Annotated in this window: 113 protein-coding genes and 3 pseudogenes (1 of these 116 running past the window's edge); 55 read left to right on the top strand and 61 right to left on the bottom strand. The window is 41.3% G+C overall.

Annotation, left to right across the window (positions count from 1 at the left end; translation table 11 throughout):
• A protein-coding gene (devC, locus tag AC1F2U_RS20260; protein WP_480262711.1) for an ABC transporter permease DevC crosses the window boundary here: on the bottom strand, positions 1 to 10 show its 5' end (the start). 1,169 nt of this gene lie to the left of the window's left edge; the window shows 10 of its 1,179 coding nt (coding positions 1-10); the start codon lies at positions 8 to 10; the stop codon falls past the left edge of the window.
• Positions 11 to 84: 74 nt separating this feature from the next.
• Entirely contained in the window at positions 85 to 1,293 is a 1,209-nt protein-coding gene (locus tag AC1F2U_RS20255) for an ABC exporter membrane fusion protein (RefSeq protein ID WP_480262710.1), read from the bottom strand.
• Positions 1,294 to 2,623: 1,330 nt separating this feature from the next.
• Here AC1F2U_RS20255 and AC1F2U_RS20250 point away from each other — a divergent pair.
• The 7 genes and pseudogenes from AC1F2U_RS20250 to AC1F2U_RS20220 all read left to right on the top strand — a co-directional run bounded on the left by AC1F2U_RS20250 (position 2,624) and on the right by AC1F2U_RS20220 (position 20,327).
• Positions 2,624 to 2,902, top strand: a pseudogene (locus AC1F2U_RS20250) (hypothetical protein).
• 223 nt (positions 2,903 to 3,125) lie between these two features.
• Positions 3,126 to 8,573: a beta-ketoacyl synthase N-terminal-like domain-containing protein gene (locus AC1F2U_RS20245; protein WP_480262709.1), complete on the top strand. Its 5,448-nt coding sequence runs from the start codon at positions 3,126 to 3,128 to the stop codon at positions 8,571 to 8,573.
• A 214-nt stretch (positions 8,574 to 8,787) separates the two neighbouring features.
• Complete coding sequence (locus AC1F2U_RS20240; protein WP_480262708.1) at positions 8,788 to 10,515, top strand: SDR family NAD(P)-dependent oxidoreductase; 1,728 nt, start codon at positions 8,788 to 8,790, stop codon at positions 10,513 to 10,515.
• 243 nt (positions 10,516 to 10,758) lie between these two features.
• The gene (locus AC1F2U_RS20235; protein WP_480262707.1) at positions 10,759 to 15,507 is read left to right on the top strand and encodes a PfaB family protein; all 4,749 of its coding nucleotides are present in this window, start codon (positions 10,759 to 10,761) and stop codon (positions 15,505 to 15,507) included.
• 300 nt (positions 15,508 to 15,807) lie between these two features.
• A complete protein-coding gene (locus AC1F2U_RS20230) occupies positions 15,808 to 17,484 on the top strand; it encodes a PfaD family polyunsaturated fatty acid/polyketide biosynthesis protein (RefSeq protein WP_480262706.1) in 1,677 nt (558 codons plus the stop codon).
• A 2-nt stretch (positions 17,485 to 17,486) separates the two neighbouring features.
• Positions 17,487 to 19,001 carry an SDR family oxidoreductase gene (locus AC1F2U_RS20225; protein WP_480262705.1) on the top strand — a complete coding sequence of 505 codons (1,515 nt, stop codon included), beginning with the start codon at positions 17,487 to 17,489 and terminating at the stop codon, positions 18,999 to 19,001.
• A gap of 522 nt (positions 19,002 to 19,523) precedes the next feature.
• Positions 19,524 to 20,327, top strand: coding sequence for an SDR family NAD(P)-dependent oxidoreductase (locus tag AC1F2U_RS20220; RefSeq protein ID WP_480262704.1), 804 nt, complete (start codon positions 19,524 to 19,526; stop codon positions 20,325 to 20,327).
• Between the two features lie 102 nt (positions 20,328 to 20,429).
• Here the strand turns inward: AC1F2U_RS20220 and hetI are convergent, their stop codons facing one another.
• Entirely contained in the window at positions 20,430 to 21,149 is a 720-nt protein-coding gene (hetI, locus tag AC1F2U_RS20215) for a 4'-phosphopantetheinyl transferase HetI (RefSeq protein ID WP_480262703.1), read from the bottom strand.
• Between the two features lie 659 nt (positions 21,150 to 21,808).
• Between hetI and AC1F2U_RS20210 the strand changes: the two genes are divergently transcribed.
• A complete protein-coding gene (locus AC1F2U_RS20210) occupies positions 21,809 to 21,976 on the top strand; it encodes a hypothetical protein (RefSeq protein ID WP_334936722.1) in 168 nt (55 codons plus the stop codon).
• 94 nt (positions 21,977 to 22,070) lie between these two features.
• Here AC1F2U_RS20210 and AC1F2U_RS20205 read toward each other — a convergent pair whose 3' ends face one another.
• On the bottom strand, positions 22,071 to 23,135 hold the full coding sequence (locus AC1F2U_RS20205) for a YheT family hydrolase (protein WP_480262702.1): 1,065 nt from the start codon (positions 23,133 to 23,135) through the stop codon (positions 22,071 to 22,073).
• A gap of 157 nt (positions 23,136 to 23,292) precedes the next feature.
• On the opposite strand from AC1F2U_RS20205, the gene AC1F2U_RS20200 reads away from it, so the two are divergent.
• Both AC1F2U_RS20200 and AC1F2U_RS20195 read left to right on the top strand, forming a co-directional pair.
• Positions 23,293 to 24,036: a response regulator transcription factor gene (locus AC1F2U_RS20200; protein ID WP_335005140.1), complete on the top strand. Its 744-nt coding sequence runs from the start codon at positions 23,293 to 23,295 to the stop codon at positions 24,034 to 24,036.
• A gap of 428 nt (positions 24,037 to 24,464) precedes the next feature.
• Positions 24,465 to 24,926: a hypothetical protein gene (locus tag AC1F2U_RS20195; RefSeq protein WP_480262701.1), complete on the top strand. Its 462-nt coding sequence runs from the start codon at positions 24,465 to 24,467 to the stop codon at positions 24,924 to 24,926.
• Positions 24,927 to 25,023: 97 nt separating this feature from the next.
• Here the strand turns inward: AC1F2U_RS20195 and AC1F2U_RS20190 are convergent, their stop codons facing one another.
• Positions 25,024 to 25,866: a methyltransferase domain-containing protein gene (locus AC1F2U_RS20190; RefSeq protein ID WP_480262700.1), complete on the bottom strand. Its 843-nt coding sequence runs from the start codon at positions 25,864 to 25,866 to the stop codon at positions 25,024 to 25,026.
• Between the two features lie 262 nt (positions 25,867 to 26,128).
• On the opposite strand from AC1F2U_RS20190, the gene AC1F2U_RS20185 reads away from it, so the two are divergent.
• Positions 26,129 to 27,463, top strand: coding sequence for a TrkH family potassium uptake protein (locus AC1F2U_RS20185; protein ID WP_480262699.1), 1,335 nt, complete (start codon positions 26,129 to 26,131; stop codon positions 27,461 to 27,463).
• Between the two features lie 152 nt (positions 27,464 to 27,615).
• On the top strand, positions 27,616 to 28,311 hold the full coding sequence (locus tag AC1F2U_RS20180; protein ID WP_322693870.1) for a potassium channel family protein: 696 nt from the start codon (positions 27,616 to 27,618) through the stop codon (positions 28,309 to 28,311).
• Between the two features lie 163 nt (positions 28,312 to 28,474).
• On the opposite strand, the gene AC1F2U_RS20175 is transcribed toward AC1F2U_RS20180, so the two are convergent.
• The gene (locus tag AC1F2U_RS20175) at positions 28,475 to 29,563 is read right to left on the bottom strand and encodes a tetratricopeptide repeat protein (protein WP_480262698.1); all 1,089 of its coding nucleotides are present in this window, start codon (positions 29,561 to 29,563) and stop codon (positions 28,475 to 28,477) included.
• Positions 29,564 to 29,713: 150 nt separating this feature from the next.
• Entirely contained in the window at positions 29,714 to 30,958 is a 1,245-nt protein-coding gene (gene queA / locus AC1F2U_RS20170; RefSeq protein ID WP_480262729.1) for a tRNA preQ1(34) S-adenosylmethionine ribosyltransferase-isomerase QueA, read from the bottom strand.
• 244 nt (positions 30,959 to 31,202) lie between these two features.
• Here queA and AC1F2U_RS20165 point away from each other — a divergent pair, with 244 nt between their 5' ends.
• On the top strand, positions 31,203 to 31,592 hold the full coding sequence (locus tag AC1F2U_RS20165) for a hypothetical protein (protein WP_012412259.1): 390 nt from the start codon (positions 31,203 to 31,205) through the stop codon (positions 31,590 to 31,592).
• A 70-nt stretch (positions 31,593 to 31,662) separates the two neighbouring features.
• Here the strand turns inward: AC1F2U_RS20165 and AC1F2U_RS20160 are convergent, their stop codons facing one another.
• Positions 31,663 to 32,226 carry a YraN family protein gene (locus tag AC1F2U_RS20160; RefSeq protein ID WP_480262697.1) on the bottom strand — a complete coding sequence of 188 codons (564 nt, stop codon included), beginning with the start codon at positions 32,224 to 32,226 and terminating at the stop codon, positions 31,663 to 31,665.
• Positions 32,227 to 32,241: 15 nt separating this feature from the next.
• Between AC1F2U_RS20160 and AC1F2U_RS20155 the strand changes: the two genes are divergently transcribed.
• Entirely contained in the window at positions 32,242 to 32,847 is a 606-nt protein-coding gene (locus AC1F2U_RS20155) for a pentapeptide repeat-containing protein (protein ID WP_480262696.1), read from the top strand.
• Between the two features lie 92 nt (positions 32,848 to 32,939).
• Here the strand turns inward: AC1F2U_RS20155 and AC1F2U_RS20150 are convergent, their stop codons facing one another.
• Positions 32,940 to 33,341 carry a hypothetical protein gene (locus tag AC1F2U_RS20150; protein WP_480262695.1) on the bottom strand — a complete coding sequence of 134 codons (402 nt, stop codon included), beginning with the start codon at positions 33,339 to 33,341 and terminating at the stop codon, positions 32,940 to 32,942.
• 639 nt (positions 33,342 to 33,980) lie between these two features.
• Between AC1F2U_RS20150 and AC1F2U_RS20145 the strand changes: the two genes are divergently transcribed.
• Together AC1F2U_RS20145 and AC1F2U_RS20140 are read left to right on the top strand one after the other, a co-directional pair.
• Entirely contained in the window at positions 33,981 to 34,796 is an 816-nt protein-coding gene (locus tag AC1F2U_RS20145; protein ID WP_480262694.1) for an SMEK domain-containing protein, read from the top strand.
• Positions 34,780 to 38,253: an NACHT domain-containing protein gene (locus tag AC1F2U_RS20140; RefSeq protein ID WP_480262693.1), complete on the top strand. Its 3,474-nt coding sequence runs from the start codon at positions 34,780 to 34,782 to the stop codon at positions 38,251 to 38,253. The genes AC1F2U_RS20145 and AC1F2U_RS20140 overlap by 17 nt, the downstream gene beginning before the upstream one ends.
• A gap of 85 nt (positions 38,254 to 38,338) precedes the next feature.
• Here AC1F2U_RS20140 and AC1F2U_RS20135 read toward each other — a convergent pair whose 3' ends face one another.
• Genes AC1F2U_RS20135 through AC1F2U_RS20125 form a run of 3 tightly spaced genes read right to left on the bottom strand, consistent with a single transcriptional unit; the run spans position 38,339 to position 40,606 of the window.
• Complete coding sequence (locus tag AC1F2U_RS20135) at positions 38,339 to 38,656, bottom strand: helix-turn-helix domain-containing protein (RefSeq protein ID WP_480262692.1); 318 nt, start codon at positions 38,654 to 38,656, stop codon at positions 38,339 to 38,341.
• Entirely contained in the window at positions 38,628 to 38,849 is a 222-nt protein-coding gene (locus AC1F2U_RS20130; protein ID WP_480262691.1) for a type II toxin-antitoxin system RelE/ParE family toxin, read from the bottom strand. Before AC1F2U_RS20130 ends, AC1F2U_RS20135 begins: the two co-directional genes overlap by 29 nt.
• Before the next feature lie 2 nt (positions 38,850 to 38,851).
• Positions 38,852 to 40,606, bottom strand: a complete 1,755-nt coding sequence (locus AC1F2U_RS20125; RefSeq protein ID WP_480262690.1) for an N-acetylmuramoyl-L-alanine amidase family protein — start codon at positions 40,604 to 40,606, stop codon at positions 38,852 to 38,854.
• Positions 40,607 to 40,690: 84 nt separating this feature from the next.
• On the opposite strand from AC1F2U_RS20125, the gene AC1F2U_RS20120 reads away from it, so the two are divergent.
• Both AC1F2U_RS20120 and AC1F2U_RS20115 read left to right on the top strand, forming a co-directional pair.
• Positions 40,691 to 42,328: a CTP synthase gene (locus AC1F2U_RS20120; protein ID WP_480262689.1), complete on the top strand. Its 1,638-nt coding sequence runs from the start codon at positions 40,691 to 40,693 to the stop codon at positions 42,326 to 42,328.
• Positions 42,329 to 42,494: 166 nt separating this feature from the next.
• The gene (locus AC1F2U_RS20115) at positions 42,495 to 42,917 is read left to right on the top strand and encodes a hypothetical protein (protein ID WP_322670423.1); all 423 of its coding nucleotides are present in this window, start codon (positions 42,495 to 42,497) and stop codon (positions 42,915 to 42,917) included.
• Between the two features lie 190 nt (positions 42,918 to 43,107).
• Here the strand turns inward: AC1F2U_RS20115 and AC1F2U_RS20110 are convergent, their stop codons facing one another.
• From AC1F2U_RS20110 to AC1F2U_RS20095, 4 genes are all read right to left on the bottom strand, one after another.
• Complete coding sequence (locus tag AC1F2U_RS20110; RefSeq protein WP_480262688.1) at positions 43,108 to 44,583, bottom strand: sugar ABC transporter substrate-binding protein; 1,476 nt, start codon at positions 44,581 to 44,583, stop codon at positions 43,108 to 43,110.
• 412 nt (positions 44,584 to 44,995) lie between these two features.
• A complete protein-coding gene (locus tag AC1F2U_RS20105; RefSeq protein ID WP_480262687.1) occupies positions 44,996 to 45,898 on the bottom strand; it encodes an ROK family protein in 903 nt (300 codons plus the stop codon).
• Positions 45,899 to 46,015: 117 nt separating this feature from the next.
• Positions 46,016 to 46,210 carry a hypothetical protein gene (locus tag AC1F2U_RS20100; protein WP_194043825.1) on the bottom strand — a complete coding sequence of 65 codons (195 nt, stop codon included), beginning with the start codon at positions 46,208 to 46,210 and terminating at the stop codon, positions 46,016 to 46,018.
• Between the two features lie 80 nt (positions 46,211 to 46,290).
• Positions 46,291 to 47,187, bottom strand: a complete 897-nt coding sequence (locus tag AC1F2U_RS20095; RefSeq protein ID WP_292726601.1) for an ABC transporter permease — start codon at positions 47,185 to 47,187, stop codon at positions 46,291 to 46,293.
• Positions 47,188 to 47,512: 325 nt separating this feature from the next.
• On the opposite strand from AC1F2U_RS20095, the gene AC1F2U_RS20090 reads away from it, so the two are divergent.
• Positions 47,513 to 47,806, top strand: coding sequence for a hypothetical protein (locus AC1F2U_RS20090; RefSeq protein WP_480262686.1), 294 nt, complete (start codon positions 47,513 to 47,515; stop codon positions 47,804 to 47,806).
• A 329-nt stretch (positions 47,807 to 48,135) separates the two neighbouring features.
• Here AC1F2U_RS20090 and trxB read toward each other — a convergent pair whose 3' ends face one another.
• Entirely contained in the window at positions 48,136 to 49,506 is a 1,371-nt protein-coding gene (gene trxB / locus AC1F2U_RS20085; RefSeq protein WP_480262685.1) for a thioredoxin-disulfide reductase, read from the bottom strand.
• A gap of 180 nt (positions 49,507 to 49,686) precedes the next feature.
• Here trxB and AC1F2U_RS20080 point away from each other — a divergent pair, with 180 nt between their 5' ends.
• Positions 49,687 to 50,253 carry a Uma2 family endonuclease gene (locus tag AC1F2U_RS20080; protein WP_480262684.1) on the top strand — a complete coding sequence of 189 codons (567 nt, stop codon included), beginning with the start codon at positions 49,687 to 49,689 and terminating at the stop codon, positions 50,251 to 50,253.
• 52 nt (positions 50,254 to 50,305) lie between these two features.
• On the opposite strand, the gene AC1F2U_RS20075 is transcribed toward AC1F2U_RS20080, so the two are convergent.
• Positions 50,306 to 50,431 carry a hypothetical protein gene (locus AC1F2U_RS20075; protein WP_480262683.1) on the bottom strand — a complete coding sequence of 42 codons (126 nt, stop codon included), beginning with the start codon at positions 50,429 to 50,431 and terminating at the stop codon, positions 50,306 to 50,308.
• 26 nt (positions 50,432 to 50,457) lie between these two features.
• On the opposite strand from AC1F2U_RS20075, the gene AC1F2U_RS20070 reads away from it, so the two are divergent.
• Both AC1F2U_RS20070 and AC1F2U_RS20065 read left to right on the top strand, forming a co-directional pair.
• Positions 50,458 to 51,024, top strand: coding sequence for a type IV pilin-like G/H family protein (locus AC1F2U_RS20070; RefSeq protein WP_480262682.1), 567 nt, complete (start codon positions 50,458 to 50,460; stop codon positions 51,022 to 51,024).
• 138 nt (positions 51,025 to 51,162) lie between these two features.
• Positions 51,163 to 53,382, top strand: a complete 2,220-nt coding sequence (locus AC1F2U_RS20065) for an O-linked N-acetylglucosamine transferase, SPINDLY family protein (protein ID WP_480262681.1) — start codon at positions 51,163 to 51,165, stop codon at positions 53,380 to 53,382.
• Positions 53,383 to 53,515: 133 nt separating this feature from the next.
• On the opposite strand, the gene AC1F2U_RS20060 is transcribed toward AC1F2U_RS20065, so the two are convergent.
• From AC1F2U_RS20060 to AC1F2U_RS20050, 3 genes are all read right to left on the bottom strand, one after another.
• Positions 53,516 to 54,148 (bottom strand): transposase, encoded by a 633-nt coding sequence (locus tag AC1F2U_RS20060; protein WP_480262680.1) that lies wholly within the window; start codon positions 54,146 to 54,148, stop codon positions 53,516 to 53,518.
• Positions 54,149 to 54,279: 131 nt separating this feature from the next.
• Positions 54,280 to 59,976, bottom strand: a complete 5,697-nt coding sequence (locus AC1F2U_RS20055) for an FkbM family methyltransferase (protein WP_480262679.1) — start codon at positions 59,974 to 59,976, stop codon at positions 54,280 to 54,282.
• Positions 59,977 to 60,098: 122 nt separating this feature from the next.
• Positions 60,099 to 60,494, bottom strand: a complete 396-nt coding sequence (locus AC1F2U_RS20050; protein ID WP_480262678.1) for a tetratricopeptide repeat protein — start codon at positions 60,492 to 60,494, stop codon at positions 60,099 to 60,101.
• Positions 60,495 to 61,403: 909 nt separating this feature from the next.
• Here AC1F2U_RS20050 and AC1F2U_RS20045 point away from each other — a divergent pair.
• A complete protein-coding gene (locus tag AC1F2U_RS20045; RefSeq protein ID WP_012407469.1) occupies positions 61,404 to 61,622 on the top strand; it encodes a DUF4327 family protein in 219 nt (72 codons plus the stop codon).
• Positions 61,623 to 61,705: 83 nt separating this feature from the next.
• On the opposite strand, the gene AC1F2U_RS20040 is transcribed toward AC1F2U_RS20045, so the two are convergent.
• Positions 61,706 to 62,992, bottom strand: coding sequence for a protein kinase domain-containing protein (locus tag AC1F2U_RS20040; protein ID WP_480262677.1), 1,287 nt, complete (start codon positions 62,990 to 62,992; stop codon positions 61,706 to 61,708).
• A gap of 186 nt (positions 62,993 to 63,178) precedes the next feature.
• On the bottom strand, positions 63,179 to 65,167 hold the full coding sequence (locus AC1F2U_RS20035; protein ID WP_480262728.1) for a serine/threonine phosphatase: 1,989 nt from the start codon (positions 65,165 to 65,167) through the stop codon (positions 63,179 to 63,181).
• On the opposite strand from AC1F2U_RS20035, the gene AC1F2U_RS20030 reads away from it, so the two are divergent.
• Positions 65,093 to 65,254, top strand: a complete 162-nt coding sequence (locus AC1F2U_RS20030; RefSeq protein WP_480262732.1) for a hypothetical protein — start codon at positions 65,093 to 65,095, stop codon at positions 65,252 to 65,254. The two genes, AC1F2U_RS20035 and AC1F2U_RS20030, sit on opposite strands and share 75 nt — an antisense overlap.
• A 233-nt stretch (positions 65,255 to 65,487) precedes the next feature.
• Here the strand turns inward: AC1F2U_RS20030 and AC1F2U_RS20025 are convergent, their stop codons facing one another.
• On the bottom strand, positions 65,488 to 66,303 hold the full coding sequence (locus tag AC1F2U_RS20025) for a basic amino acid ABC transporter substrate-binding protein (protein WP_480262676.1): 816 nt from the start codon (positions 66,301 to 66,303) through the stop codon (positions 65,488 to 65,490).
• A gap of 131 nt (positions 66,304 to 66,434) precedes the next feature.
• Between AC1F2U_RS20025 and AC1F2U_RS20020 the strand changes: the two genes are divergently transcribed.
• On the top strand, positions 66,435 to 67,637 hold the full coding sequence (locus tag AC1F2U_RS20020) for an aminotransferase-like domain-containing protein (protein ID WP_480262675.1): 1,203 nt from the start codon (positions 66,435 to 66,437) through the stop codon (positions 67,635 to 67,637).
• 125 nt (positions 67,638 to 67,762) lie between these two features.
• Here AC1F2U_RS20020 and AC1F2U_RS20015 read toward each other — a convergent pair whose 3' ends face one another.
• From AC1F2U_RS20015 to AC1F2U_RS20000, 4 genes are all read right to left on the bottom strand, one after another.
• Positions 67,763 to 68,218: a hypothetical protein gene (locus AC1F2U_RS20015; protein ID WP_480262674.1), complete on the bottom strand. Its 456-nt coding sequence runs from the start codon at positions 68,216 to 68,218 to the stop codon at positions 67,763 to 67,765.
• A gap of 365 nt (positions 68,219 to 68,583) precedes the next feature.
• The gene (locus AC1F2U_RS20010; RefSeq protein WP_480262673.1) at positions 68,584 to 69,207 is read right to left on the bottom strand and encodes a J domain-containing protein; all 624 of its coding nucleotides are present in this window, start codon (positions 69,205 to 69,207) and stop codon (positions 68,584 to 68,586) included.
• A 317-nt stretch (positions 69,208 to 69,524) separates the two neighbouring features.
• Positions 69,525 to 70,136 (bottom strand): ATP-dependent Clp protease proteolytic subunit, encoded by a 612-nt coding sequence (locus AC1F2U_RS20005; RefSeq protein ID WP_480262672.1) that lies wholly within the window; start codon positions 70,134 to 70,136, stop codon positions 69,525 to 69,527.
• A 144-nt stretch (positions 70,137 to 70,280) separates the two neighbouring features.
• The gene (locus AC1F2U_RS20000; protein WP_194043910.1) at positions 70,281 to 70,943 is read right to left on the bottom strand and encodes an ATP-dependent Clp protease proteolytic subunit; all 663 of its coding nucleotides are present in this window, start codon (positions 70,941 to 70,943) and stop codon (positions 70,281 to 70,283) included.
• 238 nt (positions 70,944 to 71,181) lie between these two features.
• On the opposite strand from AC1F2U_RS20000, the gene AC1F2U_RS19995 reads away from it, so the two are divergent.
• The 4 genes from AC1F2U_RS19995 to AC1F2U_RS19980 all read left to right on the top strand — a co-directional run bounded on the left by AC1F2U_RS19995 (position 71,182) and on the right by AC1F2U_RS19980 (position 75,683).
• Positions 71,182 to 72,438, top strand: coding sequence for a vWA domain-containing protein (locus AC1F2U_RS19995; RefSeq protein ID WP_480262671.1), 1,257 nt, complete (start codon positions 71,182 to 71,184; stop codon positions 72,436 to 72,438).
• A complete protein-coding gene (locus tag AC1F2U_RS19990; protein ID WP_480262670.1) occupies positions 72,435 to 73,715 on the top strand; it encodes a vWA domain-containing protein in 1,281 nt (426 codons plus the stop codon). Before AC1F2U_RS19995 ends, AC1F2U_RS19990 begins: the two co-directional genes overlap by 4 nt.
• 224 nt (positions 73,716 to 73,939) lie before the next feature.
• A complete protein-coding gene (locus tag AC1F2U_RS19985) occupies positions 73,940 to 74,077 on the top strand; it encodes a hypothetical protein (RefSeq protein ID WP_480262669.1) in 138 nt (45 codons plus the stop codon).
• A gap of 670 nt (positions 74,078 to 74,747) precedes the next feature.
• The gene (locus AC1F2U_RS19980) at positions 74,748 to 75,683 is read left to right on the top strand and encodes a DUF4238 domain-containing protein (protein WP_323204502.1); all 936 of its coding nucleotides are present in this window, start codon (positions 74,748 to 74,750) and stop codon (positions 75,681 to 75,683) included.
• A gap of 69 nt (positions 75,684 to 75,752) precedes the next feature.
• On the opposite strand, the gene AC1F2U_RS19975 is transcribed toward AC1F2U_RS19980, so the two are convergent.
• Positions 75,753 to 76,394, bottom strand: coding sequence for a type I restriction endonuclease subunit R (locus AC1F2U_RS19975; protein ID WP_480262668.1), 642 nt, complete (start codon positions 76,392 to 76,394; stop codon positions 75,753 to 75,755).
• Between the two features lie 276 nt (positions 76,395 to 76,670).
• Positions 76,671 to 76,892 (bottom strand): DUF433 domain-containing protein, encoded by a 222-nt coding sequence (locus tag AC1F2U_RS19970; RefSeq protein WP_334880257.1) that lies wholly within the window; start codon positions 76,890 to 76,892, stop codon positions 76,671 to 76,673.
• 129 nt (positions 76,893 to 77,021) lie between these two features.
• Between AC1F2U_RS19970 and AC1F2U_RS19965 the strand changes: the two genes are divergently transcribed.
• From AC1F2U_RS19965 to gloA2, 4 genes are all read left to right on the top strand, one after another.
• Positions 77,022 to 77,420 (top strand): hypothetical protein, encoded by a 399-nt coding sequence (locus tag AC1F2U_RS19965; protein ID WP_480262667.1) that lies wholly within the window; start codon positions 77,022 to 77,024, stop codon positions 77,418 to 77,420.
• 48 nt (positions 77,421 to 77,468) lie between these two features.
• Positions 77,469 to 77,714 carry a type II toxin-antitoxin system RelN family antitoxin gene (locus AC1F2U_RS19960; RefSeq protein ID WP_099101546.1) on the top strand — a complete coding sequence of 82 codons (246 nt, stop codon included), beginning with the start codon at positions 77,469 to 77,471 and terminating at the stop codon, positions 77,712 to 77,714.
• Complete coding sequence (locus AC1F2U_RS19955) at positions 77,707 to 78,072, top strand: type II toxin-antitoxin system RelE/ParE family toxin (protein WP_335178608.1); 366 nt, start codon at positions 77,707 to 77,709, stop codon at positions 78,070 to 78,072. The genes AC1F2U_RS19960 and AC1F2U_RS19955 overlap by 8 nt, the downstream gene beginning before the upstream one ends.
• A gap of 236 nt (positions 78,073 to 78,308) precedes the next feature.
• On the top strand, positions 78,309 to 78,695 hold the full coding sequence (gloA2, locus tag AC1F2U_RS19950) for an SMU1112c/YaeR family gloxylase I-like metalloprotein (RefSeq protein WP_335178606.1): 387 nt from the start codon (positions 78,309 to 78,311) through the stop codon (positions 78,693 to 78,695).
• A gap of 109 nt (positions 78,696 to 78,804) precedes the next feature.
• Here the strand turns inward: gloA2 and AC1F2U_RS19945 are convergent, their stop codons facing one another.
• The 3 genes and pseudogenes from AC1F2U_RS19945 to AC1F2U_RS19935 form a co-directional block, all read right to left on the bottom strand.
• Positions 78,805 to 78,972 carry a hypothetical protein gene (locus AC1F2U_RS19945; RefSeq protein ID WP_480262666.1) on the bottom strand — a complete coding sequence of 56 codons (168 nt, stop codon included), beginning with the start codon at positions 78,970 to 78,972 and terminating at the stop codon, positions 78,805 to 78,807.
• Positions 78,973 to 79,083: 111 nt separating this feature from the next.
• Entirely contained in the window at positions 79,084 to 79,299 is a 216-nt protein-coding gene (locus AC1F2U_RS19940) for a hypothetical protein (protein WP_480262665.1), read from the bottom strand.
• A gap of 78 nt (positions 79,300 to 79,377) precedes the next feature.
• Positions 79,378 to 79,467: pseudogene (locus AC1F2U_RS19935) on the bottom strand (toxin-antitoxin system HicB family antitoxin); the annotation flags it as partial.
• Positions 79,468 to 79,653: 186 nt separating this feature from the next.
• Between AC1F2U_RS19935 and bioU the strand changes: the two are divergent.
• Positions 79,654 to 80,673 carry a (S)-8-amino-7-oxononanoate synthase BioU gene (bioU, locus tag AC1F2U_RS19930; RefSeq protein ID WP_480262664.1) on the top strand — a complete coding sequence of 340 codons (1,020 nt, stop codon included), beginning with the start codon at positions 79,654 to 79,656 and terminating at the stop codon, positions 80,671 to 80,673.
• Between the two features lie 178 nt (positions 80,674 to 80,851).
• Positions 80,852 to 81,805: an alpha/beta fold hydrolase gene (locus AC1F2U_RS19925; RefSeq protein WP_480262663.1), complete on the top strand. Its 954-nt coding sequence runs from the start codon at positions 80,852 to 80,854 to the stop codon at positions 81,803 to 81,805.
• 35 nt (positions 81,806 to 81,840) lie between these two features.
• Here the strand turns inward: AC1F2U_RS19925 and AC1F2U_RS19920 are convergent, their stop codons facing one another.
• On the bottom strand, positions 81,841 to 82,206 hold the full coding sequence (locus AC1F2U_RS19920) for a BON domain-containing protein (protein ID WP_480262662.1): 366 nt from the start codon (positions 82,204 to 82,206) through the stop codon (positions 81,841 to 81,843).
• Positions 82,207 to 82,476: 270 nt separating this feature from the next.
• On the opposite strand from AC1F2U_RS19920, the gene ilvN reads away from it, so the two are divergent.
• Positions 82,477 to 82,995, top strand: a complete 519-nt coding sequence (ilvN, locus tag AC1F2U_RS19915; protein ID WP_322663226.1) for an acetolactate synthase small subunit — start codon at positions 82,477 to 82,479, stop codon at positions 82,993 to 82,995.
• Positions 82,996 to 83,372: 377 nt separating this feature from the next.
• Here the strand turns inward: ilvN and AC1F2U_RS19910 are convergent, their stop codons facing one another.
• On the bottom strand, positions 83,373 to 83,657 hold the full coding sequence (locus tag AC1F2U_RS19910) for a YbjN domain-containing protein (protein WP_480262727.1): 285 nt from the start codon (positions 83,655 to 83,657) through the stop codon (positions 83,373 to 83,375).
• 21 nt (positions 83,658 to 83,678) lie between these two features.
• Positions 83,679 to 84,500 carry a YbjN domain-containing protein gene (locus tag AC1F2U_RS19905; protein ID WP_480262661.1) on the bottom strand — a complete coding sequence of 274 codons (822 nt, stop codon included), beginning with the start codon at positions 84,498 to 84,500 and terminating at the stop codon, positions 83,679 to 83,681.
• A 116-nt stretch (positions 84,501 to 84,616) separates the two neighbouring features.
• Between AC1F2U_RS19905 and AC1F2U_RS19900 the strand changes: the two genes are divergently transcribed.
• A complete protein-coding gene (locus AC1F2U_RS19900; protein WP_480262660.1) occupies positions 84,617 to 84,865 on the top strand; it encodes a hypothetical protein in 249 nt (82 codons plus the stop codon).
• A gap of 78 nt (positions 84,866 to 84,943) precedes the next feature.
• Here AC1F2U_RS19900 and AC1F2U_RS19895 read toward each other — a convergent pair whose 3' ends face one another.
• From AC1F2U_RS19895 to AC1F2U_RS19885, 3 genes are all read right to left on the bottom strand, one after another.
• Positions 84,944 to 85,783 (bottom strand): AAR2 splicing factor family protein, encoded by an 840-nt coding sequence (locus tag AC1F2U_RS19895; protein ID WP_480262659.1) that lies wholly within the window; start codon positions 85,781 to 85,783, stop codon positions 84,944 to 84,946.
• 85 nt (positions 85,784 to 85,868) lie between these two features.
• Positions 85,869 to 91,847: an eCIS core domain-containing protein gene (locus tag AC1F2U_RS19890; protein ID WP_480262658.1), complete on the bottom strand. Its 5,979-nt coding sequence runs from the start codon at positions 91,845 to 91,847 to the stop codon at positions 85,869 to 85,871.
• Positions 91,848 to 92,389: 542 nt separating this feature from the next.
• The gene (locus AC1F2U_RS19885) at positions 92,390 to 94,207 is read right to left on the bottom strand and encodes a hypothetical protein (protein ID WP_480262657.1); all 1,818 of its coding nucleotides are present in this window, start codon (positions 94,205 to 94,207) and stop codon (positions 92,390 to 92,392) included.
• Positions 94,208 to 95,044: 837 nt separating this feature from the next.
• On the opposite strand from AC1F2U_RS19885, the gene AC1F2U_RS19880 reads away from it, so the two are divergent.
• Both AC1F2U_RS19880 and AC1F2U_RS19875 read left to right on the top strand, forming a co-directional pair.
• A complete protein-coding gene (locus AC1F2U_RS19880; RefSeq protein ID WP_480262656.1) occupies positions 95,045 to 95,461 on the top strand; it encodes a ribosomal maturation YjgA family protein in 417 nt (138 codons plus the stop codon).
• The gene (locus AC1F2U_RS19875) at positions 95,439 to 95,666 is read left to right on the top strand and encodes a DUF167 domain-containing protein (RefSeq protein ID WP_322670473.1); all 228 of its coding nucleotides are present in this window, start codon (positions 95,439 to 95,441) and stop codon (positions 95,664 to 95,666) included. Before AC1F2U_RS19880 ends, AC1F2U_RS19875 begins: the two co-directional genes overlap by 23 nt.
• Positions 95,667 to 95,788: 122 nt before the next feature.
• On the opposite strand, the gene AC1F2U_RS19870 is transcribed toward AC1F2U_RS19875, so the two are convergent.
• A complete protein-coding gene (locus AC1F2U_RS19870; protein WP_480262655.1) occupies positions 95,789 to 96,400 on the bottom strand; it encodes a glutathione S-transferase family protein in 612 nt (203 codons plus the stop codon).
• A 194-nt stretch (positions 96,401 to 96,594) separates the two neighbouring features.
• Here AC1F2U_RS19870 and AC1F2U_RS19865 point away from each other — a divergent pair, with 194 nt between their 5' ends.
• The 4 genes from AC1F2U_RS19865 to AC1F2U_RS19850 all read left to right on the top strand — a co-directional run bounded on the left by AC1F2U_RS19865 (position 96,595) and on the right by AC1F2U_RS19850 (position 98,987).
• The gene (locus AC1F2U_RS19865) at positions 96,595 to 97,320 is read left to right on the top strand and encodes an SOS response-associated peptidase (RefSeq protein ID WP_480262726.1); all 726 of its coding nucleotides are present in this window, start codon (positions 96,595 to 96,597) and stop codon (positions 97,318 to 97,320) included.
• Between the two features lie 114 nt (positions 97,321 to 97,434).
• Positions 97,435 to 97,956 (top strand): photosystem I assembly protein Ycf3, encoded by a 522-nt coding sequence (locus tag AC1F2U_RS19860; protein WP_480262654.1) that lies wholly within the window; start codon positions 97,435 to 97,437, stop codon positions 97,954 to 97,956.
• A 122-nt stretch (positions 97,957 to 98,078) separates the two neighbouring features.
• Positions 98,079 to 98,369 (top strand): Asp-tRNA(Asn)/Glu-tRNA(Gln) amidotransferase subunit GatC, encoded by a 291-nt coding sequence (gatC, locus tag AC1F2U_RS19855; protein ID WP_292856937.1) that lies wholly within the window; start codon positions 98,079 to 98,081, stop codon positions 98,367 to 98,369.
• A 357-nt stretch (positions 98,370 to 98,726) separates the two neighbouring features.
• Positions 98,727 to 98,987, top strand: a complete 261-nt coding sequence (locus AC1F2U_RS19850) for a MoaD/ThiS family protein (protein ID WP_480262653.1) — start codon at positions 98,727 to 98,729, stop codon at positions 98,985 to 98,987.
• Between the two features lie 61 nt (positions 98,988 to 99,048).
• Here the strand turns inward: AC1F2U_RS19850 and AC1F2U_RS19845 are convergent, their stop codons facing one another.
• From AC1F2U_RS19845 to AC1F2U_RS19835, 3 genes and pseudogenes are all read right to left on the bottom strand, one after another.
• Positions 99,049 to 99,906 (bottom strand): lysophospholipid acyltransferase family protein, encoded by an 858-nt coding sequence (locus AC1F2U_RS19845; protein WP_480262652.1) that lies wholly within the window; start codon positions 99,904 to 99,906, stop codon positions 99,049 to 99,051.
• 273 nt (positions 99,907 to 100,179) lie between these two features.
• Positions 100,180 to 100,491 (bottom strand): annotated as a pseudogene (locus AC1F2U_RS19840) (hypothetical protein); the annotation flags it as partial.
• Positions 100,487 to 100,798, bottom strand: coding sequence for a hypothetical protein (locus AC1F2U_RS19835; protein ID WP_480262651.1), 312 nt, complete (start codon positions 100,796 to 100,798; stop codon positions 100,487 to 100,489). The pseudogene AC1F2U_RS19840 and the gene AC1F2U_RS19835, both read right to left, overlap by 5 nt.
• A 166-nt stretch (positions 100,799 to 100,964) precedes the next feature.
• On the opposite strand from AC1F2U_RS19835, the gene AC1F2U_RS19830 reads away from it, so the two are divergent.
• Positions 100,965 to 101,180, top strand: coding sequence for a hypothetical protein (locus tag AC1F2U_RS19830; RefSeq protein ID WP_480262650.1), 216 nt, complete (start codon positions 100,965 to 100,967; stop codon positions 101,178 to 101,180).
• A 74-nt stretch (positions 101,181 to 101,254) separates the two neighbouring features.
• On the opposite strand, the gene AC1F2U_RS19825 is transcribed toward AC1F2U_RS19830, so the two are convergent.
• From AC1F2U_RS19825 to AC1F2U_RS19755, 15 genes are all read right to left on the bottom strand, one after another.
• The gene (locus AC1F2U_RS19825) at positions 101,255 to 102,637 is read right to left on the bottom strand and encodes an IS110 family transposase (RefSeq protein ID WP_480262649.1); all 1,383 of its coding nucleotides are present in this window, start codon (positions 102,635 to 102,637) and stop codon (positions 101,255 to 101,257) included.
• Positions 102,638 to 102,719: 82 nt separating this feature from the next.
• Complete coding sequence (locus AC1F2U_RS19820) at positions 102,720 to 102,998, bottom strand: hypothetical protein (protein ID WP_480262648.1); 279 nt, start codon at positions 102,996 to 102,998, stop codon at positions 102,720 to 102,722.
• Positions 102,967 to 103,212 (bottom strand): hypothetical protein, encoded by a 246-nt coding sequence (locus AC1F2U_RS19815; protein WP_480262647.1) that lies wholly within the window; start codon positions 103,210 to 103,212, stop codon positions 102,967 to 102,969. Before AC1F2U_RS19815 ends, AC1F2U_RS19820 begins: the two co-directional genes overlap by 32 nt.
• On the bottom strand, positions 103,205 to 103,885 hold the full coding sequence (locus AC1F2U_RS19810) for a hypothetical protein (protein ID WP_480262646.1): 681 nt from the start codon (positions 103,883 to 103,885) through the stop codon (positions 103,205 to 103,207). The genes AC1F2U_RS19815 and AC1F2U_RS19810 overlap by 8 nt, the downstream gene beginning before the upstream one ends.
• 2 nt (positions 103,886 to 103,887) lie before the next feature.
• Complete coding sequence (locus AC1F2U_RS19805) at positions 103,888 to 104,247, bottom strand: hypothetical protein (RefSeq protein ID WP_480262645.1); 360 nt, start codon at positions 104,245 to 104,247, stop codon at positions 103,888 to 103,890.
• Positions 104,248 to 104,305: 58 nt separating this feature from the next.
• The gene (locus tag AC1F2U_RS19800; protein ID WP_480262644.1) at positions 104,306 to 104,650 is read right to left on the bottom strand and encodes a hypothetical protein; all 345 of its coding nucleotides are present in this window, start codon (positions 104,648 to 104,650) and stop codon (positions 104,306 to 104,308) included.
• Positions 104,651 to 104,727: 77 nt separating this feature from the next.
• A complete protein-coding gene (locus AC1F2U_RS19795; RefSeq protein ID WP_480262643.1) occupies positions 104,728 to 104,859 on the bottom strand; it encodes a hypothetical protein in 132 nt (43 codons plus the stop codon).
• 37 nt (positions 104,860 to 104,896) lie between these two features.
• Entirely contained in the window at positions 104,897 to 105,232 is a 336-nt protein-coding gene (locus tag AC1F2U_RS19790) for a hypothetical protein (RefSeq protein ID WP_480262642.1), read from the bottom strand.
• Positions 105,222 to 105,761 carry a hypothetical protein gene (locus AC1F2U_RS19785; protein WP_480262641.1) on the bottom strand — a complete coding sequence of 180 codons (540 nt, stop codon included), beginning with the start codon at positions 105,759 to 105,761 and terminating at the stop codon, positions 105,222 to 105,224. Before AC1F2U_RS19785 ends, AC1F2U_RS19790 begins: the two co-directional genes overlap by 11 nt.
• Entirely contained in the window at positions 105,743 to 106,015 is a 273-nt protein-coding gene (locus AC1F2U_RS19780) for a hypothetical protein (RefSeq protein ID WP_480262640.1), read from the bottom strand. The genes AC1F2U_RS19785 and AC1F2U_RS19780 overlap by 19 nt, the downstream gene beginning before the upstream one ends.
• Complete coding sequence (locus AC1F2U_RS19775; protein WP_480262639.1) at positions 106,015 to 106,527, bottom strand: hypothetical protein; 513 nt, start codon at positions 106,525 to 106,527, stop codon at positions 106,015 to 106,017. The genes AC1F2U_RS19780 and AC1F2U_RS19775 overlap by 1 nt, the downstream gene beginning before the upstream one ends.
• A 9-nt stretch (positions 106,528 to 106,536) precedes the next feature.
• A complete protein-coding gene (locus tag AC1F2U_RS19770; protein WP_480262638.1) occupies positions 106,537 to 106,791 on the bottom strand; it encodes a hypothetical protein in 255 nt (84 codons plus the stop codon).
• On the bottom strand, positions 106,778 to 107,248 hold the full coding sequence (locus tag AC1F2U_RS19765) for a hypothetical protein (RefSeq protein ID WP_480262637.1): 471 nt from the start codon (positions 107,246 to 107,248) through the stop codon (positions 106,778 to 106,780). The genes AC1F2U_RS19770 and AC1F2U_RS19765 overlap by 14 nt, the downstream gene beginning before the upstream one ends.
• Complete coding sequence (locus tag AC1F2U_RS19760; RefSeq protein ID WP_480262636.1) at positions 107,223 to 107,525, bottom strand: hypothetical protein; 303 nt, start codon at positions 107,523 to 107,525, stop codon at positions 107,223 to 107,225. Before AC1F2U_RS19760 ends, AC1F2U_RS19765 begins: the two co-directional genes overlap by 26 nt.
• Before the next feature lie 86 nt (positions 107,526 to 107,611).
• Positions 107,612 to 107,839: a hypothetical protein gene (locus AC1F2U_RS19755; protein WP_480262635.1), complete on the bottom strand. Its 228-nt coding sequence runs from the start codon at positions 107,837 to 107,839 to the stop codon at positions 107,612 to 107,614.
• 221 nt (positions 107,840 to 108,060) lie between these two features.
• On the opposite strand from AC1F2U_RS19755, the gene AC1F2U_RS19750 reads away from it, so the two are divergent.
• From AC1F2U_RS19750 to AC1F2U_RS19720, 7 genes are all read left to right on the top strand, one after another.
• Positions 108,061 to 108,414, top strand: a complete 354-nt coding sequence (locus AC1F2U_RS19750; RefSeq protein WP_480262634.1) for a hypothetical protein — start codon at positions 108,061 to 108,063, stop codon at positions 108,412 to 108,414.
• Positions 108,415 to 108,515: 101 nt separating this feature from the next.
• Complete coding sequence (locus AC1F2U_RS19745; protein WP_480262633.1) at positions 108,516 to 108,740, top strand: hypothetical protein; 225 nt, start codon at positions 108,516 to 108,518, stop codon at positions 108,738 to 108,740.
• Between the two features lie 181 nt (positions 108,741 to 108,921).
• Positions 108,922 to 109,080, top strand: a complete 159-nt coding sequence (locus AC1F2U_RS19740) for a hypothetical protein (RefSeq protein ID WP_480262632.1) — start codon at positions 108,922 to 108,924, stop codon at positions 109,078 to 109,080.
• On the top strand, positions 109,077 to 109,274 hold the full coding sequence (locus AC1F2U_RS19735) for a hypothetical protein (protein WP_480262631.1): 198 nt from the start codon (positions 109,077 to 109,079) through the stop codon (positions 109,272 to 109,274). Before AC1F2U_RS19740 ends, AC1F2U_RS19735 begins: the two co-directional genes overlap by 4 nt.
• 63 nt (positions 109,275 to 109,337) lie before the next feature.
• Complete coding sequence (locus tag AC1F2U_RS19730; protein ID WP_480262630.1) at positions 109,338 to 109,583, top strand: hypothetical protein; 246 nt, start codon at positions 109,338 to 109,340, stop codon at positions 109,581 to 109,583.
• A 92-nt stretch (positions 109,584 to 109,675) separates the two neighbouring features.
• Positions 109,676 to 110,650 (top strand): hypothetical protein, encoded by a 975-nt coding sequence (locus tag AC1F2U_RS19725; RefSeq protein WP_480262629.1) that lies wholly within the window; start codon positions 109,676 to 109,678, stop codon positions 110,648 to 110,650.
• A 49-nt stretch (positions 110,651 to 110,699) separates the two neighbouring features.
• Entirely contained in the window at positions 110,700 to 111,413 is a 714-nt protein-coding gene (locus tag AC1F2U_RS19720; RefSeq protein WP_480262628.1) for a hypothetical protein, read from the top strand.
• A gap of 71 nt (positions 111,414 to 111,484) precedes the next feature.
• Here AC1F2U_RS19720 and AC1F2U_RS19715 read toward each other — a convergent pair whose 3' ends face one another.
• Positions 111,485 to 111,811, bottom strand: a complete 327-nt coding sequence (locus AC1F2U_RS19715; protein ID WP_480262627.1) for a hypothetical protein — start codon at positions 111,809 to 111,811, stop codon at positions 111,485 to 111,487.
• A gap of 57 nt (positions 111,812 to 111,868) precedes the next feature.
• Here AC1F2U_RS19715 and AC1F2U_RS19710 point away from each other — a divergent pair, with 57 nt between their 5' ends.
• The gene (locus AC1F2U_RS19710; RefSeq protein ID WP_480262626.1) at positions 111,869 to 112,066 is read left to right on the top strand and encodes a hypothetical protein; all 198 of its coding nucleotides are present in this window, start codon (positions 111,869 to 111,871) and stop codon (positions 112,064 to 112,066) included.
• Positions 112,067 to 112,305: 239 nt separating this feature from the next.
• On the opposite strand, the gene AC1F2U_RS19705 is transcribed toward AC1F2U_RS19710, so the two are convergent.
• Both AC1F2U_RS19705 and AC1F2U_RS19700 read right to left on the bottom strand, forming a co-directional pair.
• Positions 112,306 to 112,458 (bottom strand): hypothetical protein, encoded by a 153-nt coding sequence (locus tag AC1F2U_RS19705; RefSeq protein WP_480262625.1) that lies wholly within the window; start codon positions 112,456 to 112,458, stop codon positions 112,306 to 112,308.
• Entirely contained in the window at positions 112,455 to 113,039 is a 585-nt protein-coding gene (locus AC1F2U_RS19700) for a tyrosine-type recombinase/integrase (protein WP_480262624.1), read from the bottom strand. The genes AC1F2U_RS19705 and AC1F2U_RS19700 overlap by 4 nt, the downstream gene beginning before the upstream one ends.
• A 217-nt stretch (positions 113,040 to 113,256) precedes the next feature.
• Between AC1F2U_RS19700 and AC1F2U_RS19695 the strand changes: the two genes are divergently transcribed.
• The 3 genes from AC1F2U_RS19695 to AC1F2U_RS19685 all read left to right on the top strand — a co-directional run.
• On the top strand, positions 113,257 to 113,604 hold the full coding sequence (locus tag AC1F2U_RS19695; protein ID WP_480262623.1) for a hypothetical protein: 348 nt from the start codon (positions 113,257 to 113,259) through the stop codon (positions 113,602 to 113,604).
• Between the two features lie 5 nt (positions 113,605 to 113,609).
• Complete coding sequence (locus AC1F2U_RS19690; RefSeq protein WP_480262622.1) at positions 113,610 to 114,014, top strand: hypothetical protein; 405 nt, start codon at positions 113,610 to 113,612, stop codon at positions 114,012 to 114,014.
• Positions 114,015 to 114,016: 2 nt separating this feature from the next.
• On the top strand, positions 114,017 to 114,500 hold a 484-nt coding region (locus AC1F2U_RS19685; RefSeq protein ID WP_480262621.1), incomplete at its 3' end, for a hypothetical protein.

Genomic DNA, 114,500 nt, shown 5'->3' with positions numbered 1-114,500 from the left:
TGAAAATCATGGATTTATTTATTATTTGTCATTTGTCATTTGTCATTTGTCATTTGTCATTTGTTAATGACCAATGCCCTATGACTAAATATGAATGGCGACATCGACTTGTAAGTTAGTTAAACGAGCGACCTTTTCACTATCTGCGGGATTATCGATGGAGATTTTCACTTCAACTATTCTGCGGTCTGTATCTGAACCAGGGTTGAGGCTAAAGATGCTTTGTTTGTCAACTTGCCAACCAATCTCTTTTACAGTTCCTTTTATTGTTCCAGTAAATGCAGTGCTGGTAATTGTGGCTTTTTGTCCTACACGCACTTTTTGAACATCGGTTTGATACACCTCTGCAATCACATACATTTGAGATGTCTTACCTATTTCAGCAAATCCTCTGGTAGTGCTAATTACTTCTCCAGTTTTGGCGTGAATTTTCAAAATTTTGCCATTTATGGGAGATTTGATGTAACTTAAATCCAAGTCGGCTTTTGCTTGTTGAACAGAAGTTGTGGCACTATTGACTTCGGTTTGTGCAACTTGAACATCTACGCTACGCACTTCGCTAATACTGGTGAGTTGCGCTTGTGCTTGCTTACGTTGTTCTTGGAATGTGTCTTGAGTTCGCTTGAGGGTGGCTTGAGCTTCTGTTAGTTGTTGTTGTGTAGTCTTTAGTTGCAAAGCTTTGGTATCTGCTACAGAAGCCGCGATCGCACCTTGTTTATATAATTGCTGATAGCGATTATTCTCGGCTTGAGCGTTGTCTACTTCTGCCTGGATGCGGTCGATTGTCGCCTGTTGTGTGGCAACGTCTCCTTTATATTGTGGCTCTAACCGGGCAATCGCAGCCTTTTGAGCATCGATATCTCCGGTTTTACCTCCAGATTTAACTTGCGCCAATTTAGCTTTGGCAACTTGTAGCTGGTCTAAAGCCTGTTGCAATGCGGTTTTAGAACGACCATAATTTTCGAGATAGGCCAATAATTGCCCTGCTTTAACCGCATCTCCTTCTTTCACTAACAGTCTGTCTACTCGCACCCCATTATTAGAAGTGGGAGCAGTCAAAGTAGTAATTTCGCCTTCTGGCTCTAAACGTCCCAAGGCAGTCACAGCAACTTTCGCAGGCGTGGCAGCTTTGGGAGGATTAGCTGGCGCTGTCACAACTTTCGGTTTAGACCAATAGGGTGTCAAACTATAGAAAGCGATTAATCCAGCCGCTAAAGTGAGAGAAGCTGCTAAAATTACTTGCGATCGGCCTACGGGTTTTCTGAATAATCGACTTTCTTTATTTACTGCCATATTTTCATTCCAATTCTGCTTTTTTAGAGAATATCTTGGTTATATTTAGTCGATTACAATGGACTCATCCGCAAATTACCAAGAGGGCTTTTCCTCTAGGGTTTCTACCTTAATCAAGTGGATGGGTCTAAATTTGTTTTATATGAATTGTTGTACGCTTTTACCGCCCAAACTTACTATTGTGGCGTGAAAATTAATGGCGTGTTACTTCAAAGCTTCCTAAGTTATATCCTATTTTGTCATCTAATCCCGTAGCGTAAAATACAATAGCGCTAGCCAGAAAACTTAACTTTCAAGAACAACTAAGCGCTAATAAAAATGAAATCAAAACCTGGATAAACTTGTTATTAAGTATGGACTGGAAGTTTATTTTTGTCAACTATTTTAATTTGCATAAATCCTGATTCTCTCACTACAATATTTCACCACAGCCAGATGAGGTGCTGAAAAAATATACCAATCGCTAATCTATTGTCTAGCAAGTGAATACCTACAAATAGTTCGTTATTAAGCAGATTTGATATTACTAACAGATTATTATTATCGAGGTTGTGTAATATAAGACATTCTTCTAGCAATTTCTAATAGGGGTCATTGATGAATTGCCCTTACTTAAGCTATTACCCCTGTAATTGATTGCAGAGCAGGTCAGTGGTAAATGAGATACAAAACCTGAGCTTTGCTTAAGTTTACTGTTTACTGAAAATTCATTTAACTCATATTATGTTTACCAAGCAACATATTTAAAATTAATATTTGCTTTATAAATAACAACTTTGCTTTTTTACTTGACTTATATTAAAAAATAACCAAAAATTTTGACTCAATTATGATGCTTCTCTGAGAAATAATACTTATAGTTATTCTATTTATCTATGTATTCATTGAATTGTAACTTACTAGACAACAGATTTGTAGTGTTAACTTAAGCAAGAGAATATTGATGTTTAACCCGTATATATCAAAAACGCCACATATTTATGCAGTCATTAATTATACTTTTATGCAAAATTTTATTCAAAATTTATATCAGTAATAGCATAAGGGTATTTATAAAATAAGTTTAAAGGAATGATTTAGTTTCTGTAAAGTATGCTAGTGTTTTTATTAATTCAATGCTTTAAAGTAGTTATACAAACTAGTTATTTAATTAAAATTTTGAAATTAAAAATAACTAAAGATAACTGCTTTGTCATTACATCGCGGTCGTTTAATTAATTTTTGAAGCTACATAAACTCGGATTAAAGTGGTGTCTTTTCTGTAACGAACTTGTCAACTTCACTGGATCAAATCCCATAAAATATATTATCCTGGATGCTGAAACTGGCTATGACATTGATTGAGATACAGAACGTTTTTATTAACACCAGCTATGTTGCTGTATTTAGGCTAGATAATCAAACGGTTTCGAGTGAAAAAAACGTTTCTGTTTCCTTAGCTACTCTTCAGTTTTCCTCGCTCCAGTAGGATACCATTGCTCAAAATCTCTACTATTACAAATGGATTGAATTCACTGGTCAAGCAGCTATTACACTCCAAAACTATTTTACCAGTTTTAACAACGTCATCGACCTATTGCCACAATATCAAGAGTCTAGCGTTGGATAACATTTTTTCGCGATGTCTACGACGGGCTACGCCTACGCAATATGCCAAAGTCGCCTATAAATCTAAGGCTTTATGAGGGCAGTATGTATCGTGTGGTGTCGATTTGGAGAAAAGCATTTAGCACAGATAGGATGGCTAGCTGCTTAGAAGACGAGAGATTTTCATTATTTAGTAGGCAACAGAATTACTGTAGCTACACAATCCACAGTACTAACTATGCCCTATGTCTGCTTATTCAATTAATACTGCCTTAGCGGAGTTAGAAAGCCTTATCAATAATTGTGAGAAGGCTGTGATGAGGTCTATAGAGGAAAAAAACATGAAATCAGACAAATCAGATAAATCAGTGTCAATTAACAGAATTAACAGACAATTACAACACAATCCTATAGCCATTGTTGGAATGGCTTCTCTATTACCTCAAGCCAGAAATTTGCGGGAATACTGGCAAAATATAGTAAACAAAATTGACTGTATTACTGATGTTCCTCCCACTCACTGGAGTGTTGAAGATTATTACGATCCGAATCCTAGAACTACTGAAGATAAAACCTACTGTAAAAGAGGTGGGTTTCTTCCAGAGGTTGATTTTAACCCGATGGAATTCGGCATACCTCCCAGCATTTTAGAAGTCACAGATGTATCGCAACTATTAAGTTTAGTAGTTGCGAAAGAGGCGATGGAAGATGCAGGTTATGGCGAAAAACGTGATTTTAACCGCGAAATGGTTGGGGTAATCTTAGGCGTGGCTATGGCCAAGCAATTAGGAATGCCACTTTCTGCGAGATTGGAATATCCGATTTGGGAAAAAGCGCTCAAAAGCAGTGGTTTATCTGATGAAGATACCCAAAAAATCGTTGATAAAATCAAAAGCGCTTATGTGAAGTGGGATGAGAACGCTTTCCCCGGAATGTTAGCGAATGTAGTCGCGGGTAGAATTGCCAATCGCCTAAATTTTGGCGGAATGAATTGTGTAGTTGATGCTGCTTGCGCTAGTTCATTTGGTGCTTTGAAAATGGCAATTAGCGAACTAGTTGAGCATCGTTCAGACATGATGCTAACTGGTGGTGTTGATACCGATAACACCATCATGGCTTACATCTCCTTTAGCAAAACACCGGCGGTTTCTCCTAGTGAAAATGTCAAACCTTTCGATGCTAAATCTGATGGGATGATGCTAGGTGAAGGTATCGGGATGATTGTCCTCAAACGGTTAGAAGATGCTGAACGGGACAACGATAAAATATATGCCGTAATTAAAGGTATTGGTACTTCCAGCGATGGGCGTTATAAGAGCATTTATGCTCCGCGCAAAGAAGGTCAAGTTAAAGCCTTAGAACGTGCTTATGAAGATGCCGGCTTCTCCCCCGCTACCGTTGGTTTGATGGAAGCACATGGTACAGGTACAATGGCTGGAGATCCGACAGAATTCGGTTCTTTAAAAGACTTCTTTGATGTACATGATGACAAAAAGCAGCATATCGCTTTGGGTAGTGTGAAATCACAAATCGGACACACAAAAGCGGCTGCGGGTGCGGCGAGTTTGATTAAAACTGCTTTGGCTTTACATCACAAAGTATTACCGCCCACAATTAACATCACCGAGCCGAACCCCAAACTCAACATTAAAAATTCATCCTTTTATTTGAATACCGAAACCAGACCTTGGATTCGTCCAGAAGGGGAAGCACCAAGACGCGCAGGTGTAAGTTCCTTTGGATTTGGCGGAACTAACTATCACGTTGTTTTGGAAGAATATGAAGCTGACCAAAACGCCGCTTACCGCTTACACAGTGATGCTAGTGAAGTGCTGTTGTTTGCTCCTACAGTAGACCAATTGTTGAGCAAATCTGAAGACATTTTAGGTAAGTTGCGATCGCCAGATGCACCTACACATTACGCGCAATTAGTCAATGAGTGCAAATCACAACAAATTCCTCTCTCTGCTGCCAGATTTGGGTTTGTAGCTGAGAATCTCGAAGAAGCTTGCAAGTTATTGCAAACTAGCATTGAGTGGCTGAAACACAAAGGAACAGCAGCATCTTGGGAGCATCCCCAAGGGATTTATTACCGTTCCTCTGGTATGGAGTTGGGCGGAAAAGTTGTCTCCCTATTTTCTGGGCAAGGTTCGCAATACTTGGAGATGGGACGCGAACTGGTGATGAATTTTCCTTTGATGCGCCGTCTTCATGGTTATATGGATAGCCTATTGCTCAAAGATAATTTGCAGCCGTTGTCAGAAATCGTTTTTCCTCATCCTGTGTTTGGAGAGGCAGAAAAAAATGTCCAAATTGCTGCCTTGCAACGCACAGAATATGCTCAACCAGCCATCGGGGTGTTGAGTGCAGGGATGTACAGCATTCTGCAACAAGCTGGGTTCAAGTCAGATTTTGTGGCGGGACATAGCTTTGGTGAACTAACAGCGCTATGGGCTGCGGGGGTTTTGAGTACAGAAGATTACTTGTTCTTAGTGAAAGCTAGGGGTCAAGCAATGGCTGCACCTGAAGACCCGGATCATGATGCGGGAAGTATGCTGGCTGTTAAAGAAGATATCAGCAAAGTCGAAGCAGTGCTGAGACATTTTCCGCAAGTTGCGATCGCTAATCAAAATTCTCCGACTCAATTTGTCTTAGCTGGGCCTACCGCAGAAATAGCGAGAATCAAAGAGGCTTTACACGAGAAAGGATATACAGCTGTATTGTTACCTGTATCAGCAGCGTTCCATACACCGCTAATCGCCTTTGCTCAGAAATCCTTTGCGATCGCTACCAAGTCTGTCAAATTCCAAAGTCCCAAAATCCCTGTTTACAGCAACGTTACCAGTAAGCAGTATCCCAAGGAACCCCAAGGTATTCAAAAGATTCTGGAAACGCACCTTTCCAACTCGGTGCTGTTTAAGCAGGAAATTGAAAATATCTATGCGGCGGGTGGTACTTGCTTTGTGGAATTTGGGCCGAGAAGAATTTTGACCAACTTAGTCAAAGATATCCTTGGCGATCGCCCTCATATCACCGTATCTTTGAACCCTAGCGTTCAAAAGAATAGCGATCGCTCTTTGCGAGAAGCAGTTGTGCAGTTGCGGGTAATTGGTATGGCTTTGAATAACCTCGATCCTTACCAACTTCCCCAAACTATCCCCCCAATTGAGACGAAGAAGACATTAAATGTCCGTTTAAACGGCATAAACTACAGATCCGAAAAAACGAAAAATGCCTTCGCTCTAGCTTTACAAGATGGGCATAAAGTCACATTACCCACTCCCGAATATTCTGAAGCGGCTCCTTTATTTAGCAGTCCAGGTGTAACTCCACCTCTCGCAGCGATCGAGAGTAACGGACATAAAAAATCCACCCCAGCAATAAACGGTGTCATCACCCAAACAGAGCAACAAATGAATCCTGTGACCCTTTCACAACCAGCCCAGGAATCTAAGATGCAACCAACGCCAGAAAAACTTACAAATTACGAACAACTTTTAGCAAGTTTAGAATATCTCCTGACACAGTTTCAGGAAAATCAAGCCGAGAATTTACAAGTTCACGCTACTTATCTCAACCATCAAATGGAATACGCCAAAGCGTTTTTCCAACTGATGCAGCAGCAGAATTCTTTGTTGAGTGAAAGTAAATCAACAGCCGAAACTGCCAAAATGAAGCTAGTTGTCATGGAGAGCTTAGAGCGTAGCATGATGCAGTTTCACTCCCAACAAGGTGAAACCCTACGCATCCATGAGCAATATCTTCAAGAGCAGCTGGAATATACTAAGAGCTTTTTCCAACTCATACAGCAAGAGTATTCTCAAATCATCTCTGGTGAGGGAGCAACCCAACTAACAGCGAAACTAAGCAATTTCACTCCGTTCACAACAGAAACAACTGTTACTGATGCGCCAGTACCCGCTACTACCAAGATAGTAGAAAGCCAGCCTTTGCCTCTAACTGAGCCTGTAGCGAAAAATGGCTCAACTGTTACCCAAGAACCTCTCCCGTCTGCTGTAGAGCCTGTAGTTGCAACTTCTGTATCCGCTACTTCTAAGAAGGATGAAAATTCCTCTTCTTTGCTCCCTAATCTCTTCTCTCCACTCCCTACTTTTGAGACAGTAGAGCCTGTAGCGGCATCACCTGTTCCTCCAGTAGTAGAACCCCAAGCCGAGGTTGTAGTCAAAATTAGCTCACCCCCAGTCAGCGAAGTTGTTGCATTCATCCCAGAACCAGCACCTACAACTGCTGCACCTGTATCTGGCGCAACCATCGATATTGTTGACTTGGATAAAAACCTGTTAGCCATCACCAGCGATAAGACCGGCTACCCAGTCGAGATGCTGGAAATGGACATGGACATGGAGGCTGATTTAGGAATTGATTCCATCAAACGGGTGGAAATCTTAGGGGCGCTACAAGAAATGTACCCCAACCTACCCAAGCCCAACTTAGAAGAACTGTCAGAAAAACGCACCATTGGTCAAGTTGTAGAGTATCTGCAATCTCACGCTTCCAAAAGTGTTTCTGTAGAAATTGCAGTCCACGAAATACAACCAGCAACCGAGATTGCAGTAGAGACTGCACCAGTAGTTGAGGTAGTCATTGCACCGGAACCAAGCATAGTTGTCGCATTCACCCCAGAACCAGAAGTTGCTCTCTCTACAAGTGATGAATTTGCAAACTTAGGTGAAACCCTGTTAGCTATCACCAGCGATAAAACCGGTTATCCAGTAGAGATGCTGGAACTGGAAATGGACATGGAAGCTGATTTAGGGATTGACTCGATTAAACGGGTAGAAATTTTAGGGGCGATGCAAGAAATGTACCCCAACTTACCCAAACCGAATATCGAAGAACTCGGCGATCTCCGCACCATCGGTCAAATAGTTGATTACCTACAGCAGTTGGCTGGAGGTGAAAAAAAAAAGTCTGAACCTGAGTTTGTCCAACAGCAGCCACCGGAATTAGAGCATAATATCCAGCGCCATCTCGTCAAACTCAGAAGTCTACCACAGCCCGATTATTTGGATTTTACGTTACCAGAGGGACACATCGGTTTAATCACCGATGATGGTTCCCTCACCACCTATAAATTAACTGAATCCCTAATCGAGAAAGGCTGGAAGGTAGTAGTTATCAGCTTTCCCCAATCGCTGATCGCCCAACAAGCGCCTTTACCTACAGGAGTAACCCGCGTCACCTTAGCAAACTTGAGTGAAGAACATCTTCAACAACAATTGCAAGCGATCGCATCTCACTGCGGAACGATTGGGGCCTTCATCCACTTACATCCAATGTTTGTAGGAAATCATACCGGAAGTATTTCTTATAACGAATCGGAAAAGGCGATCGTCAAGCACGTATTTTTGATGGCGAAACACCTCAAACCTTCTCTAAACGAAGCTGCAAAACATGGACGTAGTTGTTTCTGCACAGTAGCTCACCTTGATGGAGCCTTCGGTTTAGAGTACAAAGTCAACTTCGGTGCGATCGGCGCTGGTTTATTTGGATTAACCAAAACTCTGAGATGGGAATGGCCAAAGGTATTTACTCGTGCGATCGACCTAAGCCCCAGACTTGACGCTAAACAATCAGTACAAAACATCATCGCCGAACTTCACGACCCCAACCTTTATATAAGTGAAGTTGGCTACGGTTCACAAGGACGAGTCACCATTATCGCCGATTAAACCCGTTCCGGCTAAAAAACTCGTTTCTTAACGAACCGCCAAGGCGCAGAGGACGCAGAGGGAACAAAGAAATACTTAACCGAGCAGTATTGCAAAACTACCTCTTCCTCCTCCTTGGCGTTCTTGGCGTCTTGGCGGTTCGTAAAAAGAATTAAATCTTCTCCCATCGAGAAATAACAAAAAACCCAATTTATGCAGGTATTCACGAGGATTTATGACACAAACAGCCCAGCTTAGTCCATCATCTGTCTTTGTCGTGAGCGGCGGTGCAAAAGGGATTACGGCTGAGTGTACTATCAGATTAGCCCAACAGCAACCCTGCAAATTCATCCTCCTCGGTCGCTCCGAACTATTAGAAACCGAGCCAGATTTTGCTCAAAATTCTGATGAATCCGCATTGAAAAAATGCATCATGGAAAACCTTCTTTCTCAAGGAGAGAAGCCTACACCCATGAATGTGCAAAGAATATATAACAAAATTACCTCCAGCCGCGAAATTAAAAAGACTCTAGCAGCAATTGAAAAAACTGGAGCTAAAGCAGAATATATCAGCGTCGATGTTACGGATACGCCAGCTTTACAAGAAAAACTTGCCACTGCTGTACAACATCTCGGCCCAATTACCGGAATCATCCACGGCGCTGGGAACTTAGCTGATAAGTTAATAGAAAAGAAAACAGAAGAGGATTTTGAAAAAGTTTACACCGCCAAAGTTCAAGGTTTAGAAAACTTACTAACTTGCGTCAACCCTAATCAACTTCAGCATTTAGTTTTGTTCTCTTCAGTAACAGGATTTTACGGAAATCCTGGACAATCTGATTATGCGATCGCAAATGAAATTCTGAACAAATCAGCCCATATATTTAAGCAAAGCTATCCTTCATGTCACGTAGTCGCTATCAACTGGGGCGCTTGGGATAGTGGGATGGTGACAGCAGAATTAAAGAAGATTTTTCAAGAGCGAAAAATTGAAATAATTCCGATTGCAGTTGGGGCACAGATGCTCGTGAAAGAAATGGATAATACCAACCATGCAACCTCACAAGTTGTTATTGGTAGTCCACTAGTTCCAATGGCTACAGAACTAGATTCAGAACTACGAACTTATCGTATTCGTCGCCAAATGACATTAGAGGCTAATCCATTTTTACACGATCATACGATTGCTGGTTCTCCAGTTTTACCTGCAACTTGTGCAATGACTTGGATTATTAATGCTTGTGAACAATTATATCCCGGTTATCGGTTGTTTAATTATCAAGATTTCAAAGTTTTAAAGGGGATTACTTTCAATGAGACATTAGCGGAGGAACATATTTTAGAAATAGAAGAAATTTCTAAAGTTAATCTTGAAAGAATCGAACTTAAAGCCAAAATTTCGAGTAAAAACCCACAAGGCAGAATCCATTTTCATTTTAGCGCTCAACTCAATCTCCAGCGAGAAATCCCAGATGTCCCCATTTATGAATCTCTCAATCTCGAAGAAGATAATATCATCACCGCTACAGGAAAAGATTTTTACCAAAATGGTGGGGCTACATTATTTCATGGCCCTGCTTTTCAAGAAATCAAAAGAGTTTTAAACATCAGCTCTAAAAAAATCACTACAGAATGTTTGTGGCCAGAACTCACCCCACAGCAACAAGGACAATTCCCTGTGCAATGGGTAAATCCCTACACAACTGACTTGAGTATGCACGCCTTATGGGTTTGGACACAACACTTTCATGAAGAAGGTTGTTTACCTGGAAAAGTAGAAAAGTTTGAACAATTTGCGATGATACCACATAACGAAACATTTTACGTTTCTTGTGAAGTACTAGCTAAGACACCAAGTAGTGCGATCGCAAACTTTATCATACACGACCGCCAAGGTAAAATATACTCACGAATGCTCGGCGCTCATGCCATTATTTGGTCAATGAAAATGCTCAGAAGCTAATAATCTTCCTTTACCACTCAACACCTATAGCATTCCTAAAATCCCTGTGAAATTCTTTCTCTTCTTCGCGCCCTTTGCGTCCTTCTCTAACGAGACGCTGCGCGAACGCGGTTCGTTAAAAAGAGTATTTATCACAACTCAAATAGGATTGCTATAACTTGCCACTTCAAAGTTTGGGGAACAGCGTAAATCCTGCCTTTTAATTATCTCTTGCTAAATACCCAAACTCGGAGCATATAAATCGTGGAAAAAATAGCCATCATCGCATTATCATGCCTATTCCCCGATGCAAAGAATCCTGAAGAATACTGGCAAAACATCGTTAATCAAAAAGATTCGACATCCTCTGCAACCGTCGAAGAAATCGGAGTAGATCCGACAATATTTCACAATCCAGTCAAAGGTACACCAGACAAAACCTATTCCCTTAAAGGCGGATACATCCGCAATTTCCAGTTTAATCCATCTGAATACAATCTACCATCAGAATTTGTTGCTGGTTTAGATAACACCTTCAAATGGTCATTGTATGCCGCTAAACAAGCAATTGTACAGAGTGGTTATTGGGGTAATCAAAATGTTCTTGCAAAATGCGGCGTAATTTTAGGTAATTTGTCATTCCCAACAAAATTATCTAATCAGTTATTCTCTCCAATTTACAAGCAAGCTATTAATCCTGCTGTCAGAGAACTTTTGCAGTATGAAGATTTTGATTTAGCTGTCCCAAGTGCAACTAAAGCATCTTTATACAATGCGATGATATCTGGCTTACCAGCATCTATCGTTGCTCAAGCTTTATCTCTATCCCAGATTAATTTATGTCTGGATGCTGCTTGTTCATCATCATTTTATGCGATTAAACTAGCATCTCATTACTTATGGTCACACAAAGCTGATGTCATGTTAGCTGGAGCCATAAGTTGTGCAGATTCCCTATTCGTGCGGATGTTGTTTTCCGGTGTTCAAGGATATGCAGAAAACGGCATCAGTCGCCCCTTAGATAAATCCTCTAGAGGGCTAATTCCCGCCGATGGTGTTGGGATGGTGATGCTGAAAAGATATTCTGATGCCGTTAGAGATGGTGATAATATTCTCGCCACTATCTGCGGTAATGGACTCTCCAATGATGGCAAAGGTAAGCACTTACTGAGTCCAAACCCTAAAGGACAAGTTTTGGCTTTTGAACGAGCATACAATGAGGCGGAATTTAGTCCAAAAAGCATCGATTATCTAGAGTGTCACGCCACTGGCACATTACTAGGAGATACAACCGAATTCAATTCCATCGAAACATTCTTTGGTCAAAATCAAGCTGCGCCTCTGGTGGGTTCTGCTAAGGCAAATACTGGTCACTTGTTAACTGCTGCCGGCATGGTTGGCTTGACTAAAGTGATTTTGAGTATGTCTCATGGTGTAATTCCAGCAACCATGAATGTTTCAGAACCTTTAACATCAGAAAAAGGTACAATTTCCGCCGATAAAATTGTTAGAACGGCTACAGCATGGCCTAATAATAATACCCCAATAAAACGGGCAGCTATTAGCGCTTTTGGTTTTGGCGGTACTAATTCTCATCTGATTTTAGAACAAGGAAATACAACACAATCAGTTGAATCAACTCCACCTGTTCCACCTACCAAAGTTGCCATTGTCGGCATGGATGCCTTTTTTGGTAACTGCAATGGTTTAGATGCTTTTGAAGGCAGTATTTATGATGGAACACAGCATTTTACTTCTCTACCGCCTCAAAGATGGCATGGTATAGAAAATCAAGAAAGTGTCCTGAAAGAGTACGGTTTAGCAGACGGGAAAGCACCAGTAGGGGCATATATCAAGGATTTTGAAATCGATACTTTATCGTGCAAAATCCCACCAAATGAAATCGAGAAGTTAAACCCACAACAATTGTTGCTCTTGAAAGTTAGCGATCGCGCCGTCAAAGATGCGAAACTTCAGGAGGGTGGCAATGTGGCTGTGATTGTTGCCGCCGAGACAGAATTCTCTGTGCATCAGCTACAGCAAAGATGGAATTTATCTTGGCAAGTTAAGGATGGCTTACTCAACCAAGGAATTTCTCTACCTGCTGAACAGCTTTCCCAGCTAGAAACCATTGTCAAAGATAGTATTCACCAATCAGTAGAAATCGGCGAATATGTAAGTCACATCGCCAACATTATGGCAAGTCGGATTTCGGCTTTGTGGAATTTCACTGGCCCTGCATTCACTGTCAGCGCTGGCGAAAATTCTGCCCTCAAAGCGTTGGAAATTGGACAAATGCTACTTGCTACGGGAGAAGTAGACGCGGTGGTTGTTGGTGCGGTAGATTTAGCCGGTGGTGTGGAAAATGTCTTGTTCCGCAGCCAATTTGCGCCAATTAATACGGGTGTCAACACGTTGGGTTATGATCAACAAGCTAATGGCTGGACGGTTGGCGAAGGTGCAGGTGCTGTCGTCCTCAAGCGCTACGAAGCTGCGAAGGAAAACAACGAACGCATCTATGCAGTAATTGATGCCATGAGTTTTGCACAAGGTAATTCTACTTTGAGTGACGCTTTGGTAAAACCTGATGCTTCAGCTATCAGCAATGTCTGCAAACAAGCTTTCGAGATGGCGGAGATTCAACCCACAGAAGTTAACTATGTAGAAGTCTTCGGTAGTGGCGTTCCCCAGGAGGATGAAGCCGAAATCGCAGGTTTACTCCAAGCTTATCCGAAAGTGGGCAATGGTTTGCACTGTGCATTAGGTAGCGTCAAAGCCAATATCGGTCACACCTATACAGCATCGGGAATTGCTAGCTTAATCAAAACCGCTCTCTGTCTTTATTACAGGTATATTCCCGCTACTCCCAAATGGTCTGGTGTCAAAACACCGCAAGTATGGGAAGGTAGTCCTTTCTATGTGGCGATGGAATCAAGACCTTGGTTTGTCGATAAAGGCGGCACACGCAGAATAGCAGCGATTAATAGTATGGGTATAGATGGCAGTTACGCGCATTTAATCTTATCGGAGGAACCTAGCCAAGAGGAGCGCGACAACAGATATTTGCAGCAAATGCCTTTTCATCTGTTTCCCATCGCAGTTAGCGATCGCTCCACTATACCCGATATCCTAAACCATCTTCAAAAATGCATTGAAGCTAGTTCCTCTTTATCAGCTACCGCCAGCCAAACATTTGCTACCTTTGAGCAGCAATCTGATGCAAAATATGTCTTATCAATCGCAGGACGTAACACAAAAGAACTACTCAAAGAAATTGAATCTGCTCGTAAAGGTGTAAATAATGCCTTTGAGAAAGGGACAGATTGGCAAACACCTTTAGGAAGTTATTTCACAGCAAAACCATTGGGTAAAACTGGAGCGGTTGCTTATGTTTACCCCGCAGCAGTCAATTCTTATATTGGCATTGGTCGGACTGTTTTTCGCTTATTTCCGAAAGTCTTCGAGGACTTAAAAAGTAACAATCTCTACAACCGGGCAGCCGATGTTGAAAAGCTAGTTTATCCCAGAAGCTTACCTAAATTGACAACCAGGCAATTAGAAACTCTCGAAAAGCAATTGTTAGATGATTCACTGGCAATGTTTGAAAGCGAAATCGCCTTTGCTAGATACATGACAGCAATTTTTCGAGACGATTTTAAAGTCAAGCCGCAATCTGTATTTGGGTATAGTTTGGGTGAAACTAGTATGATGGTTGCCCAAGGAGTTTGGAGTGATTTTGAGGGTGGAAGTAATACCTTAAACTCATCACCTCTATTTGGCGATAAGTTATCTGGGCCAAAAAATGCTGTGCGTGAATATTGGGGATTAACCGATTCACCAAACAGCAATCTTTGGAATACCTATGTTCTCATGGCTACTCCATCGCAAGTGAAAGAATGCCTGAAACATGAGAATCACGTCTACTTAACTCAAATCAACACACCAGAAGAAGTATTAATTGCTGGTGACGATGCAGCTTGTAAGCGAGTGATAGTAACTTTAGGTTGCAATTCTTTCCCTGCTCTCTTTGACCATGTGATACATTGCGAGGCGATGCGATCGCAGTTCGAGGAAATCAAGAAGGTAAACAGCTTACCATCACAAAATCTTCCTGGGATTGTGTTTTATTCTGCCGCCGATTATCAACCGATCGTACTTGAAAGTGATGCGATCGCGCACAACATCGCCAAAGGATTGTGCCAAGAACTTGATTTTCCCCAATTAGTTAATCGTGTCTACGGCGATGGAGTCAAAATATTTTTAGAAGCAGGCGCTGGTAGTGTTTGTTCACGATGGATTGATAAAATTCTCGGCAACAAAGAACATATCACAGTCTCTCTGAATCGTAGAGGAATGGATGACCATGCTTCGATGGTCAAAGCATTAGCAAAACTGCTCAGTCATCAGGTGAACGTGGATTTATCACCACTGTATAGCAAAGCCCAAGACACTGCTAATTCAAATAAAGCAACATTGAGAACAGTTACCTTGGGTGGGAAAGCGATCGCGGCTACAATTTTGAGCGAGGAAAATCGCAAACTTGTTGAAAATTTGGTTGAGGATCTTAAGTGCGAACGCTTCAAAATACAGCATCTAGATATACCTAATGTCCAACAAGCTGAAATCACAGATTTTATTAACACTTTCAACCACATAACCCAAGAAGAAAGTCATTCCTCTAACATCTTGCCTCTGTCAGAAGAAGTAAAACCGAAAAATATCATTGATAACGTTTTTGAAACGAGAGAACAATTACAATCTTCTGAGTCAAGCGCAATTAGACAGCCAATTTCTCTTTCTTCCCCACCCGTTAGAACTCAAAAAATTAGTAGCATCATCAGCATGTTCGATTTAAATAAGACCCAGTATCAAAAGCTCAATGCTAATAATTCAAAGATAACTAAAGCACACACTGCCTTCTTACAAGCTAGACAAGATTACAGTCAAAAAATGAGCGAAATAATTCAATTGCAGCTAGCTTGCGCCCAAAACTTGCTTAACGACGAATCTTGATAAATCATACCAATTCTCTCTCAACTTGCACCGATTAATTCTTAACTCCTCTCTTCCTTGGTGTCCTTGGCGTCTTGGCGGTTCGTTTAAAAATTATTACGTGCATCTTCATGGAGAACTGGTATGGAAATTAGATTTATATAGCAATCCTATCTAAGTTTTGGAAATGAACGAACTGCCAAGACGCCAAGAGCGCCAAGGAAGAGAGAATTTTTCACATACGATTTAGGATTGCTATATCAAGAGTCTACGTGCTTCAACTTTAATCATCCATTGCTTGTAATCCGAGGGATAACTGCCGTGACAACCGTAGATACGGTACTAAGTAAACACGATAATGGACTTAATTTTTCTTCCTGGTCTTATAACAAAAACCAGGTTTGGAAAGGTTCTTTAGAAACTGTATCTTTTGAGAAACAAACCATCAAAGATAAATTGATGGTGTTAAATAAACCCTGCTACATCGTGAAAGTTGCTGGAAAAATCGGTGTCACTAATGAGGGTTATTTATCCCCTGGTGATAATGGCACAACAGCACAAGTAGAACTGCTAACATTTGCAGCCCCAATCCGCATTCAACAATTTGGAGATCCCAATTTTCTCTCCTCTCATGGAGTGAAATATGCCTACGTTACCGGCGCAATGGCTGGTGGAATTGCTTCCGAAGAAATGGTGATTGCACTCGGAAAAGAGCAAATTTTAAGTTCCTTTGGTGCAGGTGGTTTAACTCCAGAACGTTTGGAAGCAGCCATAAATCGCATTCAACAAGCTTTACCTCAAGGGCCTTATGCATTTAATTTAATTCACAGCCCTAATGAACCTGCGATTGAACGCCGCGCTGTAGATTTATACCTCAAATATCAAGTGAGAACAGTAGAAGCCTCTGCATTTCTCGACTTGACCCCCAACATTGTTTATTATCGTGTTGCTGGATTGGGTTTAAATAGCGCCAATCAAATTGAAATCAAAAATAAAATCATTGCCAAAATTTCTCGCCGAGAAGTTGCGACTAAATTTCTGCAACCAGCACCAGCCAGAATAATCAAAGAACTCCTTGAACAAGGGTTAATTACTGAATTACAAGCAACTCTTGCAGCCAAAGTTCCGATGGCTGATGATATTACCGTCGAAGCTGATTCTGGAGGTCATACAGATAACCGTCCCCTAGTTTGTGTGTTACCTTCTATTATTGCCTTGCGAGATGAAATTCAAGCACAATATCATTATCAAACACCGATTAGAATTGGCGTAGCAGGGGGAATTGGGACACCACAATCAGCATTAGCAGCCTTTATGATGGGTGCTGCTTATATAATGACTGGCTCAATCAATCAGTCATGTGTTGAATCTGGGGCTTGCGAACATACCAAAAAGTTACTAGCCCAAGCAGAAATGGCTGATATGATAATGGCTCCAGCAGCAGATATGTTTGAAATGGGAGTCAAATTGCAAGTTCTCAAACGGGGTACAATGTTCCCCATGCGAGCGCAGAAATTATTTGAACTCTACCGCGCTTATGATTCCATTGAAAGCATCCCCCTTGCAGAAAGAGAGAAATTAGAAAAACAAGTTTTTCGCAAAACTATTGCCGAAGTATGGGAAGGAACTGCGGCTTATTTATCCCAAAAGAATCCTGAGAAACTTGGGAAAGCAGTCAATAATCCTAAACTGAAAATGGCATTGATTTTTCGCTGGTATTTAGGATTATCTTCCCGTTGGTCTAGTTCTGGCGAAAAAGGTAGAGAAGTCGATTATCAAATTTGGTGTGGCCCGGCAATGGGCGGTTTCAATGACTGGGTACGCGGTTCTTACCTGTCTGAACCAAATAATCGTGGTGTAGTTGATGTTGCTAATCAAATTATGACTGGTGCAGCTTTTTTGTACCGTGTTCAAAATTTGAAAATTCAAGGGCTACAAACTTCCGATTATTACAGTCAATATCACCCTGTTCGTTATACATCATTGTTGGAGCTTTAAAAATGACTATAAAACAGTCTTTCACCGCAGACGATATTCAAATATTTTTGGTATCTAACTTAGCTAAGTTGTTAGGAGTTGCAACTGATGAAATAGATATCAAAGAACATTTAGAAAACTATGGCTTAGATTCAGCCCAAGCAATGATTCTAGTAAGTAACTTAGAAAAGTTGCTCGGATTTCAACCGTCTCCATTGCTGCTGTGGCATTACCCAAATATTGAGGCTCTTTCACAGCGTTTAGCTGAAGAAGTGCAAGAAGGTTCACCAGTTCAAGATACAAAGGTAGTAGCCTCTAATGCCAACGCTGCACCCTCTGTTCTAGATTTAGGTGCTGAGGCTGTTCTTGACCCTACCATCCATCCCGGCGCGGCATCTAATGTACTTGTAGGTGAACCCAAGAACATCTTTTTAACTGGAGGAACTGGCTTCTTAGGAGCTTTTATCATCCGGGAATTGCTACAAGAAACCAATGCGGATATCTATTGCTTAGTGCGTGCTGCTAATGCCGAAGAAGGCAAAAGCAAACTGCAAAAGAATCTGCAACAGTATGCAATTTGGCAGGAAGAATTTAACTCCAGAATTATTCCGATTGTCGGCGATTTATCTCTGCCATTGTTAGGTGTTGGTTCGGAACAATTTCAAATTTTAGCTACCAATATTGATACTATCTATCATAGTGGTGCTTTGTTGAATTATGTTTTTCCATACTCAGCACTGAAAGCAGCCAATGTTTTAGGCACTCAAGAAGTTTTGAGATTGGCTTGTCAAGTTAAAGTCAAGCCTGTACATTACGTTTCTAGTGTTGCTGTTTTTGAATCTACAGCTTATGCTGGCAAGGTTGTTAAAGAACAAGATGAATTCAATCATTGGGAAGGTATCTACCTTGGTTACTCTCAAACTAAATGGGTAGCTGAAAAGTTAGTCAAAATTGCTCGTGACCGTGGACTTCCTGTAACTATCCATAGACCACCATTGATTTCTGGTGATAGCAAAACAGGCATTTGTAACACACATGACTTTATCAATTTGATGACTAAGGGCTGTCTACAAATGGGATATTTCCCTGATGTAGATTATATGTTGGATATGTCTCCTGTGGACTATGTAAGTAAAGCCATTGTTTATCTATCACGCCAAAAAGAATCCATAGGTAAGGCTTTCAATTTACAACATCCTCAACCTGTTTCTTTGAAAATATTAGTTGAGTGGATACGCTCTTTTGGTTATTCAGTTGAGATGATTCCTTATGAAAAATGGCAATCAGAGTTAATCAATAATGTGTCTTCTGTAGACAACCCTTTATATACTCTGCGACCCTTTTTACTGGAACGTTGGTCTGATGAACAACTGACAATTCCTGATTTGTACTTGCAAGCTAGAAGACCTCATATTAGCTGCCAAGATACTCTCCATGCACTAGCAGGTAGTTCTATTGCTTGTCCTCCAATTGACTCTCAATTGTTTATGACTTATACTGCCTACTTGATTCAAAGCGGCTTCTTGAATCTCGCTTAGAAATTCACAACTTGCATAGGATGTGTTATTGAAGACGTAACACATCCTACAAAATAATTTTATTTAGTCCATGTTTTTTAAAACTCAGTACTACTGAATAACCAATATTTCAGATGCCAGCAATAACTCATACACTAACAGCGGCAATATAATTGCCCTGTTTTTTTATGCTCAATCATGTAAATTTTTAGTATTCACCTCTTGACAGAAGCAATCGAGGATAGAATGGTTAGTGTCTGGCATAAAAGTTTAATTTTGCCCGCTTGCTTTTGTGAGTAATCAAAAGTGACAGCTAGCAGTCTGAAATAACCGAGCTTCTTTAATGCCTAGCTTTTTCGATGCATAAGTCCTAAATTTACGCTTGGACTGCTACATCTATCTAATGAACCACACAAGCATTTGAAAGGGTAATAACTCAAGATATTTCTCGTTGGTTCAGATATTACGCGTACTTAATTGTAGAACGAGAACCACTGTAAATGCAACGCAGCTTCATCAAGTTGAATTCACTAACATTCTTACATGAACACAAAACATCAAGGTCAGAGCAAGAAAACTGCTCTTATTACTGGAGCAGCCGATGGAATTGGCTACGAATTAGCATGTATTTTTGCTGCTCATGATTACAATTTGGTCTTAGTAGACAGAAATGGGCCAAAGCTAGTAGAAATTGCAGCTAAGTTCCAAGAAAAATTTGGGATTTTTGTCAAAACTCTTGTTAAGGATTTATCTATATCAACTGCTCCTGAAGAAATTTTCACGGAGTTGCAACTCGCCGATATTAATGTTGATGTGCTAGTCAATAATGCTGGATTTGGTATCTATGGATTATTTCACAAAACAGACCTAGCTACTGAATTGGAAATGCTACAGGTAAATTTGGTGTGCCTCACCCATTTAACCAAGCTATTTGTAAAGCACATGGTAAAACAAGGTGAAGGTAAAATATTAAATGTTTCCTCGGCTGCTGCTTTTCAACCAGGGCCTTTGATGGCAGTTTATTTTGCTACTAAAGCTTATATCTTATCTTTTTCGGAAGCGATCGCTAATGAATTAGAAGGTACAGGTGTCACTGTGACAGTTCTTTGCCCAGGCTCAACCGCATCTGCTTTTCATGAAAGAACCGGAATGGCTGACTCTAAGTTGCTCAAGGGCAAAAAGATGATGGATGCACAAACAGTAGCCGAAATTGGTTTTCGCGCCTTAATGAAGGGCAAAATCATTGCGATTCCTGGCTTTATGAATAAATTACTTGCAAAAAGTGTCAGATTTGTACCCAGAAACTTAGTGACAAAAATTGTACGAAATATGCAGGAAGATAAGTAAGCTGGTGTCATTTGTCATTTGTCATTTGTCATTTGTCATTTGTCATTTTACAATCTCCGCAAAATTTTTCTGGTTTCACCCACGAGATGAGCTTAATCAAGGTCAATATTGCCAGCATTTTAAGTTCCAGCCACAATTTGCTACAGCAACGGCAGCAACATAATTGTTAGCAGGTATTAGTTCAAAAAGACTCCAGTCTTCAGTTATCTGTAATTTGGCTGGTTCAGTGGGAGTCAGTGATACTTCAATTTGCTCTAACTGAGATAATCCGTCGCCAGTTGCTTTTAAATAAGCTTCCTTACAAGTCCAGTAACGGAAAAATACCTCTTGCTGTTGGTTGGGAGATAGCGATCGCAACATCTCATATTCTCTCGGTAAAAAGAACCGTTTGGCAAGACCCTCCAAATCAGACATGGGGCGAATATATTCTAGGTCTACACCAATTGGGCAAGTACAATTCACTGCACATAAACCCAATCCTTGGGAATGAGACAAATTAAACGCCAGTCCACTATCAGCAAATTTATCTGCTAGTACTGGTTTGCCACGTTGTTGATAATTAAATTGCACTTGTAAAGGCTGGATACCCAAGTAGCGCCCTAATATACTTCGGAGAATACCACGACCTGCAATGAAACGCTGTCGATGTTCCTGAAAATAGAACCGTTCAGCACGAGATGTTTCGTCACTGGAAAGAGTTGCTGCTAAATTTTGTAGTTGAGTTTCCGGTTGTTCGAGGTCTATGCGCCAGACATGAATATCATCTGGTAACAAAGTTAAATCTGTCGGTGCAGGTTGCCAAATATCATTAGAAGCGCTCATTGAGTCAAAAAGCCAAGGGAGTTGTACTCTAGAAGTTGGTTTAATTACGACGATGATTATGGGTGGATCTGGTTTGACGCTTTAGCACTACTATATACAACTGCGCCTGTTTTTCCTAGAATCTGCCAAAGGTGTTAGATATTAAGTCTAGTTGTAAACCTAAATATACGTAGCCGCGATTGCTTTTGCCAGATCGTATTGTGATTTCTTACTCTATATGTACGTACCGTTTTTATTACTATAGATATATACTCCTCAACTCCACGTTAAATCCCTTGAGAGAGAATATTTTAAAACCCTTGACAGATAATTGTAAGTTTTCTTTTAACTACAACATTAGCTATTAACAGTATTACTCAAAAAACTCAGAGGAATGTTTGCAAGTATTCTGAAGTAGATAGGACTTACGCAAAAATTGCTAAAAAGCTTAATTTATCGAACCGCCATCGCGCTTCGCGTCTCGCAGAGAAGACGCCTTCGCGAAGCGTCTCGAAGAGAAGAGCGCCGAGAATTCGTAGAGTGTGCGTAAGTCCTAGTACATATATCTTCACTAGTAAATAGTTTTTCTCAGAAACTGTTAAATCTGGAACAAAAAACCCTTCCCAAAGCTTGTTAAAAACCTATTAGAACTACTTTTTTGTAGAACATAGTGAGGATGAATGATTCTTAATTTGGAGTACTTTGCGTTCTTTATACTGCTACTAGCAGCGCTGCTATTAGCAATTAGGCAAATGAGCGTTGCTTTGGATGAGTTAGATATTGCACGTTTTACTCTCTGGACAGGTATTGCTTCTGTTCTTGCTGGTTTACCAATGATATTGTGGTAGCTTCTGGGTCAATGCCATCCTCTCTATTTTGAGCTTCCAAGCAATACGACTCCATCTGTCGAGCATCTTAGCAACTAGAATATCGTCTCGCCTATTACTCTGTTCGCTGTTGCTCCAACCATTGTAAAACCCGATTCCATGCCCACCAAGGGTCAGAATCTTGTACTTGACGCTGGCACTCTTTACTGCTCAAATAGCCAACGTGACCGCCGTATTGAGTGAGTAATAAATCTATTGCGGGATTGCGATCGCAAGCTTCTTTTAATTCTGGTATGATGGCTGGGTCAAAAAGTGGATCGTCAGCAGCATATAAAATCAAGGTCGGTTTCGAGATTTGTGGCAATACTTGTAAAGCACTACTAGCTTGGTAATATGCTTCCACAGAAGGAAAACCAAGTTGCTTAATTACTAATTCATTATCAAAACCCCAAATGCTATTTGCCCGTTCAATCGCTTCTGGATTGAGGCTTCCAGGGTGGGCATCATGGATTCGCCACGCCAGTTTTTTTAAATTTTGGGCAATCCCTGCTTCCAAATATCTGCCGAAGGGCTTTGTAACTAGATAAGATAGCGATCGCTCCGAATCTAAACTCGGACAAATCACCATACCACCGCCAATATCGGTATCTTTTAGCCCTAAATCTCCATACTCCCTAATCACCTCACCAGCTACCTTCACCGCCCAAAGTGCCAATTGCCCTCCTAAAGAATACCCTGTAAACCAAAATTTCCCCGGACATCCCATTGCCTTAGCAGCGGCGGCGATGCGAACAAAATCTTCCCCCTCATACAAACCATCAGAAGTCAGAGTCGGGGACAATTTGGCAGTTTTACCGTGGGCACGCCAATCAAATAACACCACAGCATAGCCTTGAGCATAGGCTTTACGTCCTAGCACTCTCAAAAACCATTCCGTCTCTAACTCTCCGGTAATGCCATAAGTACCGATAATCGTGCTATGAGCGTTTTCCGGGATGGCAACCAAGCCAAAAATTGGCACACCTTGGCCACCAATAAAAATTTTTTCGTGATAAGACGGTTCTGGGTCTTGAACAGTAATTTCCCAGTTACGTTTTCCCCACAAAGCGGTGTATACAGTCATCATCACACCGTTTTGTAAAAACCAAGACGGATTGTAGGGGGGAGTATAACACATCATAGACTATAAGATTTCGTGTAATTGAGTCTTGATTTCACAGTCATTTAATCTTAATATTTATGTAAGATTTAGAAGCTTTTTTAGAATTGATTCAAAAATCTTTGTATCTATCAAAGGTTGTTAATTATCCTTAATAAGTAGTAATAATTTTTTAAGAATGCCGAGGATTCTTGTCATAGACGATGACCCAGCGATTTCAGAACTAGTTGCCGTCAACTTGGAAATGGCTGGCTACGATGTTAGTCAAGCTGAAGACGGCATCAAAGGTCAAGCGCTGGCTCTCCAGCTACAACCAGACTTGATCATGCTCGATTTAATGTTGCCCAGGGTAGATGGGTTTACCGTTTGTCAACGCCTGCGCCGCGACGATCGCACCTCTGAGATTCCCGTGTTAATGTTGACGGCTTTGAGCCAAACTCAGGACAAGGTGGAAGGCTTCAATGCTGGCGCAGATGACTACCTCACCAAGCCTTTTGAAGTTGAAGAACTGCTGGCGCGGGTGCGGGCACTTTTGCGGCGTACTGACCGGATTCCCCAAGCCGCAAAGCATAGTGAAATTCTCAACTATGGCTCATTAACCCTCGTTCCCGAAAGATTTGAGGCAATATGGTTCAATGAGACGGTGAAATTGACTCACTTGGAATTTGAGTTACTTCACTGTTTACTGCAACGTCACGGTCAAACAGTTTCTCCCAGCGAAATCCTCAGAGAAGTTTGGGGCTACGATCCTGATGATGACATAGAAACGATTCGAGTGCATATTCGCCACTTGAGAACCAAGCTAGAACCCGATCCTCGCCATCCCCGTTATATCAAGACAGTGTATGGTGCTGGATACTGTCTTGAGTTACCTGGTGTACCTCCATCCAATGAAGGGGCTTCGGTAACAGTCGTTGAATAAAATCACGCTAAATTCCCTTATCTAAGCTATCACTTAGGCAAGAACTCTCTAACTCTTATTCCTTACCGCTTAGTTAAGGTTATCAGTGGGATTTAGAGTATGTAGAGACGTTGCAATACAATGTCTCTACAAGTATCTCAGTGAAAATTTCAGATAAAACGTTTTTTGTCAATGAGTTAAAATACTCAAAATAAGTTTAATAAAAATGATAATCGTGTGACGGAGAGGGAGAGGATGTGATTTTCGGTTAAACTCCTCAGCCTCTTTTTGATTATCATTATTTTCAAAGTCTTTAACAGCTTAAAAATTATATGAAAAAGTTATGAAAAAGTATTGTAACGACAGAATAACTTTATCAAAAGCGTGCTTTATTCTGAAGTAAATTCAACTATGAAGTTGAAATACGTGCAAAATTGCAGTTAATAAGAATGCGCTTTTTTATAAAAGGTTATTTGGTGAGTATGTTGGCTGGAGTCATAAGCTTAGTGGCGAACCAAGCTTTGGCAGTAACGGGGCCAGGAGCTACTATGAAGAATTCCTTTCCCCAAGACAATTCATGTTTAAGCACTTCGAGTTATGGGGGAATTATTAATAACTGTAGTTACAGTGTTCAAGTCGTAGGAACCCTGCAACTGTCACCAGGTTCTCACCCAACGTCAGTCAGAATTTATGGAAATAATAGCTCGTGTCAAGCAGTTTCGATTAATGGTGTTGGAAACGGTGCCGCGTTTAGTTCTTTAGTTAATACTACTGGGCCAAAAGATTGGCAAACCCTGAATCTTGGTAATCTTTCTGTATTTGATGGGCCTGATGGGAATAGGGAAACAGGTACACTTTTTAAGTGTTCGCTCGAAGCTGGTGGAATTATAGGCAATTTCACAGCAAAGTAAGGTTTCTGAAGGTAGATATTTGCCGTGATTGAATTTCTTAAATTGTAGTGCGATCGCGCTGTGGTGAAACAGCGCGGTTTTCTCCCAAAGAACTTTTCTACTTATTTCCGCATAACAACCCAAACCGAACTAACCCGCGTTCATAACCGCGACGCATCAACCCCAGCGATAACGCCCCTTGAATGGTAGTCCAACCGGCATTGAGTAAGCCCCAAAGTGCTTGGGGAGTAAACGCCGAATCAATTACTACATTCCAAAAAGGGGCGACGGCGGTTGACCAATCGGCGGTGCGAATATTGTTTAATGAAAGTTGACGTGCGATCGCTTCATACTCTGGTAAAGAAATCACATAAGGCAAACAATACACCCGATAAATATCCTGCAAATGCTTTTCTTCATCCGCCGTCAGTGGTAACTTATCAGTCGGTCGATGACACCAAGTCACCATAATTAACTTACCACCAGGTTTTAATACCCGATAACATTCCTGGAGAAACTTAGTTTTATCTGGCATGTGTTCGCCGCTTTCCAGCGACCAAACCAAATCAAAAGAATTGTCAGCAAAGGGCATTTCTTGAGCATTGGCGACTTGAAACTGAGTTTTCAGACTCAAATTAGCTTCCGTTGCGCGTTCCGTTGCTCTGGCAGCTTGCACAGGACTCAAAGTAATTCCTGTAGCCTTAGCATGAAACTTTTCTGCCAGGTATAAAGAACTACCACCAATACCACAACCCACATCGAGGATATTTTCTGCTGATTGTACCCCTGCCCAATTAAGCAGTTCTTCGATTAAATCAATTTGAGCTTGACGGCGGTCTTTTTTCTGGCTGCCATCTACACCGTAGTAGCCGTGGTGCATGTGTTCGCCCCAAATCTGTTCCCACAGACCAGAGGAAGCATCGTAGAACTGCTGAATTTGCTGGTAAAGTGTTGCACTCATGAAAAAAGTAGTATTGAGACGAATTAGAATTCAAAAAAAACATACAGGTAGGCTACCATGTATGTTTTTAATTAAATAAGGGTATTTTTACTTCCGGGGAAGGTAAACCGAGATTTATCTTCCTTGGAAAAATTTCTCAGTTTTACCTTAATAAACTTTTCTTGCTCGAATTTATACCAATAATCCCAAATATGGCTACAAATTCAAGCATGTGCCAACCCATATTAATCTAGCTTTCGTAATTCTGAATTTTGAATTAATTATGACCGTTTCTCGCACAGTTTGCCTGGGATTTTTGGCTGTCATCACTATAGGAACAATCTTGCTGATGATGCCTTTCTCAACTAGCGATGGTACTTGGAACGACCCTATTGTGGCGCTGTTCACCTCGACATCCGCAGTTTGTGTTACTGGCTTATCAGTGGTTGATCCTGGTACTTATTTTTCTTTTTGGGGTCAGCTGTTTATGACACTGTTGGTTCAGATTGGCGGTTTGGGCTATATGACAAGCACTACCTTTCTGATTCTGCTAATTGGACGCAAGTTTGACCTGCGACAAAAGGTAGCTATTCAACAAGCTTTAGACCGACCAGGAATGAGCGGGAGTGCCCAAGTTATCCGTTCAATTATTGCCACAACTTTAATTTTTGAAATTACAGGAATATTCTTACTTATACCAGCGTTTGTTCCAAAATATGGTTGGGATCGAGGACTTTGGTTGGCAATTTTTCATAGTATCAATGCTTGGAATAATGCTGGTTTTAGTTTATTTAAAGATAACTTAATTGGTTATCAGTCCTCTTTCTTAGTAGTCTTCACCATTAGCATATTGATTATCTTTGGGGGAATTGGCTATCAGGTAATTTTGGAAATGTATCTTTGGTTGCGCGATCGCATTCACAAAAAAACTAAAACCCAAGTTTTTACTCTAGATTTCAAAGTTGCAATCAGTACAACTCTGATATTATTACTAATAGGGATAGTAGCCTTTTTCTGTATAGAAATCAGAAACCCTGAAACATTTGGTTATCTAAATTTTCGGGACCAAATATTAGTAGCTTGGTTTCAATCGGTTACTCCCAGAACTGCTGGTTTTAACACCATCGATATTGGCAAAATGACTACTGCTGGTCTATTTATTACAATTGCGCTGATGTTTATTGGTGCAAGTCCAGGTGGCACAGGAGGAGGCATGAAAACAACAACCTTGAGAGTTTTGACCAGTTGTACTAAAGCGATTCTTCAGGGTAAAGAAGAAGTTTTGTTGTACGATCGCAAAATAGCAATAACTTTAATTTTGAAAGCTGTAGGTGTGTTAGTAGGATCGGTAGCGACCGTGATTTTAGCCACCATTTTAATTAGCCTCACAGATTCAACATTAGATTTTATTCAAATTTTGTTTGAAGTGGTATCAGCCTTCGCCACGGTGGGACTTTCTACAGGCATTACAGCAAGTCTCTCCACAGCAGCAAAGCTAATCTTAATTATCACGATGTACGTTGGAAGAGTAGGTGTTTTGCTACTGATGTCTGCTGTACTAGGAGATCCCCGTTCTACTAGAATTCACTATCCTGAAGAAAATTTACTCGTAGGATAGTTAGAGGAGAGAACATAGAGAGTGCGAGAGAAAAAATAACCAATGCCCAAACTGATAAAATATACATCTAAGGCAAAAAATAAAATTTTTAATTCAAGCTGTATAACCGTTTTTTGCCCTAAATACAGGGAGCCATAATAAGGATAAAAAGGGTGAATCTGTCATCATTAAGTTTTTTTCGCAGTTTACGTAAAGATAACCAGCAATTTGCTGTAATTGGGTTAGGTCGTTTTGGTAGGTCTGTCTGTTCCACACTGCACAATTTTGGTTATCAAGTGCTGGCAACAGATATTGATGAAAAACAAGTTTCAGAAGCATTAACTGAGGGAATAGTTGGTCATGCTTTGCAACTAGACTCTACAGAACCAGCCGCACTCAAAGAAGCTGGAATTTTTGAATTTGATACTGTAATTGTAGCGATTGGCAACTACGTTCAAGAAAGTATCATAACCACCCTAAATGTGAAAGAGGCTGGTGTACCTCACGTAGTTGCTAAAGCTTCTAGTGAAGTTCACCGTAAACTATTGCGGCGAGTAGGAGCAGATCATGTTGTTTTTCCTGAGTATGAAGCGGGTTGTGCTCTAGCGCGTACTCTTACCAAACCAGCAATTCTAGATCGGTTTGACCTCGACCCAGATAACAGTATTGTAGAGTTGATTGTGCCTGATGAATTTCATGGCAAAACCATCACCGAACTTCAACTTCGTAACCGCTACGGTTTAAATTTACTAGCAGTAAGTCAGGATGGGAAATTTCAAATTAATCCTGATGCTACCAAGCGTTTAGAGCGTGGTTCAGCAATGGTTGTTATTGGTTGCAATAAAGATATCAATCGTTTGCCGATTTAAAAAAATAGAGACGTGATTAATCGCGTCTCTACAGGAGTTATTCAATTTTAGATTTTAGATTTTCCTTTAATTCAAGTTGCGCTTACAGCGCACCACAGGTGCGATTCAAAATCTAAAATTGGCAGAGTTAGGAGTGATTTATTTATTCCTAACTCTGAGTTTTTTATTGTCCGACACTCGTTGACGTAGATTGTGATTCAACTGAGCCAGGGTTAGCGGGCGTTTCTGATTGATTTGGCGTCTGTGGCTCAGGTATTTGTACTGTAGAATCTGAACTCTGAGAAGGAGTAGCTGTTTGACTGGCTTGAGGTTGCTGTTGCCCACTTTTCTGAGCAATTTGCTGCATTAACTGCTCAATTTTCTGGGCTTGTTCAATGTTACCTTGCTCGCGATATTCATTGTGAGCGCGTTTCAAGACTCCACTGGCTTTTTTGAACTCGCCCTGATTATATAAAGTTACTCCCAAGTTATAGTAAGCTGAGGCACTTTTCGGATTTAGGCGAATCGCTTGCCGATAAACAGAAATAGCCTCAGGAGCTTGACCATGCATTGCTAGCAAATTTGCCATATTGCTGTAGGCTGCGGCATTTTTAGGATCTAGCTTCAAAGCTTGGCGATAACTGGCGATCGCAGGCTCGATTTGACCTTGTTGTTGTAAGGCGATCGCTAAGTTAAGATAAGCATTGGCATTGCTGCCATCTAAATTAATTGCTTGCTGGTATGCAGCGATCGCTTCCTCTAACTTTCCTTGTTCGTATAGCAACAAACCCAGATTATACAGCGCTGCCACCCTTGTGGAATCTATCACCAAGCTCTGGCGATAAGCGGTAATTGCTGCATCTTTTTCTCCTTGTCGGTGCAACACTAACCCTAAGTTGTAATAAGCTTCGCTAGAATTGGGATTAACTTTTATCGCCTCTGTAAATTCTTGTAAAGCTACATCCAGGCGATTTTGCTCTATCAATATATTACCGAGATAATTTCGTGCTGCTCCAAGGTTAGGATCTCGCCGCAACGCTTGGCGAAAGGCATATTCTGCACCTTGTAAGTCTTGGCGGTTATAGCGCGTAACTCCTTGCTGGAAAAAGCTAGCTGCTTCGAGATCCTGAGAAATTGCAGTTTCTGCCAGCAGCTTGCTAACTGGGAAATTAGTAATTGTCGGTGCAGCCAAGAGCAAAAATGCAGAACAGCCACCGAGTGTTACCTGACAAAATAAATTTAACCAATGAGAAAATAGGTATTTTTCAGACATTAATAGCAGACCTGTACTTATTTTTAACCTCTTATAAGTCAGAGTACCCACCACGAAAGAAAAAATTCCCAATTATCCAACTTTTAACACCTAATTCTTGTACAGACCCGATTAATCGCTTCTCTACTTCTAATTCTTGTACAGACGCGATTAATCGCGTCTCTCCCCACTCCCCGCTCCCGTAGCTGACGGCAAAATTAGCATGGCATCACCGAATGAATAAAAGCGATATCCAAAAGCGATCGCTTCGTTGTATATATTCAATAATCGTTGTCTGCCAATTAGGGCACTTACCAACATCAACAAACTAGAACGCGGTAAGTGAAAATTCGTAATCAAACCATCTACCACCCGCCATTGGTAGCCGGGATAAATAAACAAATCTGTTTTTCCGCAAAATGGTTGTAAATTCCCAGATTGAGCCGCCCCTTCTAAAGCCCGTACTGCCGTTGTTCCCACAGCAATAATTCGACCGCCAGCAGCTTTCGTAGCGCGGATTTGCTCTACTGTGGCGGCGGGAACTTCAATCCATTCTTCATGCATCTGATGAGTAGTTACGTCCTCTACTTCCACAGGGCGAAATGTGCCGACACCAACGTGTAGCGTCACAAAAGCTCGATTGATTTTGCGATCGCGCAACTGTTGTAATAATTCTGGGGTAAAGTGTAATCCTGCCGTCGGAGCTGCGATCGCTCCTGGTTGTTTAGCATAAACTGTCTGATACTGCTCATCAGCAGCTTCTGAGGTAGTGATATATGGTGGTAACGGTACTTCACCAAATACCTCTAACAGTTGCACCAAAGTCTTACCCTCTGGTACATCAAATTGCAACAAACGCCCCCCGGTTGCTGCATCTGTTTCTAGAACCGTAGCCGTTAGCTGGGGGCTACGAGCAGGAAGTAAGGGAGAAGAGTTTTCCCGTCTGCCCCCCGCACCCCGCCCCTCTGCCTCTTTTAAATGCCCAATCCCCGCTTCTCTTGGTTCAAAGATAATCTTTGCTCCCCGTTTGAAGCTTTTTCCTGGCTTAACTAAAGCTAACCAACAGTTATGCTGCCGTTCTTCCAACAGCAACACCTGGATTTTCGCACCAGTGGATTTATGACCATAAAGCCGCGCTGGAATAACTCTTGTATTGTTCATAACCAACAAATCACCAGAGCGCAACAGTGCAGGCAAATCATGGAAAATATGGTGTAGAGGTGCTGTTTCGATGCCTGTAGTTGGAGAATCAACTACCAGTAACCGCGAACTATCTCTAGGAACTGCTGGGTTTTGGGCAATGAGTTCTGGAGGTAGTGTGTAGTCATAGCTAGCTACCGAGCAATCTAATTCAAAATCTTTTGCTTGTGGACGAGATGTATCTTTCAAATTAACTTGTACTAGTTTTTGGTTTATTTAGTATTTATACTCTCTTAAAAAGGCTGAGTTAAGTTTTCCCTTCTAAAGGAACTTTAAGGCATCTTTACTCAGTTTTGCCGCTAGGCTATAAGATTGTTACTATTAAGTAACACGGAAAATTAACATAAAATTTGGGTAAACCTCCCCATCTAAAAACGGGGGCTTTTACCCTACCGGGAACAGGCACTGATTGACGAATATAGATATGTAGGATTGGCTTTGATCCCAAGCACCAACAAACATGGAATACTTGTACTATCTGGCAAATGCCAGTCTAACCCTGAGGGTCGTTCAACACCTCCACGCTAGACCCCAGACACCAGTTTCGTTCGTCACCGTAATTCATCAAATTGATGGCTGGGTGGTTAGGATCAAACTCAAAGGTCAAGTCTCGCCCCAAGAAGATGGCGACTTTCGCGCTTTTCTAAATGAATTAGGAATTAGCTACGAACCGCCAATGAGGGTGCAAATGGCACTTTGGAGTTTGGAAGCTGGACAGTGCCCTGTGGATGTGATGCGTCGTTATCAAGTAGCGATCGTTTCTCATGGTAGCCCAGAAAGAGACGAAATTGAAGCGTTCCGGCAGCAGTTTGTCCGGGGCTTAGGTTACTGTCCAGAAACTTTAGCGTGAGACTATTTGGTTGTAACGCTACTACAAAATTATTGGTCATTGGTAATTAAGATATTTTATCGATTACCGATTAACCATTATCAATTGAAGAGTCAAAAGCTGCCAGAATGTATTCTTGCAGCTTAAACTTATATCCTGGTACTGATGAAGTAGCCAGAGCTTCTTGATTTGCTGTAACCTCAGTCAGATTTTTTATCCTGTGGCAGTAGACAATAGCAACATCAAATCGACAAGAATAATCTGCCTTCTCAGGATACTGGGCTAAGAATATTTCAGCTGTACGCCAGATTTTTGCTTGCTTTTGTAGAGTGATTGCGCCTCTTCCCCCGGCATCCCAACTACCTGAACTGCGGGTTTTGACTTCAACAAATGCCAATAATGAGTGCTGAGTTTTGATTTCTCCTGCTGCGCCTCTGCTCCCCCGGTTACTGAGCGCAGTCGTTGGCGCAGCCTCTCGTAGAGAAGTATGCTCCCCTGCACTTCCATCATGTTGAGCAATAATATCAATTTCCCCCCAGCGGCTAGAAAAGCGACGATGGAGAATTATCCAACCAGTAGATTGCAACCATTGGGCTACTAGGTCTTCTCCTAATGAACCAATATCTGGATAATGAGATGGAGGAAGGTTAGCCATTGACTAATAAATATCATGAATTCTGTGAATTCTAGGTTAAGCGATGCCTGCGGCGGGCTACGCCTACGCACAACGGGTTCTACACTCAACTTATCCAGCACTGAGTTGGAATTGAAGCGTAAAACAAACCATTACACTTGGGCAAGTATACTCAGCTTATTCCTTTGGGGAATAGTTAGCATCACCGCAGCGGTCGGTTTTGCTCCAACAGCTTTGGCACTTGAATATAACAAAGAAATTTTGGTTGAGGCTGATTTTTCAGGACGTGATTTAACAGACTCTAGCTTTACTAAAGCTAATCTTCGCCAGAGCAACTTCAGCCGAGCTAATTTGAACGGTGTCAGTTTCTTTGCAGCAAATTTAGAGTCGGCGAATTTGGAGGGTTCTGACTTGAGAAATGCCACTTTAGACTCAGCTCGTTTAGTCAGAGCAAATTTGACAAATGCACTGTTGGAGGGTGCTTTTGCTGCTAACGCCAGATTTGATGGTGCAGTCATTGACGGTGCAGATTTTACCGATGTGCTACTGCGTCCCGATGAGCAAAAAAAATTGTGCAAACTTGCCAAAGGGACTAATCCGATTACAGGACGAGATACGCGTGACACGTTGTTTTGTCCTTAGTATTTTTTAGCTGGGAATTGGGATTGGGGCATTGCTTATTCCCCATTCCCTACTCCCTACCCCCCATTCCCTACTCATAAAATATTGAGCAACTACCAACCACTAGCACCAATCTTTTGACAAACAATTTGCATTCCTTTGCCTGGTGAAGAATTAGCTACAAAAGGTATTTCTCCTTTTTCCTTATCCTCTTCAAGTAGCTGTCCCTCCGAACCATAAATGGCAATGCGATTCCGAAAAAGCCGTGATTCTGTACATGATGCATCGAAGGTAGTTTCGAAGATGCCATCACCATACATTCCATAAAGCTTGTATGTAGTGCCTTTTATAGTTTCCGTATCCAGAGCTACACTGTTTCCTAATTTGTCATGCCCTACAGTGATATATCTTTGTGCATCTTGTGCGATGGCTGCGCCAACACCTCCGGTGATCGCACTGCCATTACTTAATAAAATAGCGATCACTCCTACCATACCGCCTAACTTAAAATACATACAGTTTCAAAATATCAGATTTCATATATTTCTACCCGCGATCAAAGCGGTTCTGGCAGGGTAAAAGCACTGAAATCAATATATAGCGAGGTATTATAGTAACTCTTAATACCTGATGGGAAGCGTAAAGCACTAGATAAATAGCTGCAATACTTCACTTTTCAATAACTTGAGGCTGTTTTTGCTATGTTCTGCATGGCTCCATCTTTTGGGTTTGGCAGTGGGGCGATCGCATCTGTGTTCAAATGGGAACCATAAGAAAATAAGCAAATCCTTCAAACCCTGTAGTTATCGCCTCAAAGCAGCAAATAGTAAAAAAGCTTGAACAATGACTAAAGTAAGAAACTTTAGCGCGGCATTTCTTATCAATGGTTGGTACAGCCCAGCAATATCAAAGGTTTTGAGAGCATCTTCCTCGCATTTTTCTTGCGCGGTATTGGCTCCTGGATGATCGCAAATCAGGGAAAGATTAAACCGATAGCATTGCAGCTTGATCTCAGGTTTGGGGTCTATTGCTCCTCACGCTCCAATTAAAAGCGTAAGTAGCTGCCAAGCATAAATTTACGTGTATTCTGCTTAATTTGCTACAATGAAGCGAATCAAAACTCAATTCATATAGTAAGTATAGTAATATAGGACATGCATCTTGAGCAAACGCAACAGAGAATAAGAAATTTAATGTCATTTTTTGTGACAGAGATCAAGGCTGCTACAGCGATGGAGAAAACAGATATAAACAAAGTATCTGAGAATGTATTAATACCTCTCTTCGCAGAAATTTACGGCTTTGAAAATCTTAAAAACTTGAATTTTACAGAAGGTAGCAACTTTCCTGGTATTGATTTAGGTGATGAAACAGCAAAAGTTGCTTTTCAGATTACAGCTACGCCTAATATTAACAAGATAAAGCACACATTAAATAAATTTATCGAATATGAATTATATAATAAATATGATAGATTAATTATTTATGTTTTGCTAGAAAAGCAAAATTCTTATTCAAATAAAGAAATTAATAAAATCATCCAAGGTAAGCTTAATTTCAATCCCAAGCAAGATATTTTGGATTATCGTGACGTACTCAAAGCTATTAATAAATTTCAAATTGAGAAAGCATTAAGCATAAAAACCCTTTTGGAAGCAAATTTTGGCACTGGTAAAATGCAAGTTGAGAGTAAAGAATTAGTAGATGGTTCTCATAAAAAATTAAACTCAGAACTTGAGGAGACTTTAAAACTGTATTTTACGAAATGTTTTGAGGATGATGAATTTGCAGAATTAGACCAAGCAGGCGAAACTGATCCAGAAAGTCGTACATTGCTAGAACAGATATTTATTGATCTTGATATTAAAATTAGAGGTGAAAAACCTATTAAGTTAAGGTTAGAGGATTTGCCTGAATCAACCAGAAGAAAATTTTTTTACTTAGAAGAAGCAGATGACATCCCTTTTTGAATCCCTTTTTGAAACAGATCAATCTACTAATCTCACTGTCATGGATTGTCTTTTGGAAGAGTATTATACTAGGGTTGTAGTTATTGGTGGCCCTGGGAAGGGGAAATCTACACTGGGGCAGCAGTTAGCGCAGGTACATCGTGCCAAGTTGATTGGAAAAAAAGATTATCAATCTAAAAAACCTAAAACTGTAAGGATTCCCTTTCGGATTGTACTCAAGCACTTTGCCCAATGGCTTGCTAAAAAGCCTGATTTGGATAGCTTAGAAGCTTATATAGCTGAGAGGATGGGCGTACTAACCTCACGGACTAACTTAGTATCCCCAAAAGATATTCAAGATATTCTTTGCTGCCGTCCTTGCCTTTTGATTTTAGATGGACTGGATGAAGTCGGAATTACTGAATTACAAGAGAAGATGCTGGTACGCATTAAAAACTTCCTATCAGTAGCAGAAAGTTTAAATGCTGATTTAATGGTAGTAGGAAGTTCTAGACCAAAAGAATTTGATAAACAGTATAAAAGTTACTTTAATACTAAAGAATTTTTGCATTTAGAACTAGTCGATATGTCAGCCCAAAAAGTTAATGAATATGCTGATAAATGGGTATTAGCAAAAAAAATAAAAGATGAAGAAAAACAAAGAATAATTTCTACTCTTGAAGAATGCCAGCAAGATACCAATACCTCTGCGTTACTAACAAGTCCTCTTTACGTAACAATTATCCTACTTATTATCAAGAATCGTGGTCGTCCTCCCAGTCAAAAAGAAGATTTATTTAATAAATATTGGGAGATTATATTTGCTAGAGAACAAAGTAAAGATAAGGGAATTATTAAAAGTGATGAGTCGCTCTTATTTGGATTACATTCTTACTTAGGATACTTACTGCATCACCGAGCAGCAAAAGAAAACGTTCAATCGCGCTTACCTGAAAATGACTTTAGAGATGCTGTTTGTAAATTCCTACGTCAAGAAGGCAAGCGTTCCACTGCTGAAACCATAAATTTTAAGATGGAAACCTTGGTGAAGGATGGTGATAGATTAGTTTTGATTACTGAAGCTAATGATTTGTTTGGTTTTGATATTCGCTCTTTTCAAGAATTCTTTGCAGCGGTTCATTTAGTAGAGAATGCCGAGGATACTGCTCAACGTTTTGAAAGCTTAAAAAATATTATTTATTTAGCACACTGGCGGAATGTTGCTTTATTTTTCGTTGGTCGTATTGCTCGGAGCCATAAGGGAGAAGCTAATAAGATTTTAAGACTCTGTAAAGAGATAGACCAAACAAAAACAAATCATTATTTACGACCAGGAGCTTGGTTTGCGCTTGAAGTAGCAAGCGATGGGGCTTTTAGTAAAATTAATCCAGATTTACAATATGAATTTATAGAATACGGACTAAAAGTTTTAGACACGGGGCTAACTACAGAGCAACAAGAAGCATTGGAATCTTTCATAGAGCAATTATCTCAAGAAGATAAACAAGAATCATTGCATCCTCTTCTAGAAGAGAAGTTGCGTTCTTTGCCAGATTCATGCTCAGAAACAGTATTAGAACTTTATGGTCAACATTTTGGAGCAAAAAAACCTTTCCAAGATAAGATTAATGCTCTGCTTCAAACTCAACGAGAAACAACTGTAATTACTGCATTGTGTCTTGCTATGAGCTATAAATCTGAGCCTTCATGGATGGTAGAAACATTACAAGATTCTTGGGACTACTACAAAAAAATATTTAGTGAGCGTGGATTCTCTTCGTCTGAAATAAAAATGTGGTTAAGCTCACTTGAATATACTGAGGCAGTTCTGAAAAATTGGTCAATTTCTGAAGACCAAGCAAACGAATTAGCAGAAATACTTTCTTTAGAAGTGTATTATAATTCTTCAAGTTCTGAGCAAAAACTTATCGGGGAGTTCCTAAAACCAAAAACGCTTTCTGAACAATTAATATTATTGCTGAGATGCTCTAGATTATTGATCGAGTTGTCCATGAAAACTAATAAACGCAGAAATATTTTAATATATGGAGAGGAACAAGATATCTCACAACATGCAACAGCTATAAGAATGATGAGGATTGGGCTAGAACCATCTGACTCTATGCCTAAAGAAGTTATCGATAATATAGAGGAGCTATTGCAATGCCATAACTTAATACCCAGGCTAGAAGTAAGTTTATGGTCGTTACTTTGGTTTTTCAAAGAGCCTCATCTTGATCATATATCTGTCTTTATGGAAAGATTAAAATTAATTCACCGCACTTCATCCCTTTCTAATAAATGGTGGCGTTCTTTTGCTTTAATAAAAAATTGGCCTCTTTTGAATCTAGCCGTGGATAAACAATTAGTTGAAGACCAAGATAGTGTTAATAGATTATTACCCTTCTTGGAAGCTAAAAAACAGATAGCTATTTTTAAAGAAATAGAGGAGGCTATTCTCAAATATAAGCGGCAATCAGATGATAGGCAACATTTACAAAAAATTATAATAGCAATACATACGCAGATTGGATTAGATGAACTTTTGCCTGAGTTATTACCATTAGCTAATCAAATAGGCATAAGTGTTGAAGATTTAGCAGAAGCATATATTTATAGTCCTATTAGCTTCAGTACATTGAAATGCGGAAGTGATGAACTCTACAAAATCTTAACGATTGCTGAAGAGGCTATAAAACAGCATAAAAGATTAAGTAGAATATTAATGAATCTGATTGAACTTAAGTGGTCATCAGATCCAATCTTCTTAAGAAAAACACAGGACATTTTAGAATTAATTCTTACTACTTGGTCGCAATCTTTAGACGACACTATTACTAACTTATGTTGGGTTTACTTCCTAAAAATATTAAGTTATGATACTCCGACTCAAAGAATAATACTGCTTGTGTTTAATACTCTACCTCTTAAAGAAATTTTACTTAACAAAAGAGAGTTTTATCGGAGTGGCATTTCTAATAATTTTTTATTGAAATCTACAGATGTATTAGAATCATTTCTTAGTCATGAGGATGAAAATGTTCGTATAGGGAGCGTATTCCTTTTATATCTAATTTTTCGTTCGTCAATGAAATCTTATAAATTCTCCAAGAAAGCAGAAATACAAGAAGCCATTAATCTTTGCTTTAATGCAGATGCAGGATGGAGTCTGATAAATTCTGACAGTAACAAGCATTCTTTACTAGGGATTTTATACTTAACTTTGTCAGATTATCCAATTGAGAATATTAATTATAGACAAATGTTATTAGCAGCATTGCAACAAACTCAAATAATCGAGAAAGAGGAAGCTTGGGTTAAGATGCTAAGAGAGATTCAAATGCCTGTTGATAAGCATGAGACATGGCATAAACTGTTAGAAGAAATTTTAAAAAAACCTTGGAATTATAGCAATTTAGTATTGAGTGCAGCAATGGAGCGATATCAAGAAACCAGTAATAATAACGATACACTATAAAATTCAAAAAGCTTGAACAAAGAGCGATCGCAATATTGAGCAGGAACTAGCTAAAAAATAGCGATCGCACTCCACCAACGACCCCTTAATCAATCAGGCTATTCAATCCCCGTTTTTTAACTAGGTGCAACAGCTTAAGAGCAGTTCCACTGGGACGCTTCTGACCAATTTCCCACTTTTGAACCGTTGATAGACTTGTATTCAAAATCGCAGCAAATACTGCTTGGCTAACATGAGATGATTCACGTATTTCCTTAATTTGCTTAGGTTCTAGCGGTTCAATCACAGACAAGCACAGACTGTCGAATTCACGCAATGTAGTTTGATCCATCAGTCCAGCCTTGTGCAGCCCCATAGCCGTTTCGTGAACGGCTTCAAGAATCGCTGATTTCTTCTTCGCCATTGCAAATTACCTCCATCAATTCATCTTCCAGCTTGGCCTTTTCGAGATCCTCTAGCGTGTAAGATAACAGCACCGATGACAGCTTTTTTAATGCTTCTTCTTCTTTTTTGTTAATGTTGCTGCGCTCGTTTTTCGGGAAGCCGAAAACAAAAAACCAGCAATCTCCCTTGTTGCTGGCGACTTTTACCTCCAAATTTATTTAACACTTCTAAACCACTCAGTAATTCCCTGAGCGATCGCTTTTGCCATTTTCTTCTGTTCTTCTGGGTTCACCACCTGCTCAAATTCATCGGGATTGCTCATAAAACCCAATTCTAGTAACACCGATGGCGCAGCTGTCGGACGTGTCAGCGCCAGATTATCCCAAAACACACCATAAGAAGGTTTGCCGAGTTTTTTGACTACATAGGTCTGTAAAAATATGGCGAGGCTGTGTGCTTGAGGTTGATACCAAAAAGCGGCAAATCCCTTGATTTTCTCGGCATCGCCATCATCCGGTAGGGAGTTATGGTGTATGGAAATAGCGATCGCAGGTTCTTCTTGACTGATAATTGCTTGACGTTCTACTAGTGAAACCTCTCGATCGTCCTCCCGTGTCATCACTACCGTTGCCCCTCGCTTCACCAATTCGTCCCGCAACAACTTGGAAACTACCAAATTGACATCTTTTTCTAAATATCCAGTTGGCCCACTGGCACCAGATTCTTTACCGCCATGCCCTGGATCTAGTACAATCTTGAAATTAGCTAAAGGCTTGCGTCTTGTGTTCCCGATTTTAGGTGGATGACGCAAAGCCAAAACCAGGGTTGTACCGTCGTATCTCAGCTTATATCCCCACTGTTGAGCTTTTTTGAGGTTAAAGGTGTATTTTACTTGTCCTGGAGCTTCCTGTTGCCAGTCTAGGCGATTAATTAGGGGGTTGTCATCCAGGCGAATTATGTCTGTTTGGGCAGTGGTATTGTAGAGAGTGAGAGCGAGAGTTTGCTCACTTTGTTGTACGCTCACGGGTACGGGAACTTGCAAGGGGAAAACTATCTCTGTCGCACTAGGGAGTTGACGGTATCCGACACTGCGAATTATTGTCTGTGGCGGAACTGCACCAGGTAGAATGCGGGTTTCTTTACTATTAATCCAAGCGCCATAATCTAGGCGCAACCATTCACCTTCCCTACCTGTAACTGTTGCGCGTGTGCCTTTGGGCAGTGGTGTGAGTCGGGAATAATCGGTGCTAGGGCCAGTACGAGCAACGCCTGATTCTACTGTAACCTCAGAAACTGGCAACTGCGATCTTGAGAGGATTTCAATCTTACCAGATCCTGGTTGAGTTATGGTCTTGCCATCAAGCGTCAGTTGAAATTGAGGTTTTCCCAGATCGGCGGCTGTTGCCACTGTGGTGCAACCTTGATAGTTGCCTACGCTAGACTGGGCATGAGGCTGATTTTGCCCTGTCAAAGCTGCCAAATTACTTGGTAGTTGTGCTTGTTGAGGTTGCGGTAAAAGGGCAATAGTTTGATTAGTGAGGGTTACAGAGACATTGGCGTTAGGGGGTGCGATCGCAGTAAAACAAATTACTTCTCCTGGTAATCTGGCAATGTCAACTGCGGGAGTCAGGGAATCTTTCGCAAAGGCTACCCCCTGTGGTAGTTCAGGGCTAGCGTTAAGCCCGATCACCTTAATTTTAAGTTCTTGATTCTGGTGACGCACAGTAAAAAGATTCTCCCCCAACTGCAAGGGGAAACTAGGGGAAAAATGGCCAGCTTTGCTGCGGTTAATTGGCTTACCATTGATCAAAACCTGACCATCTGGTGGTGCAGTGCCGAGAAAGAAGATTTTTTGGGCACTTGTCTGGTAGTTTGTCTGGGGAAAAACAACTATAAGAGATGGATCTGCCAATGCTACCGAGGAGGTGAGAATACAGCTTAATATTACTAATCCTAAGAGTTTTTTCACAGCAAATCACAGAAGATGACACCACAACAACTGTGGCACAATGACGGGATGTATTTTTAGAAGTTGTTAGAAATTCAAACTACTATGACTAAGTTTATCTTTGTTACTGGAGGCGTAGTTTCCAGTATTGGTAAGGGCATTGTAGCAGCAAGTTTAGGGCGTTTGCTCAAGTCGCGCGAATATTCGGTGTCGATTCTCAAACTCGACCCTTATATCAATATCGATCCTGGCACGATGAGTCCCTTTCAGCATGGGGAAGTATTCGTTACCCAAGATGGTGCGGAGACAGATTTGGACTTGGGGCATTACGAACGCTTTACCGATACTTCGATGTCGCGCTTAAATTGTGTGACTACTGGCTCGATTTACCAGGCAGTCATCAATAAAGAACGGCGCGGAGATTACAATGGCGGTACTGTACAGGTAATTCCTCATATTACCAATGAAATTAAAGAGCGGATTCTGCGAGTTGCTAAAAGTACAAACCCTTCTGTAGTAATTACAGAAATCGGCGGGACGGTGGGAGATATTGAATCACTGCCGTTTTTGGAAGCAATTCGCCAGTTCCGTAAAGAAGTGGGACGGCAGAATGTGCTGTATATGCACGTAACACTGGTGCCGTGGATTGCCTCTGCGGGTGAAATGAAAACTAAGCCAACACAGCATTCAGTTAAAGAACTGAGATCCATTGGTATCCAACCAGATATTTTAGTTTGTCGGAGCGATCGCCCTTTACCCAAGGGATTAAAGCAGAAATTGTCGGGATCTTGCGATGTACCGGAAGAATGCGTCATCACTTCCCAAGATGCCAAAAGTATCTATGAAGTACCGCTGAATCTAGAACGGGAAGGAATGGCAGAACAAGTGCTGAACTTGCTGCAAATGGAACAACGTAAACCAGATTTGACGCAGTGGCAAACCCTGGTACAACGTTTACATAGTCCCAAGCACGAGGTAGAAATTGCCATTGTTGGTAAATATGTGCAGTTAAGTGATGCCTATTTATCTGTAGTGGAAGCGTTGAACCATGCTGCAATCTCCACTTATGGCAAACTGCGTCTGCGTTGGATAAATTCAGAAAATTTGGAAACGGAATCAGCCGAAAATTATCTTGAAGGTGTCGATGGCATAGTTGTACCAGGAGGTTTCGGGGTTCGGGGAGTCGATGGCAAAATTGCCGCCATTAAATACGCCCGCGATCGCCAAATTCCCTTCTTGGGTTTATGCCTGGGTATGCAATGTTCTGTGATTGAATGGGCCAGAAACGTAGGGGGATTAACAGATGCCAATAGTGCTGAATTTGACCCTTATACAATCGATCCGGTAATAAATTTATTGCCAGAACAGCAGGAAGTTGTGGATTTAGGGGGTACAATGCGCTTAGGGCTATACCCTTGTCGTGTTCTCCCTGATACTTTAGCTTTTAAGCTCTATCAAGAAGATGTGATTTATGAACGACATCGACATCGGTATGAGTTCAACAATGCTTACCGCGATTTGTTGTTAAAGTCTGGCTATGTAATTAGTGGTACTTCTCCCGATGGACGTTTAGTTGAAATTGTGGAATTAACCAAGCACCCATTCTTTCTTGCTTGCCAATTTCATCCAGAATTTCAATCACGCCCCAGTACACCTCATCCTTTATTTAAAGGATTCATTCAAACAGCGATCGCTCTTTCCCTTTCGACATCTAGCACACCAACACCATTGGAGGTGTCATAACAATTCAAAATTCAAAATGACGCTCTCTACGAGACGCTGCGCGAACGCGGACTCGCTAACGCTGCGCTAACAAAATTCAAAATTAATTGCAACATTAACTTAAGACTTCAGTATATTTGGACATCCAGGGTGCATCATTCGTAAATTTCGGACTTGAGGAGATGTTGTGGCGTACTGGGTGAAAATCCTTTACGAGAGGAAAGAATATGTAGTAAATTTTGAACGTGTCCATGCTTTTTGTTATGAACTGAATGGCAGAGTTACTTTTTGGCTACCCGATAGTGCCATTCCCATAATAATTAACCCACAAAATAACCTGGAAGATTATCAAAAAATTCTCGATTATTTAGAATGTGTGACAGGATTAGAATTAGAGCGTGCCCACTGGGTAAAAATAATTTACGAAAAAAATGAATATGTCATTAATCTCAACTGCATCAGTTCCTTTTGTCATGAACCGAACGGCAGGATAACTTTTTGGTTGCCAGATGGCACTATTCCTATTATCATCAACCCTGTGAGTAATCCTGAATCTTATGAAAAAGTTGTGAAATACGTTCAAAAAGCAACAGGATATTCTTTGTCATGAAATTTATGTGTAGCAGAACAAAGTAACAATAAAGTTCAAAAACAGATATATTATCTTCCCAGTATTAAAAATCGTTTGTGGAAGTTTCTGCTCAATTAGCCTAGTTATTGAATCATCTTTTTTGTAGAGTTATCTAATAAAAAAATTATCACTTTAGTGGTAAGGTGCTAATTATAAAATTGCGTATAGCTCACTGCCATTCATCAAAAATTTGTTTTATCCGCTCAATTGCCGTGTCTGCTGCTTCTTCTGGAGATATGCTATTGACAACTATTCCATTGAGAGCCTTACCCCAAATATTCTCTTCTAAAACTAGGCTGTAAGCAGGGTTTTGAACAATATAAAATGGGCGAGTATCTTTAGTTAGTGTTTGAGTTGCAGTGAAAAGATGAGGATCTGCTGGATTTGTCCAAAAAGGATCTTTCCAAACAGACTTCATTACTGGTAGATACCGACCTCCGGTAGCTTTGAGATAGTTTCCTATGATCTCAGGTTTAATTAAATACGCGAGAAAGTCTTTAGCTACCTTCTGGTTTTTAGACTCGGCAAACAAAACTATTTCATTAATCGAGACTAAGAAGCGCATCGGTTTACCATTAGGTTTGTTCGGAAATTCTAGGATACCAAGCTTGTTACGATAGGTGTCAGAATCTTGGCGGACAGCAGCAGAAATCGAGAGTGAACTGTTAGGCGTCATAACCACGCCACGATTGAGCAAGCTGCGATTATTGTCTGGATTTAACCAGTTTACTGCCTCTGGTGGTACGTAGCCCTGCTGGAAAAATTTCGCATACCACTCTAAGCTTTCAACAATACCTTGATGCACCTTAGGATCGTTGAGCATAAGTTGACCCTTGGAGTCTAAAATTTGGACATTGTATGCCTCTAAAATCTGCTCAAACAAGTAGTAGGTATCTGTAGATCCAGTGGAGAAAGGAAAGCCTAACCCGTAAATATTCTGTTTTTGCTGTGCGCGCAAATCGTCCTGGACTTGTTTCCAAAACTCCCAGAAAGCATCCCACTCTTTAGGGATATCATTTTGAGTTCGACCTACTTTCTCTAGTAAGTCTCGCCAGTAGAAGATGTGAATTGTTAATTGATTAATTGGGACTGCATAGTAACTCGGCTTCTTGTCAACGTTGTTATATAAACGAACTGCTTCCAACACACCTTCAGAATAAATACTTTTGACTGGCTCAATTACATCAGAGACATCTGCCAATTTACCTTCCCAGGCAAGACGTGGATACAGCTCCCTCTCAGCACTGCTATTTATGACGAGATCGGGTGAATTACCTGCCTGAAGTGCCCTTTGAGTCTTTTGTGGTAACTCATCATTAGTATAGAAAGTAAGTTTAATTTTGTTGCCGCTTTGCTGTTCCCAGTTACTAATAATCTTCTGGAGCGCTTCATCCTCTTCCAAGGTATAACCTTTATCTGACCAAATCTTCAGGACTTTACTGTTAATAGGAGAACTGGTGACTGAGGATTGGTTAGATTTTAAGATATTAATGCAGGCAAGAATTATCAAGCTGAGTATCAATGCCACGAGTACGTAGCGATGGCTAGCTCTTATTAGCATTACAGTAAAAGTTTGCTTGACTCTTTGCTGATTCTTCAAGCCTTTAGCCATTGGACTGGCTTTGGTTCTGAATAACATGCTCATTTTATGATTTTTGCCAGAAAAACATCTTTACTGCATCTTCTGACATTACATAGCGCTTATTCAAGCTTAAATAGTTGCTTTTCACTCACTTTTTACCATCAGTCAGAATTGTTAAGTAAGTGGGCAAGAATAAATTAAACTATGTTACCTAATGTAAAACTAATTAAACTATCTCTTAGAGGTTGTTTGAAAAGTGTTTCGCTGTGACTTTAGGCACTTTTAGATCCCCCCTAACCCCCCTTAAAAAGGGGGGAACCGGAATCAAAGTCCCCCTTTTTAAGGGGGATTTAGGGGGATCTAAAATTTTTGATACCGACAAGAGGACTTTTCAAACATCCTCTTAGTTAGATCTGAATTTTTCTTCTAATTTGTAAAGACAGATGTCTCTAGTTGGGGTTGTTTGAACCCTAATTTAAAATCTTGAATAGTTTTGCCATGCCAACTTTGCTGCACCTACTATCCCTGCAAAATTGCCTAACTCCGCTGGCAATATTTGTAAACCCTCTCGTGATAAAGGCTGCACTCGCTTCTCAATTTCTGCCTTCACACTTGGTAAGAAAAACTTAAAGCTACCACTGATACCGCCACCAATCACGATCGCTTGTGGTGTGAGTACATAAATTAAACTCGTCAAACCAATTCCCAAATTAATACCATATTCTTGCCAAAAAGTCAATGCTGCGGCATCTCCTTGTTGGGCAAGAAAACCCAATTCGATGGGTTCCTTAAGAGTGCGACGGCGAATTGCAGTAGCACAGGCATATTGTTCGAAAGAGCCTCGATTGCCACTATTACAAATTGGGCCATCAGGATTTAAGGAAATTAAACCCAATTCCCCGGCGGCTCCTTGATGTCCAATAAATAGTTTGCCATCAAGGATAATTGCGCCACCAACCCCAGTTCCTAAAGTTAGCAGAATCAGATTTTGAAAGTGGCGACCGGCTCCCAGCCAAGCTTCTCCCAAAAGAGCGCAATTAGCATCATTAGCGATCGCAGTCGGTTTGCCAGTTTTAGCTTCTAACCAGTCTGCTAAAGGCACATCGATCCATCCAGGTAAGTTAATGGCGATTTTGGCAATGCGTCCTGCGGCATCGGATGGGCCAGGAGTACCAACACCAATGGCAACAGCTTGATTATCTGGATCAATTTGAGCGATCGCATCTACCAACACCGCCAACACTGCTTCCGGCGTTGTTGGTTGAGGAGATACCACAGTCAAAGATTGCAGACAAGTACCATCATCTGCAAAACGCCCCAGCTTAATTGCTGTTCCCCCGACATCAATGCCAATTACTTGAATTTTGTCATTTGTCATTTGTCATTTGTCATTTGTAATTGGGTATGAGGCATTGAGCATTGGTAATTGGTGAACAGTTATCACCCATTGCCTATTCCCTATCATCGAGTTCAAAATCAACAATTCGTCAGGGTTTTAGGATTTGGCACGAAAATATTCTAAATTTTCTGTCCTATTGGGTGCGACTCGTAAATTAGCAACAGTCATAGTACGAACACTAGATTGCTCTTGCCAAGCCGTGATTGGCGCACCTCTTAAGATACCAGCAAGAGCAAAGGAAAGGATAAACCCGCCAGTAGCGGCAGCAATTAACGTTAGATTATCTTTCATACAAATCTCTGTATTGTTTATTTGTCATTTGTCTTTTGTCATTTGTCTAAAATTAATGACCAATGACCAATGACTAATGACTATTGTCGGATTCTATTTTCTCTCCGTAATCGGGGATTGACAAATTCATTTAACCCCTCACCAAGTAGTGATAACCCTACCACCATAAATGTCATCGTTAAACCAGGGAAAAGTGTAGTCCACCAAATCCCAGTAGGTAGAGCTTCTAGGGCTTGTTTTAAATCATGTCCCCATTCTGCCACTTCTTCGGGAAGTCCTAGCCCCAAAAAACCCAAACCGCCCAACACCAAAATCGCATCAGCGGCGTTGAGTGTAAATAGAACGGGTACGCTTTGAATGACGTTGAAAAACAGATAACGAGAAAGCACAACCCAAGTGGAAGCGCCCATTGCTTGAGCAGCTTCGATGAACACTTCGGTTTTCACGCTCACGGTGTGGTTGCGGACAACGCGATAATATTGGGGGATGTAGGCAATGCTAATAGCGATCGCTGCATTCAATATCCCACGCCCCACCACAAACGCCAGTGTCACAGACAGCAGTAGCCCTGGTAGAGTGTAGATGCTATCCATAATAAATAGCAGCACCTTATCCAACTTGCCGCCGAGATAACCACTCAGCATCCCCAAAGGCACACCGATAATCATACTCAGCGCCGTTGCCAAAATCACCACCTGCAAAGCAGCTTGAGCGCCGAACAATGTTCGGGAGAACACATCATAGCCGAGGCGACTAGTACCAAACCAATGTTTAGCTGAGGGTGGCTCGTGAATTGGATTAGAGAGAAAATCTTTCGGGTTTTGCAGCCATCCCCAAGCCTGCAATACCGGAGCGAAAAATGCCAGGAAGATGAAAAATAGGGTAATGGCTAACCCGATGAGCATGAGTTTTTGGGAAAGATTGAGACTTTTGCCAAACTGCAAAAATGTCGGTAGTCGCCGTTTTGTAATGGCCATAAAGCGATCGCCTGGAGCAAAGCTTGATACGCTGACCATTTTACATATTAGATAGGGGATTGCGTAAACATCCTGAATAAAAGTCCGACTACCTCACACTGGATACAGAGCTAGACTGAGTTAGAGGTGAAATTATGCCTGATTTTTGCCAAAGCTTTTAACTACGATTCAGAGTACTACTATATTCGCCATCGTCTTTATCAACAAATCAGTCATCTTGATGATGCAGCCTTTGATTTTTTGGCTCTTCAGTATTTTAACTGTTGTCTTAGCTGTTAATACATATTTAATATGTAGCACAATATTTTCTATTATCTTAGTCATTGTGAAACCTCTTCTACAGACTTACTTAGAACAAGAAATCTGGATACTGGTAAGAGATAAGTGGTATTTCGCCACAATTATCGGAGTTTGGGATGATTTATTGTGCTTTAAACATAGAACTTACAACAAAGATACAGAAGAAGATACTTTCTGGGAAATGGTTGTGAAAATCAGCGAAGTAATTGCTATTGATAAAATTAGGTCTATTATTAGTAGAAAACCAGAGATGCTTATTTCACGGCTATTAGAAACTGAGCAAGATACAAGCGATCGCCATCAAGATAAGGAATATTAATTAGCTCAATTTTGGATTTATGCTCGTCCTTTGCACCTGTCTCAAGATGCAAAGGATGAGCAGTGAAGTTGTCCGCTTTCTGTCTTTTTGCTTATCTTATCATCACTAAAACTTGATATCCTAAGTACACGGCTTCTTGTATAGAATGGGTAATTAAGGCTCTCACTTAAGCGAACTATAGCAATCCGATTTGATTTTTGAAAAAATCTAAATATAGCTAGGGTGCGTTACGCTTCGTTAACGCACCCTAACTATACTTAAAACATCAAATATCAGTCCTATATGGCGGGTATTGGGCAGAGTCTTCCTTGTCTCCAATACCCACTATCTCAAAGATTACTTTCAATCAACTGGCGGTATTCGCTCTTTTGCTTCACACCTTTGACTTCCTTCACCAGTTCCTTGTTTTTGAACAATTGAACCGTTGGCGTTCCTGTCACACCAGCATTTTCAGCAATATCTCGGTCTTTGTCGATGTCAATTTCCACAAAGTGAATTTTGCTGTCAAATTCATCCACCACTTTATTTAAAATCGGCTTCAGAGTATGACAAGGGCCGCAACCAGGAGAGACGTATTTAACAAGGAGTAAGCGATCGCTTTCATGGAACAATTTCCGTAAAGCATAACCTCCCTCATGGCGTGTCCCATCCAAATTAAATCCAGCTTCTTCCTCGGCTTCAGTCTTTTTAGCTGGCTGATGTTCTAATTCATTAACGGCTGTTTCTGGCTGTTGATGGAATTCTTGAATCAAGCCACTGGATGATAACCAGCGTTCTGCCAACATCGCCGCCATACAGCCAGTACCCGCAGCCGTAATTGCTTGCCGAAACTCATGATCTTGTACGTCGCCAGCTGCAAAAACGCCCTCTACACTGGTTTCCACAGAACCGGGCTTAGTGACAACGTAACCTACCTCATCCAGTTCCAGTTGCCCCTTAAATAGAGAGGTGTTGGGACTGTGACCAACAGCATAGAATAAACCCTTAGCGTGCAGTTTGCTCTCTTCACCAGTTTTCGTATTGCGGACTTTCACCCCTTCCATGTGACCATTACCGAAGATATCCACGGCTTCTGTGTTCCAATGCACCTGGATTTTCGGGTTGTTCAAAACGCGGTCTTGCATGGCTTTAGAAGCCCGCATTTTATCAGTGCGTACCAACATATTTACCTTAGAACCGTATTTGGTGAGGTAAATAGACTCTTCCGCCGCCGAGTCGCCAGCACCAATCACAGCCAATTCTGCACCGTGGAAAATTGGTGTTGCACCATCGCAAATTGCACAAGCGGAAATACCCCGACTCCAAAATTCATGTTCGCTGGGTAAGCCCAAACGCTTTGCTGTTGCACCCGTAGCAATGACAATGCTGTTGGTTTTTATTTCCCTCTCTTGCGATCGCACTGTAAAGGGACGCTGACTCAAGTCAACTGAGATAACATCTTCAGTATATAGTTCAGCCCCCCAGCGTTCCGCCTGCGCCTTCATTTGATCCATCAGTTCCGGCCCGGTAATTCCTTGGGGAAATCCCGGAAAATTCTCAACTTCGGTGGTTGTCATTAGTTGTCCACCAGGTAATCCCCCGGCTTGGAAACCTTCAAATACAACGGGTTTCAGGTTAGCACGTCCCGCATATATGGCGGCTGTGTACCCTGCTGGGCCAGAACCGATAATTACTAAGTTTTCTACAGTTGGGTTAGTCATGCAAATATATGAACTCATAACGACTACGCTTAATATAGCATAACAAACTGTGATTGGCTACGCCAGATGGTAAGCGATCGCAAGTTAGAAAAATCGGGAATACAGAGACAGCGCTCAGATGTTGCCGCTTGATGCGCGAGGAGTATTTATGATAGCTATAAGAGTATTTGCTGTCGTGTTATGTCTTTTACTATTACAGACTTAGAGCAGCTACAAACCGAGCATCCAGAATGGCAGATGGAGTTGGTAGAAGGGAAAATCATAGTTATGGGGCCATCAGATTACGAGTCAGAGGAAATTGGCGCTCGTTTAATTACCTTCTTGAATAACTGGGTAATGTCGCGCAAACTAGGGCGTATAACTGGTTCTAGCGCAGGATTTATCCTACCGAATATAGAAGAAGATGACTCGGAAAAAAGAAACTTGCGTGCCCCTGACGTGTCTTTTGTTCGGGCTGATCGGCTGAAGAAGACCAAGCGCGACTTTGTAGAGTTGGTTCCAGACTTGATCGTTGAGATTAAATCTAAAAGTGACAGAATCAAACCGCTTGAAGAGAAGATTCAGCTATTCTTGCAACTTGGGTCTACAGTCGGTATATTGATTGACCCTGACAAATTGACAGTAACGGTTTATCGAATAAACCAAACTCCAGTGGTGATGCAGAATAACGACATCCTCACCCTACCAGACTTGCTCCCAGATTGGGAACTTGCGGTATCAGAGTTGTGGCCACCTGAGTTTGAATAAGGCGCTTCCATAATCGAAGTTGAGAATCTAGCTCTTAGTCAACATCAGTGACTTAGTGATGTTTGTGCCATTTGGGATGCCAGGATTCTGGATTGTGTAATTGTAATTCCCCAAACTTTTTTTCTGAAGGTGATAGGAAAGCGATCGCAGCTGGGTAAGTTACATCTAGAACACCCAAGCACTTCCTACCCCAGGAAAACACTTATGAAAACCGAATTAAAAGCCAAGTTTCTCCAACACATCCTCAACAAAAAGAATGAAAATGAGGGTTTTACACTTATTGAATTACTAGTAGTAATTATCATCATCGGTATTTTGTCTGCGATCGCTCTACCTTCTTTCTTGAACCAAGCTAACAAAGCCAAGCAGTCAGAAGCAAAAACTTACGTGGGTTCTATGAACCGCGCTCAACAAGCTTATTACTTAGAAAATAGTACGTTTACAACTTCAATTGGTAGTTTAGGCCTTGGTATTGCAACACAAACCGTAAATTACAAATATGACGCTGTTAATGCAGACGCGAGTACAGTAAACAACCGAGGAATAGTAATAGCTGCCAGTGGGAAGGCGCCTCTCAAAGCCTATATTGGTGCTGTAGAGGTGACAACCCAACAAGCTACCAGTGAAGCTACTACCGTAGCTGCTTTATGTGAGTCTAAAGACGCTATGGTTAACAATGGTACAAATGCAGATGCTGCTAGTGGAGCAGCTATTACTTACAGTGCTGGAGCACCTAGTTGTACCAGCAACTTCATCTCTTTGGCTAAGTAATAAACCAGGGACAAATAGTATATAAATTGTCTCTCGACTATATATTTCCAAAGTGGGTAGATGCTTCTATCCACTTTATTTTCATTGTGCAACTTGTTCAAAAGTATATTCCTCATAAAATTTTCTCAAAGAATTATAATGATTACTGATATATGTAATTGGCAAAATCAAGCTGAACAATACTTCATTCAAGAAAAATATTCACAAGCAGCAGAGTTATACGAACAAGCAATAGCAATAGAACCAAATACTATCTCTTATTATTGGCATTTAGGGTTACTACTGCTATTACAAGGGCAAGAAACAGAAGCTCAAATGACTTGGATGCTGCCAATAACAGAGGCAGATGAAGATCAGTTACCAATTTGGATAAATGAACTATTTCAATTTTTACAAATAGAAGCTGAAAGACGCGAAATGCTGGCAGAATATTCTCTAGCTTGGCTAATTCGCCAGCATATACGAGAAATTAATCCTGGCGATCTAAATAATTTACTTCAAATCCTTATATTTTCTATCAAATTAGAAAAGTTTGAAGAAATTGATAATTTGAATGATTGGGGATTAATTGAAAGCTTAAATGCAAAAGAAAATATAGAAATCAATACCGAATTATTAATCCAATTTTTGAAAGAATTTTTAAATACTGTTCCATTACATCCAATTAATCTAAATTTAATAGAAGCTAGCCTTCCTTATTTCTCTAATACTCATCAATGTTTCTCTCTACTGCTCCCTGCTGCTATCCAAATTTGTCATACTTTGCGACAGCCTGTATTAGCATCATCTCTGCTAGAATTGCATTTACGATTGGAGCCAAATAATGTAGAAGTTTTGCGGCACTTAGCGATTTTTTATCAAGACGCTCGTAATTATTCTCAAGGAATAGAGACAGCTAGATTATGTTATTCCTTATCGGAGAGCTTGGCCGATAAAATTTTTGCACTTCATTTGCTGTTAAGGGGTCTAATGACAGCCGGGGGATATTGGCAAGAAATATGTACAACTTGTCAAGAATTAGAAACTGTATTTCAACAGTTTATTAAAGCTGAACGTATTCCTTTAGAAGAAGGAAGAATCTTACGGTTGCTTACGCCATCTTTTGCGATACCTCACATTAAAGATGCTCCTGCGGATTTCCGGGCTATTCATAATCGGGTAGCTGAAGTTTTTAGCTTTTATATTAAAGCTCTTGCCCAATCAGAAAGAAAAATTTATTGTCATAAAAATAGCAATAATAAAAAAATATACGGAGCTACGAAAAAATTAAAAATTGGTTATGTATCTTACGCTTTAAGGAATCATTCTGTTGGTTGGCTAGCTCGCTGGCTATTTAAGCATCATGACCGAGATAAATTTGATATTCATACTTATTTTGTTAACTACACATTAGTAAATGACTATCTCCAAGAGTGGTATCTAGGTCAGGCAGGAAAAGCTCGTCAATTAGGTATGAATGGTCTAGAAATTGCTGACCAGATATATCAAGATGAAATTGATATTTTAATTGACCTTGATAGTATCACTCTAGATATTACCAGTGAAGTTATGGCACTCAAGCCAGCCCCGATTCAAGTTACTTGGCTGGGATGGGATGCATCAGGCATTCCTGCAATTGATTACTTTATCGCAGATCCTTATGTACTACCAAATGATGCCCAAAATTACTATACGGAAAAAATCTGGCGATTACCTCAAACTTACATAGCAGTAGATGGTTTTGAAGTTGGTGTACCAACTCTCCGCCGCGATGACTTGGATATTCCTATGGATGCCGTTGTCTATCTCAGCGCCCAAAGAGGATATAAGCGCCATCCAGAAACGACAAGGTGGCAAATGCAAATTATTAAACAAGTACCTAACAGCTACTTTTTGATAAAAGGGCCCGCTGAGGAGGAAACAATTAAACGCTTCTTTTATCAAATTGCCGAAGAAGAAGGTGTAGATTGTTCTCGGTTACGATTTTTACCACAAGTTTATTTAGAGTCAGTTCATCGTGCTAATTTAGGCATTGCTGATATTGTATTAGATACATTTCCCTACAACGGAGCGACAACAACCTTAGAAACATTGTGGATGGGTATCCCTTTAGTGACAAGAGTTGGTGAACAATTTGCAGCGCGTAACAGCTACACCATGATGGTGAATGCGGGTATTACAGAAGGTATTGCCTGGACTGATGAAGAGTATATAGAATGGGGTGTGCGCTTAGGGAAGGATGAGGCTTTACGTCAGCAAGTCGCTCTGAAGCTAAAAGCATCGCGGCAAACAGCACCGTTGTGGAATGGCAAACAGTTTACCCGTGAGATGGAAAAGGCTTACGAGCAGATGTGGCAAAGGTATATTGATGGGAAATAAGCTCGTAGTGAGGGTTTTAACCCTCAAATTCAATATTAATAAGAGCTAGTACAATGTCTAAGCTAGTAATGAAAAGTTTGTAGTAAGCACTTCAGTACTTAGAAAATAAGGACTAAAGTCCTTACTATCAACATTAAAAATTATCCCAATCTTTGCCATAATCTTGAACTGGATACTGAGTCCAACAATCACGCAGCCATTGCCGTCCACAAGCTTGTAAATACCAGTGAACACTACTTTCAACCCAGTCGTAAGGAGATTTTACTAAACCGTGTTTAACTGGGTTGTAATGAATATAGTTAACAGTTGTATAGTAATGTCTTTCCGAATGAATAGCGCGATCGCTCCAACGATACCAAATTTTTCTTTTAGTTACATTGTCTTCTATATTCCACTGGCGAGAAACCGCACCATGTATTCTGCGAAATAAGTCACCTAATACATCAAAATTTTCCGCATAAACCAGTAAATGATAGTGATTAGGCAAAATAACCCAAGCACATATTCTTAAGTTTGTAGTGAGCGCTGAAGCGCTCTTCTCTTCATTTGCACTTACACCAAACCTATCAAAAATCATATCTAGCAGTTGCTGACGACGAGATTCAGTGTGTATATGACACTGATGCTCGTAACAAGCTGCTGTTAAAAGATAAAATTGCTTATCTTGTACAGGATGTGGTGGAGAGTGGGGTGGATAACCTTGGCTTAAGCGATATTTAACTAGTTCAGCTTTTTGTTCTGTTGTGAGTTTGCGATACTCATACATGTATTTTTAAGCACTAAAGTGCTTACTACAAACAATTCAAAAGTTCGTAGTGGGGACTTTAGTCCTCCTCCTTTGAAATGATAAATTTAAGCACTGAAGTGCTTACTACAAACTTATTTATAAAAGGCTTCTTAAGATGCGCTCAAGCTATCTACATCGCAGAATGGGAGATTTTCTGCTTTCGCTTGTGCGATCGCAGATTGATTATCTGTTGCTAAAGCAATTCGAGTATGAATTCTAGGCAAAAGAGTTTTCCATTGTGTATCAGTCATCTTACTAAGCAGAGAAATTTCTGGCCCCTCAGTTATATCTACATCTTCTGCCATGAGCAGATTCATAGTCAAAGACGATAAAAGCATATCGGCTTCTTCTTCAGAAATATTTTGAGTATAAATTAGGAGAGTTATGTGGGTTTTATCTGGGTGAATAGTCAAAATAGAAATGACACTTGCTAAATCTTGATATAGTACGTCTTCTGACTCTAACCAGTCTGGAAAGATAATTAAGTTAATATCTTTTAAATTGAGTTGATCTTTGAGAGCGATCGCTTGATATTTATAGAAGAGTTCTTGAAAGAGTTCTCCCATTTGAGCAGAGTGAGAGCGGCTATCAAGAAAAATTGGATTTTGGTGCATTTTCTGCTTGATTTGCTCCGATTTTTGCTGACGCAATTCAGAGTTAATTCCGAGAGCAACAGCTAACTCAATGTAAGCTTTTTCACTATTTGTAATTAAATCAAATATTTGGATTTCTCGTAAAAGTGACGCTCCCTTCCGAGAACGGGAGGGTTCTGTTTCCATAACTACTGTTGGTAAACTTACTTCCAATGGGTCTATAAGTGAAGTTATACCAGAGTAAGGATAGGAATCTAAGTAGATGTCACAAAGTTTCAAACGTTCTTTAACATCAGCACGGTTTGGTGCTGGATCAAGAACGAGCAATCTATCTTCACTTAGACCATACTTAGCAAAAGTAGTGATTATACGCTTCCGAAAAGCTATACAAGGGTAGGAAGATGACCAATTTGGATTAAATGGATAAAGTAAGAGTACAGAATTAGGAACGCTAGCAATTATCTTTGCCCAGGTTACTTCTTGCTCTGGAATTATTTTGTAGTAATTAGCTCCTGAAACATAAACTATAGCAGTTTTTTCAATTCCTAGACTTTCTCTACTAATAGCATCTGTGGCAAGTATTTGCTCTTCCGTTGCAAAATCAAAACATTGGGGAGGACTGTTTAATGTAATTAGCTGTTCCGTATAATGTTCTTGAGCATTATCTCCAGTTTCAGAAAGTTTACTTGAAATATAGTAATCTATATAAGGCATACCAGTGGTTACAGGAGAATTAGCATCAACAATCTGGATTCTAGCTAGCCTATATAAGGAAAGCAAGGTAATTTGATGAGTAACTGCGGTAATATTGGTAGAAATGAACAGAATATCTAAGTCAGATTCTCGAATAGTTTCTACTTGATTTATTAGGTTAGTTGGAAGTTGAATAAAAGCATCTGCATGACCCATACAATATCGTTCTAAACGATGATTGCTCACATTTAATGTAAAGAGAACTACTTCAAATAAATCTCTATTTAAATGTTTATATAGTGACAAAGTAGCAAAAGTTTCTGTCTGCGGCCCAAAATGGCTAGCAAGAATACCTACTTTAATTTTGACTCGTTCATCCAAGCGTTCTGGGAATTCGTATTCAATATTTTGATTAAATTCTTGTAAGTATGATTTCATGATATCTGCACGTTTTGTGTAGATATCTTTCAAATTTAATTCATTAAAATACAAGGAAATGAAATTTGCTGTATATGTAAAATATTCAGCAATATCTTGCCAAAATTTAGACTCAGAGTTACTGATTATGTTTTTATGGAGATAATTAATTAAATTCTCCATATATTGATAGTAATTATTTGCCTCTCCTATCTCCTGAAAATAAAGGGGAGGTTTAAAAGTAAATTTGAGATAGTCATTAAGTAACCAGCTAGGAATTTCAGTTAGATCGTACACTAAGGGTAACTGGTGAGGACGGCAGTACAGCATTGCTACCAGAAGATACTGAATAGCATTTTGTTCATTAAATCCCTTCGCAATTCTTGCTAATACATCATTTACAAAGCTTTCTTCAGCCTCTGTTATCGATTCATTCTGAATATCACTATTTAACAATGCTTGATAAGCCTCACCAAATTTGCTCAGATATAGTCTTTCAAGTGAATTTTTCTCCTTATGTATCAGTGATTTAGCAATCTGCATTCTCAATAAACGTAGTTCCTCTAATACAGATATGTTTGAATCTTCTTGTTGGTATATTGTTACTAAACTAATTAAATTATTCCTTAAATCATAATTATGTATAAACTCTTTAACATTACATTCTTCTATTAATGCATTGAATTTATTTCCTTGTTCGAGAAGTTGTTGGTATTTTTCTAGCGCCTGTTTATTTTCATTATCCAAACTAATTCTTGCACTAATGCGAGGTAGCAAAGCTGCCCATTGAATATCAGCTAAATTTCCTAACAAGGAGATTTCTAACCCTTCAGTAATATCTATATCTTCTTGCATTAGCAAATTCATAGTAACACCAGAAACTAAAATTGCAGCCTCTTCGCTAGCAATGTAACTTGTGTCGATAATTAGTGTTGTCTTTTGACTGTCTGAATAAGTTGCTAAGGTTTTAATTACTATTTCTAAATCTAAGCTAATTAAATCTTCTGGTTGTGACCAATCTGGAAAAACAATTAAATTAATTTCTTTAAGATTTAAATGTAGAATAGTGCCCTTAATTAAGATAGCACTTACAGTATTCGCCATTGTTGACCAGGAGAACTTTTTCGCTTGTGCCAAACCTGCGGTAATTAATGAGTTGCGAACACTATACTTTTGCACCTCACAGAGTGCATTTGCTAGTGCATTGACATCATCATCATTCACATAGATCGCTGCTTCTCCTGCTACTTCTGGTATTGAAGCATTAGCACAAGTGATTACAGGGCAACCACAAGCCATTGCCTCTACTATAGGCAAACCAAAACCTTCATATTTGGAAGGATAAGCCAGTGCTACTGCACCAGAATAAGCAGTGGCTAACTCCCGATCGCTTAGTTGGAGAATATGAACAATACTGCCTAATGTGTAGCTTCTAAACTCAGGTGCTAATGTACCTCTATTTCCTGTACAAATAATATCAAAGCCAGAACTGCTAGCAAGCTGAGAAAAAGCCTGAAAGAACAAAATACTATTTTTATAATTGTTTTCAACACCTACTAACATAAAGTATGGTTTTGTAATACCATATTTTGTTTTAAAATTGTTAATATCTTGAATTCTTGCTGGTGAAAAAGTACTTTCAACTCCACAATGAGCTACTGTTATTGACTCTCTATTTATTTCAGGAAAACAGCTTATCAAGTCACATGCCGTATGTTCTGAAATAGCTATATATTGAGATGCATTTTGAATAGCCTGATGTTTTTCTCGCCACATAGGACTATTAATATCCCATCCCATGACTTCTGGAATCATGTCGTAAGCGATGAAAACAGAAGGTGTTGTAATGGGTGTTGTGTAGTAAGAAGAAATAAATACCTCTGCACCCTCTTCATCACACACTTGCTGTAGCATTTGCCGATCAGCAGAAATGTTGTCATAGTCGTAAGCGGGAATTGCGTGATAACGAATACCATTAATTTTGGGCGCAGTATTGGCTCTATCTAAGACTAGAATATGATTAGCAAAATCACTATTTGACCATTGTTCTAGCAGACTTCGCCAAACTCTAGCAATTCCTGTGCTATTGATCTGGAAAAAGACACCATCAATTAAAATATTACGAAGAGGTAAAGTTTTTGCTTTTTCTTTAGCTAATTCGTAAACTTTGATAGTTTCTTTAACATATTTATCCCAAGTAAATTTTTTAGCCTGTTCAACAGATTTATTAGCTAAATTTTCTCGATATTCGGGTTCACAATATAGCTTAAATATGGCATCACAAAGCCCTATTGTATCATGAGGATCAAGCATAATTCCGGCATCTTCAACCACTTCAGGTAAGGAAGAAGTGTTAGAGGTTATTACTGGAGTTCCACATTGCATAGCTTCTAGTGGTGGTAAGCCAAAACCTTCATATAAAGATACATACATGAATGCTAATGCCCCTGAATACAGAGGAGCTAAATCTTCATCGGGAAGAAAACCAGTAATAATAATTCTATTTTCTAATTCTTTAGCTCTATCTACTTCCGCAAAAATTTCTTCATATTGCCATCCTTTTGTACCTATTAATACTAAATTAAGATCATCAATATGCTGTTTTTTAATTAACGTCAAAAAAGAACGGATAACATGAACTATATTTTTTCTTGGCTCTAGGGTTGATAAAGTTAGGAGATAAGGTTGGTCTGGGATTTTATATTTTTGTTTCGTTTTGATAATTAATTCTCGATCATCACAAGGATAAAATTTTTCTTGATCGGCAGCTAAATGTGTAACAAATACTTGCTTTTCATCAAGATTTAGTTGATACTTGCAAATATCTTGTTTTGTTGATTCGGAAATACAGCACACAAAATCATTTTTATCTATTTGATCTATAGCATTTATGACGAGATGCTGTGAATTATCAGTAAAATACTCTGGAAAAAGAATAGGGATTAAATCACAAACTGTGACAATTCTTATAGCAAAGTAAATATTATTAGGCAATGGATAATGTGTAGATTGATAAATATCTATATTTTGATACTTCAGTTCTGACAAGTGAAGTAAAGGAAGATTTTTACATTCAAAGTTTTGATTTATATAAGTTTGGCAAGCATCAAATACCTCAGGAATACTTGTACATAAATAAATATTATATTGAGGATATTTTATTAGTCCTTTTAAAAGATACTCTGTTACTCTAAAAACTCCTGTTTTGGCAGTTTCAAATAGAGTTCCTAAACCTAGTACAGCAATATCTAAGGCTATTTTTATTTGCCCTCCAGATAAACAATCTTGTTTATTCAAAGGTTGATCTATTGTTTTTATTTCTATAGAATTAGGCGTAATTAATTTTCCAATTTCTGTACCCAGGTTATCTGGATTACTTACTTGTATTATCCACTCTAATCTTTGTTTATCGAGCAATCTATAATCTATATAATCATCTAAGGCATTAACAGGAAAAGAGAAATATTTTGCTAATTCACTTGACTCTTCAGATATATAATAATCATTAATGCCATCAAAGAAAACCTTCTGATAACCTTTTCCTCTTAAAAAAACAGGAATATTATTTTCACAGCGAACATTTGTACCTGGCAATGTAGTTTCTATTACTAATATTGTTGGTCTAAATATGTCCCAGTTACCACCTAAAATAACTTTCTCTTCTACTCCTTCCACATCAATTTTAAGAAAATCAATTTTTTGATTAGCATATTTTTTACATATTTCTGCCAAAGTTTTAACAGCAACGGTATATTGAGAAACATTTAAACCTTTTTTATTAGCAATTTCATAAGCTATTTCTTTATTTAAAGTAGAATTTCCAGGTTGTCCTATTACTTGAAAGAAATCTAAATATCCTTCTGAATTACTTAGTGCAATATTCAGATTAATATCTCTTGGACGCTCTTGTTCAAATAATTTATAGCAGTCTTGTATTGGTTCTATATTTATTCCTGACCATCCAACATCATAAAAAGCTTTGGTTACTGAACAAAAAGCTGGATGCAAAGCTCCGACATCAATATAAAATCCTTTTATTTTATTTTTAAATACTCTATGGAGTAAAACATCTTCAAAATTCTGGGCATAGGAAATAAATGTCATATTTTTTCACTTCGCTTCTATAAATGTTTAACAATTTAATCTAGCAAGGATAATTTTGCTTAGCTTGTATAATTAGACAATATCAATTAATTCTTTGGGGCTATTGATCTAGCGATCGCCATTTAATTCTTTTTTTCCTCTTGCTTCTTAATCTTCTCTAATACAACTTTGTAATCTTGCCGATCGGGGCGTAACTTCACTAGCTTCTCCAAAAGTCCCATCGCACCTTTCGTATCCTTCAATTGCAACCGCAGCACAGACAATTTCTCTAAAGCAAGTTGGTTTTCTGGTTCCCGTTGTAAAACCAACTCGTAGCCCCGCGCTTGTTGCTGTAATCCTGGCTCAGCAGAAGCAGACGCAGTTGCTGGCTTAGGTTGGGTAGCCTGTTGGATTACCGGAATTACTGCAAATACCGTAGAACCAAAAAACGAGAACATCGACACTATCGTGACAATCTTTTGTCGCCGCTGAATCTGCTTTTTGCGGGTAATTAGGTATTCTTCGTCTGAACTAGCCATACCTCATATACTTGCTGCGGTAAACACTTAGGTATCAGCAAGCCTCCGTTCTGAGGATACCCATCTGCTCAACAGAAACTAACATCCGCGCTAAAAATTTTTTACACAAACTTCAAATGCTGACTCTGAAGACGAGAGAACCTTATGGTAAGCCTATGCTGTACTGCCAATTTTGCCATGCCTAGTTTACCGCCGTAGGCATCGCTCCTATACCTCAAAGCAAAACCCTACTCTGTGCCCTAACAAGTCTTATTCTCTGAGCAAAACATAAAAATTATATAAAGATTTACAATTATTTCGCCTAAAGCCAGATGTTTGCGATAATCTAAATAACATTTAAATCAACAGAAAGAGTAGACATCTCTACTCAATTGCAAATTTCCCTGTCAGTCAAAAACTTTCAAACTAGCTCGTATCCTATAGCTACTTCAACAAGCAAGCATATTTTTCCTAATTTAAGCAAACAGAATTTTCCTAGTAGCCCTCAGTCACGCTACTTAGTGGAACTTCCCTAAGGACTAATTATTCTGCTCGGCGTCCACAATATATATCTTACGAAAGGTAGTGTTGCACTGTTGCGGAAAAAAGGTAGACGTAAAGAGGAAAAACAAAAAAGGCAAAAGTTAAAGGAAAAAAGGTAAACATAAACATCCCTTACTCCTTCTCCCAAACCTTTTGTCTGACTTCTGCGAAAAGTTAAAGGACTGCTTGGTAAAATTAGGATTTTCTGGTGGTAATTACCGTACAAAACCGAATTTACCAGTAACTTAGTAGAGTTGGTTATGGTATAGTTAAAAAGTTAAGACTAGCTTTACCAAATTAAACCACTCTACGGGCCGGCAACAATTGCAGAATGGGAAGCAGTTTTAATTAAGCATTTACCCACAAAATCAGAATTCAATCGAGGTTATGACTCAGCAAGTGATTCACCCAATGGTGAAATTGCAGCGCAACGTGCAATCACTCATAGAATCGAATATTATCAAGCCAAGCGATAGCATCTGGAAAATCGCTCTGCTCTATGGTAATGAATGGCAGCACTGGAAACAAGAACTGCTTGACTTTGGCTTTAGTATGCAAGACCCAGTTAGTGAATTGCTAGCTGTAGAAACTTGGGATGAGGAATAAGAAATGGGGAATAGGGATGGGAATTTTTAATATTCACCACTCCCCAGACGCGATTAATCGCGTCTCTACACACTCCCGATTCTCTAAACTTTACAGGCAGCTAAAGCCGCAGCCAATTCCTTTGCATTTTGATAGCGATCGCGTGGCAATGGTTCCGTAACCCGATCGATGGCATCTCTTAATTGGGAACTAATGGTGGGAACTTTTGCCACATCAAACCTGAAGTTTCGCCCTCGTTGGCGGTAATACTTGAACGGGTTTTCGCCTGTGAGCAAAAAAATCAGTGTTGGCCCAATTGCATACAAATCAGATTGAGTCAAAGGTTGTCCTCGTTCTTGTTCGGGAGCGCAGTAACCTTCTGCACCAATTCGAGTACCGGGCGCTGTGCCAATTTCTTTAACTGCGCCAAAATCTAGCACCACGATGCGATTTTCTGAACTTCGCACCATTAAATTGGCGGGTTTGATATCGCGGTGAATCAGTGGAGGCTCTTGGCTATGAAGATAGTCCAAAATATCACAGGTTTGGATCATCCAAGCGATCGCTTGGTTTGGTGTTACTGGACCGGTGGTATAGACGCGTTTCTCCAAATCTTGTCCGTGGATTAGTTCCATTGCCAAGTATTTTTTTCCGCTTTCTACAAAGAAGTCATAATACTTGGGAATTCCAGGATGGTTAAGAGATTTGAGAGTGTGCGCCTCTCGCTCAAATAACTCTTGAGCTTTGACAATTTTCAGCATATCAGCATTCATTTGCTTCAACACCAGCAGTTGTGGCACACCCGCAATCAGACCAGCCTCATCCCAAGCCAGATAGGTAGTACCCATACCTCCTTGTCCGAGAGTTCGCAACACCTGATAATGGCGAATTCTCTGTTGGACTGAGAGAGGTTGACCGCAGTGGATGCAAAACAGATTGTTTGGGGAGTTGCCTTCGTGCGTGCAAGTGGAAGATAAATTTGCCAGATTTCTTGCTGAGTAAAGTGTCTCAGCGGCGTTTTCTTCTGTGCCTTGTATTTGTTGCTGCGATCGCAAACCAGTTTCCAGTACTGTTACCTCCTGAATTTGGAATTGCAGTATTGGGCCTCCTTGTGCTAATTGCAAAAGGGAATTATCTGGTAACGGACTCTGAATTACAAGGATACCGTTGAGAAAAGTCCCATTTGTACCCTGACTAATCAGCTGCCAAGCATCGCCATTGCTAGCGTCACCGACTTTTCTAAGTTCTAGATGATGCCGCGAAACTAAACTATCAGTTAAAACAACGTGATTATCTGCCGCTCGACCAATCCGAATTATGGAGGAGTTCTCAAAGCTCCACTGCTGGAGGGGCGTTTTCTGTTGCGGTTCTAACAGGGTCAGACTAACCACAATACAACCTACAAGGTAAATGGATTAGAGAATGGGGCATTGGGCATTGGACATTGGGCATTGGGTACAAGAGGCAAAAGTGCGTAGGTGCAAAGAGGAAAAATTTACTGCAACTTCTCCTCTGCTCCCCTGCTCCCCTGCTCCTTTGCTTCTTCCCCATGCCCTATTCTTTATGCCCATTTATGATTAACTTTCTAGATTTGGACGTACTTTTGCCCGAATAAGTATACCAGTAATATTGTCGTGACCGTTGTGTTGATTTGCCAAATCAATTAAATCTGTAACACCCCGTTCTAAGTTAGCAGCAGAACTAAGTAAGGGTTCTAAGTGAGTCCGCCAATGGGTTTCTAGTAAATCATTGTCTGATAGACCGTCCGATGCCAACAGCAGAAGAGTGTCTTCGTTGATGTCGAAAAAGCCTACGTCGGGATTAATCGAGTTTTCATCACGAGGCCCCAAGGCTTGGGTGAGTTGGTAAGCATCTGGACGGGCGTAAGCTATGCTTGCTTCCACTCCTCGATTAATTTCCCGTTGCCCAACTTCGTGATCTACTGTGATTTGTTCTAGTCCCTGCTTGCGTGTCAGGCGATAGAGACGGCTATCTCCCACATGAGCAACAGCTGCTTGAGTATCTTGAATTAAAAGCATTACTAAAGTTGTACCCATACGCCCAACTCCAGAACGGGCATCTTGTTGATTGAGCTTGTAAATCGCCTCATTAGCTAAATACACTGCCTCACGAATGCTATCTTCTGTTGGCAGCTGGTTGGCAATCCAGTGTTCTTGAAAGTATTCCCGTAGGGTGTTGACTGCTAACTCGCTGGCTATCTCGCCGCCAGCATGTCCACCCATACCATCACAAAGAATATACAAACCATGCCCTTCTAAGACCCGACTTTTGGGTAACTCCAGTTTCTGAATTTTGGTTTCAACGCCAAAGTAGTCTTCGTTATGATGACGTTGACGCCCCACATCTGTGCGTCCTGCATCTTCTAAGCTACTTAACTGCATCGCCAGCACAACAGTTGGCATATCATCAGTTTTACTAATGATATCTTCTGACTCATCTGATTGCGGGGTAGTGGACACAGCAGTATTTTTCTCCTTTATTGGGGGCAAAGTTGCGTTTCCTAGTGCTTCCAGTTCAACAGAGATCTCCTCCAAACGCGATCGCAATTGGGCGATCGTCTGAATCTTACCTAACTCTAAATCCCCCAACATTTGGACTACAGAGCCAAATTGAGTCCGTTGCGATTGTCTAAATAGTGCTTGCCAAACCCGTCCCAAAGCTTGGATAGTTAACGGCTCCTCTGGAATGGCAGATGCTTGGCGAGGGGCATCTTCTGGCGACTCTGTGGCGGGCTGAGAATTCGGTGATTCCACATACAACCTTTGTAGTGCCAACGTTTGGTCTTCATCCAATCGCAAATTCGACAAATCTAACAGGCTTTGACGACAATTTATCGGTTCCAATACTGCCCAAAGTTGGGTCATTTCATAACACCAGTGTAAAATTTTTAACGAACTGGTTGTTTCTTCTTGCCACAGGTCGAGTAAATACTGCCAATCCGAGCGGTTTTCGATTATTAATACCTGTATATCACCTTGCTGCCATGCGTCGTGAATCGACGGTATCCCCGGCTCACCTTGGGATTGTAAAGCAATATAAAGTTTAGCAAGGCGAGGAATCTCACTTGCTTCCACTGATGGTGTGAGCAAATCTGATTCCTGACTGTCTAGGATTGCCTCAATTGGTGATATTTGATACGGCTGGCAGTCTAGAACTCTCGCACCCACATCAGTAATAATGGCAGTTTCCGTTTGAGCGGGTAGCGCATCTAACAATTGATAGCGCTCTTGGGAGTCTAAATAGGAGCCTAATGTAATTTGAGAACTAGGCGATAAAGGAGATGAGGAGGGTATTGCTTGTTCATCTCCCTCACCTCCCACATCTCCGACATCCCCTTCTACTCTCAAAGCTTCCCCAGTTGTTTCTTTAGCAATAATTGCCCAAAACACTGTTCCACATTCTGTGTCACAGTTATGACAACGTAATGCATTCACAGGTACATCATCTGTACTGCATTCAGGACAGACCTTGTGAGTCAGGGACGTGCCACAGTTTTGACAGAATTTGTTGCTATTGGGGTTTTCAAATTTACACTGGGGGCAAATCAGCATAGTGGAAGTTCCTTTATTCCCGTTCGTTCCAAGGTGCTTCTAGCCACTAACATCCAAGGTGCCACAATTGGCTGTCCCTGACTACAGTAGATTGTAGTTTATCAATGAATTTTGGTGGCAGTATTAATTGTGACTCATATTAGATAAATATTTCATATATTGGCAGCTAATTCCTTGGAAATGGGGCATGGGGAAGAAGCAGGGGAGCAGGGGAGCAGGGGAGCAGGGGAGTAAGGGAGTAAGGGAGAAGTTGTAGTAAGTCTTTCCCCTCTGCCCCTCTGCCCCTCTGCCCTCTTGTGCCCAATGCCCAATTATCAAGAGTCTGGCAATTGTGGAGGTTCAGCGTCAAACCATTTTTGATAAATTTGCTTGTAAGTGCCATTGGATAACAAAGTTGCTAAACCTTTGTTAATTGCATCCAAATGCGGTGAATCCTTGGGCGTAGCAATCCCGTAGTATTCTTCAGTGAGCAAATCCGCAACAACTCTAATGCCTTTGAGTTTGCCATTTTTAATCGCATACAAAGTAGCGAAAGCATCGCTAACCACAGCATCAACGTTGCCATTGAGTAAGTCTTGAAAAAATTCTGGGCCAGAATTAAAAGTACTAATTTTGGCGTTGGGGATGGTTTTGGCAAAATCTGCCCCAGTGGAACCAATTTGGACAGCAATTTTTTTACCTTTGAGACTTTTAAAGTCTTTAATATTTTGATTGTCTTCGCGGACAGCGATCGCAAGTCCGGCTTTAAAATAAGGTTGTGAAAAAGCAATTGTTTTCAGGCGTTCGGCGGTAATTGTGATTCCACTAATTGCTGCATCAACTCTTTTAGCTTGCAAGGTCGAAATCATCCCATCAAAGGGCAGACTTTCAAACTGGATTGCAAAACCTGCTACTTTAGCGATGCCTGCGGCGGGCGATGCCAACGCATTCATCAAATCAATATCAAAGCCTTCCAAGTTCCCGCTAGCTGTTTGAAACTCAAAAGGGACAAAGGTGGGGTCTGTGGCCACCTTGAGAATTTTAACATCTGGGTTAGTAGTGGGATATAAACTCTGACAGGCAATAATCAGTAGTAGGCAGCCTAAGCTTAGAATTAGCTGCTGCCACTTGAAGTTAATTAATTTCACCATAGTAATTTTGTTCTAGCAATCAATTTTTACGATACTTGTCAAGATGTTATAAGAAAGAATACATACGTATGACTTTTTGCTAATTGCCTTTGTGTGTGTTCTATATTCTGACTCCCAATTTTGAATCGCTTATGGCTTCTACCACTTCTGCTTACCAAATTGCTGATTTGTTCGCCGAAAGAGCTAGAAATCTGACACCACCAACTTACAGCACTGAGTTAACCAAAATCATCACCGTCAGCTTTGCCTATGGTCTGGCTGACCCAATTCTCTTTCCTCATGCTGATTTGTCTGCTGCAAGTGCTGCTGTACTGGCAGAAGAAGCTCCGATCGCTCTCAATTATGGGCCACCTTCAGCCCAACTTTATGAACAAATAATCCTCCGCTTGCAAGCTCAAGGAATTCCTGCCGATCGCGATCGCGTAATTATTGGCTACGGTTCCGGTCAGATTTTGGGGTTACTACCAGATGTGTTTGTTGAACCTGGTGATGTGGTAATTGTGGAAGGGCCAACCTTCTTGGGAGTAGTTAGTAAATTTGTCCAGGCTGGCGCACGCCTGATTACCATTCCTGTAGATGAGATGGGAATGGATGTAGATGCGTTAGAAGAAACTTTAAGCGACTTGAAAAAACAGGGTATTCGACCCCGTTTTATTTACACTATCCCTACTTTTCATAATCCCACAGGCACTACTATGCCCCTATCTCGCCGCCAAAAACTGGTAGGGTTAGCGGCTGAGTATGGCGTGTTGGTTGTAGAAGACGATGCCTACAGCGATTTGCGCTTCCAAGGCGAAGCTATGCCAACCTTGGCAAGCCTTGACAAGGAGGGGTGGGTGTTATATGTGAATACCTTCTCGAAAATCATTGCGCCTGGTATTCGGCTAGGCTGGGCTTGTGGCGATCCAGCAATTATTGAGCGGTTGGCAATGTTCAAAAGCGAAGGGCCTGTGGGGCCGTTTGTCAGCCATGTGATTGGCCGCTACTGTGCTACAGGTAAACTAGATCGTCACATTCAGGAGCTAATCGCCTGCTACAAGCATAAGTGTAATTTGTTGTTAGAAGCGATCGCTCACGAGTTTCCCAGTGATGTAGTTGCTTTGCGACCAGGTGGTGGGTTTTATGTGTGGTGTAAATTGCCGCCAGACATCAGCGCAAAAGCACTCCTAACTGCTGCCAATGAACATGGCATCAGCTTTCTCCCAGGAACTCGCTGTTACGCCAATGGACAGGGAGATGATGCCATCAGGTTAGCTTTTAGCTTTCAACCAACCGAGAAGATTGTTGAGGGAATCGCTACTTTGGGAGCAGTGTTGCGCGGATGGCAGCGATGATCGTACCAATTTTAGATTTTGTGGAAAGTCCGATCGAAGGAAACCTCCGGTCAGACTTTCGAACTTACGAGCCGTAGCAATTAGCGAACCGCTCTCCCTTTTCTACATCCTGTGAAAAGTCACGCTTAGTACCAGTTAGTGCGGGTTACAACGGTTCCGGTGCCGCAGACTAGGGCAGCGCGGGAGAGGCGGCCACTGAGATTATTGCCGACCTTCGTATAAGCAAAGTTAATGCCCGGATCGACGGTCTCACCAACATAGTCCCAGCTGCTGGGGTTGGGGTTACTGCTCCGGGTGCGATCGAGGTAGACCTTGCAGTAAGGCGGCGCGTTGTCGATTCGCGCGAATGAACCGCAGCCGTCGCTGTAGAAATACTTCAGGGTTATGTTGCTTCCAGCCCAGGTTGCCCTCTTACTCTGCAACAGGTTGTAACGGCAGGGCGTAGACTCCGGGTATTTACCTTCGTAGGTATAGTTTGGATAGCCCGGACTGTTGAACGGCGCAGCCTGAGCGGCGGTCGCAAATGCTAACGATGTAGAGATGAATAGGCCGATAACCCTGGTGATTGTTCTGATCCCCATGAGTGATTTCCAAATTCAATTTTATATTTATTTACTAGATTAACTATTTATAGTAAGTAGCCAGAAAAATTTCTAAGTATGTAACAAAAATCTAAAGTAATTAACCCTCTTTAATCACTCTGAAAAAAGAAAAATAAGAGCTTACTTTTAACTGTAAATAAAGCGATAATTGAAGCGTTTATTTTCTAATAGAATCCTAAAATCAAGATTTTTGGTAAAATTTTTATTCTCAGAACCAGCCCTTTCAAGTTGAATCAGCATTTTTTGGGGAATTTATTTAACTGCATTAGTCGCAGATAACACAAAAATAAGAAGAATTCTTGTCCAAAAATTTTATCACTCTTGAAAGGGCTAATTTTGAATCTTTAAAAAATTTGCTCCAAGCGCTGAAAATCGCGCTGGACTTCATACCAGAGACTTTTATTATGAGGGTCTGTTTTCAAAGCTTTTTTGAGATAAATTCTGGCTTTGAGTAGTTGTTTTTCGGAAATTAGCGCGCGTCCCCAAATTTGATAGGCGATCGCTAGCCATTGACGAACTTCTGCATCTGTTGACAAACGATCTGCTAAAGCTTCTGCCAGGGCGATCGCTTGTGGAAATCGTTTTTCTTGCAAAAATCGCTGCAATTGCTCATAAGTCTTCCACTTCAGCCGTTCTTCTATTTCCAACAGATTCGGCGGCTTTGGTTTCCCTGATTCTTGGCTTGTCACCGTCGTTACTGGTGTTTTCTGCCGCTGCGTTGCTTTGGCGTCGTCACGTCCAGACGTTGACACCTGACTTGAATGTACGCCAATTTCCTCTGGTAGTACTACCGTCAGTAGGAGTTTGTAAGCCTCTGTCAAGGCAATAAATTTATCTTTGGCTTTGTTGTCATCTGGGTTGATATCGGGATGATATTGCTGCGCCAGTCGTCGGTAAGACGCTTTGATGTCAGCAAAAGAAGCTCCCGATCTTAAACCTAGTAAACGGTAGCAATCTCCAAGATCCATCTTGAGCTATCAGCTATCGAATATTTAGCTATTGGCTATTATCTGTCAGTATCAGCTTCAAGCCCGGACTATTAATGATAAGGGCTAATTTTCTATTTTAAAGTTCAATGTTGACAGTTTGTTTAAAGAAGGGGAGAGGGGAGTGGGGATTGGGGATTAGCGAGTTAGGAGTTAGGAGTTAGAATTCTTCCCCTACTCCTTGTTAACTGAGCGTAGCCGTTCGCGCAGCGTCTCGTAGAGAAGTGCTGCCCCTCTGCTCCTCTGCTCCTCTGCTCCTCTGCCCCTCTGCCCCTCTGCCCCTCTGCCCTTCTGCCTTTCTACTGACCTGCTATTACAGAGGTTCGTTCTTCAATCACACGGTCAATTAAACCGTATTGTTTTGCCTCTTCAGCAGACATGAAAAAGTCACGATCCATATCTTTTTCAATTTTTTCTATGGTCTGACCTGTTTTATCGGCATAAATGCCATTGAGCTGGTGACGAATCCGCAGAATCTCTTTAGCTTCAATTTCGATATCGGTTGCTTGTCCACGGGTTCCACCTGAAGGCTGGTGAATCATAATCCGTGAGTGAGGCAATGCTAGCCGTTTGCCTTTAGTGCCAGCTGCTAGCAGGAAAGACCCCATTGAAGCAGCTAATCCCACGCAAATAGTCACTACATCTGATTTGATATGTTGCATGGTGTCAAAAATAGCCATGCCAGATGTAACCATCCCACCTGGGGAATTGATGTATAAATAAATGTCTTTACCTGGATCGTCTGAATCCAGATACAGCATTACAGCAATAATTTGATTGGCAATTTCATCATCAATATCTCGCCCCAAGAAAATAATTCTTTCCCGGTAAAGGCGATCGTAGATACTAATCCAATCTGTATATTGTCCACCGGGCATCCGGTAAGGAACTTTAGGAACGCCTATAGGCATAATTTACTCCGTTCTTAATTAGTCATTAGTCATTGGTCATTGGTCATTGGTCACTTGTACTGAGCCTTGTCGAAATATTGGTCATTGGTCATTAATAATTTTTGGTTATTAACAAAGGACGAATGACAAAGGACAAAGGACAAATTAAAGGACACTGGCAGGAAGTGGGGGATTTGCGAGTTCTTCTTTCTCAAAAACTCGATCGATTAGCCCGTATTCCTTTGCTTCATAGGGTGTTAAATATAACAACCTATCCATGTCTTTAGTAATTTTTTCTGGGGGCTGTCCAGTAGTTTGATGCAAGATATCAACTAATGCCCCTTTATTTACCAAAACTTCCCTAGCGCGAATTTGAATATCCGTTGCTTGACCTTGGGCGTAGCTCTTGGGCTGATGCAGGATAATCGAGGAGTGAGGCAAACTAGCGCGGCAACCTTTTGTACCAGCACTGAGGAGCATCGCTGACATACCCATCGCGGAACCGACGCAGATGGTGTGGATAGGAGGCTTGATATATTTCATGGTGTCATAAATGGCGAAGGCTTCGGTTTCAAAGCCAATGGGTTCGCCACTGTAACCGGAAGTGCCGGTGGAATTGATATAGATTTTAATCGGTTTTTCGGGGTCGTCGGATTGCAAAAACAGCAATTCGGCTACGATTAATTCCGTGACAGCAGGTACCAGTGGCATCCCAATATAGACGATTCGCTCCTTCAATAAGAGGGAAGGTAAATCTGGCGGTGGTGTCCGGTAAAAGTTATCGCCGTAATATGGGGCTTGAACAGCCTTAATTGGGGAAATGTCCATAGCAACTGATCGCCTGAAACTATGCCGTTAACTGTAATACATCCTAGCGCGATGCCAGCCTCCCTTAAGGTGCGGATTTCTCCCTAATGCTGAAGGCGGCTTCGCATCTGCCAATGCTTGGCTTCTAAGATATTCTGATTATATTAGTGTATTTGTGTTGGATAGGTTTTCCGTAGAGCTAAAGTGGTGCTTTGAAGTTATTTTTTAGTATGTATATCCTGAATAGGGACTTTGAGTTATGAAGGTTAATTTGCAGCCTGCCTTGAATGATGGTAATTTGGACGCAAATCAACTGAACAGTCAACGTCAGTTGGGAATTTCGATTTCGGCGATCGCAGAGACTCAAGATCGCCATGTGCCCCTAAATTTATGCTTAATTCTCGATCATAGTGGTTCGATGAACGGGCGATCGCTAGAAACGGTTAAAAAAGCAGCGATTCGTCTGGTAGATAGACTAAACCCTGGCGATCGCCTCAGTGTGGTAGTTTTCGATCACCGTGCCAAAGTCTTAGTACCCAGTCAAAGTGTCGAAAATCCAGAGAAAATCAAACAGCAAATTAATCGCCTAAGTGCTGATGGTGGAACTGCGATTGATGAAGGACTGCGTTTGGGGATTGAGGAGTTGGCGAAGGGCAAAAAAGACACTGTTTCCCAAGCCTTTTTGTTAACCGACGGGGAAAATGAACACGGTGATAACAATCGCTGTTTGAAATTCGCCCAATTAGCTGCTAGCTATAATTTGACTTTGAATACTTTGGGATTTGGTGACAACTGGAACCAAGATGTTTTAGAAAAAATTGCCGATGCTGGCTTAGGTACTTTATCTTATATTCAAAAACCCGAACAGGCAGTGGAAGAGTTTAATCGCCTGTTCAGCCGTATTCAAACTGTGGGATTAACTAATGCTTATCTGTTATTCTCCCTGATGCCCAATGTCCGGCTAGCAGAACTCAAACCCATCGCCCAAGTTTCCCCAGACACAATTGAGTTACCACTGCAACAAGAAGCTGATGGACGTTTCGCTGTGCGGTTGGGAGATTTAATGAAAGATGCAGAACGGGTAATCTTAGCTAATATTTATTTGGGACAATTGCCAACAGGTGAACAAGCGATCGCTAATGTGCAAGTCCGCTACGACGATCCAGCCGCCAACAAGGTAGGTTTAGTTACACCAAATATCCCAGTTTATGCCCATGTAGTCAAAAATTACCAAGCAGACCCGAATCCCCAAGTGCAACAGTCTATTTTGGCATTAGCGAAGTATCGCCAAACCCAGTTAGCCGAGACGAAATTACAACAGGGCGATCGCAGTGGTGCAGCGACGATGTTACAAACGGCTGCGAAAACTGCGCTGCAAATGGGAGATACTGGGGCGGCGACGGTGTTGCAAACTTCTGCCACCCAGCTACAATCTGGTGGAGATTTATCTGAAAGCGATCGCAAGAAAACCAGAATTGTCTCCAAAACAGTTTTGCAAGATACCCCTCCGCAATGAAAGTTAAATTGCTCTCGGCGTTAAATGACAATAATGTTGATGTGGCTCAAACAAGTAGCCAACGTCAATTGGCAATGACGATTTTTGCGATTGCTGGTGAGTCCGATCAAAATCTCCCACTCAATCTCTGCTTGATTTTGGATAAAAGTGGTTCCATGCATGGACAACCAATTAAAACGGTAATCCAGGCGGTGGAAGGATTAATCGATCGGTTGAAAGTAGGCGATCGCATTTCAGTTGTGGCTTTTTCCGGCACTGCGGAAGTCATTATCCCTAACCAAGCGATTGAAGACCCCGAAAGCATCAAATCTCAAATAAAAAGCAAACTGACTGCTAGCGGCGGTACTGCGATCGCTGATGGTTTGGAATTGGGAATTACAGAACTGATGAAGGGCACAAGAGGCGCTGTTTCCCAGGCGTTTCTGCTCACAGATGGGCATGGTGAAAGCGGTTTGCGGATTTGGAAGTGGGATATTGGGCGAGATGACAACAAGCGGTGTCTGAAACTGGCGCAAAAGGCTGCCAAACTGAACCTAACTATCAACACTTTCGGATTTGGCAATAGCTGGAATCAGGATTTGCTGGAAAAAATTGCTGATGTTGGTGGTGGGACTTTAGCCCATATTGAACGTCCCGAACAAGCGGTGGATCAGTTTAGCCGGCTGTTTGGGCGGATTCAATCAATTGGGCTAACTAATGCCTACTTGCTGTTATCTCTAGTGCCCAATGTCCGATTAGCAGAATTGAAACCTATTGCCCAAGTTGCCCCAGACACAATCGAGTTACCAGTGGAACCCGAAGCTGATGGTAGCTTTGCTGTCCGTTTGGGAGATTTGATGCAGGATGTAGAACGGGTAGTTTTGGCGAACATTTATCTGGGACAATTGCCAGAAGGGAAACAAGCGATCGCTCATCTGCAAATCCGTTATGATGACCCATTGGTTAACGAAGAAGGTTTACTTTCGCCCTTGATGCCGGTGTATGCAGACGTAGTGCGGGCGTATCAACCGATATCTAATCCCCAGGTTCAGCAGTCTATTTTAGCATTAGCCAAGTATCGCCAAACTCAGTTAGCCGAGGCGAAATTGCAACAAGGCGATCGCACTGGTGCAGCCACGATGTTGCAAACGGCTGCTAAAACCGCTTTACAAATAGGAGATAAAGGGGCGGCGACAGTATTGCAAACTTCCGCCACTCGCTTGCAAGCTGGAGAAGAACTTTCTGAAGCTGACCTGAAGAAAACTAGGATTGTATCAAAGACTGTTTTACAGGAATAGTAACTTTTTTGAATTCGCACAAGTAGGACGATGCAAAAATTAAGCAGAATTAATTAACTACAAATAAACGATACACCAAAATAAATGCGTGAATTACTTAAATAAACAAGCCAATTTAGTAAGTCAAACCTCTGATGAAACTTAACAGCACTGCTTTTGGTTGCCCTTCTTGGACTAAGGCGATCGCTTCTCGCTTAGAGGATGTTTGAAAAGTCATCCAACGTATGTTTGACTACTCTAGCTATCGAGAAATTGAACGAGAGAATGACGGTTGTGGAACTTGCGATCGCTTCTCTGAGTTGCATTTAAGGCTCAAGCTGACACTTTTCAAACAACCTCTTAGAGTTGGCTTGTTGGATTAGCTGAGAAAGCTCTTGGTTGTCGCGTATATTTGCTTCTAGCATATAATTTGCTGTTTTTAAGTCAGTTATAATTCTATGTTACGCGATCGCCTTCAGGAGATTGGTAGTTGATGCGATCTCACTTGACTTAGTATCACATCTGCGATAGCTTACCTTTGGTAAAGTAATTAAACTGTATGTGAGATTCACAATGCACTCTAATAACGAGATTACTCTCGACAATAAAACTATAGCAAAGCTCGCCATAGCTATCGCTGAGGCAATTAAACTCAGAGATAACGAAGTTATAGGTCCGCTTACCCGCAAGGTTCTGGAAACACTCGACACTGTTGACTCGCTTGATCATTTCAAGAATCACAGGTCTTGAAAATCTATTCGACTAGGCGTGTTTCATTGTGCGCCTAGTCCATCGTTCAATCGGACTCAACCGTGACTATCTCCTATAAACGATCGCCTTTTAACCTCATAAAAAGCTCGCAGATTAAGGTGTTAAAATTGTCTTAGGAGTAGCGTATTTTAGTGTAGCGTAACGCACAAAATTTGATTCTCTTGCAAATAATCAAAAGGTGCATTACATTTCATTAATGCACCCTACAAGATCAGCGATCGCACTCACCATCGATTTTTTAAAGTTTCAATATTAATTGAACTAAACATCGTGTTTTAATGTATGACAGATCATCAACATTTCGTAACCCAGGCAGTACTCAGAAATTTTTCTTCATCAAAAAAGAAAAATAAAATATTTGTCATTCTTCACATCAAGAATCAACTTACAATAAAATCAAATCCCATAGCTAGAACATTTGAACAAAATAAATATTTCACAACTAATGAAGAAAATTATGATTCATGGTTTAAAGAGATCGATGCTCAATCTCCATCTATAATAGCCTCAATTATTAAAAATGGTGTAGAAAAATTGAACCTTCAGGAACGAGAAAAAATCAATGAATTCATGGCGTTTCAATGGCTTAGATGTATCGGAATCAGAAATCAATCAATTTTGTATTCTGAAATCTTTGAAGTTTACAAAAAAGAGTATTTAGAACTTAAACAAGAAATCCATGATCTTGATAAGCAAAAAAAAATCTCTCTAGATGACCTCAAAAATGACCCGCGTTGGTCGTATTTTAAATATTTAGATAAAATGTTAGGAGAGGATTGGATTAAAAATATTCATGCTAATCTGTTTACAGATATTCAATTTTTAATCCAAAAACTCAATAATTTAACATTAAGTAGTATTAGTCCAAAGTCATTAAATAAAGAATATGAATACGTTATTAGTGGTTCCCCAGTTTTATATAATGTTTGGGAACCTGAATTCTATTTTCCTATAAGTCCAACTAATTGCTTAAGATTTCATTCTATTGACAGTAATTTATCTCCACTGGATTCTAGGTTTCTTAATGAACTACAATTCATTAATGGTGGAGGTTATAATGGTTGCCGTGTTGCTGCTAGACATCACGAAACTTTAGAATATCTTAAAAATACTCCATTACAATACTTTGAAATACAAAATTTAGAAGATTCTTTTTGGAAACACCTTTTTCTTGAAATGTATAAAAAAAATCAAGAAGCTAAAAAAGTTAGTGGTTAGTGCGATCACTGAATCTTGTAGGTTAAGTGCGATCGCCTAAAAATCACGACTCACAGAAATAGCGATCGCCTAACTCCTCAAATCGCCAATATAAGCCCCAATTTGTTTAAGTCCCTGCAAAACTTGGATACGTTCTGATGTATTTTCAAGTAACCGATAAGTATGGGATCTAGTATATTGAGGGACATTTTGGTGGCGATCGCATTTCAAAAACAATACTTCTCTTCCGTTTGTAACCATTCCATAATAACTTGACTGTAAGTTGGGAGCGCTCAACAAATAAGTAAGTGCTTGGGGAATTCCCGCCGTAACGTCTAGTCTTGCAGGCTTTGACTCGATTACCAAAATCCAAAAACTATCTTGAATCACCAAAATATCAATCCTGCCTTGAACTGCAATAGCATTAGCTTCGTCTGCAACTTCGATATTGGTACTTACTTCTGCTTTTACCAAAAAAGGAAACTGATAGAAACCTGCTAAATCTAGCAATGGTGATATAACTACAAGCTTAACAATTTCTTCGAGAGGTGGTTCTTCTTGACTGAGATAGGTATAGTTTCGAGTGAGGCGATCTAGTCCTTGTAGTTCCGCTTCGGTTAGAGTCGGCGCATTATTTAACCATTCATCAAAAAAGCGATCGCTAGAGTCGAGTCTCAAGCCAAAAGTTTGACGGAGAGCGCCAAGGGTAAGGCTACTAGCATTTGTAATCACGGTTAAATCTTGTAGTAATTACATGAAGTTTAAAAGTCTAGACATTTGATCTAGGCTCCAATACCTAATATACGATATATTAAGAGCAGAAGAGAGATCGCCTAAAAATCACGACTCACAGGAATAGCGATCGCCTTTAAAAGATAGATTGTTGAGGCGATCGCCTAGAAATCAAGACTTACAATACTAGCGATCGCCTTGAGGAGAAAGATTGTTAATGCGATCGCATACCGCAAAGCCTTTAGCAGATAGATAATTGAGGCGATCGCCTAGAAATCAGGACTCACAGGAATAGCGATCACTTAAGTAAGACGATGCAAAAATTAAGGCTTGCTGAATATCTTCATCTTCTAATTCGGGAAACTCCTGAAGCAGTTCTTCTCGATTAGGGTAGGTAGCTAATAACTCAATCACCCGACGAACGGTAAGGCGAAGATTACGAATAGAGGGTTGTCCATTCATGCGATTGGGATTGCTGGTAATGCGATCTAATTTCATGGAAGTAACTCTAGCTCCTTATGAAAATCCATGAGAGACGATTGTACTCCAAGCAAAATTTTATAGCAGGGAACAGGAAATAAGGCTTGTGCCACTAAAATAGAAAAATCATTCACGAGTGTTGTACTTATGGGTAATGAAGTTGAACTACTTGAACACTGGCGAGAACTCACACCCCAAAAGCAACAAAAAGTTTTAGAGTTTGTTGAACTACTTAAATCTGAGTCAGAAACAACACCTGCCGAATCTGAATTTTGTGCCACAAACACCCTTAGCCAAAAAATTATGGTCGATCCGACAACGAGCGATCGCTGCTGGATTGCAAGCAACTTCTCAATGAAGACGAAATTGAACTTGAACTTGCTGCACGTCGCGGTAGATTCCGTGAGTCGTAAAAAGACGTACATAGACTCTGGTATACTCATCACTGCTTTCTGTGGCATTCAGTCAGTCAGCATCAGAGCGAATCAAATTCTTAACGATGAAAATCTGGAGTTTGCCTCAAGTCGCAACGTTTCAGTTAGCTGATGTGATGTAGAAAAATCCCCTTTATATCCCATATCTTTTGGAATCCCCATGAAAGCAATTAAAGTTATGGCAACCATTGATGAGCATGGGCAACTTACTTTAGATCATCCCTTAATGACTGATAAGAACAGTCGTGTTGAAGTAATTGTCCTGATCGCAGAAGCAGCAGAAATTGATGAAGATGAGCCATCTAAAAAAGTGATTGTAGAAGATTTTCGTCAAGCTTGGCATGAAGCTATGACCGGACAAACGATTCCCGTGGCTCAACTTTGGGAAGGACTTGAAGATGTCTGAGCAATCGTTTATTCAAGTTGAAACCGCGCCAACATTCAACCGAAATATACGCACCCTCGCGAAGAAATATCGGAGTATTCGTAATGATATACAACCGGTAATTGAACAACTTGAACGGGGAGAGTTACCTGGAGATCAAATATCTAAAATTGGTTATGCAGTTTTTAAGCTACGAGTCCGAAATAGCGATGTTCAAAAAGGTAAAAGTGGTGGCTACCGTCTGATTTATTACATTAAAACAGCAATGGGGATTATTCTGCTCACTATTTATACTAAATCCGAACAAGCTGATATGGCAGCAGATGACATTAGGAGCATTATTACTGAGTATGAACAAAGCGCAGTTGAAGACCAATAAAATTTATAGAACAATACCTCATAGAATATAGGCGGATACCATCGGCTAACTTAGTTTAGCTTTTATAAATTCCAAATCTTTGTCGATTGCTGGTAATCCCTGATTAAACAACAGTTTCATAGCTGTTAGGTAGTTCAATGATGCGATGCACCTTGCTAAAGCCCTTGTCTTGCAAAAACTAGCAAAACTCGGCTAAAAGTGCTACAGGTAAATGGTTGTTAGTTTGAGAGGTACACATGAAAACCACTGGCATTCATCATGTAGCGATTATTTGTTCTAACTACGATCGCTCCAAAGCATTTTATGTCGAAACTTTAGGATTTTCGATTATTCAAGAGACTTTTCGCGCCGCCAGAAATTCTTATAAATTAGATTTAAAAGTTGCAGAAAATACTCAAATCGAACTATTCTCTTTCCCCAATCCTCCAGAACGACCTAGTAAACCAGAGTCTTGTGGTTTAAGACATCTTGCTTTTCAAGTTGATGATGTAGAGGAAACTGTTTTTTATTTAAAATCAAAAGGGTTAGAGGTAGAAAATATCAGAGTTGATGAAATTACAGGCAAGAAATATACTTTCTTTAAAGACCCAGATAATTTACCATTAGAAATTTATGAGCGTTAAAATTACTGCTGAAAGGTGAACTTGTTATCACTATAGATAATGAAGCGATCGCACCACTGTAATTGTCAATCTACTGAAATCAAGTTATTTTGATTCTCAGTCAACTTTACTACATAAAATTTATCTGGTTATTTGGAGGACAGTAAATACTTCTACCAAAAGAATCGCCAGTTTCAGCATCCGTTAATTCTACAAGTTTAGCGTTATCAGTACAAACACTTCTACTTTTAGACATTCTCAACTCACCTTGGACAAAACCAGTCACTATCCACACCATTCGGTTGTTAGAAATCGATTATTTATACTCTCCTGTTTTGGCTGCAAATTCCTCATATCTTGTAAGTTTTGCTTCTCTAATTTGCATCTTGCTAGACTTTTTGATAACACTTTAAATCGTCATCAAACGGCTTGCTGGTAAGCTATTATTTGCAGGATATATTCGTACTCTTGAGTTGAATGGTATTGGTTGATTAACTTGCTTTTTTGTCTGTACTGGTTTAGCTGTGACTGTCTGCACTAGCAATAAAGTAGTGGTGGTAGCAAATATAAAAGCAGATAATGAAGTTATTGTAAAAATATTAACTGTAGTGCAAATGCGCTTCATAATGCTCAGAATGTTAACAAGTTCATACCACTTTAAGCGATCGCTCCCATAAGTGTTTGCATCATCGCGCCAGAAACTCTATTCTGTCAGAGCGTCAAGTTTAACCAGTATTCTTAAGCCTTCCTCTCGCTTGCCAGTTGCAGCCATTGCTTTAAATCTGGTATATTCCCAGTCAAAAAACTCAAAAGCGATCGCTAGTAGATAAATATTTGCAATATCCAGCTAAAGAACCCAGGATAATGAATCATAATTAATCTCTATAGCTTTGAGTTATCAGCCATCAGCCACCAGTTACCAGCCGGACGCTGAGATGCCGAATAATCAAGGCTTTTGATTCAACTTAACGAATTAACTATGAATTCTGAACAAATCAAAAATTCTCTAAATATTTCGCCAGCGATACGTGTGGGAGTACTGGGTTTCGGCGGACTCGGACAAGCAGCCGCCAAGGTAGTTGCTGGCAAACGAGAAATGATTTTAGTCGCAGCAGCAGATCAAAAAGGCTACGTTTATGCTGCTGAAGGTTTAAATACTGAAAAATCTATTGCCACCTATCAGTCCCAAGGTTCGGTGGGTTATTTAGAGCCAATTGGTACATTAACAAATCAAAGTATTCAGGATTTAATCGAAATAGCTGAAGTAGATGGGTATTTTTTGGCTTTACCCAACCTGCCAAATGACTTTATTCCCAATGTCGCCAAGGAGTTTATCAAATCTGGTTGGCGCGGGGTACTAGTAGATGCGATTAAACGCACCACTGCTGTAGAACAACTCCTAGCGATGAAAGAGGAACTGCAAGCCGCCGGGATTACCTACATGACAGGATGCGGTGCTACACCTGGACTATTAACAGCAGCAGCAGCTTTAGCCGCCCAAAGTTACGCCGAAATTCATCAAGTTGAAATTACCTTTGGGGTGGGAATTGCTAACTGGGAAGCTTACCGCGCCACTGTTCGGGAAGATATAGGTCACATGCCTGGTTACACAGTAGAAACTGCGAGGGCGATGACTGACGCAGAAGTAGAAGCACTACTAGATAAAACTAATGGTGTGCTGACCTTGAAAAATATGGAACACGCTGATGATGTGATGTTAGAAGTAGCCGGGATAGTGGGACGCGATCGCGTTACAGTTGGTGGTGTAGTTGATACCCGCAATCCCAAAAAGCCTCTCAGCACTAATGTGAAGGTAACAGGACGTACCTTTGAAGGAAAGATTTCTACCCATACATTTACTCTGGGAGATGAAACCAGCATGGCAGCAAATGTCTGCGGCCCTGCTTTCGGCTATCTCAAAGCTGGCAGACAATTGCACCAACGCGGCATCTATGGAATATTCACCGCTGCCGAAATTATGCCTCAATTTGTTAGGTAAATAGGGAATGAGGAAGAAGCAGGGGAGCAGGGGAGCAGGGGAGCAGAGGAGAGAAGTTGCAGTAAGTTTTTCCCCTCAGCCCCTCAGCTCCTCAGCCCCTCCGCCCCTCTGCCTCTTCCCCATACCCAATGCCCAATTCTTATAATGGTATTTCAGTGCTGATAAATCGGAGGTAAGTGTGACCACTACGGTACACTGGCAGGAACGAGTTGGTAATCAAAGAGATTGGATTTGGCGTGGCTGGCAAACTCGCTACACTTACATTCGCCCTAGCCAAAATCACCCCAATACAACACCGCTAATTCTGTTACATGGCTTTGGCGCTTCCATTGGTCATTGGCGACATAATTTAGAAGTGTTGGGTGAGTATCATACAGTTTACGCCATAGATATGTTGGGTTTTGGCGCTTCTGAAAAAGCCGCAGCTAATTACAGCATCGAACTCTGGGTTGAGCAAGTTTACGATTTCTGGAAAACATTTATCCGTCAACCAGCGATATTAATAGGCAATTCCAACGGTTCACTAATATCTATGGCCGCCGCCGCCACCCATCCTGATATGGTGCTGGGTATGGTGATGATGAGTTTACCCGACCCGTCATTAGAACAAGAAGCAATTCCTCCTATGCTGCGCCCACTCGTCACAGCAATTAAAAATGTTGTCGCTTCGCCGTTGATACTTAAACCTGTATTTAACTTCGTGCGCCGTCCTGGGGTGCTGCGTCGCTGGGCTAGTCTCGCCTACGCTAACCCAGAGGCGATTACCGATGAGCTGATCGAAATTTTAGCAGGGCCTCCCCAAGACCGGGGTTCTGCGAGGGCGTTTAGTGCTTTGTTCAAAGCTGCGATCGGAATTAATTTTAGTCCCAGTGTCAAGACAGTATTACCAACCTTAACAATTCCGATGCTTTTAATTTGGGGACAAAAAGACCGGTTTGTTCCGCCAGCACTAGCTAGCCAATTTGCCCAATATAACGAGAAGTTGGAACTGCTGAATCTGGAGGATGTAGGGCATTGTCCCCATGATGAATGTCCAGAACAAGTTAACCAAGCGATATTAGATTGGATTGAGAGATGGATTGGCGTAGGCGAAGCCCGCCGCAGGCATCGCCAACCATTGGTTGTTCCCTAAATATTATGCAATGGGAGCGATCGCATCATCAGTAACTAGCCAATCGTCGCCTGGTTAGTGTCAACATCTGTAGCACCACTTACAGAACGCGCCACAGAAACCATTTTGTTGAGAATTTCTTGACTGGGAACTTTACCTTTCAACACCACAGTGCTACCCGTCTGAGCAACCCAAAGGGTATTAACATCATCGAGTTGGGGATCTTCATCAAATGCCAACGCTACCCGCTTTGCTAAACCACTTTGGTCATATTCTCCGCTTAATCCTAGACGTTCTGGAGGTATTGATTGCGTAGCAGCAGCGACATCACTACTAGGAGCTTGCTGTACAGCCTGGGGAGCCGGATTTACTTCTGCATTTTGAGGTTTTTCCATTCCAAACAATCTTTGTAGCCAACCCATAAAAACTTGTCTCCTATTAGAGGCTTCTCAAATCTGAGTATAAAAGGTTTGCAACAAACGCTGCATCTGCCAACAAAAAGATATACATTCAACGAAATTTTTGCTTGCGGTAGGATTTCTAAACAATTTCTCAATTGAGAATGCAATGAGTGCAACGCTTAAGTTTACAATAGGAGGTCGCACTGAAAATTTAGTGCGGTAGTAGGTCTAGCATTGCCCTTAGCTAGTATCTGCGTTACTCAATTCCTGCTCTAGCCTCTGTTGGCGAAGATGAAACATACCCTTTCAGTTCTCGTAGAAGATGAGGCGGGTGTTCTTTCCCGCATTTCTAGTTTATTTGCGCGTCGCGGCTTTAATATTGAAAGCCTTGCTGTTGGTCCTGCCGAACAAGGAGGAGTCTCCCGAATTACAATGGTTGTCCCTGGTGACGATCGCGTGATCGAGCAACTCACCAAGCAACTGTACAAGTTAGTCAATGTCCTAAAAGTCCAGGATATTACTGAAACTCCTTGTGTAGAGCGGGAATTGATGCTTTTGAAGGTGAATGCTAGTACCAGCAATCGCTCAGAAGTGATCGAATTGTCTCAGATTTTCCGGGCGCGAGTCGTGGACGTGGCAGAAGATTCTCTCACTTTAGAAGTTGTGGGAGATCCAGGTAAATTGGTAGCGATCGTGCAAGTATTACAAAAATTTGGTTTGAAAGAAATCGCCCGTACTGGCAAAATTGCCCTGACTCGTGAGTCAGGCGTGAATACCGAGTTACTCAAATCTTTGGAAGCAAAGGTTTAGTTGCGAATTTAAATCAAGACTCAGAAATACTCAACCGCAGCAGAAGTCATAGTGGCAATTGTTACTATGACTTCTGCTTAGGGATCAATACAGTTCAGTTAAGCGTTTCTTCCTTCTCTTTGCGTCCTTTGCGTCCTTGGCGGTTCGTTAAAAAAATTGACTTTGGCAAAGGATTTTAGCCTTAACCCAAGCGTATTGGTTTAAGGACTAGCAAAAAAAGAAATATCTAATTCAATACTGCTCAGTTAAGAATATTGGTAGGTTGGGTTGAAGCTTTGCGAAACCCAACAAACCCCGCAAAATGTTGGGTTTCGTTCCTCAACCCAACCTACACATTTTTATTTTTTAGGCAAAACCTATGCAGTATTTATATCCAACTACCCTTCAATTTTGGCGATCGCTTCTTCTGATGAGATATTACCATAAATCACAGACATAATCCCTGGCAGGTATTCATCCATCATCGTCACATTGGCGTAAACCACTCGTTGAATGAGGGCAAAACTGAGTCTATCACCTTCGACATCAATACTAGTTTTGTAGCTAATCTCGCCGTCGGTAAAGTCTAGCTCAAAGTTGCCGATCATCATGCCAGAATTAGCTCTAGTTAAAAACTCTGCTACAGCCAGCCGCTTATCTTCTGGTGCATTGACTGGACAAATTGAGTAAAAAACGAATTGATTTTATTCATTTCTGGCTCTAGCGTAACAATTCCATCTGCCATTTTCGCCTTGAAACGGTATTTGTAAAGATGGTTGCCCTGAAAGTTGCACGAAAGGCCAATCATCAACTGTGAAGAAATTGATTATTGCTTCAAAAATACTACCATCTCTAGAAGATGAGGGAAAATTTGCCTCTATTTTTTGTGTAAGATTATCTGGGTTAATATTATTTAATTCTGTCAAAAATTTATCGATTCCTTCCAGCATTTTAGTAGCAGATTTTTGAGTTTTGACAGATAGATTCGCCTCAGTCCAATCTTTAAAAAAGTTGATGATACATTCAGTAATTCCTTCTCCAGAAGTGCTTATTTGAGAAATATTTTCTGGGCTAATATAAGACCAAAGAGTACGATAGCCGATTTCGCCTGATTCTTGTTGCTGTTTAACAGATAAACCCAACCAACTTTCGGTGAAGAGGATTTGGTTATCGGGTTGTTCTTGGCTTAAATTCAGGATATATTTTGCAGTTTCATCAATGTTGATGGCGTGTTCTGCAAGGAGTGGTAATAAATCGGGTTTCAGGCTGGTTTCGATTGTAATGTCTGGTTCGCTGAAGAATTTCCTAGATGATAGGGGGTTACGCGCATCTGCTTTGAGATTGAATAATGCTTCCGTGTCGATGCGTTGGTAGATTTGCGGGTTAACTTGGAAGGTGAGGCGACACGCAATGAGTTCGTCGTCTTGTGTGGTGAGAGTGAGTGCGATCGCGCGAACGGTTAGGGGTGTTTGGGAGGAGTCGTGTAGGGTTAGTTCGGTGTCTAATTGATGATTTTCAGTTACCATATCCTATAAATTTCTGCTTGGATTGGCGACAACTTGAAAGGCACTGCGGCTTGAATTTTTAGCATTGTCGCTCGATAGCGTGAATATTGAAAATACCTTATACTCTTGGGCTTCTTTTGGCTTTAACATCTGCCAAATTTCTGTATCAACTTGGGTTCAATATTGCAACCCTAACTCATCTATTTTCTGAATTATGTGCTTTGGATTGGCAACGTTACAGATGCATCAATGGTTTTAGTAGCTTTCATAGAATTGCAATTCAACCAGTCGTCAGAATTATAACTCAGATTAACCGAGGCTTTTGGACTAAATATATAAGACCAGAAGGGCCGATCGCCCTACACCTTATACCACTGCCAAGTTAGTATGAGGCGATCACTTTTCGGTAGGATTCATTAAGCACAATTTTGAGCAATATAAATACATTAGGTTTTTATCACACATTAGTGAGGTAAAAACCCTCGTTCCTGTAAATAAGCCTCAAAATCTCGCCCTTTCTCGACAATGCCCTCAATATCTGAGTCAATCATATCTTCAGCCAAGTAACTGGCTTGGCTGGTGACAAAGCTGTTGGGTGTAAACATATCCTCTGGCAAACAGTCGAACTGCACTAACAAAGTGTCAATCAAGCTGGAAAATAGTTCAGGTACTTTAGCTATACCAGACTCGCCAGCATTATAAATAGCTTGCAGCAGGTAACGCCAGCGATTTAATGCTTCTATATCTTCAATGTTGGTGTACCATCGAACAAAGGCAAATTGAAACTCACTCAGAAAAGCCTCTGTATCACCACTGTGAGTGTTAAATAAGGCTTGTTCAAAGCGAGATAATTGTTCTAGAAACAAATCACTGGGCTTGTCAGAAGGTATATTGACCGCAGCATGGTTTGATTTTTCTTCATTAAGGATTGGGGAAAAAACACGAGGAGCAATATGGTTAGTCAGTTTCTCCCATATTTCCCAAGAATCATGGTTATAAGGGATCAGTACCTGATCTATCGCCCCTCCTAATGCTAATTTTTGGTAGTGATCTGTGTTTTCGGGTTGATCGTCTTCAAATTGCTGCAAAGCGTGGTTAAAGACTTTCACTAAAACCTCGTTTGGTTGCAAGCAAGACCAAAAGCCTTGAGATATTTTATCAACTTGCACGCCCACATAATGAAACCCAGGTATAACCTGCTTGAAGCCTCGAAAACCACCTTCAATCTGATAAATATCTGCATCTATCTGTGCTTTTTCTTTTGGCACATTACGTAGAATTATATGACAAAACCCTGTGTTCATATGCTTCTTGTGTTTGGAATTCTAATTTCTCTTTTTATTTAGTCACAAATCTAGGGAAGTCTAGGGAAGGTATTTATATCCGAATCTAAATATTTCCTTTCCGAGCTTGTTGATTCGCTTCGCGGTTCAATTTCACAACAGCTTTTAAAAATGCCTTTTGAGAGGTGTACCCATAACGCTTACCCACATCCTCGGCAGCTTTTGATTTATCTTTCTCTGTTTTCAAGTCTGCATACTTATCCTTCCCTTTTTTAATCTTCAGCATTTCTTGCGCTAATTTCGACAATTCTTCTTTTCCTTGCAGTTTGTTAAAGTCTTTTATATCAACTTTATTAATTGCATCACAAAGCCGATCAATATATTTAGCACTTTTCCAAAGAGCCGTGCCTAAGTCTGGACTATGATTAATTTGCTCAACTGCGAAACCTGTCTGCTCGTTGATTGACTGCAAGTATTGCTGATTGTTAATAGATATGTTTAATTTCATCTGTTGGTTGAGCACTACGTGTTCGACTGCCCCCCCTGTGTGATAAGCTTCATTGGCAAATACAAGTGCTTTGCTACGGTATTTCTGCAATTTGAGGGTTAGTTCATTCAGTTCCTGCTTATATTCTGTGCTTTGTTCTTCCTTGTCCTTAAGTTTCTTAATGTCTTCCAATATCCGATCAACTTCTCCTAGATACTCTTCATATAGTCGGTTGCTAGCCTCTAGTTCAGCGTCCGAATTAGTCTTCTTAATATATGATGCGCGAAGACCAGCAAGCAGATCGGGCACTTTCATAACCTTTTGATTGAGCTCATTAATCTTTTTCTTCATTTCAGAATTAACTTCTCGATAAATGGTATCAACCTCATTGAAGCGACTGGTTATTTCTGATTTCTGATTTTCATTAGTATCTCTAACCATTTTCTTCTTATATTTTTTCCACTGAAGATCAGACATAAAACGTCTTATTTTCAGAAGTGACATTACATCTTGGATTTTTTGAGAAGATTCTTTACCTTCTGGTGTCATTTGCGATTCTATTTGCTTTTTATCTTTTTCTTTTTCTTCTTTTCCTTCACCAACAGGCATATGCCCAGTTGTATAAACATTTGTGTCGAAAACAGTGCCAGACTCTTTACTCCACTTTTTGCGGAAAATTTCGTTGAATTGCTTCACTGCTTTAATTTCAATCGATTGATTACCGCTAGCATTGAAAGTCACATCGTAGTCAGAGGTTAAATCTTCGCTTCCAAAAGCTTCTTCTTTGAACCCCGATATCTGATTTTTCACCTCAGCGATAATCCTTGCCACCTCTTGCTTGCGGAAAGCAATGATTTTTTTCATGATTTCCGGGTTACTTAAGTATGTTGCTTTTACTTTTTTCCAATCACTGTTTGCTTTCTTAATCAATTCTTCGGCGTTCACGTTCTCGCTCAATATATTTTCTTCAGCCGAGTTTCCTGTAGGATTTACCTTACCTTTGACATAAACGGTTTCTTGGACACCATCTTGGCTCTTAACTACCAGTTCAAGCGAGGTCATCTGATACTTAGACTTGATATCTGTTAGGCGTTTCTTGACTGCTTTAGCAGATGTATTTTCATCCTTGATCAATTCATGGGCTTCTGCCAAACCCTGATTTAGGTCGTCTTGTTTTTGCTTTGGCGATCGCTCATCAGCTTTGCCATCTTTGGCTTTCTGATCCTTGCCAAATCCAAACTTATTTTTGACCTTATTGCCAAACTTGTCAAACTTGTCCTTGACGGATTTCTTCTTACCGTCAACCCAATTGTGGGCAGCTTCTTTTTTATCTTCAACCCACTGCTTACCAGCTTTATATTTCTCCTTCGCTGATTCTGTAACGGTTCCTACCTTCTTGCCAAACTTGCTATTTTTGAACTTGTTACTAACACTCTCTTTCTTATCATTAACCCAATTCTGACCAGCTTCCTTCTTATCTTCAGCCCACTGCTTACCGGCTTGATATTTCTCCTTCGCCGAATCTTTCAGTTCTCCAGCCTTCTTACCAAACTTGCTATTCTTAACCTTGTTGCCAACTTTATTAAACGCCTTCGCACCTTTATCAATTACCCAATCAACTGCTTTTTCCATCGGTTTCCGCAGTTTGTGGAAGATTGCTTGAACCTTATCGGCAATTCCATCTAATCCCAAAAGACTTGCTAGGAAACTGATAACTACAGGTAAAGATTTAGCTAGAGCATTTTCAACCCCCTTGATTGCTTGATCGATCGCACCACTAGCGATCGCACCAATCGCATCCAGTATCGCATTAATTAAATCGGCAATCTGCTGGGCACGTTCAATAAAGAATTTGACAATCTCATAAATCGCCTTAGCAGCTTTGATGAATGCTGAAGCCGGAGTCAACAGGCTGAGAATCCACTCAATCCCGGCTGTAATCACTTTTTCAATAATAAAATTCTTGATGGGTTCGATCACCAAAGCATTGAGGTCGCCCATCTTCTCTTGGACAAACTGCCACATCCCAGCCACACCCTCACTGGCTAAGACTTGAAATACATCAACAGTTTGTTCCAATCGACTGACCTTTTCTTCACCCAATCGTTTCACAGCTTGACCACGAATTGCTTCATAAGTGAAGCCTAAAAGCTGCATTGCTAGGCTAAAGATCCCTTTGAGGTCGAAGTTTTCTGGCATTTCAATACCAGTTTCTGCCATTGTGCCTGTCAGCCAGCCAATTAATCCTTGCTGGAGGTGCTTCCCGATATTATTCATGAAGTTGAGGAAGCCTTGCTTCAGTGCCTGGATCAAATTAGTCAAGAAACCAATCGGGTCTTTGAGGATTTGCCCAACTACGCCAGCAACTCGCGCTAGCACTTGCAAAAGCATTTTGGTCAGTTCAATTATCGTCTTGATCACTCCCACGATGAAGTCGAAAGCTTTTTGAATAAAACCTTTATTTGCTGCCTTCATCTCTTCAATGCGGGCATCAACAGCTTCCAAGTTCTCCTGATATTTCTGCGCTAGGGTGTCAATTAGCTCATCTTGCTTATCATCAACACTTTGTTGCAATTCTTCAAATTTGCTGTCAATGTCTGCGGCTGCTTGTTGACCGACTCCTTTTAAGTCTTGCGGTAGTTGGTTAACATAATTCTGAATTTCCTGCTTACCATTGGCTATTTCTGCTTTGGCTTGGGTCAGTCCTTTACTGATAATGGCGACAACTTTGTTAATGACACCATCCATCTGATTGATGTAAAGCTGGCGACCCTCTTGATAGAAAGCGTTCACCTCTGAAGGCATACCGAACAATTTGTCTATCAACCATTTTCCTGGCCCCAAAATGCCGCTGTAGCGATCGCTCTTATAATCGTCCATCCGCTTGCCAACATAATTCTCGAAGGCTTTCTTTGCGTCAGCAGCACCAGCATCAAAGGCTTGTATAACTTGTCCGTCGAGTTCACCGAGGGTTTTCTCAACTTTACCTTTGGTCTTGTCATAAATCTTATTAATATCACCAGCAACTTTTGCCCGTGCTTGCTCATCCTTGCTCTTGGCACCCACCTGCTGCTCCCCTACCTGACCCAGGTTTTGAGTACGGGTACCGTGCATTGCTTGGAGATGCTGCTGGGCTGTAGCTTCTGCCGTAGATTGAGCGGTTGCGAGTATCCCTTGCTCTTTTTGGCGATATTGTGGCGGCGCTTCTTGTGCATGGGTTTGAGCGTCTTTCTTGGCTGCGAGTGCCCCTTGAAACTCCGGTTCATTGGAGTTTGCCAATTGCTCCTCGGTAATATCCGCCTCTTTCATCTGCTGGTCAAGTTTTTTACTGTCATCTTGCAGTGGTGCCTCGACTTCAGCTTCTCCCTTAGATTTGGGTGCAGCTTTATCTGCATCAACGCCTGTTGGCGGTGTCCCTGGCTCATTCTTTGGCAGTGGTGTTACTTGTTTAGCCTCAATCCCACTGGCATCAGGTTTTTCTTTAGTTTTCTCTTCTAGTTGACCCTGAGAGCTTTTCTGTTCTTCTTTGACTTGACCGCTCAAATCGCCTTTCACAGAGTCCAGTTTGTTGTTATTTTTAAAGTTGTCCGCCTCTTCCAAGTTCTTGGGAGCCATATCAGCAATGCGCTCCATCAATTTGGCTTTGAAGGCGGCAGCGTCAAATCCTGGTGTTGGGGCTTGTTGCATCTCCCCAACTTGATTGGCTTGCGCTTTGCTGTCTATTTCATTACCTGGGGGTTGGGCTGCCGCTTGGGCTTCTTGGGCTTTGCTATTAGCAGGTGGGTGTTTTTTCTCAAGTCCGGCAACCTCTTTTGTTGTGCCGACTACCGCTTGAAATGCTGGGTCATCTTCAGGGGAAGTGGGAGCCTTTTTACCATCAGCTGCTGCATCAGGTAATTTTACTGTAGTGCTGGCTACATTTGCTCTTGGTAATCCGGCGATCGCTTTCCCTGCGTTTCCTCCAGGTAAATCTGCGTTTCCCTTACCTACATCTGCTCCTTTGCTTTGAGCTTGCTGTTGAGAATCGACCTTTTCTGTATTAACTTTGGTATCTTTTGACTCAGGCTCTTTTGCTTGATTTCCTCCAGCCTCAACCTGTTTCTGAGTTACTGCTGCACCAACCTTTTTTGTCGGAGGTGGATCTGTTGCCGCATTACCGCCATCATCTGGTGGTGTGGGGCTAGCTTGATGTTTTTCTGTCTTAGCCTGATTTTGTTGTTCGCCGTTTTCCGTATCAGTTTTGGATTCTAAATTTTTTTGGTTATTTTCGTCACTTGGTTTTTGGAAATTCTCTCGCAGTTGGATAGCTAGCCCATGCCCCGCAGAGGTTGTCGGCACTTTTGTCTGAAGTTTATTTTCTTTTGGTGCTACATGAAGAGATTTCGCCTGCACTGCACTGCCATTCTGCTGGACAACGTGCGTCAACTCATGAGCCAGTAATTCTTTGCCTGCATTACTTCCAGGAGAGTATTCGCCTTGACGGAAGAACACATCCTGTCCTGTAGTAAAAGCACGAGCTTGTATAGATTCATTTAAGCGATTAGATTGAGCATCAGTATGAACCCGGACGCTACCGAAATCAGCCCCAAACGCCTGTTCCATTGGTTGCTTGATCTCATCTGCCAGCGGCTGCCCATTTCCACGTGCTTGTTGGATAGAAGTTTCTAGCTCAGATGTTGCGGCTGTCCTTCCTCCACCCTGACGCTGCACCAAAGGAGTAACGGAATCCGCCAGGGATTTCATTTGTAATTGGTCTTCTTCCTCTGGTAATGCCTCCCGTTGGATAGATTGCACAGGTTCGCTCATCCTCTGCATCACCAACTGGGCTACGCTATCAGCCTCCTGCTCATAAATGTCTCCAGGTTGGCTAACTGTCAGTTTTGTTTGTGGACGCCGCAGTGATATTCGACTAATGTCATGTCCAAGTGGTTTGCTTGGGGATTGTACCTCATTCACTATCTGGGATAAAGTACCAAGCGGCTTCATTTGCAATTCTTCTTCTGGTAGTTCCTCCCGTTGCAACGAGGGAGTTTCTCCCCAAGATTTCATTTGTACTTCTTCTTCTAGCAGTTCCTCGCGCTGAATACTGCCCTCTGGTTTCGCTTGCAATTCATCTTCATCATCAGGTAATTCTTCTCGCTGAAGTTTCCCATTCTCTGGCTGATGAATTCTTTGCATCACCTGACGTGCTGTTTGGTCAGCTTCTTGCTCGTACTTATCTCTAGGCTCCCCAATTGTCAGTTTTGCCTGAATTGGTGTTGATGTATCTGATCTTCTGACTGGAATATTGGCAAAGTTATGACCAAATCGAGTTGCTTTTTCCAGTCGAGAATTCAATGATCGATCCATCTTGGCTTGCAATACATTCAGCCGTTCTTGTCCCTCTGGCGTAATCGTCCGATGCTTGGCTTGTAATTCCAATCCAGTTACTTCCATCTTTTCTTCTGCAAAAGCTTCATTTTCTACGTCCGTTTGTGTCAGGGGCGTAAAAGATGCTTTTTGAGTTTGGCCACCAAACGGTCTATAGGCCAATTGAGGAGTTTGTTCTGGTGCTTGAAAATTAGAAAAGCTGGATGAGGGACTTTTGAGGGATTTCATCGGTTTTATTGCAACTATTGACGATTCAATTTGTCTAGGTGATTAGCGCTCTTTTATTACTCTCGTCAGATTAAATTTGAAACCCTATTTTGGCGTTAGTCCGCGCAGGCAGACTTTGTTTGTGTAGCCGCGATTTCTAATCGCTTGGATTATTCTCTCTCTAGAGTCATAGAAGAGCGTTAGTTTTAATTATCATTTACTCAAAATTGCAATTATCAAGATAATTTTAGAACGCTAATCAATTAGAAATAATTAAGATGTGTTTCCCCCGAAGATAAGTACACGCTTGTAAATAGTCTCATGTCGGATAAAGGAGAACACGCGGCCGTGTTCCCCTAGCCACAATAAAAAGTATCCTTGAATCTGCCTTCTGATATTAGTATTTTCTTAAGCTGGCAATGTTTTTATGCAAAACTGACTCTTAGTGTATGAAAAAAATCAGGATTAGAACTGCTACCAGAGAAAGTTACACCATCTTCAGGCAAGATAACCCTTCAGGGCTGGCGAATGTATTGTTTGTACTTTATCCAGTATTTTTCCGCTCATAGAAAAGTGAAGTTGTCACTATCAAGTGTGAGACTCACTACCCCCTGCACAATACCGATAATCTCATCTTGCTCTGCTCCCAGTTTGTCTAAGAATATTCGTGTGTTACTTCCAACAACTTGCAAGCGGTAATCCTGTAAAAATCCGTTGAGTTCAATTCGGTCTTGGCTAGAGTCGAAGTCAGTAATAGTAGCCAAGTCTCCAAAACCAGGATTCGTAGTATTGTTATCGTCGTAGAAAACATTTACAGCGTCCCCTAGAATAAATCTATCTGCTCCAGCCCCGCCAGTTAAGTTATCAATTTCCCCTAATCCAGGTGGAAGCGGACTACCAGGAAAAGTACCGATGAGGATATCATTTCCAGATCCCCCATTGAGGATATCATTGCCCGGCCCGCCTTGTAGGCTATCATTGCCGTCCTCACCATTGAGGATATCATCGCCATTACTACCGTCTAGCGTATCATCGCCTACTCTTGCATTTAGAGTGTTATTAGAAGTATTACCAAAAAGAAAGTTGTTAAAACTGTTACCTATCCCGGTAATGTTGCCACCTTCTCTCAGCCTCAGGTTCTCCAGATTGGCTCCTAATGTGTAGCTTACAGAAGACCGGACGGTATCTATGCCTGAATTCGTAGCCTCTGTAATGATATCAAGAGTAGTGTCAACAAAGTAACTATCGTCACCTGCACCACCTTTTAAAGTATCATTTCCTACACCCCCATTAAGTGTGTCATTGCCATTATTACCGGATAATTGATTATTTTGGTTATCGCCAACAATGTTGTCATTTGCATTTGTGCCGATGACATTATCAAAGTTGACTGCGGTAAATGACAATGTTCCCAAGCCAGGAACGTTATTAGCAGCTAAACTTTGAGTTAGTAGGTTAACGGCGATAGATACCCCAGCCAAAGATTGAGATGCATCTATGGTGTTGTTGGCAACATTAGAATTCGCAATAACCTTTTCGACTTTAAAGAGTAGGTCTTTTCCCAATCCCCCAGCTTTTTGAATAGTTCCGACACCTGATAAGGTAATGGTTTGATCTAGTTGACTGTAGTCTGCGGTATCAATGCCATCTCCACCATCAATGTTGTCGTTACCCTGACTGCCTTTGAAGGTGTCACCGCCTGCACCACCTTTTAGAGTGTCGTTTCCTGTACCCCCATCAAGTGTATCATTGCCATTATTACCGGATAATTGGTTATTTTGGTTATCGCCAGTAATGCTGTCATTTGCATTTGTGCCGATGACATTATCAAAGTTGACTGCGGTAAATGACAATGTTCCCAAGCCAGGAACGTTATTGGCAGCTAAACTTTGGGTTTGCAGGTTAGCGGTGATAAATACCCCAGGCAAAGATTGGGATGCATCGATGGTGTTGTTGGCAACATTAGCATTAGCAATAACCTTTTCGACTTTAAAGAGTAGGTCTTTTTCCAATCCCCCAGCTTTTTGAATAGTTCCAACACCTGATAAGGTAATGGTTTGACCTAGTTGACTGTAGTCTGCGGTATCAATGCCATCTCCACCATCAATGTTGTCGTTACCCTGACTGCCTTTGAAGGTGTCACTGCCTGCACCACCTTTTAGAGTGTCGTTTCCTGTGCCCCCATCAAGTGTATCATTGCCATTTCCGCCGCTGAGACTGTCGTTCGCCGTGCCACCTGCGAGGGAATCGTTACCAGCCAAGCCATTCAAGATATCGTTACCGGAGGCACTATTGGCGTTACCACCACTAGCCCAACCAACTATGGTGTCATTTCCCGAACTCCCATTTATCGTGTCAGGATTTGTAGTACCGAAAGCCATATTATCTCTCCTAAATTTCTCACTAAATATGTAAGTTCAGCATCAATCAAAGAACTATTTATCAGTTCAATGTAGATTACTTGTCATTTGCGTAATCTCATGTTAAAAAACATTAACTATTTAGTTAGGAACTTCTCAAGAAAAAATATCCAACTACTTACTGTAGGCTGACCTGAAAAGCCAGCCCTTAGTTGCAAGCGAAACGCCTACTCTACAAAATTAGATAAATTCTTTCCTGACAATCCATTACTTGATTACGCAAATGATTAAGTAACTAGGTCAAATATTTTGGTTTTTTCCAACTTTTTGAACCCATGCTGTAATTATTTAATTATCATTAAGTACAAGGTTACATAAAGTTCTTTATAAAATCTTACAAATACTTAATAAAGGCGATTCATAATATATTAATATGTGTTTATAAACCTTAAATTAAATATTTTTTACAATCTCCTAACTTATTTGGTTAATGTTGTCAGCTTTGTAGCTTTATAGGCTTTGTCATTAAGTTAGGTTTCAATATCTTTTTTTTTGTTAAAGAACTATTATGTTTAATTGCAAAAAAACATCTACTAAACCAATATTTTTTTAAATAGATAAGTTAAATTGATATATATCCAAAATATTTTTATCCTTAATAACACTTAAGCTTTACAAAAATTTTATATGCTTTTTGGAAATTAGCGATCGCTGCGGTTTTTGGTAATTGGACTCTTGAAAAGTTGAATGTAGATTCAGACCTCAACCAAATCTTACTTATATTTTCTTCCCTAGTATCCACAGGAGACTTATAGTCGTTCCGCTGCTAAAATTTTGGATAGTCTCTAGTCTATAGAAATGCTCCGATACAATAAGCAAACAATATTTATTATTATTTCTCTACTCATCGTTGTACCGATGGGATTTTTGTTTAAGTATTATAATGGCCCTGCCCATCACTGGTTTAATGACTACGGAGCAGCTGTATTTTACGAAATATTTTGGTGTCTGTTCGGATTTTTGTTTTTCAGAAGTCGGGCAGCGGTAATCCAAATTCCTATATGGGTTTTTGTCATCACCTGTATACTAGAATTCTTGCAACTTTGGCATCCGCCACTATTAGAGCAAATGCGCGCCACCTTGATAGGTAAATTGTTACTTGGTACGACCTTTGTTTGGTGGGATTTTCCTCATTATGTATTGGGTTCTGCTTTAGGCTGGTTATGGCTGCGACAATTACACAAAATAAGTTATGCAAAAAAAAGTCAAGGTTAAACCTAATTCAAAACAGCAAAAAATTGAAGAACAACCTGATGGTAGTCTGACTGTTTATTTAAAATCGCCCCCAGTTGACGGTAAGGCTAACGAAGAGTTAATTAAACTACTAGCAGATAAATTTGATGTACCCAAGTCTCATATCAGAATTAAGTCAGGTTTCTCCTCTCGGCAAAAGCTGATGGAAATCGATCCGAATACCTAACTGCTGCTTAATAATATCTTTTGTGAAGACTTTGCTGCTTTCTGAATGTGAGCTACATTCCACCCAGGACATTCTCTACTAGAGACAATAAACGAGAGATAGTAACTTGCAAAATCTAATTTTTATGCCTCTCTAATACTGATATACCTTGGTTGAGTTTTGACTCTTTCTATCCAAGCTTGGATAGCAGGATATTGTGTTAAATCAAACCCACCTTCATCAGCTACATGAGTATAAGCGAACAAGGCAATATCAGCAATCGTGTAACGTTCTCCCACAAAAAAATCTTGAGAAGTTAAGTGTTTATCCATCAAGTTAAGTGCTGCATAGCCTGGTTCGCGTTTTTGTTTGATAGCTTCACTATATTCTTCAGTTTTACCTAAAATAGAAATCCAAAATCTTGATGTAGCAATAAAAGGCTCATGGCTATATTGTTCAAAACATAACCATTGCAGCACCTGCGCTCGTAAAAAGCGGTCATAAGGTAAAAACTCTGTACCTTCACTCAGATAAACCAATATGGCATTTGATTCTGCCAAATATTTCCCTGGCTCGATTTCCAGAACAGGTATCTTACCGTTAGGATTTTTACTCAAAAATTCTGGTGTTCGAGTCTCGCCTTTCAAGATGTTAAGCTCTATCCTCTCAAAAGGTATACCTAGTTGTGTCAATAAAAGACGTATCTTATAACCATGACCAGAAGGTAAAAAATCGTACAGATGCAGTAGTTCCATGTTAAAATACAGTTAGGAATATGTTGAGAAGTAAAGGTTCAAAATACAATATTTTACCAAAAGATTTTCCCAAAACCGGATATTTTTTTTGTATTTAGGTTCTGAACGTACTACATAAAATTATTCGGGAAAATAAAATATTATTTATTTCTAGTTTGAGATGTTTAATTTAGTTAATGGTCGAAAAGAAAACTATGTGTGGAAGATTTACTCTAAACCATTCGTCAGCAGGATTGTCTGAAGTTTTCCATGTCGAGTCAGTTCCCGATTTGGCAGCGGAATATAACATTGCGCCTACGCAAATGGTGGCGACAGTGTTACAAAATCCCGAAAACAAAAAGCGAGAATTTAAGCAGTTGCATTGGGGATTAATTCCGTCATGGGCGAAAGATGCAGGAATGGGAGCAAAGCTGATTAATGCTAGGGCAGAAACTGTTGCCGAAAAACCTGCTTTTCGTTCGGCTTTTAAGCACAGACGCTGTTTAGTGCTAGCTGATGGCTTTTATGAGTGGCAACGCCAACAAGGTAAGAAGCAGCCATTTTATTTTCGTCTCCAAGATGGGCAACCCTTCGGTTTTGCAGGTTTGTGGGAGAGATGGCGATGCCTACGGCAACCCGAAGCGGGAACGCCTGCTAACGAAGAAATAATTTCTTGTACAATTTTGACAACGGCAGCTAACGAATTACTCCAACCCATCCACGAGCGGATGCCAGTAATTCTTGAGCCACAAGATTACGATTTATGGCTAGATTCCCAAGTGGAAACGGCCCAAACCTTACAGCAGCTATTGCGTCCTTATCCAGCGTCAGCAATGACTGCATATCCAGTTAGCACCTTGGTAAACAACTCTCGACATAATAGTTCAGAATGTATAGTACCCCTCAGCGAGAAGAACGCCCCCGCAAATCAGTTAAATTAACTATTGAGTGAACTAAGGGATTGGGGAGATGAGGGGACAAGGGAGACAAAAGGATAAAGAAAGTGTTTTCCCGCCCAATGCCCAATGCCCAATGCCCAATACCCAGAGACAAATATGCCAAGAACACAAAAGAACGATAATTTTATTGACAAATCCTTTACTGTGATGGCGGATATCATTCTGAAGATCCTGCCAACCAACAAAAAAGCTAAAGAAGCGTTTGTTTATTATCGAGATGGGATGTCAGCCCAAGCGGAAGGGGAATATGCTGAGGCATTGGAATACTATGAAGAAGCTCTAACACTAGAGGAAGATACCAACGATCGCGGCTATATTTTCTACAATATGGGGCTAATTTATGCCAGCAATGGCGACCACAACAAAGCTTTGGAGTTATATCACAAGGGAATTGAGTTGAACCCACGTATGCCCCAAGCCTTGAATAACATCGCTGTGATTTATCACTACCAAGGCGAAAAAGAAAAAGAAGCTGGAGATAATGAAGCTGGCGAAGCACTTTTTGACCAAGCAGCAGACTATTGGATTCGTGCTATTCGCATGGCTCCCAATAACTACATCGAAGCCCAAAACTGGCTGAAAACCACCGGGCGATCGCAAATTGACGTATTCTTTTAGTCATTAGTCATTAGTTCTTTGTCATTTGCTAAGGACTAATGACCAATGACCAATGACCAATACTTCGACTACGCGGTAGTTGAGCGCAGTCGAAACTCAGTACAAGTGACAAATGACAATTTATGATTGACCAAGAACAAGTTCACAAAGTAGCCAATCTTGCTCGTTTAGAATTGACTCCAGAAGAAGAGGAACAATTCACTACCCAGTTGGGAAGTATTCTTGACTATATCGAACAATTGAATGAACTTGATGTCAGTAATGTGCTGCCAACAACACGCGCAATTGATGTCAGCAATATCACACGAGAGGATGAATTGCAACCCTATCCTGACCGAGAAAGTATTCTCAACAGTGCGCCCGAACAGGAAGGCGAATTTTTCAAAGTACCAAAAATCCTCAATGCTGAATAGTCAAACAATTTGGGATTTTAGATTTGCAATTGCAATTTTAGATTGATGAGAGCGCAGCGTAAAGCCTTCTCTTCTCCCAAAAGGAGACGCTATGCGTAACTTACTTATACAAAATGGTACGAGAGGCTTGTCTGCAACACTTGCAGGAATACGCTAACGGCATAGCAACTCTTAGAGATGCTACCGTGTAGCTTGCTTCTCTGTAGGAGTACGCTTAGAGCAAGTCCTAACAGCGTATACTTAGATTTGTTTCACGCACAAGTGGCGAGGAAGCAAAACATACTTCTGTATGTTAAATATTTGTTTACATTATTAGCAAATATTAAAATACTTGCTCGTACTGTCAAAGTATGTTCTATGTCTAAATCTGTAATCACCGTTACCGTCAAATTGTTCGCTGCTTATCAAGAAGCCTTTAGGGCTTCGGAATTAGTGCTGGAATTTCCTAATAGTATGCCAGTCAAAGCAGTATGCGATCGCCTCATAGCTGAACACCCTGAACTCTCACAATGGCGCGATATAACCCGTTTTGGGATTAATTTGATATTTGTCGAACCAGACACCTTACTACAAGATGGAGATGAGGTTGTGTTGATTCCACCAGTCAGCGGCGGCTAGAAAAACAGTTAGGAGTTAGGAGTTATAAATTAAAGATTCAAAACTTCTAACTCATAACTTTTCAAAGAGAATTAGTCTGAGCAGTTAGCTTTATTAAGTTGTCTAACTCTTGCTGCATCTGACTAACAACTAATTCATAACATTCATTGACATAATGGCGATCGCTAGCTGCTTCACGACCGTAACGTTCAAATATAATTGGCGGACAAACCCGCGTATATATGGGCACTGGCAATGGAATATTTGGCAATGGGCCAATTGCTAATCCCCAAGGTAGTCCGAGATAGATTGGAAAAACTTCTGGATCGATACCTAATAGCCAAGGCATCCCCCACTCGTGGAGTTGCTGCACAACTTTGTAGCAGTCAGCGATGATAATGAGTGTATCGTGAGCGCCCCAAGAAATCACAGGCACAATCGGCACATTTTCCCGTAACGCTAACTTGATAAATCCTTGTCGCCCAGCTAGATAGATTTTATTACGTAAATAATGCGGTCGGAAGACATCTTCGGCTCCACCGGGATAAACTAGCACACTCGCTCCAGAGCGTAAGGCAGTATAAGCCATTTTTGGATGGGCAATGATTGCTCCAGCCTTGGCTACCAGTTGCGCTAGTGGCGGGCTAACCTGCCAAGCTTTGGGATGCATCAAACCATAAATGGGTTTCTCTACACCAAATCTTCGGAACCAGTCGTACATCATCATTGCCATATCTGGGGCTGCGAGTCCCCCATTGTGCGAACCAACAAATAAAACTTTTTGCTGGGGTGGAATATTCTCCCAGCCACTAGTTTGAACTCGGAAATAGTAGCGATACAAAAAGCCAAACAGGGGCATCAGAGATTCTATGAACTTTGGATCTCGCTCATCCAAAGACCAACCAAGTCTTTTGTTTAATAAATGTTGCTTTTTTGACATCGAGGCATTCTAACAGCATTGGCAAAGTTCAAACAATCCCTTGATTAGATATAACTCAATACGGTTGGGTTAAAGCTAAAACTCTGTATTAAATTCAACATAGCCGCGTAGCAGTTGATTTTACTTAATTGCGATCGCTTAATCATTTAGATATTTGGTGAAATTAAATATGCTTTATCCATAATCCTTGTAGAGACATAGCACTACTACGTCTCTAAATTACTTTCCACTCATATTTTTATTGTCAGATCGCGGCGATTAATTTGGTGATATCTATCGAGTAGTTGCTGGTTTTGAACGCTGCTGCTGGTAAAAACCCACAACCTTTTGAAGATATGTAGCAGTAAATCCGCTGTTGCAGCCTGTATAGCTGCCAGTCATCCACCAGCAACCGACGCCACGCACAGCAGCGATTTCATTATTACTGCTGGCGATAAATTGCTTGTTAAACTCACGGCGCGTGATGCAAGATATAACTTGGCGTGCCTTTGCAGGACTATTTTCAAACTGCGTTGGTGTTAGTTCTTGTTTAAGACAATATTTCGACCAGCCTTTTAAGGTTTCTGGTTTAACTTGCCATTCACTCTAGTAACTTAAAAACTTGGGTGCATATTTTGAGATGTCCCTGTATTGCTTCATCCCAGGCAGGGTAAAAGTTTCTTTTCCCATCCATCGCTCCACCCATGACCAAAGTTTCAAATACCATCGGCTTAGAGCCAGAGTTGCAGCTGCCAGGGTTTAAGTCTATGCCCACAAATCTAGTTGAAATTATAGAGTCCTTGAGTTCGTTGATCATAACTGTGGTGTGGGCTGACATTATCCACAAAGACCACTCAATGAATGACTCAACGGCAACGGGCGTTTGCCCTTCTAGTTTGTAGTAATTAAACATAGTTGAATAAAAGACTTAAAATCGCCAGCCAGAAGGCAAAGCCGAGGCACAGCGTACCTGTAAGCCGCATCCTGCCCCAAGGATACCCATACAAATCATCGTAATAGGCTATAAAGGTCGATGGCAGAGAAATCAGCGATTCTAGTAACTCTTGGAGATCCATATAATGAGAGCTAAATTTTTAGCAGAATGCGTAACTAGTCATGCTAGTGGTAGCACAACAGTTAATTTAGCCCCAGTTCTTAAAAGCACTGAAGAGAACAAGTCCTTTTGGCAAGCGACACCTAGCGGCAAGCTAGAGATGTGTATTACCAATCCCAACGCAACAGAATTTTTTAAAGCAGGTGTTGAGTATTACCTTGACTTCACTCCGGCAACTTGAAGACAACTTGGAGTTAAGTCAGAGACAACTTACAGTCCAGTGGACACTGCAATCGCGTTCACTGGATGCAAAACTTAGTTTTGCTGAACCGCGATCGCTCTCGATAATTCCCGAAACAGAAGATTTGCAACCTTAGACATCAGCTTGTTTTGCAAGTGCTTACCGTTGAGCAGCTGCTTGCCTGAACCGTCAACATTCTTTTTGAGTGTTTCCTTATAAAGGGCAATCTCGTTACCTATAGGATTATCAGGCAGCCGCCCCTCAACCTCAACCTTTGTGATCACGTGCTGCCAGAAGTTCATTCGACAAAGGGCGCTGCCGGCTCCTTTCTCAACTAACTTATCCCCGGATTGCTCCAGGACTGTTCCCATACCCAGCCTAAGTTTAAAAGCATCCCGGCTGCGGTTGCGTTTCACCCGTTTGACATCACCGGGTAGGAATTTCACTACAGATTTACCATTCTCGCGGGTGACTTGTTTTTTCTTTACCTCCCTGACCTCTCGCTCAATCAACTGTTTCCCATTGCTGAGAAACGCTTCAAACGGATAAATCCGACTCAGCAGCCTGGCCCTAATTCTCAATCCAAAACTGAACTGATCGAAAATCTGGTTATAGGTTAAGAAAAGTTCATCATTGACCAGCGACTTGAGTTTAGTTTCTAGTCGCTGCTCCTCGATGTCGATATCGCAAAGCCAGCTAGCGTGTAGGCGAACAGTTGGATCTATCTCTAGTCCAAATTGCACCGCCGCCGATTGCTGGTATTGCTTGGATATTGATTTGTAACTTTGTGGGTGTACTTCCAATTTCCTTTCGGCTAACCAACCCCATAACGGCGGAACATTGCCCAGCTTGGTGCTTTCAGTTTTACTGTGAGCTTTTTCTGGAAACTGCCAAGCTAGGTTTTGGCGAGTGTAGTTAATGATTGGGCTTTGTACCCGGTTAAGGTGTTCGAGTTGTTGCACCAGTTCCCGCAGTTCATCAATTAGCTGTGGACGGTGCATTAGAAATTGGCGTGGGTTAAGTTCACCAGTTTCTAGATAATTTTCTTGATCGAGAGCGTAAGCAGCCATAGCTAAAGCGTCAGCCTCATCAGATTTATTGGGTAGGTTTTTGCCACCGCGATAACGCCTCAGCTCAATATGACCAACCCAAAGGATTTTAATTTCTAAGCTTTCCAGGATTCTCGCCCAAAGCCTTGAGTAATGATTTCCTGTTGGCTCAAGAATTGCCACATCGGGCTTATTCTCTATTACGTAATCAGCAAAATCAAAAGCTGATTTCTGCTTGCTTTTACGTTTGGGATTAGAGTAGAAACTGGGAAATAAACTATTAGCTTTAGTCCGGCTTTTTTGCCAATAGGTCTTCAATCCACCTGCGGGATATTGTGTTAAAATATGACAAGTTGCGCTTGACTTACTAACATCAACTCCCAAGGATCTAATCGATTCAATTGTCATGGTTCAGTTGCTAATTGGGGTATTTAAAATTCGTGTTCCTACCACGAATAATTGAAAAGCCCAGTTTGTACGCTTGAATCCCCTAACACCCCACCAAAAGAGGGGCGCGATTCACTCTTAACGCTGGGTTTAACCCGGTAGCTCTAGGGAGGGTGCGCTTGAATGGGCACAACGCCTCACGAATGGAGGTGCGATTCACTGTTAACGCCCCGTTCCCTAGAGCAGTGGGGCGGGTGCTTTGGACACAACCCGCGACGGTGGGTAATTCCCACCGTTTCGGCCACTGTGTCAGGTGGCCCACGCCGTAGCGCGATCGCAATTGCGATTCATCAGGCGGTTCTAGAATTATCCAGAGTCTCAACTATTTCTTGAATTTTTTCAGCAGATAATTCACGGTATTGTTCGCCAGCTTTTGCCCCTACATATTCTTTCCAATCTTCTATGCTTTCTCCAGACATTTTGGCGAGAAGTTGTATAGCTACTCCGATTGCTAAACTGTTTAAAACATATAAATCTTTTGGTAAAGTCACGAAGTCATTATTTGGTGGTTTAGTTGTTAAACTTTCATTACTCATAAATTTCATCATCATCAAATTCGTCATCATATCCAACTAATGAATATGAGTTTTCTGGGTCAATAATATTTAGGGAATCAACCATTGCTCGACCCGTGAGAACATCAAGAACTGAGTAGCCAGTGTTCGCGATCGCGGTTTCAATTGGTACCATCTCGAAGATTCGCTCCAGTTCCGGTGTTCTCAGCCTTGGGTCAACATCCTCAATGGAGAGGATTTGCGGTGGTTCCTGGTTGCCATCAATCCATCGGTCATACTGGGTATTGCAAAACTCAACAAAAGCTCTAGCGCCTTCAGGCGTTCCTGACTGTGGTGCAGTTTCAAAAAAATCAGCAAGTTCTTTGCTGCGGGCGAACCCTTCCACCCAGCACTGCATAGAAGCAACCCACTCGTGACTCATGGAAAAGCCACCTTTTAGCTCTGCCTCAAGTGCAACTGCGACTGCATCAGCTTTGCAGTGGATGGCAGTAATTTGGGCTAAGGACTGAAATTGAATGCTACTAAGGCGCTCTACGTCGATAATCCACAGCGCCACTTCTTCACCATTTTGGTCAACGGTTCGCTCCATCGGGAAAGGGTCGCGCATGGGTATCATCCCGTCTACAAATAAATCCAAAATTGGCTCATAGGGATTGCCGGGCTTGAGTTTCACCCAAGTGTCATGTTTGGTCATGATTAAAAATGCTCGTTAGGATCGTTTTTTTGGGCTTGAGACGTTTGGTCAAAAGGGATGTCGTCCGGGTCAGCCTCCTTCTTTGGTGGCTCATCCTTAATTTTTCCAAGCTGTTTAAGTTCGGCTTTGAGTTCGGCAATCTCATCGAGCAACTTTTCTTTCCGCACTTCAGCCTGCAACATTTGCCTGTTGTATTCCTTGGTTACTGATTCTCGGATTGTGCGCTCGACTGTATCCGCAAGTTGCAAGATAGCTTGTTCTGGGTCTTCTCCTTCCTCAACTTCAGCAAATAGTTCTAGATGCTTGTTTTCGTAATTTCCGAGATTGAGTACGCGTTTGTAAGAAATGGTTTTGATTTTCATGCTTGTGTGCTATTTTTTACTTGTTTGAATTGATTTTTAATTGCGATCGCTAAAAACTTCAGTCCTCCTCGGCAGACGGCGAATCAAGCAAATCTATAGGTTCATCAAAAAATTTGCTCCCGTCGTCATCGCCAAGGTAGATGCTGAAAAGTGGCGCTGCCGTTTCACCCTTTAGTATCCATTCGTTAGTGTATCCGCCATCCTCGAAAGGGATGCGTGCTGGCAAGTCAATCGGTGGCGAATATCCCAGTCTTAATGCGGCAATTTTAGTACGCTCGCTTAAACGAACAAAAGTTACCACCGTGAGTGGATACTGGTAAATACCAGCTCTTCCAAACAGCCCTGATTCAAAAACGGTTATGGTGTAACGCTCAAATATTATTGGATGTGATATTTTTGACATACTTGAATCGGTTTATGAAAGCGATGCCTCCGGCGAGCTACGCTAACGCACTTCTCAAAAGCGATCGCGCTTTTGAATTAGTCCTTCTGTTCTTCCAATACTTGAGTACTCACTTTGACCAGAATTCGGCGCAACTCCTTAGCTATCTCTGGTGGCTGCCGAGCTATCTCTGTGCTTAGTAAATTGAGAAATTTTTCGTAGGTTTCCATAATTCTCCTATTGGTTGATTGGTTAACGCGATCGCTTTCAACTCTTGAAAGGCTGCATAACTCTGCCAGCAATGCCAGACACGAAGCCTAGCGACACGCCACACCAGACATAAGAAGGTCTAACAAACATAGTCGCAATACCAATAACACCAGACCAAAACAGACCTGTTGCTAATATTTTGAGTCCTTTATTCTCTTGTGACTGGCTGTTGATCGCTTGGACAACAATCTGTGAATTTTCAAGTGTTGCAGTGATTTTTGTAATGTCCGTTTGACATTCACGCTCAAGTCGCGCGATCGCATCTCGATCCGCCTTAACTGGAGACGTTGCCATTTTGACAAGCGCTGAACTTAGCACTTCGTTACCATCCATTCCTCTCTCCCTCCTCTAAAATTTGCTGCAATCGCCGCTTGCCCTCTTCCCATCGGCGGCCGCCCAATTTCAATATTTGCTCAATCACATAAGTCTCCCCTTTGACTTTCAACAAACTGATTACTGCTAAGTAGAAGGCTTTATCTACGGAAGTGGAAGCGGAAGTTTCGCCGCTACGATCCGCGCTCGGCTCCTTATATAAGTGTTCCAGGCTGGTGGTTAGCTCCTCCTTAACTTCCGGCGGGTAAGTCGGTGCAGCGCCGTAAATTTCGTAGAGCGCTTGCTCTTGCTGTTGGGTATGAAGTCCAATCTCCACCTGTTCTAGTTCTTGGTTCATGGCTGTTAGTGCTGCGCGTCGTGCATCCTGCGCGGTGAGTCGCCGCGACTCACCGACGAGTTGCACTGCTGCCACCAGTGCCAGACTGTAGCTGATTCCCTTGCCAATTTGGGGCAGGGGAGAAAGTGCAGCTAGCCAAAAAGCTGTGGCGCTAGCTAGCAAACAGTTGGTTTTTAACCACCTATCAGCCATGACAGCATTCCTCCCAAAACAATCGAAACTGCGATCGCAATCAGCAAGGCATAATAATCTGGTTCAGACAACTTGAGAAACTGTCTCACCGCGTCATCTGTTAGTAAAGCTAGGACTAGCGCAGCGCAAGACATTATGTAGATAACCCACATCACCCGAAATAAAGCAGGATGCAGCGCCCCTAGCCAAGCCACAAAGCTAGAGGCGATACATCCCAGAAGAAACCAAGCCCCCAGGTGTACCGCCTTTGCCATTAGTATTTTTCCTTGATTTTGGCTTTGAGTTCGTCAATCCGTTGCTGGGCTTTGTTTTCAGCGCGGTCTAAACCAAAGCCCAACCGTGCATACTCAGGTCGCAGCGTGTGCAAATGCCTTGCGGTAGAAGCATCAGACCGTTTTTTAGTGAGTTCGCTATCTGCAACTCCCTTAATGTAGTTACGATGGGCAGTGTGTACCTGTGCGTCCGATTGTTCAAGGGTTTTCAGGGATTTGTAAGCGCGCTTCGCCTGGCGTGCTTCTTCTTTCTTCTGGGTTGCAACTCGCTTGAGTGCATCAGCCTCAGCTTTGTTGAAGTAGCGTGGCGTATCATTGATAGGTGCTGTCCTGACAGTCTCCCAACTCCCCGCATTCACTGGGTTAATGACGGTTGGATCTGTTGGAGATAGCACCCTATTTTTATCTATGCCGTGGCCCCCAGTAGAGAGCGACGATTCATTACTCTTGTTGCTGGACTTTGCAGCGCTGGTAATTCGTGCCAGGATTCCCATTGTTTACTCCTATCTGTTACAAACTTGGTTTTTGACTTTCTCAAGCTGTTGGCTTTGCGCTTTCATTTCGCGCAGTTGCACTTGATCCGCGCTTTGGTAAGTGGAGATTGCACCTATGCTCAAGCCAGCAACTAATGCAGCTGCAAGCATGACTAAAAATGCAGCGAGGTTATTCCCGGCGGCTGCGGGTTCAGATGCCGTTGGGTAAAATTCCCCGGTGAATGGTACAACCTTGCTGGTAAGCTGTTGTTTAGTCTGTTTCATCTCCTCCCTCTAGCAACATCGGCTGATATGTGGGTAAGAGTAGATGCTCAGTTCCGGCGTTGATTGCAGCGCGGACTGATGTTTGCACTATCTGGCGTTGTTCGGGTGTGGGATTGTCCCGCATCTGTTTAATGCGTTGCAATGTTCGCCCCGGCAGCTGTCGCCAATATTCGTTGGCGAGTCGCTGTGCATCCTCCTCTAACAGCGACTCAAGTAAATCCGGTGCATCGGATTCTGCGTCAAAATTTGCATCATCATCCGTTGCATTTTTCGACGCACGCCGACTCTGCAACAGTTCAATTCCCGCATCAGTCCAGAGGTTTTGTTTGTGTTCATCCTTGATGACATGAATATCAAACTGGAACACTGAAGGATATCGGGTTAACCAACTGCGGATCGTGCTTTCTGGAATGTTGGTTAACTTGGCTGCTTCAGGAGTGGTGTACAGGTTCTGCATTCTGCCCCCAGCGGACTTGATCGATAATCGCTTGCATGATTCCTGCCTGGTCGGAGAGTGAAAGCTCATCTCTCATCTGTTTTGCTAGAGCAAAAATTTCCCCCCGAACATCTCCGTCAAGCTGGCAACCAATATGCGATGCCAAGACGGTGAGAATAACCAGCTTTTCTCGCTTGGTCATTTTCTCAAACGTGCTGCCATACTCCTCTTGAACTGTTTCTAAAAGTGAATTATCGCCGGGTGTGTATCCCGTGTAGTAGCCTAATGGCTTAGACATTGGTAAAATCTCCTCATTGATAATTGATAAATTTTCATTGAACAAGGCGATCGCTTGCGAGTAGTGGTCGCCTTTTTATTTGGGCATCAGATGAAGGAATGGCAGCTTTCGCAGTAATAACTACAGTCCTCCTCTTCCCAAACAATTTCATCCGAGCCACAACGGGGGCATCCATCCCCATAACGCTCGGCTATTTCATCCCAGTAATCAAAATCTTTGTTCGATTCGGGTGTTTCGATTTCATCCGGTTTTTGTTCATTCATGAATTGTTTTTTCTCTAGTAGTTCTCCTTGGTTACTAACTGTGCATATCAAAATATCACCGCTCGGTAAATTCGTTACCGCGCTCAGTTCTCTGGTGATTGCAGGGTGTTTCCGCGCAAGGTGGCGCGGGTGCTTGCTCCGGTTGCAACGCAAAGGGTTAGGCGTTGGGGAGACTTTTATACTTGTAAAAGTATACTATGATATTAATACTGCACGTTCAAAAGTGCAAGCTAATTATATACTTTTAGATGTGCAATAATTGAGGGGTCGATATGGGAATAGAAAATGGCAAGAACAGGCCGTCCGAAAAGCGGGAAAGTAGGGATATCCGGGACTTTGAGAGTAACACCGGAATCATGGGAAGCACTTCGACAATTAGCCGAGAGTCTGGGAATGACACGATCAGAGTTAGTGGAGAGAGTGGCCAACAAGCAGATACCGCTAGCACTGGAGAACGGTCAAGTAATGGAGTCACTGGGGAAATAGTTCGCCAGCTGATCCAAGAAACCGAGCGACAGCTGGCTTATTACAAAACTCAAGCAAGTGAATTAGAGATTAGGTTGCAAGAACTGCACCAATTAGACAAGGATTTTAGTCAAGACGAAAAAACTGAACATCAAGAATAAAGCCGTTTGCCTGTTTAGGTAGACGGCTTTATTCGTGGCTATCGGCTCACTTCAAACCGGAGTGCGATCGCCACGAATTAATAACTAATGACGAATGACGAATGAAGAAACAAACAATTTACGTTGCTCTTGCTCTAAACCCTGACAAAAATGCGCTTGTTGCCCTGTGCTGGCACACAGATAAAAGTAGAGCCGGTGATGTGGGCACAGCCCTAACTCAACAAAACGAGCTTGCTTTTTTCGGTGTTACCAGATGTGAAAATGCTGATTTTGAAGCAGATTCCAGCTTTCCTGATGACCACTGGTTGAACGAAAAGCGGTCTTAAAAAAATCAAAAAGCCACCAGAGATTTAGCGATCGCAGTGACTACCAAAACCTTATCTATTATGAATAGCCAACCGAAGAAAATGAAGCTGACATTCAGAATTAACAAACTCTATAACTGCGAGACTGGACGGACTGAAAACGTTGAATGCCCTATGTGCGAGGGTGAGGGACGATTTCAACATGACGACTGGGAACCGGACGATCGACGCTACGTTGAGTGTCGTGACTGTGGTGGAACCGGCGTTATGCGCGTTTTTCTCGACTAACACGGGGCGTTGCGATCGCGGTGTGGGGAGCGGGGGAGCGGGGGAGCGGGGTGCGATCGCAAATGACAAATGACTAAATGTAAAAACAGACGTGGCAATGTCTGTGAGCCACCAAAAAACGATGAGCCGAGGTGCAAAACTTGCCCTTACCGTCCTTGGCGAACCCCAGAACCAACCTTAGACTACGACGAGGAAGATGGACTGTCCTATCTTGACTGCACCTCACCGGAAGACTATGAGCCAGAACCAATAATTTGGTTTTTTTGAGCGATCGCGGGGTTGGGGGAGGGGTGCGATCGCAAATGACAAATGACAAATGACTAATGACTAATGAGTATGAACTATACGTACAAAGGATTTTGGGCAATTATTACCCCAGAAGTGGAATCCACAGAATCAAGATTAGCTAGGGGGGATTGGCGATCGCGAATTGTGGGGTACAGATACATTGCTCGTTACAGAGGCAGAATCAGTTTTTGCGTAGGTTACGACTTAGAAGTGGAAGTTTTACCAACAGTGGACGATGCAATTACTGATTTTCAAAACCGTATCGACGCAATCCTAGACAGTCTTTGAGACCCATAAAAAAAACCAAAAAGCCACCGATAGATTTAGAGATCGTGGGTGGCTTTCTGCGAATTAACTAATAAAAATTAGCTAATAGTATTATGCCAGAAAACAGCTTAGAAGTCATCAATTCTTCTCAAAATAGGATTATTCCTATTAACCGCAACAAAGAGAAGAAAGTATCAGGTAAATTCAATAAACCCCATTGTATTATTCCGATTGATGATATCCAGTGGGTAGTTAACCAGACAAGAACAGTTCAAACGCTGTGGAATGAATGTTGGGCTTCTGACCAGTATGGTAGTAGATGGATGAAGCTAACAACATCATTAGGTGACAAAGCTTTTAGATTAGCAAGACAACTTTTATACACAACAGGATTATTTGAATTCAAGCGAGAAACCTGCACGGATGATACGCGTAAAACAGCGTGTTGGTTGGTCAAAAACTTGCATGGTGCAAGACGAATTCAAGAGTTTTGGATGAAAGATGATGACCAAGAATCATCAGTCAATAGTGACGTTATATCCGGCATAAATGAACCGGACATCAGTCAAAAAATACCGGATGTCGGTCAGAAAATGCCGGATATCTCACCTGAAACACCTGAAAAATCAAGCCTTCCAGAACCCCTCAGTAACACTTCAGAAACTTCTCAGGAACTTCTCAATGAAGTTCCTGAAGAAGTAACAAATCAAGAGTTGGAACTTGTGGAGCAAGTTCCAACTCTTGCGCCAACCTTTGAAGAAGAAACTACAGCATTAATTCTTAAACTTCGTTCTCGTGACACTAAAGAAGCGGATCGACAAGCTTTCGTGCATGAACGCTGTTTAAGACACCACAAGCAACCAAATCCTAACCTGGGATTTAGGGAATCATTTATTACAACGTATAACTGGAGGATTGACGAACAGAGATTTCAAAAACTTCAAAACCTCACCGACGAATGCAAGCGTTCATTCTTCGATAAATTTGAGAATCTATATGGGATTTACCGTAGAAACTTACCTGAAATATTCGATCGAATTATCAGCACTGTTACGCAGTCTTCAAGTATTAACCCGTTAGTTGATTAATACAAAAAAAGGCCGCTGACACGGCCGTGATTTAGAATCCACAAACATTATGAAACATAATTCTGATGTGCCAGGGCAATTAGCATTATTTGCCATTGCCCCAACAATTGAAACAAGGATTACCATTCACGATCCTTACTGGGATGAAATAGAAACTGCTCCCGAACATCTCGGACCAGAAACCAGATGGAATCCTGCCCACTTTGGGGAAGTGCCCCACCAAGTTGGGGATGATGGACAGCTGACAATTTTCTTTGATGACAGCAATGAGCCACCGGCGCCAGACGACTATTTAAACCGGGGTGATTTCGAGCAAGCTTGGGAAAAGTGGGAGTCAACTGTTCGGGAGCAGGATACACAGGTTTCTGTATTAGTCAGTGAAGACTCGGAAAAAATCGCGGGCGATCGCCTCCCCTTTGTTCGGGAGCATGATACACACACATCTGCTCCCGAACACAGTATCTTAGATGACCCATGCCCCCCTGCTCCCGAACATACTCATTGGGTTGAGAAGTACTGGGTTAAACGTTGCAATAGCAAACATAACTATTACCGTTACTGCTGGATGTCTGGCAGAAAAATTCACCATTGCCACATTTCAGGCGGTAGCATCACATCCCCCCTGGCAGTGCAGCGTAGGGTAGTTGTGGAAAGTGCGATCGCAGATGGTAAATTACCATTTGAGATAAAGGACTTGATCCGAGGCTGGAAGAATGAATCGCCCACCATGCCCAAGGTGCAACCAAACAACACTAATTTTTAAAAACGGTAGCTATAAATTATCTGACCAGACAGTAGTGCAAAGGTGGTTTTGTCAGAGATGCCGCAAAGGTTTCACTCCTGCAACAGTTCTGGAGATTGCCGCAGCAGGTCTTGAAGCTTCCGCAGCTCATCCCAGGTACGAGCGGTAATGTCTGGTTCTCTAAATTGTTTGGTAGAGCGGTAATTCTTAGTTCTCCAAGCGATGTAGCGGTCAATTATGACGAGGAAATCCCCTATCAGCATGGGGATTTTTTCAGACTCATTGGTTATCAACTTGGAGTCAACAGCCCTAGCGTAAACCGAAATGTTGTCTTTGAGCGCTACGGGGACGCGAATTGAGGTAGTCTTCCCATTGCGCCAGGTACTACCCGATTTCCAGGTTGTACGAGTCCTTCCCATATCTCAACTGCCGTGTTACACGGCAATATTACCACTCTCCCCAACCCCCAATGCCCAATGCCCAGACAAAAAAATAATGATTTCCGTCTTTCTCTAAGCCAAGACAAAACAGTTGTGCAGTTGACCGTCAGCGCATCATCGCCAGAAAAAGCAATTGAATTTTATGAAAAGCTTGAGCAAGCCCTGCTTGAACTGATGCGAGTTGACTTAGAACTTGACTGGCAAGAAGACAAACCAGACAGTAACAATGAATAGTGTCAAGCATTCTCAATAAGCAGAAGCTGTGCTGAGGGCCTCCAGAAGTGGGTTGAAAGTATTGATATTTCGTGGTCATAGTGCTTAAAAGCAAATTTTTTATTGGGAGTCAATTTCATTAAGTCTTCAAAAATGAATTTTGCGATCGCGCCTAAATAGGATGAACGCGCGATGGCAAATAGTTGTTTTGAAGTTTTAGATTTTCAGCTTATTCGCTCAGGGCAAGCTTTGTCACAGATTCACAAATCTGGGTAAACCCGCTCGACTTCATCCCATGCCTGGTTAGTGAGATTCTCCAGTGCCATAGCCAAATACACGGGATGGTCGTATTCCCCTTTCTGCAAGCGGTCGAAGAAGATTTCGATTTGGAGGAATAGGAGGTTGGGGTTCATAGAGTTGCGATCGCGCCTCTTCTCTCGTCCGTTTCTATTTCAAAGTAAGGGTCAAGCCCTTTGTTGTCGCGGTGTCCGGTGAAGGTGCGAATAGTTTCCTTCGGAATTCCATTCTTTCTCAATCGGTTGACAAAGCTACGTCTCATCGTATGAGTAGAAATACCCTTAGCTTCATACCCTGCTTTCTCCACCGCAGCCATCAAAATGTTGTAAGCGTTTTTCCAAACGATTGGTTTGGTGCCACACCTTGATGGAAACAACCATTCACTATTTGCTTGTGGACTGTATCGCTCCAAAGACTCCTTCAATATTGGATGTACTGGAATTTCTGTGGTATCGGCTGTCCCGTCTGGCCTATGCTTCCTGATGATTGCCGGAAAAATGATATCTGTTTTAGCAACGCCTGGACGATCGTAAACATCGCTTATCCTCAGCTGGACTAAGGCCCCCCAGCGTTCCCCGGTGAACCATCCAATGTCTAAAAGCAATTTGTATTTTTCTGTCAAAATTTGTTGTCGGATTTTGGAATATTCACTGTTTGTAATTACAGCAGCTTTCCCAGTTCTGTTATTCTTTGGCATATAGAAATTGAAATTGTGTGTTCCGCTTTTACCTGAATCAGAGGTGAAAGTGGAATTCCCTAAATATTCACTAACCGTAAATATTCGCTCAATCCTATTCCCAGCAAAGGATACACGACCTCCGTGAATATTCCACTTCTACATAAAAGTGGAACATTTACATAAATTTCAATCAGCCATACAACGGATTTATTCACTTCATTGAAAACCCGCTTTTATGGAACCAACTTTAGTACAAGTCCTGGGAACCGGAACAACAAGACTAGCGAGTGGAGCGACTACTAGTACTTCAGGATTGTTTATACCTGACTCAGCTTTGGTAGCCGCAGGTTTATCCACACCCTCAACTGCGACAGCAGAAGGACATTTAGTTGCGATCGTAAAAGCAGCTAAAAGTTATTTAAATCAAGCTAACTTTGACGCTAACGTAGACCAAAGTTTGATTGTTGGCGATGGCTATCCTGGTTTTACTACCCGTGGAACAGACCAGTACAGACTTGACCAGATAACTCTTTCTCTAGCGAAGATTGACACTGGCTCTACCATCAACCCTAACGATTATTAAAAAATATGGGATGGTGCATAAGCGGCGATCAAGTGGTTGGGCGAAATCAAGTTTCTAAGGTTGCGATTTTCTACCCCACTGAGCCACAAATTACTTATCATTCTAGTTCCGGCGACCAAGCTTACTGGGGCTACGCTTACACTTCGTTCAATAATGCAGAAAGCTTTGTTGATGGCAGCTACACAATTTATCAATCGGATTCAGCATCTTGTATAGTATTACAAAAATACGATTGCATCAATGGTGCTTGTGTGGCTACTAGTAAATACAATAGCCCCGGTTTGTATGCATCCTTAGATGATTGTAAAGCTGTCTGTGGCGCAGGTTGCGGTGGCAAGTGCATCAGCAATAGTGATTGGGCACAGATTGAGGGTTTATCTAATCAATTAAGAAATAGGAATTGCGGCTAAATATGAGTACCTCCAGCGTAATTGGGAGTATGCAATCAGCGCTAGATTGCGCTGGGAAATGCAATTGTTGCGATAAGCTACAATCACAGATTAATGCACTAAAGCAACAAGTTGCTAATATCAAACCAGTTGATGAGTTATCGCTAAAAAATTCTATAAAAGCTTCATTGCAACCGGATATTGCTACAGCCACAGCAGCAGCAGGGGTAGTTATAAGTAATAAGCTACAACCGCAAGTCAGTAGTGCTATAGAGCAATCAAGACAGGCTCTAGAGAGGCTTTTTAAAGTAGAAAAAACTGCTGACAATGGTCTAGCTCAAGCACTGAAGACTGCACAAGATCGTGGCGCTGATAGAGCAGAAATTGCAAGAATTGCTCAACAGGCTTATCAGGCTGAAAAAACAGCAATTAATGCAACAAATGCGGCTGGTACTTCGACAAAGGTCGCGAACAATGCATTTGATGCAGCCAGTAATACACAAAGAA

This window comes from Nostoc sp. LEGE 12454 (genome assembly GCF_056620565.1).
This window is presented reverse-complemented; position numbering and strand designations above follow the sequence as displayed.

Excerpts from the sequence above, each read along its gene's own strand:
- AC1F2U_RS20255 (WP_480262710.1), bottom strand. The coding sequence starts at position 1,293 with ATGGCAGTAAATAAAGAAAGTCGATTATTCAGAAAACCCGTAGGCCGA.
- AC1F2U_RS20245 (WP_480262709.1), top strand. The coding sequence starts at position 3,126 with ATGTCTGCTTATTCAATTAATACTGCCTTAGCGGAGTTAGAAAGCCTT.
- AC1F2U_RS20240 (WP_480262708.1), top strand. The coding sequence starts at position 8,788 with ATGACACAAACAGCCCAGCTTAGTCCATCATCTGTCTTTGTCGTGAGC.
- AC1F2U_RS20225 (WP_480262705.1), top strand. The coding sequence starts at position 17,487 with ATGACTATAAAACAGTCTTTCACCGCAGACGATATTCAAATATTTTTG.
- AC1F2U_RS20220 (WP_480262704.1), top strand. The coding sequence starts at position 19,524 with ATGAACACAAAACATCAAGGTCAGAGCAAGAAAACTGCTCTTATTACT.
- hetI (WP_480262703.1), bottom strand. The coding sequence starts at position 21,149 with ATGAGCGCTTCTAATGATATTTGGCAACCTGCACCGACAGATTTAACT.
- AC1F2U_RS20210 (WP_334936722.1), top strand. The coding sequence starts at position 21,809 with ATGATTCTTAATTTGGAGTACTTTGCGTTCTTTATACTGCTACTAGCA.
- AC1F2U_RS20205 (WP_480262702.1), bottom strand. The coding sequence starts at position 23,135 with ATGATGTGTTATACTCCCCCCTACAATCCGTCTTGGTTTTTACAAAAC.
- AC1F2U_RS20200 (WP_335005140.1), top strand. The coding sequence starts at position 23,293 with ATGCCGAGGATTCTTGTCATAGACGATGACCCAGCGATTTCAGAACTA.
- AC1F2U_RS20195 (WP_480262701.1), top strand. The coding sequence starts at position 24,465 with ATGCGCTTTTTTATAAAAGGTTATTTGGTGAGTATGTTGGCTGGAGTC.
- AC1F2U_RS20190 (WP_480262700.1), bottom strand. The coding sequence starts at position 25,866 with ATGAGTGCAACACTTTACCAGCAAATTCAGCAGTTCTACGATGCTTCC.
- AC1F2U_RS20185 (WP_480262699.1), top strand. The coding sequence starts at position 26,129 with ATGACCGTTTCTCGCACAGTTTGCCTGGGATTTTTGGCTGTCATCACT.
- AC1F2U_RS20175 (WP_480262698.1), bottom strand. The coding sequence starts at position 29,563 with ATGTCTGAAAAATACCTATTTTCTCATTGGTTAAATTTATTTTGTCAG.
- AC1F2U_RS20165 (WP_012412259.1), top strand. The coding sequence starts at position 31,203 with ATGGAATACTTGTACTATCTGGCAAATGCCAGTCTAACCCTGAGGGTC.
- AC1F2U_RS20160 (WP_480262697.1), bottom strand. The coding sequence starts at position 32,226 with ATGGCTAACCTTCCTCCATCTCATTATCCAGATATTGGTTCATTAGGA.
- AC1F2U_RS20155 (WP_480262696.1), top strand. The coding sequence starts at position 32,242 with ATGAATTCTGTGAATTCTAGGTTAAGCGATGCCTGCGGCGGGCTACGC.
- AC1F2U_RS20150 (WP_480262695.1), bottom strand. The coding sequence starts at position 33,341 with ATGTATTTTAAGTTAGGCGGTATGGTAGGAGTGATCGCTATTTTATTA.
- AC1F2U_RS20145 (WP_480262694.1), top strand. The coding sequence starts at position 33,981 with ATGCATCTTGAGCAAACGCAACAGAGAATAAGAAATTTAATGTCATTT.
- AC1F2U_RS20140 (WP_480262693.1), top strand. The coding sequence starts at position 34,780 with ATGACATCCCTTTTTGAATCCCTTTTTGAAACAGATCAATCTACTAAT.
- AC1F2U_RS20135 (WP_480262692.1), bottom strand. The coding sequence starts at position 38,656 with ATGGCGAAGAAGAAATCAGCGATTCTTGAAGCCGTTCACGAAACGGCT.
- AC1F2U_RS20120 (WP_480262689.1), top strand. The coding sequence starts at position 40,691 with ATGACTAAGTTTATCTTTGTTACTGGAGGCGTAGTTTCCAGTATTGGT.
- AC1F2U_RS20110 (WP_480262688.1), bottom strand. The coding sequence starts at position 44,583 with ATGAGCATGTTATTCAGAACCAAAGCCAGTCCAATGGCTAAAGGCTTG.
- AC1F2U_RS20105 (WP_480262687.1), bottom strand. The coding sequence starts at position 45,898 with ATGACAAATGACAAAATTCAAGTAATTGGCATTGATGTCGGGGGAACA.
- AC1F2U_RS20100 (WP_194043825.1), bottom strand. The coding sequence starts at position 46,210 with ATGAAAGATAATCTAACGTTAATTGCTGCCGCTACTGGCGGGTTTATC.
- AC1F2U_RS20095 (WP_292726601.1), bottom strand. The coding sequence starts at position 47,187 with ATGGCCATTACAAAACGGCGACTACCGACATTTTTGCAGTTTGGCAAA.
- trxB (WP_480262685.1), bottom strand. The coding sequence starts at position 49,506 with ATGACTAACCCAACTGTAGAAAACTTAGTAATTATCGGTTCTGGCCCA.
- AC1F2U_RS20080 (WP_480262684.1), top strand. The coding sequence starts at position 49,687 with ATGTCTTTTACTATTACAGACTTAGAGCAGCTACAAACCGAGCATCCA.
- AC1F2U_RS20070 (WP_480262682.1), top strand. The coding sequence starts at position 50,458 with ATGAAAACCGAATTAAAAGCCAAGTTTCTCCAACACATCCTCAACAAA.
- AC1F2U_RS20065 (WP_480262681.1), top strand. The coding sequence starts at position 51,163 with ATGATTACTGATATATGTAATTGGCAAAATCAAGCTGAACAATACTTC.
- AC1F2U_RS20060 (WP_480262680.1), bottom strand. The coding sequence starts at position 54,148 with ATGTATGAGTATCGCAAACTCACAACAGAACAAAAAGCTGAACTAGTT.
- AC1F2U_RS20055 (WP_480262679.1), bottom strand. The coding sequence starts at position 59,976 with ATGACATTTATTTCCTATGCCCAGAATTTTGAAGATGTTTTACTCCAT.
- AC1F2U_RS20050 (WP_480262678.1), bottom strand. The coding sequence starts at position 60,494 with ATGGCTAGTTCAGACGAAGAATACCTAATTACCCGCAAAAAGCAGATT.
- AC1F2U_RS20045 (WP_012407469.1), top strand. The coding sequence starts at position 61,404 with ATGACTCAGCAAGTGATTCACCCAATGGTGAAATTGCAGCGCAACGTG.
- AC1F2U_RS20025 (WP_480262676.1), bottom strand. The coding sequence starts at position 66,303 with ATGGTGAAATTAATTAACTTCAAGTGGCAGCAGCTAATTCTAAGCTTA.
- AC1F2U_RS20020 (WP_480262675.1), top strand. The coding sequence starts at position 66,435 with ATGGCTTCTACCACTTCTGCTTACCAAATTGCTGATTTGTTCGCCGAA.
- AC1F2U_RS20015 (WP_480262674.1), bottom strand. The coding sequence starts at position 68,218 with ATGGGGATCAGAACAATCACCAGGGTTATCGGCCTATTCATCTCTACA.
- AC1F2U_RS20010 (WP_480262673.1), bottom strand. The coding sequence starts at position 69,207 with ATGGATCTTGGAGATTGCTACCGTTTACTAGGTTTAAGATCGGGAGCT.
- AC1F2U_RS20005 (WP_480262672.1), bottom strand. The coding sequence starts at position 70,136 with ATGCCTATAGGCGTTCCTAAAGTTCCTTACCGGATGCCCGGTGGACAA.
- AC1F2U_RS20000 (WP_194043910.1), bottom strand. The coding sequence starts at position 70,943 with ATGGACATTTCCCCAATTAAGGCTGTTCAAGCCCCATATTACGGCGAT.
- AC1F2U_RS19995 (WP_480262671.1), top strand. The coding sequence starts at position 71,182 with ATGAAGGTTAATTTGCAGCCTGCCTTGAATGATGGTAATTTGGACGCA.
- AC1F2U_RS19990 (WP_480262670.1), top strand. The coding sequence starts at position 72,435 with ATGAAAGTTAAATTGCTCTCGGCGTTAAATGACAATAATGTTGATGTG.
- AC1F2U_RS19985 (WP_480262669.1), top strand. The coding sequence starts at position 73,940 with ATGTTTGACTACTCTAGCTATCGAGAAATTGAACGAGAGAATGACGGT.
- AC1F2U_RS19980 (WP_323204502.1), top strand. The coding sequence starts at position 74,748 with ATGACAGATCATCAACATTTCGTAACCCAGGCAGTACTCAGAAATTTT.
- AC1F2U_RS19970 (WP_334880257.1), bottom strand. The coding sequence starts at position 76,892 with ATGAAATTAGATCGCATTACCAGCAATCCCAATCGCATGAATGGACAA.
- AC1F2U_RS19965 (WP_480262667.1), top strand. The coding sequence starts at position 77,022 with ATGGGTAATGAAGTTGAACTACTTGAACACTGGCGAGAACTCACACCC.
- AC1F2U_RS19960 (WP_099101546.1), top strand. The coding sequence starts at position 77,469 with ATGAAAGCAATTAAAGTTATGGCAACCATTGATGAGCATGGGCAACTT.
- AC1F2U_RS19955 (WP_335178608.1), top strand. The coding sequence starts at position 77,707 with ATGTCTGAGCAATCGTTTATTCAAGTTGAAACCGCGCCAACATTCAAC.
- gloA2 (WP_335178606.1), top strand. The coding sequence starts at position 78,309 with ATGAAAACCACTGGCATTCATCATGTAGCGATTATTTGTTCTAACTAC.
- AC1F2U_RS19945 (WP_480262666.1), bottom strand. The coding sequence starts at position 78,972 with ATGGTGTGGATAGTGACTGGTTTTGTCCAAGGTGAGTTGAGAATGTCT.
- AC1F2U_RS19940 (WP_480262665.1), bottom strand. The coding sequence starts at position 79,299 with ATGAAGCGCATTTGCACTACAGTTAATATTTTTACAATAACTTCATTA.
- bioU (WP_480262664.1), top strand. The coding sequence starts at position 79,654 with ATGAATTCTGAACAAATCAAAAATTCTCTAAATATTTCGCCAGCGATA.
- AC1F2U_RS19920 (WP_480262662.1), bottom strand. The coding sequence starts at position 82,206 with ATGGGTTGGCTACAAAGATTGTTTGGAATGGAAAAACCTCAAAATGCA.
- ilvN (WP_322663226.1), top strand. The coding sequence starts at position 82,477 with ATGAAACATACCCTTTCAGTTCTCGTAGAAGATGAGGCGGGTGTTCTT.
- AC1F2U_RS19905 (WP_480262661.1), bottom strand. The coding sequence starts at position 84,500 with ATGGTAACTGAAAATCATCAATTAGACACCGAACTAACCCTACACGAC.
- AC1F2U_RS19895 (WP_480262659.1), bottom strand. The coding sequence starts at position 85,783 with ATGAACACAGGGTTTTGTCATATAATTCTACGTAATGTGCCAAAAGAA.
- AC1F2U_RS19890 (WP_480262658.1), bottom strand. The coding sequence starts at position 91,847 with ATGAAATCCCTCAAAAGTCCCTCATCCAGCTTTTCTAATTTTCAAGCA.
- AC1F2U_RS19885 (WP_480262657.1), bottom strand. The coding sequence starts at position 94,207 with ATGGCTTTCGGTACTACAAATCCTGACACGATAAATGGGAGTTCGGGA.
- AC1F2U_RS19880 (WP_480262656.1), top strand. The coding sequence starts at position 95,045 with ATGCTCCGATACAATAAGCAAACAATATTTATTATTATTTCTCTACTC.
- AC1F2U_RS19875 (WP_322670473.1), top strand. The coding sequence starts at position 95,439 with ATGCAAAAAAAAGTCAAGGTTAAACCTAATTCAAAACAGCAAAAAATT.
- AC1F2U_RS19870 (WP_480262655.1), bottom strand. The coding sequence starts at position 96,400 with ATGGAACTACTGCATCTGTACGATTTTTTACCTTCTGGTCATGGTTAT.
- AC1F2U_RS19865 (WP_480262726.1), top strand. The coding sequence starts at position 96,595 with ATGTGTGGAAGATTTACTCTAAACCATTCGTCAGCAGGATTGTCTGAA.
- AC1F2U_RS19860 (WP_480262654.1), top strand. The coding sequence starts at position 97,435 with ATGCCAAGAACACAAAAGAACGATAATTTTATTGACAAATCCTTTACT.
- gatC (WP_292856937.1), top strand. The coding sequence starts at position 98,079 with ATGATTGACCAAGAACAAGTTCACAAAGTAGCCAATCTTGCTCGTTTA.
- AC1F2U_RS19850 (WP_480262653.1), top strand. The coding sequence starts at position 98,727 with ATGTCTAAATCTGTAATCACCGTTACCGTCAAATTGTTCGCTGCTTAT.
- AC1F2U_RS19845 (WP_480262652.1), bottom strand. The coding sequence starts at position 99,906 with ATGTCAAAAAAGCAACATTTATTAAACAAAAGACTTGGTTGGTCTTTG.
- AC1F2U_RS19835 (WP_480262651.1), bottom strand. The coding sequence starts at position 100,798 with ATGTTTAATTACTACAAACTAGAAGGGCAAACGCCCGTTGCCGTTGAG.
- AC1F2U_RS19830 (WP_480262650.1), top strand. The coding sequence starts at position 100,965 with ATGAGAGCTAAATTTTTAGCAGAATGCGTAACTAGTCATGCTAGTGGT.
- AC1F2U_RS19825 (WP_480262649.1), bottom strand. The coding sequence starts at position 102,637 with ATGACAATTGAATCGATTAGATCCTTGGGAGTTGATGTTAGTAAGTCA.
- AC1F2U_RS19815 (WP_480262647.1), bottom strand. The coding sequence starts at position 103,212 with ATGAGTAATGAAAGTTTAACAACTAAACCACCAAATAATGACTTCGTG.
- AC1F2U_RS19810 (WP_480262646.1), bottom strand. The coding sequence starts at position 103,885 with ATGACCAAACATGACACTTGGGTGAAACTCAAGCCCGGCAATCCCTAT.
- AC1F2U_RS19805 (WP_480262645.1), bottom strand. The coding sequence starts at position 104,247 with ATGAAAATCAAAACCATTTCTTACAAACGCGTACTCAATCTCGGAAAT.
- AC1F2U_RS19800 (WP_480262644.1), bottom strand. The coding sequence starts at position 104,650 with ATGTCAAAAATATCACATCCAATAATATTTGAGCGTTACACCATAACC.
- AC1F2U_RS19795 (WP_480262643.1), bottom strand. The coding sequence starts at position 104,859 with ATGGAAACCTACGAAAAATTTCTCAATTTACTAAGCACAGAGATAGCT.
- AC1F2U_RS19790 (WP_480262642.1), bottom strand. The coding sequence starts at position 105,232 with ATGGATGGTAACGAAGTGCTAAGTTCAGCGCTTGTCAAAATGGCAACG.
- AC1F2U_RS19785 (WP_480262641.1), bottom strand. The coding sequence starts at position 105,761 with ATGGCTGATAGGTGGTTAAAAACCAACTGTTTGCTAGCTAGCGCCACA.
- AC1F2U_RS19780 (WP_480262640.1), bottom strand. The coding sequence starts at position 106,015 with ATGGCAAAGGCGGTACACCTGGGGGCTTGGTTTCTTCTGGGATGTATC.
- AC1F2U_RS19775 (WP_480262639.1), bottom strand. The coding sequence starts at position 106,527 with ATGGGAATCCTGGCACGAATTACCAGCGCTGCAAAGTCCAGCAACAAG.
- AC1F2U_RS19770 (WP_480262638.1), bottom strand. The coding sequence starts at position 106,791 with ATGAAACAGACTAAACAACAGCTTACCAGCAAGGTTGTACCATTCACC.
- AC1F2U_RS19765 (WP_480262637.1), bottom strand. The coding sequence starts at position 107,248 with ATGCAGAACCTGTACACCACTCCTGAAGCAGCCAAGTTAACCAACATT.
- AC1F2U_RS19760 (WP_480262636.1), bottom strand. The coding sequence starts at position 107,525 with ATGTCTAAGCCATTAGGCTACTACACGGGATACACACCCGGCGATAAT.
- AC1F2U_RS19750 (WP_480262634.1), top strand. The coding sequence starts at position 108,061 with ATGGGAATAGAAAATGGCAAGAACAGGCCGTCCGAAAAGCGGGAAAGT.
- AC1F2U_RS19745 (WP_480262633.1), top strand. The coding sequence starts at position 108,516 with ATGAAGAAACAAACAATTTACGTTGCTCTTGCTCTAAACCCTGACAAA.
- AC1F2U_RS19740 (WP_480262632.1), top strand. The coding sequence starts at position 108,922 with ATGACGACTGGGAACCGGACGATCGACGCTACGTTGAGTGTCGTGACT.
- AC1F2U_RS19735 (WP_480262631.1), top strand. The coding sequence starts at position 109,077 with ATGACTAAATGTAAAAACAGACGTGGCAATGTCTGTGAGCCACCAAAA.
- AC1F2U_RS19730 (WP_480262630.1), top strand. The coding sequence starts at position 109,338 with ATGAGTATGAACTATACGTACAAAGGATTTTGGGCAATTATTACCCCA.
- AC1F2U_RS19725 (WP_480262629.1), top strand. The coding sequence starts at position 109,676 with ATGCCAGAAAACAGCTTAGAAGTCATCAATTCTTCTCAAAATAGGATT.
- AC1F2U_RS19720 (WP_480262628.1), top strand. The coding sequence starts at position 110,700 with ATGAAACATAATTCTGATGTGCCAGGGCAATTAGCATTATTTGCCATT.
- AC1F2U_RS19715 (WP_480262627.1), bottom strand. The coding sequence starts at position 111,811 with ATGGGAAGGACTCGTACAACCTGGAAATCGGGTAGTACCTGGCGCAAT.
- AC1F2U_RS19710 (WP_480262626.1), top strand. The coding sequence starts at position 111,869 with ATGCCCAGACAAAAAAATAATGATTTCCGTCTTTCTCTAAGCCAAGAC.
- AC1F2U_RS19705 (WP_480262625.1), bottom strand. The coding sequence starts at position 112,458 with ATGAACCCCAACCTCCTATTCCTCCAAATCGAAATCTTCTTCGACCGC.
- AC1F2U_RS19700 (WP_480262624.1), bottom strand. The coding sequence starts at position 113,039 with ATGCCAAAGAATAACAGAACTGGGAAAGCTGCTGTAATTACAAACAGT.
- AC1F2U_RS19695 (WP_480262623.1), top strand. The coding sequence starts at position 113,257 with ATGGAACCAACTTTAGTACAAGTCCTGGGAACCGGAACAACAAGACTA.
- AC1F2U_RS19690 (WP_480262622.1), top strand. The coding sequence starts at position 113,610 with ATGGGATGGTGCATAAGCGGCGATCAAGTGGTTGGGCGAAATCAAGTT.